The following is a 115,343-nucleotide window of genomic DNA, read 5'->3' on the forward strand; positions in this document are numbered from 1 at the left end:
GGACATCGGCGAGGTGCGTTTCGAGTTCGACGAGCGCGACCCCGAGGTGCTGCGCACCCTCATGCGCTGGAAGTCCGCGCAGTACCGCAGGACCGGCCGCATGGACCGGTTCGCCAGGCCCTGGATCGTCGCCCTGGTCGAGGAACTGTCCCGTCTGCGCGCACCGCACTGCACCGGAGTGCTGTCCGTGCTCTACGCCGGGGACCGCCCGGTCGCCGCCCACTTCGGGCCCCGGTCGAGCACGGTGCTCGCGGCCTGGTTCACCGCGTACGACCCCGAACTGCACCGCTACTCACCGGGGTTGATGATGCATCTGCGGACCGCCGAGGCCGCCGCCCGGCACGGGGTCGCCATGGTGGACCTCGGACGCGGCGACAAGGAGTACAAGGACTGGCTGAAGACCCGCGAACTACGGGTCGGGGAAGGCTTCTTGACCCGGCCGCACCCGGTGGCGCTCGCCCACCGCCTGTGGCGCGGGCCCGCGCGCGGCCTGCGCAACACCGTACTGGCCCACCCCCGGCTGCGGGAACCCGCCGACCGGCTGCTGCGGACGGCGGGCACCCTGCGCACCCGAGGACAGGGCCCCGCCGGCCCGTGAGGGAGCGAGGGCGCGCAACAGGCCGGGGCCCCCGCGGGCACGCCCGCGTCAGAAGGCCGTCGCGCGCTACGCGGAAGGCCCCACGACGCTCCGCAGCGACACCGCCGAGGACGGCGCCACCGGGAGACCGGCCCCCGTGGTCCGCGTCCACCAGTCGGCGCCGTCCTCGATGTAGCGCAGCAGGATGCCCTCACGGATCGCCCACGGGCAGACCACGGCCCGGCGCAGACCCATCAGCTTCAGCGCCGTGTGCCCGACGACGGCACCGGCCAGGCTCTGCGCGGCACGCGGCGCGGAGATGCCGGGTAACTGGGCGCGCTCGGCGGCGGGCAGGGTGGCCAGGGTGTGCGCCGCCGCACGCAGGTCACCGCGCCGCAGCGCGCGCGGCTCGAACGGCCCGAACCGGCCCGGCGCGGCCCCGCACAGCCGGGCCAGCTGCTGGAACGTACGGGAACTGACCGCGGCGGTGCGCGGCGACTCCCACCGTATCCGCGCCGCCACATCCCGCAGCTCGTGCCGGATCCGGCGGCGCAGCTCCTTCAACTCGCCCGCCCCGGGCGGGTCCTGGACGTCCAGGTACTCCCGGGTCAGCCGGTTCGCACCCAGCGGCAGCGAGGCCGCGAAGTCGGGCAGCCGGCCCCGCCCGAAGGCCACCTCCAGCGAGCCCCCGCCGATGTCGAGCAGCGCCAGCGGGCCCGCGTTCCAGCCGAGCCAGCGGCGGGCCGCGAGGAACGTCAGCTCGGCCTCGGTCTCACCCGGCAGGGTGCACATCCGGATCCCGGTCCCGGCCACCACCCGCTCCAGCACCTCCGCGCGGTTCGGCGCGCCCCGCACCACGGCGGTGGCGAACGCCAGCGGGCCCGCGGCCTTCCACCGCAGCGCCGTGTCGCCCGCCTCGGCCACCGCCGCCACCAGCCGCTCCACCGCCTCCTCGGCGATGGTGCCGTCCGGGCCGACCTGTTCGGACAGGCGGAGCTTCCATTTGACGGTGTGCACCGGCAGCGGAACACCCCCCTCCACATCCGCGATCACCAGTCGCACCGTGTTCGATCCCGCGTCCACCAGACTCACACGCATGGCCGGGTCCGTACCCACTCCGTCGGCCGAAACGCCTGCGTCCGAGGGGCGGTCGCGCGCACACCACGCCCCGGCGGGCGGCGCCCGGGGCACACCCGGCACCCACCGGCGCGCGACGGCCGAGGTGCCCGCCCCTGTCCGGATCCCGGCCCCACCCGGCGCCCCCGGTCCGCCGCTGTACTTGGATGGTCGTCACCACTGTCGGTATGGGGAGCGGCACATGACCGGTACGGCAGCGACCAGGGTCCTGGTGATCGGCGGCGGCATCGCGGGCAGCGCCGCCGCACTGGGCCTGCGCCGCGCGGGCTTCGACGTGCGCGTGTACGAGGCGCACTCCGGCGCGGACCAGGACGTCGGCGCCTTCCTCACCCTGGCGAGCACCGGCATGCGCGCCCTCGCCCAACTGGACGCCACCCGGGCCGTGAAAGCCATCGGTTTTCCGCTGACTTCGCTGCGCCTGCTGGACGCGGAGGGCGCCGAACTGGCCCATGTTCCGCTCGGCGAGGTCGCCGAACCCGATCTGCGCTACCGGTGCCTGCGCCGCGGCGAGCTGAACTCCGCGCTCCAGCAGGAGGTCTCGGCGTGCGGCATCCGCCTCACCCACGGCGCCCGGCTGACCTCGGTGACCGACGGGCCGTACGGCGTCACCGCGCGCTTCGCGGACGGCACCACCGCCACCGGCGACCTGCTCATCGGCGCCGACGGCCTGAGCTCCGCCGTCCGCCGCGCCCTCAGCCCCGGCATCCGGCCCCGCTACGCGGGACAACGCGTCTTCTACGGCCGTACCCCCGGCGCCCCGGGCACCGGTGGCAGCGGCGTCATCACCATGGTGCGCGGCAGCGAGAGCGCCTTCGGGTACGCCGAGGCGCCGACGGGGGAGACGTACTGGTTCGCCCGCGTCGGCGGCGACCCGCTGCCCGAACGGGGGCCGGGCGCGCGCAGCGCCGTACCGCGCGAGGAACTGCTGCCCCTGCTGCGCGCGGACGCCACACCCGCCGCCGCGCTCGTCGCGGGCTGTCCGGGCCCCGTCATGGTCACCAACGCCACCGAGATGCCGCTCGGCGCCCGCTGGCACACCGGCAGGGTGCTGCTCATCGGCGACGCGGCCCACGCGGCCTCCCCGGCGACCGGGCAGGGCGCCTCCACGGCGCTGGAGGACGCGGTCGTCCTCGCCAAGGCGCTGCGTGATCTGCCGGACGCCGCACGGGCGTTCGCGGCGTACGAGCGGCACCGGCGCCCGCGCGTGGAGCACAACATCACCGTCAGCGGCGGCATCTCCCGCGGCACCCACGCCCCCGCCCGCCCCGCCGACCCGAACCACCGCCCCGACCACCGGGACGACGAACTGATCCGCCAACTGGCCTGGGACACACCGCTGTCCGAGGAGGCCTGACCGGGCGGATCGCGCGCGAAAGTGCAAGAGGCGGCGCACGGGAGTCCATTGCCGGGGCAGCGCCGGGGGTTGATCGTTCCGTGGGACCGGACCTTGGCATCAACTCCGGCATCAGCTTTCGGCATCACCTCCGGCATCACCTCCGGCATCACCTTCGGCAACGAGGAGCATCCGTGCGACTGTTGAGCAGAGCGGGCGGCGCCATGGCCGCGGCCGCCGCCCTCGTCCTGGGCGCCGCCACCGCGTCCCCGGCGTCCGCCGCCCCCGCCTACACCGTCACCGTGGGCAGCCCGGTGCCCTTCCCGTACCCCACGGACACCCCCGCGAGCCCCTTCCTCGACCGGGACGGCACCTTCCACTACCAGCAGTCCGCCGCCCTGTACGGCACGAACGACCCCCGCAGCTGGGACTTCTACACCGGCACCGACTTCGACACCGCCGCCTTCGACAGCGCGCTGAGCACCGCGGTGAACCCGGCCGACCCCGCCGACCGCAACGACGACACCACCGCGCGGTGCGACAACAGCCCCACCGGCCGCGAGGCGAGCGACCCCCCGGCCGGATCGGGCTACTCCCAGAAGAACTACTGCGACCTGTCCGGCGTGTGGGTCGACCCCGACACCGGCGACTGGTACGGCCTCATCCACAACGAGTTCACGCCCCAACCCTTCGGCGACGGGCTGCACTTCGACGCCATCGACTACGCCGTCTCCACCGACCGGGGCCGCACCTGGACCATCGAGGACCATGTCATCACGTCCCCGTTCAGCACCGTGCGCGGGGACACGGCCGCCTTCCCGAACCAGACGTACGACTACGGCGACGGCGACCAGCGCCTGTTCGTGGACACCGCCTCCGGCTACTTCTACGTCTACTACGGCTCCCGGATCGTGGACAAGAAGGGCGGCTGGAAGGCCTTCTACGAACACGTCGCCCGCGCCCCGATCGCTGACAAGATGGCCCCCGGCTCCTGGCGCAAGTGGTACGACGGCGCCTGGTCCCAGCCCGGCACCGGCGGCAAGGAGAGCAACATCGTCCCCGTCGACGCCGACCACCCCACCGGGCACACCCCCGCCGCCGCCGAGTACGACCCGGCGAACACCGGCACCACGGCCGAGCAGATCGCGGCCGGCAAGACGCCCCCGACCTCCCCGCTGTTCGTGATGAACATCGCCTACGACGCCCACCTCGGGCTGTACATCGGCGAACCGCAGGCCGTCGACCAGAGCGGGAACGCGCCGCAGTACCTCTACGCCACCGACGACCTCGCCACCCAGAAATGGCGCCTGATCGGCGACACCGGCGGCTACACGAACGCCTCCTGGTACCGCTGGTTCCTCGACGGCGCCAACCGCACCAGCTCCTCGATCGTGGGCCGGACCTTCCGCTCGTACTGCTCCTTCGGCTGCGCGCACGGCGCCGACGGCGAGTACGTCGACGTCACCCTCGACTCCGCCACTCGCGCGGCCCCGCCCGTGGCCACCGGGCACCGCTACCGGATCGCCGCGGGCACCGGCCGCGTCCTCGCCCAGAACCCCGGCGCCGCCACCACCACCGCGGTCCGGCCCACCCCCGCGGCCCGCGCCACCTGGACCTTCCGGCCCACCGGCGACGGCGCCTACACCGTGACCAACTCCGCCACCGGCGCCCTGCTCGGCGTCGACTCCACCAGGACCCGGGACCGCGCCTGGGGCACCGTGCCGACCGCCACCCCGCGGCGCGGCAAGAGCCCGGCCGTCGGACAGCAGTGGTTCCTGATCCCGGACGCCTCCCCGGCCGGCACCTTCCACCTCGTCAACCGCTTCAGCGGCCTGGTCCTCGGACTGTCCGCCGACCCCGGCCGCGGCGCGGAGACCGTCCCGGTGCGCACCTGGACGGACACCACCCACAGCGCCGTCGGCCGCGGCCGCACCGCCGCCGAGCAGACCCTCACCCTCACCCCGGTACGGGACTGAACTCCTCTGTTCATGCGGCGAGTTGTGCGTAAGCTGCGCGGATGACGATCACCAACGGGGAATCCGACGCCCGCCTGGCCGTGTCCGCGGTCCGGGCGGGCGCCGCCGTCGTACGCGACCTGTACGGTGGCCGGCTCGCCCGCCACGAGAAAGGGGCCGGCGACTTCGCCACCGAGGCGGACCTCGCCGCCGAGCGGGCGATCCTGGACGTGCTGCGCACCGGCCGCCCGGACGACGCCGTCACCGGCGAGGAGAGCGGCCCCGGCGGCGCCGCCGGGGCCCGGCGCCACTGGCTGGTCGACCCCCTGTGCGGCACCCTCAACTACGCGGTGCGGACCAGGCTCGTCGGTGTCAACGTCGCCCTGCGGCTGGACGGCCGGACCACCGCGGCGGCCACCGCCGACCCGTTCACCGGAGAGGTCTTCTGGACCGACGGCACCCGGGCCCGGCTGAGCACCGGCGGCGGCGACAGTGACGGCGACAGTGACGGTGAGGAGAAGCTGATGCCCTGCGCCGCCTCCGCGCTGGTGGACGTCAATCTCGACCCGCCCTTCCCCAACGCCCCCGGATTCCGGGCCCCTTCGCTGCTCGCCGACCCCGGCTTCACCGAACGGTTCCGGCCCCGGGTGATCTCCAGCACCCTCGCCGTCGCCTGGGTCGCCGCCGGGCGCCGCGCCGCCTACGTCACCGACGGCCATCTCGCCGACAGTGTGCACTTCGCCGCCGGTATCGCCCTGTGCCAGGCCGCCGGGTGCACGGTCACCGGCCTGTACGGCGAGCCCGTGCACACCGGCCGGGGCGGCCTGATCGCCGCCGCCGACCCCGGCACCCACGCCGCACTCCTCGCGATGGTCCGGCGGCAGGCGCAAAAAGGGACTTGACGCGGCGCCCCTGGCCGAACGCACGGAAACGTTCGGCTTCCGAAGGCTTGTGCGGCATCCGTCCCGCCACTTAAATCAAAACGTGAACTAAGTAGTGAGCGATCGATGTTCACCCACCGGTCTTCAGGGAGCCGCATATGAGATTCCGATCCGCGGGTGTCGCGCTGGCCGCCATGGCCGCGCTGATCACCCTGCCCCTCGGCCACGGCCGGGCCGCCGCGGCCGAGGCGCCGCTGTCCCAGGGGAAGACGGCCACCGCGTCCTCCGAGGAGAACTACGGCACCACCGCGGCCGACGCCGTCGACGGCGACACGGGGACCCGCTGGTCCTCCGCCACCACCGACGACCAGTGGCTCCAGGTCGACCTGGGCGCCACCGCCTCCGTCACCCGCGTCGTCCTCGACTGGGAGGCCGCGTACGCGAAGGACTACAAGGTCCAGATATCGAAGGACGCCGTCAACTGGACCGACCTGAAGTCGGTCACCGGCTCGGACGGCGGCAATGACACCCTCGACGTCTCCGGCCAGGGCCGCTACGTCCGCATGCTCGGTGTGCACCGCGCCACCCAGTGGGGCTACTCCCTGTGGGAGTTCCAGGTGTACGGCAGCACCGACACCGCACAGCCCAGCTGCGGCACGGCGAACGCGGCCCAGGGCAAACCGGCCGCCGCCTCCTCCACCGAGAACGCCGGCACTCCCGCCTCCGCCGCCTTCGACGGCGACACCGGCACCCGCTGGTCCAGCCAGGCGTCCGACCCGCAGTGGGTCCAGGTCGACCTCGGCTCGGTGCAGGACCTGTGCAAGGTGGATCTGAACTGGGAGACCGCCTACGGCAAGAACTTCCAGATCCAGACCTCCACCGACGGCCAGAGCTGGAGCACCCTCAAGAGCGTCACCGGCGCCATCGGCGGCACCGCGTCGTACGACGTCAGCGGCTCCGGCCGGTACGTCCGCGTCTACGGCACCGCCCGCGGCACCGGCTACGGCTACTCCCTGTGGGAGGTCGCCGTGCACACCGGCACCACCGGTACCCCGCCCGTGCAGGGCGGCGGCGACCTCGGGCCGAACGTCATCGTCGTGGACCCCTCCACGCCGAACCTCCAGCAGAAGTTCGACGACGTCTTCGCCCAGCAGGAATCCGCCCAGTTCGGCAGCGGCCGCTACCAGTTCCTGCTCAAGCCCGGCACCTACAACAACATCAACGCCCAGATCGGCTTCTACACCTCGATCTCCGGGCTCGGCCTCAACCCCGACGACACCCAGATCAACGGTGATGTCACCGTGGACGCGGGCTGGTTCAACGGCAACGCCACCCAGAACTTCTGGCGTTCGGCCGAGAACCTCGCCATCAAGCCGTCCAACGGGGACGACCGCTGGGCCGTCGCCCAGGCCGCGCCCTTCCGCCGCATCCATGTCGAGGGCGGCCTCAACCTCGCCCCGAACGGCTATGGTTGGGCCTCCGGCGGCTATATCGCCGACTCGAAGATCGACGGCACGGTCGGCCCGTACTCCCAGCAGCAGTGGTACACCCGCGACAGCTCGGTCGGCGGCTGGACCAACGGCGTGTGGAACATGACCTTCTCCGGTGTCCAGGGCGCGCCCGCCACCAACTTCGACAGCGGCCCGTACACCACGCTGGACAACACGCCCGTCTCCCGGGAGAAGCCGTTCCTGTACCTGGACGGCTCCACGTACAAGGTGTTCGTCCCGTCCAAGCGCACCAACGCCCGCGGTGTCTCCTGGCCGAACACGCCGGGCACCTCCCTCCCGCTCGACCAGTTCTACGTGGTCAAGCCGGGCGCGACCGCGGCCACCATCAACGCGGCCCTCGCCCAGGGCCTCAACCTCCTGTTCACCCCCGGCGTCTACCACCTCGATCAGACGATCAACGTGACCCGCGCGAACACCGTGGTCCTCGGCCTCGGGCTCGCCACCCTGGTCCCGGACAACGGCGTCGACGCCATGCACGTCTCCGACGTCGACGGGGTCAAGCTGGCCGGGCTGCTGATCGACGCCGGGTCCGTCAACTCCGACACCCTGCTGCGCATCGGCGACCCCGGTTCGAGCGCCGACCACGCCGCGAACCCCACCACCGTGCAGGACGTGTTCTTCCGCATCGGCGGCGCGGGCCCCGGCCTCGCCACCAACTCGCTGGTGGTCAACAGCGACGACACGATCATCGACCACACCTGGATCTGGCGCGCCGACCACGGCAGCGGCGTCGGCTGGACCACCAACCGCGCCGACTACGGCCTGCGGGTCAACGGCGACGACGTCCTTGCCACCGGCCTGTTCGTCGAACACTTCAACAAGTACGACGTCTACTGGAGCGGAGAGCGCGGCCGCACCATCTTCTTCCAGAACGAGAAGGCGTACGACGCCCCGAACGCCGCCGCCGTCACCCATGACGGCATCACCGGCTACGCGGCCTACAAGGTCGACGACTCGGTCACCACGCACGAGGCCTGGGGCCTGGGCAGCTACTGCAACTACACCGCCGATCCCTCGATCGTGCAGGCCCACGGCTTCCAGGTGCCGACGGGATCCGGCATCAAACTGCACGACCTCCTGGTGATCTCCCTCGGCGGCAACGGCCAGTACGCCCACGTCGTCAACAACACCGGAGCCGCCACCTCGGGGACCAGCACGGTCCCCTCCAAGGTGACGTCCTTCCCGTAACCGCGCCACACCCCGGGACCGAACCCCACCGGCCCGGTCCCGGGGCCCGGAACCGGAACGGGCGATCAGCCCCTGCCCGCCCGGAGCACCGGTCGTGGCGCCCGGCGCGGCCAGCACCGGGGAGGCGCTGGACCACCCGCGCGGCAAAGTCGCGCCCGGCTTCCCGAGCGCGGAGGCGGCCGCGTCCCGAACTGCGCGGACCCCGGGCACCCCCTAGGGTGTCGTTTGAGGGCGGCCGGGTGCTGCCCTTTCCCGGGTCAAGAAGCCGGCCCCTGGCGAACACGCCCTCGACAAGGGGTACTTGACCCTGCCCGAGCGGTCTCCGGGTCCGGACCAGCGCGTCCGGCGGGCCAGCTGCCCCGGCAACTCGACGGGAGACGGCCCGACTTCACCCCGGCCGGAAATCCCCCGATTCCCGGTTCCGGACGCCCCGGCCCGGGGACCTCGGCACGAGGCCCGGCCGACCTCCCCACCTTCGAACTCGGCACATGCTGCGAACAGGCCGCCCCCGAGCCCACCGAGCCGCTCACGGACGCCGAGCCCAGCCCCGCGCTGTCCCAGGTCGGCCACCCCTGGCCCACCCCTGGCCCACCCACGGCCGGATCATCGGCATCATCACCGGCGAGGACGCCACCGCGGTGCTCCGGCAACTCTTCCAGCCGCTGGGCACGCACCGGGTCCGGGAGCGCATCCCGTCCGCCGCCGCAGCGCACTGGTCCGGCACGGGGTGGTTCCCTCCGAAGGGGGCCACCCCGTCGGCGTATCCGAAGAGGCGAACCCCCTGAGAGCCGGGTGTGATGGTGCTGTCCTACCTTTCGACCAGTAAGGCAGATTCATGCGCATCCGCAGCATCGCCACAACGGCCGTACTCGCAGGCGTCTTTGCGCTGGGCGGCACCGCCAGCGCCTTCGCGGCCGACCCCGACCCGACGACCGGTGTGGCCGTGGGCAGCCCGGGTGTCCTGTCCGGGAACGTCATCCAGGTCCCGATCCACATCCCCGTCAACGTCTGCGGTGACAGCATCGACATCATCGGGCTGCTCAACCCGGCCGCCGGGAACACCTGCGTCAACCAGTGACCCCACGCCCGTGCGCCGGTTCCCCGCCGCGGGGAACCGGCGCACGGGCGCGTCAGACGGCGGTGCGGCACAGCAACAGGCAGATGTCGTCGTCGTGTTCGGAGTCCCGCAGCATCGGCCTGAGCAGCGCGTCGGCCGCCGCGTCCAGCCGCTCCAGCTCCGCCGCGCCGAGCGTGCCCAGGGCGTTCGCCAGCCGCTCTATGCCCGCGTCGATCCCCGCGGACCGGCGCTCCACCAGACCGTCCGTGTAGAGCGCGAGCGTGGCACCGGCCGGCAACTCCTCGCGGTGCTCCGCGTACTCCCAGGGCACCGGAACCCCGAGCATGATCCCCGGCTTGGCGTCCAGCACCCGCACCTCGCCCCCGGGGCCGCGCACCAGCGCCGGCGGATGCCCGGCCGCCGCCCACACCACACCCGGCTCGCCCGGCGTGAACCGGGCGATGGCACAGGTCGCGTACAGCTCCGGCTGCTGATGGCGCAGCATCCGGTGCAGCAGGGTGAGGATGCGGGCGGGCCCGTTGCCCTCGACCGCGTAGGCGCGCAGCGCGGTCCGCAACTGGCCCATGATCACCGCGGCCCGCAGCCCGTGCCCGGTGACGTCCCCGATCACCGCCAGCACACTGCCGTCGGGCCCGGGGAAGGCGTCGTACCAGTCGCCGCCGATGTTCAGGCCGTGCGTGGCCGGCAGATAGCGCGCCGCCAGCGCGAGCCCCGGGGTGTCCGGCAACTCGGTGAGCTGGGCGCGCTGGAGGGCCTCGGCGACATCCCGGTGCTGCTCGTACTGGCGGGCGTTGTCCAGCGCGATACCCGCCCGCCGGGCCAGCTCCAGCAGCATCACGGCGGTGTCCGGCGCGAACCGCTCGCCGGGCGCCGACAGGGTCAGTACGCCCTGCACGGTGCGCGCGCCGAGCGGCAGGCACAAGAGCGGCCGGTCGGGGGAGAGCACGGAGGCCGGCAGATCGTCCACCCCGGGGAGCCCGCCGGGACACGGCGCCGCGTGCTGCGGGCGCCCGGTGCGGGCCGCCGTCACCGCGGCCGCGGCCCGTTCGGCGGGCGGGGTCCGCTCGTCGTCCACCAGCCATACGTCCACGTGCCGGGCGTACTCCGGCACCAGCAGCTTGGGCAGCCGGCGCAGGATGTCCTCGTGGTCGAGGGAGGCGTTCAGGGAGGCGCTGGCGTCGGCGAGGAAGGTCAGCAGCCGGCGGGCGTTCTCCGCCTCCGCGCGGGCCGCCCGCTCGGCGTCCAGCAGCTCCCGCTGCGCCAGCGCGGCCGCCTCCAGCTCGGCGTGCAGCGCGAGCACGCCCTGGTTGGTCTGGTGCAACTCCTCGCGGTGGAACCGGACCAGCTCCTCCGCCTCGTCCAGACCCGCCAGTACGACGGCGGTGTCCTCGCCCGCGCCGAGCAGCGCCTCGGCGAGATCCGCCTCGGCCAGGTCGCCGGGCCGGGGCAGCGGCCGGGGCAGGGGAGCGGGACAGGCCAGCGTGTGCCGCCAGGGCTCGGCGCCGTCTAGGGCGAGGTGCAGATCCTCGTCGGCGGTCACGGTCAGCCGTTGCCGCCGCCCCTCCCGGGCGGGGCGCAGCAGGGCGGTCAGCACGGCCAGGAAACGGGCGCGGTCCCGCGCCGGCACCCCCGCGTCCGCCGTGAGCCGGGCCAGCAGCGCACGGGCACGGGCCGCGTCGACGGGGCCGGTCAGGGTCCAGGTGTCGGAGGTCGTGGTCATGGGCGGGGGTCCTGGGCCAGTACGGCGACGCTGGTGTCGTCGCGCGGGGGGCGGGCGGGGCTGCCCGCGTCCCGCAGGACGGTCGCGGCCAGCACCGACGGGTCGTGGGCGAGCAGCCGGGGGTCCTCGGGCGGGGTCCAGCGGCTGGGCAGCCCGTCACTGTGCAGCACGAGCAGACTGTCGCGGTGCCACGGCGCCCGGCGCAAGGGGACATGCGCCGGGAAGTACGCCCCGACGATCCCCGGATGCGACACCAGCGACGTCCACCCGTCCGGGGTGCGCAGCCGGGCCCCTATGTTGCCGACCCCGGCGAAGCCGAGTTCCCCGGTCGCCGTGTCCACCTGGGCCACGGCGATCGCGGCCCCCCGGGTGGGGCGCAGGGCGGTGTGCAGCCGCCGCAGGATCTCCTGGGGCGGTGACTGCGCGGCCCGCCGCAGCTCCGTGACCGCCGCGCCGGACGCGTGCCCGGCCTTGGGCCCGTGTCCGAGCCCGTCCGCGAGCAGCAGGGTCACCAGCCCCTCGTGGCGCACACACTCCCAGGCGTCACCGGAGGTCTCGGCCCGGTCGAGGGACAGGACGACACCGCCGGCCGCGGGTCCTTCGGATGCCCGGCCTGCCCGCGCGCGTTCCGGATCGATCCGCGCCGTCGCCACCGTGCCCCGGCCCGGGGCGCCGTACAGCCGGAAGGCGTCGGCGTTGCGCAGACAGCTGCCGAGGCCCGCGCCGAGGGAGGACTCGGCGGTGGTGCAGCCGTCGCGCAGGGCCGCGGTGACATCGGCGATGCCCGGCCCGTGGTCCAGCGTGAACAGCCGTACCGAGGTCCCCGTGCCGGACGGCGGTGTCACCAGGTTGACCACCAGGGTGCCGCCGCCCGCGTGCCGGAGCAGATTGGTGGCCAGTTCGGTGGCCACCAGCTCCCCGGCCGCCGTACGCTCCGGCCCGAGGCCCGCCTGCCCGCACGCCTCGCGGACCGCCGTACGGGCGTCCCGGACGCGCGTGGAGTCGTGCACCGGGACCTCCCAGACGCGGCTCATCCCAGCCCCGATCGCGAGGCGGGCAGCTGGGTCACCCAGGCGACGGCCGTGACGGTGGTGCCCCGGCCCGGCTCGGTGTCCACGCTGAACTCCTGCACCAGCCGCCTGGCACCGCTGAGCCCGAGCCCCAGGCCGCCGCCCGAGGTGTAGCCGTCGGTCATGGCCAGCTCCAGATCGCGGATGCCGGGGCCGCTGTCGACGAAGCTCATCCGCAGGCCGCGGGCGCGGCCGTTGTCCAGCGGGGTGATCTCCGCGTGCCCGCCACCGCCGTGCACCAGGGTGTTGCGGGCCAGCTCGCTCGCCGCCGTGACCAGCTTCGTCTGCTGCACCAGACCGAATCCGAGGGCCGCCGCGCACTGCCGCACCTGCTGCCGCACCCAGGCCAGATCCGCGTCCGAACCGATGGGCACGGTGGTTGCGGACGCCTGGCCGGACGGCTGCATCATCTCCCCCTCTGGGACAGCACTTCCATGGCCCGGTCGACGTCCAGCGCGGTGGTCAGACCGGGCAGCGCCAGCCCCAGCTCGACCAGGGTGATCGCGACGGCGGGCCGCATTCCGGCGAGGACCGTACGGGCGGCGAGCAGCCGGGCGGTGGACGCGATCTCCGCGAGCACCCGGCCGAGGAAGGAGTCGACGATGTCCACTCCGGAGATGTCGATGACCACCCCGCTCACGCCGGTGGTGGCGATGCGGTGGCTGAGGTCCTGCTGCAACTGCTCGGCGAGTCCGTCGTGCAGTTCGCCCTGGAGCGAGACGAGCAGTATGTCGCCCAGGGCGAGTACCGGCACCGGGGCCGGATGGACGGGGACGGGTTCGTTCACCGGGCGTTCGGACCCGTCTGCGCACGGGAGACCTCGATGCCCTGCCGGCTGAGCGCATAGGCCAGCGCGTCGGCGAGCGAGGCCCGGGTGAGCACCGAACCCAGATCGATGCCGAGCTGCACGATGGTCTGGGCGATGGCCGGCCGGATACCGGAGACGATGCACTCGGCCCCCATCAGCCGCGCCGCGGCCACCGTCTTCATCAGGTGCTGCGCCACCAGCGAGTCCACGGTGGGCACACCGGTGATGTCCAGGATGGCGTACCGGGCGCGCTGCTCGACGATGGCCTCCAGCAGCGACTCCATCACGACCTGGCTGCGGGCGCTGTCCAGGGTCCCGATCAGCGGGACGGCGACGGTGTGCTCCCACAACTTGATGACGGGGGTGGCCACTTCGAGCAGCTGCTGGCGCTGCCGCTCGATCATCTCCGCGCCCGCGTCCAGGGCCGTCTCCAGCACGACCAGGCGCAGGGTGCCCAGCAGCAGGGTCAGCGTCAGCACGCATTCCTGGGCCTGCGGGGCGGTCGGGTCGGCGAACTCCTCGCGCAGCAGATCGACGGCGGGGGTGCGCAGCGCGGCCACCTCGTCGGCGATCCCGGCCGGGGTGGCACCGGCGCGGGCCCGGTTCTGGGTCATCCGGCCCAGCTGCTCGCGCACCGGCTCGTAGCCGGGTGCGGTGGTGTCCTCCAGGCGCCCGCTGACGGCCACGTCGGACAGGGCGTCCACGACCGCCTTGCTGGCCTCGACCGCCTCGTCCCGGGAGACCGTGAACACCGACCTGAACAGGGGTGCGTCCGCCCATCGCTGGGCGATCTGCTCCCGGCGTCGCTCCAGGAACGAACCCACCAATTGCGGCGCCGACGCTGCCGCGTCCTGGTCCTGTGGCACTGTCACGTTCTCCTCTCGCCCACCCGGGAGCCGCCGGTCGGCAGCTGATCTTCACCGTTGCGGCACCCTAGCCCCCGCCGCCCGGCCCGGCCAACCCGGGAAGCCCGCTGACGTGCCAACTCCCGGTGTCTCAGGGAGAGTTCACACCAACAGCCGACCCGGCGACGACCGTCCCGACGGCGGCCCCGCGCCGGTTTCGGCGCGGGTGCCGGGTGGCCGTCTACCCCGGATCGCGCGAAAGTCCCCCGACTGTTGCGAAGGTCACCCCCGCGGGTGCACGTCCCGGGCGCCGCCGACCGGCCGGCGCAACAGGGCCGTCCACAGGAACGGCTCCCAAAAGAGCGCGGAGCTTGGCGGCTGGGGCCGCATGGCGCGCGGTTCGGTCTCCTCCAGCCCGGCGAAGACATGGCGCAGCGCCTCGGGCGTGCGGGCGAGCCCACCGCCCAGGCTTCCCGCGCGGTGGAGGTCCGCGTCCGGGAGCTCCGACCCCATCCGCCCGGCGGCGAAACAGACGAGCGAGAAGTACCCGCCGGGCGCCAGAAGGCGTTCCAGCAGCGCGAGATGACTGATCCGGCGGTGCGGCGGCAGATGGTGCAAGCAGCCCGAGCCATGGATCAGCCGGTACGGGCCGCGCAGGGTGTCCGCCGCACCAGGTCACGCGGGACGGGTCGAGGCACGGAAGAGCGGGGCGAGGGCCGCCCCTCCTCAGTCCGATGGTCCCGCGGGGGCCTCGCGGCGGGCCGGAACGGGGTCGGGCTGCGGCTGCTGCTTCGCCGCGGACCGCCGACGGCGCAGCAGCAGTCGTCTGGCCGGGCACTCGACCGCCTCGTACAGCACCCAGGACAGCCCGAGCGAGACGGCGAACACGGTGGCGGTGACCCCGAGCCCCGCGACGACGCCGAAGTGGGGCTTGGTGCCCAGGAGATTGGTGGTGGCGCGCAGCACCAGCAGATGGATCATGTAGAAGGCGAACGACAGTTCCCCGAGCCGCACCAGGCGCCGGTGCCGCCACAGGGACGGCAGCCCGTTCAGATCGGCGACGGCCGCCGCCGGGATGAGCAGGGCGAACCCGGTCAGGGTGCAGACCGTGGCGGAGTAGCCGGGGGCGACCTGGGGTACCAGGAAGTAGCCGATGATCGCCAGCGCGAGGGCGGCCTCAAGGCCCGGCCCGCGCCACCGGCCGAGCAGCACCAGCCGGGCGGTCACCGCGCCGAGCACGAACTCGGGCAGCCGGGCGGCAGGGAACGAGTAGAGCGTGTACGTCCACCAGTGGTGCGCGTCCGACCAGGCCAGCACCAGCACCGAGGCCGCCGACAGGGCGCCCAGCGCGGCCGACGCGCGTGCGCCGAGGCGGCGCAGCAGCAGGATCAGCAGCGGGAAGGCGGCGTAGAAGAACGCCTCGCAGGCGAGCGACCAGCTGACCGGGTTGAGCGTCTGCCACCAGGGGTGCCACCAGGAGTGGAGCAGCAGGACGTTGGCGAGCGCCGGCTTCGGCGTGGGGTCGCCCTGGTGCGCCAGGGTGAGGGCCATCAGCAGGGCCACGGCGAGGGTGACGAGGTGTACCGGGTAGATCCGGGCGATGCGCCGCCGCCAGAAGGCGAGGGGTCTGTCACCGGGCCGGGCCGACCAGGTCAGGACGAATCCCGACAGCACGAAGAAGAACGACACCCCGGTGGAACCGGCACCGAACCCCCAGTTGACCAGGTGGCCGCCGGTGCCACCGAAGTAGCCGAAGTTGTTGACGTGCGTTCCGAACACCAGCAGCGCCGCCATCCATCGCAGCCCCGTCAGGGACGGCAGGGAGGGATTGGCGGCGGGCGGAACACGGGCGTTCGTCGTGCCGGTCGGGGCGATCGGCGTCGTCCGGAGCGTCCGGGTCGTCGCCGTGGTCATCGAATCACCTGCCGCAGAGGGTGGTTGGCGTGGGTAATGAAGGAGACTGCTGCCCGCTTCTCCCCGTTCCATCAGGTCACATGTCGAACATCACACAGATGCCGAACGAGGCAACTCCGCCCGCGCCACGGACATCACCCCCGGGTGCACCCGTACGAGCGACATGGTCTCCACCGCTTGGCGGTGCGCCGGTCACGGGCCATGCGAAGGGGGCGCGGTTCCCTGAACCGCGCCCCCTTCGGTCACCCGACGTCACCCGACGTCAGTCGGTCTCGTGATGCCCCACTTCGAGGTCCACCTCGCAGGAATTGCCCTCGCCCAGGGTCACGTCCGCGAGGACGGGGCCGTAGCCGGAGGTGACGACGGTGTAGGTGCCCGGGGCCAGGTTCTGGAGGGTGTAGGCGCCGTCGGGGTCCGTCGCGGCGGAGGCGACCACCTCGCCCGAGGAACTGAGCAGGGTGATCTGCGCGTCCGGGACCGGTTGGCCGGTGTGTTCGTGGCGCACCGTGCCATGGACGTTGCCCAGGCCCGCCAGGGTGACGTCCGGTACGACGGGACCGGCCTCGGCGTCGAGTTGCACGGCCCGCGGGTGGTGCCCGGTGGCCGAGACGACCAGGGTGTACGACGAGGGCTCCCGCATCGTCAGTTCGTACGTGCCGTCCGCACCGGTGCTGGCGAGCGCCCGCTGCCGTCCGGAACGGTCGACCAGGGTGAGGGCCGCCCGCGCGATGGGCCGGCCGGCGCTGTCGAAGACCCGTCCGCGCAGCACCCCGGGGGAGAGGGCGGCGGTGGTCGCCGTCGCCGTCCCGTCGGCCTCGGCGGATTGCTGGACGTCCTCGGTGGCCGGGTGTGAGTCCGGCGCCGTCGTCGCCGTCGCCGATGCCGAAGACGGCGAGCCCGCCGCCACCGTCTCCGTGCGGCGGCCGCGGATCAGCGACGCGCCCGCCGCGGCCAGCGACATCGCGATGGCCAGGGAGAAGACCACGACCAGGCCGTCGTGGAACGGCTGGGAGATGAGGTGGGGGAAGAACTCGCGGCCGGTGAGATGCGCCGCGGCGGACGGGGACAGATGGCTCAGGATGTCCGGGCCGAGCAGGTGCTGGATGGGGTTGTAGCCGAGGAACGCGGCGAACAGCACGCCGACCGGCGGGAGCTGGGACACCGTGTGCGCGGCGCCCGCGGGCACGCCCTGGGCGGTCAGGCCGGTGGTGAGGGTGTCGGGGAGGGTTCCGGCGAGACCCGCGACCATGAGCGAGAAGAACACGCCCATGGACAGCACCATGCCCGCGTTCTGGAAGGTGGCGCGCATACCGGAGGCCGCGCCGCGGGCGTCGGCCGGCACGCTGGACATGATGATCGCCGTGTTGGGGGCGGCGAACAGACCGCCGCCGAGCCCGTTGAGGAAGATCAGCGCGGCGAACACCCAGTACGAGAAGTCGCTCGGCAGGACCAGCAGCCCGGCGAAGGACACCGCCATCACCAGGAAGCCGCACGCCGCGAACAGCCGCGCCCCGAACTTGTCCGACAGCGCGCCCGACAGCGGCCCGGCGAGCAGGAAGCCGATGGTCAGCGGGAGCATGTAGATGCCCGCCCACAGGGGTGTGTCGGCGTAGTCGTACCCGTGCAGCGGCAGCCAGATGCCCTGGAGCCAGATGATCAGCATGAACTGGAGCCCGCCTCGGGCGATCGCGCCGAGCAGGGTCGCGGCGTTGCCGCCGGCGAAGGCCGCGTCGCGGAACAGCCGCAGCGGGAACATCGGTTCGGGGACCTTGGCCTCCACGAGGCAGAAGATCAGAAGCATCACGGCGCCGCCGATCAGGCCCGCGAGCACCCAGGGGTTGGTCCAGCCCATGGTGTGGCCGCCGTACGGCTGGATGCCGTAGGTGATCCCGGCGAGCAGCGCGGTCAGGCCGATGGCGAAGGTGATGTTGCCCCACCAGTCCATCCGCCCCGGCCGGCGGATGCCGGTCTCGTGCAGCGACTTGTACGCCCACACCGTGCCGATCAGGCCGATGGGCACGTTGACCCAGAAGATGGAGCGCCAGTTCCAGGTGACCAGCACACCGCCGAGCACCAGGCCGAGGAACGAACCGGCGATACCGGCCACCATGTTGACGCCGAGCGCCATGCCGCGCTGACGCGCCGGGAAGGCGTCGGTGAGGATCGCCGCCGAGTTGGCCATCAGCATCGAACCGCCGATGGCCTGCACGATGCGCCAGCCGATCAGCCACAGCGCGCCGCTGCCGCCGTGGAAGGGATCGAGCGAGAGGATCACCGAGGTGATGGTGAAGATCAGGAAGCCCGCGTTGTAGATGCGGACCCGGCCCATCATGTCGCCGAGCCTGCCGAGCGCCACCACCAGCACCGCGGTGACGAGCATGTAGCCCATCAGCATCCACAGCAGATAGCTGACGTTGGCGGGCTCCAGCGGGTCCAGGCGGATGCCGGTGAAGATGCCGGGCAGCGAGATCAGCACGATCGAGCTGTTGATCGTGGCGATCAGCATGCCCACCGTGGTGTTGGTCAGCGCCACCCACTTGTAGCGGGGATGGTCAGCGCCGATCCATCTGCGTCCGCGGTGCTGCCCGGTCTCGGAGGCGCCGGGTATGCGGTCGGTCTCCTTGGTCGTCATCGGTTGCTCCCGGTGTCAGGCCGTTCGGGCTGGAGGGCGGGCTGGGCAGGCTGGGCGGGCCGGGCGCTCTTGGCGGTGCCGGTGAGCATGCGCTGCACGAGCGGGGCGACGACGCGCATGGCCTCGGCGAGCGCCCGCCGATCGTCGTCCGGGAGGCCGGTCATCAGATCGGCCAGGCGTGCGTCGCGCGACCGCCTGCGGGCGGCGAGCACCTCCCGCCCGGCGTCCGTGACCGCGATCAGCGTCACCCGGCCGTCCACCGCGTCATCGACGCGCATGACCAGGTCCTGGCGTTCCAGCCGCTGCACCAACTGGGTCATGGACGGCTGGGCCACGCCCTCCGCCGCCGCGAGGAGCGTGAGCCGGACCGGGCCCTCGCGTTCCAGCCGCGCCAGGGTGGAGGCCGCGGTGAAACTGAGGTCCCGGTGATCCGTCACGACCCTGATCACGGCAGATGCCGTCTCCGCCAGTGACTGTGCGGTCTGCTGCACGTCCGCATCTCTGTGAGAGTGATCCACACTCTTTAAGTATCACCCGCCTATATAGGAACCCTATGAAAATCTTCGTAAGACTTTCGGGCCGGGCGGGAAATGGGGCCATATGAGGCCGCCGGCGGCCCGGACATGGCGGTGCCGGGACGGAGGGATCCGTCCCGGCACCGGTGTTCCGAGGGTGGAGCGTGGGTGAAAAAGCGGTCGCTCAGCTGACCGTGACGTCGAAGACCGGGGACGCCGTGCCGCCGCTGACCATGCGCAGCTCGTTCTTGCCCTTCAGGCCCAGCTCGACGCGCAGCGCGTAGGAGCCGCTGCTGTTGACGGGGGTGGACGCCGGCAGGGCGACCCACTTGCCGTGCTGCTTCTGCTGGAGGGTCACGTTGCTGCCCGCCTTGATGCCGGTGGTCTTGCCGGTGACCCGGAACTGCGTCCAGGCGCGCACCGAGGACACCGACGGCGTGGCCGTGATGGTGGGCTTCGCGGCCGCGGCCGTACGGGCACTGGCGACAGCCGCGGTGTGGACGGCCGGGGTGGCGGCCATCGCCGTGCCCGCGAGGGCGAGCGAGGTCGCGCCCAGGACGCCGACGACGGCAACGCGCAGGGAACGCCGCTTCATGACCATCATGACTCTGTCCTTTTCTGTGGTGAGTTCGACTGTTCACGCCAAAGGAGAGGAACATGCCGATTGGCGCGGTCACTTGGAACGACGTCACCACGAGCGCGGGCGTTCACTGACGGTTTGTCCCCGTCTTGTAACAGCCGGGCCGGCGTCAGGCGCGCGGCCCGATCTCCTTCCCCTCGGCGTCTTGGACGGTGATGGCCTGCATCGGGCAGATGTCGGCCGCGTCCAGGGCGCGTTCGTCGCCCTCCGGGATCTGCTCGCGCACCGGACGCGCGTGGTCGCCGTCCAGGGCGAACAGATCCGGTGCGGTCCCGGCGCACATGCCGGAGCCCATGCACTGGCCGGGGTCCACGCTCAGTCGCCAGCTCATCGCCGCCTCACCAGCTCACCGGCATCACACGGGGCCCGCGCACCAGCATCTCGGTCTTCCAGGTGATGTCACCCGCGAGGCGCAGCCCGGGGAAGCGGGCCACCAACGCCCCGATGGCCTCCTGGAGTTCGAGCCGGGCGAGGGGCGCGCCCAGGCAGTGGTGCACGCCGTGGCCGAAGCCGAGGTGCGCGTTGCCGCCGCGGGTGATGTCGAGCGCCCCGGCCTCGGTGAAGCGCAGCGCGTCCCGGTTCGCCGCCCCGATGGCGACCAGCACCGGCTCCCCGGCCCGTACCAGGGTGCCGCCGACCTCGACGTCCTCCTTGGCGTACCGGGCCTGGCCGGCTCCGCTGCCCAGCGGGACGAATCGCAGCAGCTCCTCGATCGCCTGGGTGATCAGTGCGGGGTCGGCATGCAGCCGGGCCAGCGCCTGCGGGTGATCGAGCAGGGTGAGCACGAAGTTGGGGATCTGGGTGGCGGTGGTCTCGTGACCGGCCACGAGGATGCCGACGCACAGGTCGACCAGCTCCAGCTCCGACAGCCGGTCGCCGTGGTCGCGCGCCTCGATCAGCGCCGTCATCAGGTCGTCCTGGGGGTCGGCGCGATGCGCGGCGATCAACTCGGCCATGTAGGCGCGCAGTTCCTCGCGGTTGCGGTCGAACTCCGCCGCGGTCAGCGAGCTGGTGGACAGCGCCGCGTCGCTCCACACCCGGAACTGGGGGCGGTCTTGCTCCGGGACCCCGAGCAGCCGGCAGATCACCGCCACCGGGATGGGCAGCGCGTAGCGGTCGACCAGGTCGACGGGCGGGCCCGCCGCCTCCATCGCGTCCAGCAGGGATGCCGTCAACTCGCGTACCTGCGGCCGGAGTTTCTCCACCTGACGCACGGTGAACGCCTTCGCCACCAGGGAGCGAAGCCGGGTGTGGTCGGGCGGGTCCATGCTGAGGATCCCGCTGTCCCGGCGCCCCTCGGAGGCCCGCGGCTCGTCGTGGTCGAGGCTCAGCGCGCGGCTGAAACGCTGGTCGCCGAGGACCAGCCGGGCGTCCGCGTACCGGGTGGCGAGCCAGGCCGGATCGCCGTACGGCATCCGCACGCGCAGCAGCCCGGGGGTGTCACGGGCGCGTTCGTACGCCTCGGACAGATCCAGGTCCTGGCCGGAGTTGAAGGGGTAGGCGAGGGGTGCGTGGTCGGTTGCCGTCACAGCTGTCTCCCTTGTGTAAGCACACGCTTACAACGCTAGGAGCTGCGCCCGGGGCGCGCAACGACGCGAATCGGCCGTTACTCTGCGGGTCCTTGCAGACGCGCGTCGGGCGCGGGGCGGCGAAGGAGCAGCGGGTGGACGGCGGCGAGTACACGCGGGACCAGCACCGGAGCGCCGGAGCCGCGCCGGGCGGGGAGCCGCCGGGGCGTCCGCGCGATGCCCGGGAGACCCGCGCGCGCATCCTGCGGGCGGCCGGTGGGGTCTTCGCGGAGCGGGGGTACGAGGCGGCCACCGTCCGGGACATCGCCGCCCGTGCCGGGGTGAACCAGGCGCTCATATTCCGCTACTTCGGCTCGAAGAAGGCCCTGCTCACCGAGGTGATGGCGCAGGACGGAAAGGAGCAGGTGAGCAGCACGCCCCCGGAGCTGCTGTTCGAGACCGCGCTGCGCGGTGTCCTCGCGGAGGGCGGCGGCGCCGACGCGGACCGGCTGGCCGTCTACCTTCGCTCCATCGGCAGCGCCGACGCCGCCCCGGAGACGGTCCGCGCCCTGGGCGAGGAGTACGCCGCCGCGCTCGCCGCCCTCTCCGAGGCCGAGGACGGCACCCTGCGCGCCCAGCTGGCCATGGCCTGGCTGCTCGGCATCGGCCTGATGCGGGTCGTCGTACGCCAGGAACCACTGGCGACCGCCGAACCGGACGCGATCTGCACACATGTCCTCACGGCACTGGACCGGCTCCTTCCGGTGCTGCCGGGCGGCGACGCGAGGGCGAGACCGGGGACAGGGGCGGGGCCGGACGCGGGATCGGGGGCGGACGCAGGGCCAGGGCCGGGGGCGGACGCAGGGCCGGGGGCAAGGTCGGACGCGGGTCGGGGGCCGAGGGTGCGGACCGGGTCGGGGAAGGAGCGGCCGGGCGTACGGCCGTAGGCGCCGGGTACGCCCTCGGTCACGGGCAGAGCCGAACGCACCGGCACCGGTCGCGGGCCGCGTGGAATTCACCCACCCCGCCTCTCTGCCTCGGTCGGGGTCGAACCTACTTGCGCCCGCCCCGGCATCGGTCAAGGTCGGGGGCAAACCTGTCGGCGCCTGCCCCCCCCGCGTCGGCCCGCGCGGAAGCCGAATCCGCCCGCGCCCGCCCCTGTGGTCGGTCGGGGCCGAGGTCGGATCTGTCCGCGCCCGCCCCCCCGCGTCGGTCCGGGGCGGAGTCAAAACCGTCCGGGCCCGCCCCTGTGAGGCGCCGTGCGGTGGCGGGGTGGCCGAGCCGACCAGGCTGGCGGCGCGCAGGTCGGTCCCCTCGGCCGGGGGGCGAAGCCGGATCAGCCCGCGCCCGCGCGTGTGCCGGACGGGGGTCGGAGCCGAGTCGGCCCGCGTCCGGTCTCGGCGTCGGTACGGGGTGAGGGCGAATCGGCCCGCGCCCGTCCTCCTCACATCAGTCCGGCTCGAAGCCGGAACCGCCGGGCCCCGCCTTCCTCGCGTCGGTCCGGCTCGAAGCCGGAACCGCTCCGCTCCGCCCCGCCCCCGCGTCAGTCGAGGGCCGAGCCGAATCCGTCCGCACCCCCCCGCGCTGGCCGAGACCGAAGGGAGGCCCGCGGTCCCGGCCTTTGCTCAGGTCGCCGCCGCCCCTACGTCGAGCCCCTTGAGATACGCGCTGAGCACCCGGTTCAGCCGCGGTTCCACCTCCACCACCGCGTGGCCGAGCCGGGGGTCGCTCGTGTACAGCTCGCGCAGGCGTGGGCCGGGTGTGGCCATCTGCCACAGGGCCCCGGCGAGGCTGGTCGCCGCGGCGATCATGTCGACGCCCTGCGACTCGTCGAGGCCGAGCAGCCGGTCCAGTTCGCCGCCGATCAGCTCGACCTCCTTCAGCGTGACGAGCTTGAAGGAGCGCACCGACTCGATCGACACGTTCCGTTCCAGGTTCAGCGGCGCCTGCGCGAGCAGGTCGCAGAACATGGGCCGCGCCGCCAGCGTGCCCGCGAAGACGGCCGCCACCTCGGCGGACGTCGCCTCGGACCGTCGTCCGAGATCGGCGCGGAGCTCGGCGGACCACTCCCGCCAGCCCTCGGCGGTCAGCGCGAGGAAGATCTGCTCGCGTGTCTCGAAATAGCGCAGCAGCGCGGACTTGTGCATGCCCACGGCCGCGGCGATGTCCGTGAGGGTGACGTCCCGCACCCCCCGCACCCGGCCGAGCGTCCGGGCGGCGTCCAGGATCGCCGCTTCCCGCGCCTGTTTGGCCTCGGTACTGCGCGCACGCTGAAAGGCAGGCTCACTCATGCAGGACATCATAGGAAGAGTTAAGGCAACGGTGTTGCGCTAATAAGAGAACGGTGTTTCACTAACGGTATGAGTACACAGGATCCCCAGGTCTGGTTCATCACCGGTTCGTCGCGCGGCTTCGGCCGCGCCCTGGTCGACGCCGTGCTGGCGGCCGGCGATCTGGTCGTCGCCACCGCCCGCCGCCCCGACGCCCTCGCGGCGGACCTCGCCGAGTACGGCGACCGCGTGCTGCCCCTCGCCCTGGACGTCACCAGCCCGGACGCGGCACGCGCGGCCGTCGAGGCGGCCGTGGCCCGTTTCGGGCGCCTCGACGTGCTCGTGAACAACGCGGGCTACGCGAACGTGTCGCCCATCGAGACGACCGAGGACGCCGACTTCCGGGCCCAGTTCGAGACCAACTTCTGGGGCGTCTACCACGTCACCAGGGCCGCGCTCCCCGTCCTGCGAAGGCAGCGCGCGGGCACCGTCGTGCAGTTCTCCTCGATCGGCGGCCGGGTCGGCGGCTCGCCGGGCATCGCGTCGTACCAGGCGGCCAAGTTCGCCGTGGACGGCTTCAGCCGGGTGCTGGCCACGGAGACCGCGCCGTTCGGGGTGCGGGTCATGGTCGTCGAGCCGAGCGGCTTCGCCACCGACTGGGCCGGCTCCTCGATGACCGTCCACGATGTGCCCGAGGCCTACGACGCGACCGTGGGCGCGATGAACCGGCTGATGCGGCAGAACACCGCCGGCGCGGCCGGGGACCCGCGCCGCGCCGCCGAGATCATCGTCCGCACGGTACGGCGCGGCGAGGTCCCGAGCCACCTCCTGCTCGGGGTGAACGCCGCGACCATGGCCCTGGACCACGATCGCCGGCGGCTCGCCGAGGCGAGTGCCTGGGAGAAGGTGAGCCGCTCGGCCGACTTCGGCGAGCCCTACCCCGTGCCGCTCCCCTCGGAAGAGGGCGCGTGATCCCGGGCGACTCCCGCCCGGGGCGGGTCACTTGCCCAGGAGCAGTCCCGCGCCGCTGACGTAGACATGGATCCCGTCCTTGTCCACCGCGACCCGCTGGAGCCGCAGATCGCCGGAGGGCGGGTTCGGGATCCGGAAGGCGAAGTCGAAGCGGTCGGCGATCTGCGGGCGGGTCAGCTTGGTCAGGGAGGTCAGCAGGGAGAGGTCGACGCCGAGCCGCTTGAGCACCTCGGGGTGGGCGAGCGCCACGTCCACGAGGTTCACCCGGGTCAGCTGGTGCAGGAAGCGCGGCGCGCCGGTGAGCCGGTGGAGCTTGTCCTCGTCGTGCAGGGCGGCGTGCACCGCACTGTCCGGCACACCCAAGCGGTGCACGATCTCCGGTACGCCCAGCAGCGCCTTGATCTTGTCCGCCTCCTGGGTGACCCGGCGCGCGGCGGCCCGGGTCAGGTGCAGCCCCTCGGCAGGGCCGGTGCCGGGCCGGTAGGTCGCGAGGTCGCCGATGTCCAGCCGCATCCCGTCCACCGAGGTGCTGATGCCGCGGTCCCCGTCGCGCTGGATGTGGGCATCGGCACGCACCCGCACATCGTGTCCGGCCAGCCGCAGCGAGCCGAGCGCCCTGATCCGGCCAGGGCCCTGGGCGCTGAACGCCACCTGGGAGGCGCCCAGTTCACGGTTCATGTCGGCGAAGGACAGCAGCACCTGGCCGTGCATCTGGCGAACGAGGGCTCCCCGTACGGCTGTTGGGCCGTCGCCGTCGATGCGTATGTCGCGTGCGGTGGCGGTGACCTGCGTCAGGGTGACCCGGTCGGCCGGTACGTCCGGGACGGTGACCTGCACCGAGTCCAGCCGCTGGTCCAGGAGTTGGGTCAGGAACGGGAAGCCGCCGATCCGCACCTCGGGCGCGGCGGTCAGATGCAGCCGGTCCTTGAGCCGGTCGGCGGCCTGCCGCTCGGCGTAGAGCAGCGCCCAGCGGTCGGCCAGGGCGACGAGGCAGGCGAAGGTCAGCGCCCAGACGGTCAGCCGGAGCATGGTGGGCAGCCCGGTGGCCCGGTTGCGGCGGCGGCCCCGGCGCCTGTGGTTGGGTGGGGCCCAGGCGTCGTCGGTGTCGTCGTCCCGCTGGTCAGGGGCGTCGTCCACGCGGAGGAAGTCGTCCAGCGGGCCGTCCGCCGGGCCGCCCGCGGGATCCTCCGCGAGCGCGCCCAGTTCGTCGTACGGACTTCGCCTGGACGGAACCCGGCCGGGGCCGGGTCCGTCGGAGTGAGCGAGGTGATGCGTCGGTGTGTGGGGGGTACGCATCGGCAGATTTGATCACATAACCCCACCGGGCTCGCAACTCTGACGGGGCCCCGGGCGGGGAATGGCCCGATTCGCACACGTTATCGAGCCATGCGTAACTCGCCTCTGCGTGAACGCCGTTGGACACTGACGGCGACGGCTCCGTGAAGGACGGAAAGGATGACCTCCATGACGGCAAGGGACACCTGGCGATTCGTGGGCAGGGCCGCGGTGGTGACGGGTGGCAGCAGAGGCATCGGGGCGGCGGTGGCCAGGCGCCTGGCGGCCGAGGGGGCGGCCGTCGTGATCGGCTACCGGAGCAACCGGGCGGCGGCCGACGCGCTGGTCTCCGCGATCGCGGCGGACGGCGGCAAGGCCCTGGCCCACGGCGCGGACGTGGCCGATCCCGGCCAGAGCGAGGCGCTGATCGAGCGCGCGGTCGCGGAGTTCGGCCGACTGGACGTGCTGGCCTCCTGCGCCGGCATCGAACACTTCGGGGCCCTGGCGGATCTCACCCCGGCCGACTTCGACCGCGTCTTCGCCGTGAACACCCGAGGCCAGCTGTTCGCGGCCCAGCACGCGGCCGCCCGGATGCGGGAGGGCGGCAGGATCGTGCTCACCTCCTCGGTCAGCGCGTCCCGCGCGGTCTTCGAGCACCCCCTGTACGCCGCCTCCAAGGCCGCCGTGGAGTCCATGGTCCTCAACCTCTCCGCCGAACTGGGACAGCGCGGCATCACCATCAACGCCATCGCGCCCGGCGGCACCGACACCGACATGGCCACCGAGAACTCGGCCGGATACCAGCACCCCCGGCTGCGCGGCGAGATGCCGCTCGGTCAGTGGCTGTCGGTGCACGGCGCGCTCGGCCGCCTGGCCACGCCCGAGGAGATCGCCGCGGGCTACGCCTACCTGGCCAGCGACGACGCCGCGTACATGACCGGCCGTACGCTCCCCGTCGACGGCGGCTTCTTCTGAGTCGTCGGCCGAGTCGTCGGCCGAGCCGTCAGGACTGCCCGGAGCGCACCGGATCGTCGGCCACCTCCTGCGGCCGCTTCCCGCCCCCGGAGCGTGACCGCCGGTCCCGCTGCCAGTCGAACGTGGCGAGCGCCAGGGACGCCACCATGCCGATGAGCGCGGCGCCCAGCGCGATGACGACGGCGGCGCGGTAGTCCTGGTGCCGGCCGAGCACCAGGTAGTAGAGGCCGGGCAGCGCGGCCGTGCCCACCGCCGCGCCGAGCCGCTGCCCGGTCTGCAGGGCGCCGCCCGCCGCGCCCGCCATGCGCACCGGCACGTCCCGCAGCGTCATCGTGAAGTTGGGCGAGACCACGAAGCCACCGCCGATCCCGCCGAGGAACAGCACCGGGGCGGCGAGCCAGGGTGCGCCGGCGAGATCCACGGTGTGCAGCAGCAGCGCGGTGCCGCCGAGGCCGAGGATCACGCCCACCAGACCGCACACGGTGAGCAGCCGGCCGAGCCGCTCGACCAGCCGCCCGGCCACCACCGCCGCGACCGCCGAGCCCACGGCGAAGGGGGTCACGGCGAGTCCGGAGCGCAGCGGGGAGAAGCCCAGACCGTGCTGGTAGAAGAGCGCGAAGACCAGCCACACCCCGCTGAAGCCGATGAAGTACAGCGTGCCGACGCCCGCGCCGACCGCGTAGCCGCGCACGGTGCTGAACAGCCGCGGATCCAGCAGCGGCTGATCGCCCTTGGCCACCAGGCGCCGCTGCCACTGGGCGAAGCCGAGGAGCACCACGGCACCGACCGGGAACAGCCACCACAGCCGCTCGATCCCGCCGGAGTCCGCCTGCACCAGCGGATACATCAGCGCGAGCACCCCGAGGCCGAGGAGCAGCACACCGGTGGCGTCCACATGGCCCCGCCCGGTCCCCTGGACACGGGGCAGCAGCCGGCGGCCGAGCAGCACGGCGAGGATGCCGATGGGCACATTGACGTAGAAGATCCACCGCCAGCCGTCGGCGCCGGAGGCCAGCGCCAGGATGGCACCGCCGGTGATGGGGCCGACGGCGGAGGAGATGCCGACGGTCGCGCCGAAGAAGCCGAAGGCCCGGCCGCGTTCGGCGCCCCGGAACAGCTGCTGGATGAGCGCGGAGTTCTGGGGCGCCATGAAGCCGGCCGCGAGGCCCTGCGCGAGGCGGGCCACCACCAGGAGCGTGATGTCCGGGGCCGCCCCGCAGGCCGCGCTGAACAGCACGAACGCGCTGAGCGCGAGCAGGAATATGCGGCGCCGGTCCAGGGCGTCGCCGAGCCGCCCGGCGGTGACGAGGGCGAGGGCGAAGGTGAGCGCGTATCCGGACACCACCCACTGCACCTGGGCGGGGGAGGCCCCCAGATCGCGCTGGATGGTGGGCAGGGCGACCGCCACGATCGTCACGTCCAGCAGGCTCATGAAACCGGCCACCAGCGTCACCCACAGGGCTCGCCACCGGCGCGGATCCGGCTGGTAGCCGGTGTCCTGAGCCCCCTGGCCGCGGCCGCCTGCCGCTGACGTCGACGTAGTCACCTGGGCTCCTCTCCGCTGGGGCCCCGCCTGAAGGATTCAGGTTCCCCGACCGGGGCATGCGCACACACCTCTCACTGCAACCGCAAAGGGCGGGAAGAAAGTCCGCCCGGGCCCACCCGCGCGACCCCGTCGCCAAGATCCCGTTGTCAGTGCCGGCTGGGAGGCTTGGACCATGAACGGCGACGACGAGCAGCTGCTGCGCGGCCGGGTCTACGGCCACGACCACGACGACCCCGGCCCACGCCCCGACCGCAGGTACGCCCAACTGGTCGGCGGCCCCCTGGACGGCCTGCTCCTGGACATCACCGACCGGGCCGAAGAGGCCCCCGCCGCGGGCGTCCCGCTGCGCACCGAGCTGGGCCGGTACGGCATCGGCGGCCGGGCGATATACACCCCGCGCCCCGGTGACCGCACCCGTCTCGACTGGAGCGGCGACATCCCCTGAGGACCACCGGGCCGGAGCGTCATCCACTCAGAGTAGCCGAGTGAGCGCCGTACGGAGCGGTTGGTTTGAGGGCGCGAGATCTGTGCAGGCGTTGGCGTGTGCAATGCGACCGGCGAAAGGAACACCGTGATGACGGCGACTGACCATGAGAACCCGGTGGATCCGGTGGATCCCGCCGCGGTCAGGCGCCACCGGATGCTCTTTCGTGCCATCGAGAAACGACGCCACCCGAAGCTGCGCCGCAGCGACATCACGGTGACCGACGAACCGGCCGTCAAACGCGCCACCAAGGCGGCCGCTCTCGGCAACGCGATGGAGTGGTACGACTTCGGTATCTACAGCTATCTGGCCGCGACCCTGGGCAAGGTCTTCTTTCCCTCGGACAATCACACCGCCCAGCTGCTCAGCACCTTCGCGACCTTCGCGGTCGCCTTCCTGGTGCGGCCCATCGGCGGCATGGTGCTCGGGCCGCTCGGCGACAAGATCGGCCGCAAGACGATCCTCGCCCTCACCATGATCATGATGGCGATCGGCACCTTCGCCATCGGCCTGATCCCCTCGCACGGCACGATCGGCATATGGGCTCCGGCCCTGCTGATCTTCTTCCGGCTGGTGCAGGGCTTCTCGACCGGCGGTGAGTACGGCGGCGCGTCCACCTTCATCGCCGAGTACGCGCCCGACAAACGGCGCGGTTACTTCGGCAGCTTCCTGGAGTTCGGCACGCTCGCCGGGTACGTCGGGGCGTCCGGCCTCGTCGTCGCCCTGACCAGCCTGCTCAGCGACGACCAGATGCTGCACTGGGGCTGGCGCATCCCCTTCCTGGTCGCGGCCCCGCTCGGCTTCATCGGCCTGTATCTGCGGCTCAAGCTGGACGAGACGCCCGCCTTCCAGAAGCTGGAGGGCGGCCAGGCCCGGGCGACCGAGGCCGCCGACGCGGTGGAGACCTCGGCCGCCGCCGACCTCGGCAAGATCTTCACCCGCTACTGGCGGCCGCTGCTGCTGTGCGTCGCCCTGGTGGCTGCGTACAACATCACCGACTACATGCTGCTGTCGTACATGCCGACCTATCTGTCCGACGAGCTCGGCTACGACACCAACCACGGGCTGCTGATCCTGCTGATCGTGATGGTCCTCCAGATGTGCGTCATCAACCAGGTCGGCCGCCTCTCCGACCGTTTCGGCCGTAAACCGCTGCTGATGACGGGCATGCTCGGCTTCCTGGTCCTGTCGGTGCCCTCGTTCCTGCTCATCCGGCAGGGCGACATCGTCCTGATCACCCTGGGCCTGCTGCTGATGGGCCTGTCTTTGGTGGCCATGCTCGGCACGATGTCGGCCGCCCTCCCGGCGATCTTCCCGACGCATGTCCGCTACGGCTCCCTCTCGGTCGCCTACAACTTCTCCGCCTCCCTCTTCGGCGGCACCACCCCGCTGGTGATCACGGCCCTGATCGGCGTCTTCCACACCAATCTGATGCCGGCGTTCTACGCCATGGGCGCGGCGGCCGTGGGCGTCATCGCGGTCCTGGCCATGAAGGAGACGGCGAACAAGCCGCTGGACGGCTCCCCGCCCTCGGTGGAGTCGGAGGCCGAGGCCGCCGAACTGGTCAGGGCCCAGTCGCCCGACCCCAAGTTCTGACGAGCCCACCGCTCCCGCAGGACCGGACCACCGGGCGCCTCACCGCGCCCGGTGGTCCGGCATGCGCAGGGCGAGCAGGGTGACATCGTCGTCGAACAGCTGGCCGCGCCCCGTGACCAGCTCGGCGCACAGCCGCTCCAGCGGGGCGTCGAGCAGGCCCATGGCCTGATCGGCCAGCGCGGCCATGCTCGCGTCGATGTCCTGGCCCCGGCGCTCCACCAGCCCGTCGGTGAACAGCAGCAGGGTGCTGCCCGCGGGAAGCCGCTGCGCATGGTCGTACCGGGGGACGGTGGGGTCGACGCCCACCGGGATCCCATGGCGGGCCGGTGAGAGAAAGCGGGCGCCGAGGCCGGGGTGGAGCAGCAGCGGCGGAGGATGCCCCGCGTTGCTCCAGCGCAGGACGTACTCGTCGGCGACGCGCTCCAGCAGGGTGAGCATCAGGGTGGCGGTGGGCGGCTCGGCGAACATCGTCAGGGCGCGGTCCAGCTTCGAGACGACCAGGCTGGGCGGCCCGCCGTGGTCGAAGACCAGCGCGCGCAGCATGTTGCGGATCTGCGCCATGATCGGGGCGGCCGCCACGGCATGGCCGGTGACATCGCCGATGACGAGGGAGACCGCGCCGTCCGGCAGGAGCACGGCATCGCACCAGTCCCCGCCGAGGCGGGGCAGCTCGGAGGCCGGCTCATAGCGCAGCTCGCACACGAGCGGGCTCAGGTCCGGCAGCGCGGGCAGCATGCGCAACTGGAAGTGCATCGCCACCCGCTTGAGGTCCTGGTAGAGGCGGGCGTTCTCGATGCTGACGCTCGCGGCACTGGCCAGCGCGGTCAGGATGGCCTCGTCGTCGTCCGTGAACGGCGTGCCGTCCTCCTTGTCCGCGAGGTAGAGATTGCCGTACACCGTGTCCCGCACGGTCAGCGGGACGCCCAGCAGCGTGGTCATCACCGGGTGGCAGGGCGGGAAGCCGACCGAGCGGGGGTCGGCCCGGATGTCGTCGACCCGCAGGGGCCTGCGGTCCGAGATCAGCCCGATCAGCAGCCCGTGCCCCTGGGGCAGCCCCTCGGCCGCCAGCATCCGCTCCTCGTCCACCCCCACGGTGACCAGATCGACGAAGTCCCCCTCCGGACCGAGGACGCCCAGCGCGCCGTACCGCGCGCCGACCAGGTCGGCGGCGGCGGTCACGATGTGCTCCAGTACGGCACGGGGCTCCATGTCCGCGCTGATCGCCACCACCGCGTCCAGCAGCCGCCGCAACCGGCGCTGCCCGAGGGCCAGCTGCCGCACCCGGGCACCCAGTTCCTCGGACGTCATCGCGTCCGGCAGCCGCTCGATCGCCTCCGGTCCGGCGATCCGGCTCCCGGCCGACGCGTCCGGCCGCCGCGGATCCTCCGGCATGAGCACCTCCCGGCACCTCGGGAGCCGACCTCCGCTGTCCGTCCTCCCTCCGATTGTGCCTCTGCGCGGAGGTTCGGTCCCGGGCCCCGCCCCGCAACGCGCCCGCGTCTCCTCCGGAACCCCGCGTTCACCCGCCGCACCGGGGGCTCCGGCTCGATGAAACCGGCTTTTATCTGGGAGCGCTCCCGTGGGAGCGCTCCCAGATTGGCATAATGAAGGTCCACCGTTCCCGCGGGTGTGTCAAGGGAACGAACACTTCGAGTCGGTGCGACTGACGGGTTGTCATCCATGGTGACGGGCAAGGGCGCGATGACTGCGGGCGAGGGGCGGGGCGGCCGGCCGACGCTGGAGATGGTCGCCGCGCGGGCCGGTGTCGGGCGGGGCACGGTCTCGCGGGTGGTCAACGGCTCCCCGCATGTGAGCGCCCAGGCGCGGGCGGCGGTGGAGGCGGCGATCGCCGAGCTGGGCTATGTGCCCAATCGTGCCGCCCGCGCGCTGGCCGCCGACCGCACGGACGCGGTCGCCCTGGTCATCCCCGAGTCGGAGACCAGGCTCGGCGCCGAGCCGTACTTCCTGGACATCGTGCGCGGTGTGAGCACCGAACTCGCCGACACGGACATGCAGTTGCTGCTCACCCTGATCCGCACCCCGCGCGAGCGCCAGCGCCTGGGCCAGCATCTGGCGGCCCGCCGCGTCGACGGCGTCCTGCTGGTGTCCGTGCACGAGAACGACCCGCTGCCCAGCCTGCTGGAGCGGCTGCGGGTGCCGACCGTGCTGAACGGGCGGCGCTCGGAGCGGGAGTGGATGTCGTACGTCGACGCCGACAACGTCGGGGGCGCGCGGTCGGCCGCCGAGCATCTGCTCGGACTGGGCCGGCGCACCGTCGCCACCATCACCGGCCCCCTGGACATGTACGTCGCCCGCTGCCGGCTCGACGGCTACACGCAGGCGATGAACTCCGCGTGCCTCGGCGGCGACACCTCGCTGGTGGCCCACGGCGACTTCACCGAGGAGGGCGGCCGCGCCGCGATGCGCGCCCTGCTGGAGCGGCACCCCGGCCTCGACGCCGTCTTCGCCGCCTCCGACGTCATGGCCAGCGGCGCCCTGCATGTCCTGCGCCAGTCGGGGCGGCGGGTGCCCGAGGACGTGGCGCTGATCGGCTTCGACGACTCCGCGGTGGCCCGGCACGCCGACCCCCCGCTCACCAGCGTGCGCCAGCCGACCGAGGAGATGGGCCGCACCATGGCCCGGGTGCTGCTGGAGGAGATCGAGTCCCGCAACGGCATCCGGCGCCATGTGGTGCTCTCCACCGACCTGGTGGTGCGCGAGTCCGCCTGAGCGCGGCGCCGGGCGACCGGCCACGGAAGCCCGGGACCCGCCCCGCCGCCCACGGGCCGCTTCGGGACCCGCCCCCGGTGTCCATGCGGGCCGCCCCCGGTATCCATGGATGGCTGAGGACGCGGACGTTCGGCACGCGGCGGCGGGTGCCGAACGGCCGGACGGGCCGCCGGGGAGAGCGGCGCGGGGCGATGTGGTCGTGCGCGGTGACCGTGCGGTGGGCGGGCGTGTCCGGGGCGGGCGGCAGTCGCGCCGCGGCCCCGGCCCCAGCGCCGGTCGCCACCACGACGGCGCGCCGGCAGTCCCGGTCCGTCCGCCATGAACACGCCCCGGTCGGCGATCCCTGACACGGGCGGGCCGAGTCGTACGGTGCCCTCGGGCAGGGCCGCGGTCGGCGCGCCGGGGGCGGACCGCACGCCGAACCCCGGCGATTTCGGGCCCACCCCGGCGGCGCGGCCCTGCGCCACGCCGGGGACGCCCGGCAGCCGTGTGTGCGCCGCGCCCGGGGGATCGCCGCCCTGGCATCCGCGCGTGCTCCACGCCGGGGGATCGACCCGGCATCCGTGCGTGCGGGGCGCCAGGAGATCGTCCCGGCGCCCGTCGTGCACGGTGCCGGGGCACGGTGACCGGACCGGCGTCCGCGTCCGACCCGGCACCCCTGTGTGCATGGCGCCGAGGGGCCGGTCCGGCACCCGTGTGCCGCGCCGGGGGAGTGCGCCGCGCGGCGCGGGGCCACCGCCGTCCGTGCACTTGCCGAATGGCTGTTTCTCCGCCTTGCTTCCGGACCCGCGCGCCGACCGGTCCCCGACGGCCCGTCGCCGCTACCCGACGGTAGCCGTCGGGCCCGTCACGCATCGCCGCCGGATGCGGCGAGTTCACCGTGGTCCCGGCCGGTGCCGCCCCGCCGGCACCGGGCGCGCCGGCCCCCGCGCCGAGGGGGCGCGTGAACGCGCCATTGCGCTCAGGTTTCGCCTGGCCCCTTCACAGCGCTGTTTCGAGTTGTTACTTTCCTCACTTGCTGGGAGCGCTCCCACGCTCAACGCCCTTGAATCAACCCGGAGTTGATCGCCACCGGCACCAAGTGGCGGAAGCCTCCGGTCCGTTCGTACCCGGGCGGCGCTCCCTGGCACGGCACCACCGCGTACGCACCGCATACGAACCGCATGTGAACCGCGTTCGAACCGCACCGCCGCCCGCCAGGGGCCACGGTGCGGCAGCGATGTCAGTCAGCACGGGGGCACGCCATACAAGAGGAGTTGGCTGCTATGAGACCTGCGGACTTGGGGCCGCCTCGGCGGTGGACGGCCATGGGCGCCGTGGCCGCGATCCTGCTCGCCCTGCTGGTCGCCGTGACCGGTACGGCGCCCGCGCGGGCGGCCGGTACGGCGGGAGCGGGCTACTGGCACACCAGCGGCCGGCAGATCCTGGACGCGAACGGCAACTCGGTGCGCATCGCCGGGATCAACTGGTTCGGGTTCGAGACCGACAACCACGTGGTCCACGGCCTGTGGTCCCGGGATTACAAGAACATGCTCGACCAGATCGCCGCGACCGGATACAACACGCTGCGCATTCCGTATTCCGACGACATCTTCAAGTCCGGCACGATGCCGTCCAGCATCGACTTCTCCAGCGGCAAGAACGCCGACCTCCAGGGGCTCAACTCCCTTCAGGTCCTGGACAAGATCGTGGACTACTCGGGGCAGATCGGCCTGAAGGTCATCCTCGACCGGCACCGGCCGGACTCCAGCGGGCAGAGCGCCCTGTGGTACACGAGCAGCGTCCCGGAGTCGACCTGGCTGGCCAACCTCAAGTCGGTGGCGAGCCGTTACGCGAACAATCCCACGGTCGTCGGTATCGACCTGCACAACGAGCCGCACGATCCGGCCTGTTGGGGCTGCGGTGACACGACCGTCGACTGGCGGCTCGCGGCCCAGCGCGGCGGCAACGCGGTGCTGTCGGTCAACCCCAACATGCTGATCTTCGTGGAGGGCGTCCAGACCTACAACGGCGACTCCACCTGGTGGGGCGGCAACCTGGAGGGCGCCGGCACCTACCCGGTCCAGCTCGATGTCGCGGACCGCGTGGTCTACTCGGCCCACGACTACGCCACCAGCGTCTCCAACCAGCCCTGGTTCAGCGACCCGTCCTTCCCGAGCAACATGCCCGGCATCTGGGACAAGTACTGGGGCTACCTCTTCAAGAACAACATCGCCCCCGTCTGGGTCGGCGAGTTCGGTACGACGCTCCAGTCGACCACCGACCAGACCTGGCTGAAGGCCCTGGTCGACTACCTCCGCCCGACCTCGCAGTACGGCGGCGACAGCTTCCAGTGGACCTTCTGGTGCTGGAACCCCGACTCCGGTGACACCGGCGGCATCCTCAAGGACGACTGGCAGACCGTCGACACCGCCAAGGACGGCTACCTGGCCTCCGTCAAGGCCCCCGGGTTCGGCTCCGGCGGTGGTGGCGGTGGCGGTACGACGGACACGACCGCGCCCACCGCGCCGACGGGTCTTGCGGTGTCGGCGACGACGGCTTCGAGTGTGTCGTTGAAGTGGTCGGCGTCGACGGACAATGTGGGGGTGACCGGGTACGACGTGTACCGGGGGTCCACGAAGGTCGGCAGCAGCACGTCGACGTCGTACACGGACAGCGGTCTGTCCGCGTCCACGGCGTACTCGTACACCGTGAAGGCGAAGGATGCCGCGGGTAACGTCTCGGCGGCTTCCGGCTCGGTGACGGCGACCACGGCCGCGAGTGGTGGTGGCGGGACTCCGGGTACGGGTGCGGTCAAGGTGCAGTACAAGAACAATGACAGCTCGCCGACGGACAACCAGATCAAGCCGGGTCTGCGGGTGGTGAACACCGGGAGTTCCGCGGTGGATCTGTCGAAGGTGACGATCCGTTACTACTTCACCGGTGACGGCGGAGCGTCCACCTTCACCACGTCGTGTGACTACGCGGCCGTCGGGTGTTCAAACCTCACGCAGAAGGTCGTGGCGCTGTCGTCGCCGAAGTCGGGTGCGGACCACTACGTGGAGATCGGGTTCACCTCCGGTGCGGGCTCGCTGGCCGCGGGTGCGAACACCGGTGACATCCAGAGCCGGATCAACAAGAGCGACTGGTCGAACTTCAGCGAGAGCGACGACTACAGCTACGCGACCAACACCGCCTATACGGATGCCTCGAAGGTGACCGTCTATGTCGACGGCACCCTCGCGAACGGCATCGAACCCTGAGTTCTCCCTCTCCCGAGCGGCGCGTGGTGTGCCGTACGGCCGCACCGCGCGCCACAACACCCCACGGAAGGAACCCTTGGTGAAGAAGTCTCTCCCTCCCCCGAGATCAAGGCTCACCCGCGGTTTCGCGGTGCTGTCGGCGCTCGCGCTCGGCTCCGCGCTGGCCATGACGCTCAACGCGCCGACCGCCTCGGCCGCCACCGCCCGGGTGGACAACCCCTATGTGGGCGCGACGGGTTATGTGAACCCGGAGTGGTCCGCGAACGCCGCCGCCGAGCCCGGTGGCAGCGCGGTCGCCAACACGCCGACCGCCGTATGGCTGGACAGCATCTCGACCATCCAGGGCGCCAGCGGCCGGATGGGCCTGCGCGCCCACCTCGACAAGGCCGTGTCCCAGGGCGCCAACCTGATCACGCTGGTCATCTACGACCTGCCGGGCCGGGACTGCGCCGCGCTCGCCTCCAACGGCGAGCTGGGCCCGACCGACATCGGCCGGTACGAGAGCGACTACATCGACCCGATCGCCAAGATCCTCGCCGACCCGGCCTACGCCAATCTGCGGATCGTCAACATCGTCGAGCCCGACTCGCTGCCGAACCTGGTGACCAACGCGGGCGGCACCGACGGCTCGACCTCGCAGTGCGAGACGATGAAGTCGAACGGCAACTACGAGACCGGCGTCGGCTACGCGCTGAACCACCTGGGCGCGATACCCAACGTCTACAACTACATCGACGCCGGCCACCACGGCTGGCTGGGCTGGGACAGCAACCTCGGCCCGTCCGCCGACGAGTTCCACAAGGCCGCCACCACCGCCGGTGCCACGGTCGACGACGTGCAGGGCTTCATCGTCAACACGGCCAACTACTCGGCGACCGTGGAGCCCAACTTCAAGGTGACCGACTCCGTCAACGGTACGACGGTGCGCCAGTCGAAGTGGGTGGACTGGAACCAGTACGTCGACGAGCAGTCCTACGCCCAGGCGCTGCGCACCACGCTGGTGTCGAAGGGCTTCAACTCCGGCATCGGCATGCTGATCGACACCTCCCGCAACGGCTGGGGCGGCTCCGCCCGGCCGACCGGCCCCGGCCCGACGACCTCCGTGGACGCCTACGTCGACGGCGCCCGGATCGACCGCCGGATCCACGCGGGCAACTGGTGCAACCAGAGCGGTGCCGGCCTCGGCGAGCGGCCGACCGCGGCTCCGGCCTCCGGGATCGACGCCTATGTGTGGGTCAAGCCCCCGGGCGAGTCGGACGGCGCGAGCCAGCCCATCGACAACAGCGAGGGCAAGGGCTTCGACCAGATGTGCGACCCGACCTACACGGGCAACGCACGCAACGGCAACAACCCGACCGGTGCCCTGCCGAACGCCCCGCTGGCCGGCCACTGGTTCTCCGCCCAGTTCCAGCAGCTGCTCCAGAACGCCTACCCGCCCATCTCCGGCGGTGGTGGCGGTGGCGGTACGACGGACACGACCGCGCCCACCGCGCCGACGGGTCTTGCGGTGTCGGCGACGACGGCTTCGAGCGTGTCGTTGAAGTGGTCGGCGTCGACGGACAATGTGGGGGTGACCGGGTACGACGTGTACCGGGGGTCCACGAAGGTCGGCAGCAGCACGTCGACGTCGTACACGGACAGCGGTCTGAGCGCGTCGACGGCGTACTCGTACACCGTGAAGGCGAAGGACGCGGCGGGCAATGTGTCGGCGGCTTCCGGCTCGGTGACGGCGACCACGGCCGCGAGTGGCGGTGGCGGCGGGACCCCGGGCACGGGTGCGGTCAAGGTGCAGTACAAGAACAATGACAGCTCGCCGACCGACAACCAGATCAAGCCGGGTCTGCGGGTGGTGAACACCGGTAGTTCCGCGGTGGATCTGTCGAAGGTGACGATCCGTTACTACTTCACCGGTGACAGTGGTTCCTCCACCTTCACCACGTCGTGCGACTACGCGGCCGTCGGCTGCTCGAACGTCACGCAGAAGGTCGTCGCGCTCTCCTCGCCGAAGTCCGGCGCGGACCACTACGTGGAGATCAGCTTCGCCTCCGGCGCGGGATCCCTCGCGGCGGGTGCGAACACCGGTGACATCCAGAGCCGGATCAACAAGAGCGACTGGTCCAACTTCAGTGAGAGCGACGACTACAGCTACGCGACCAACACCGCGTACGCCGACGTCTCCAAGGTGACCGTGTACGTGGGCGGCACCCTCGCGGGTGGCGTCGAGCCGTAAGCCGAGGCTCTTCCCGCAGCAACCCGGCCGCCCCGCCACGCCCGCCCCGCTCCGGGCCGCGGCCGGGTCTCCGGAGCATGGCGCCCATCAGGGGTGGCGCCATGCTCCGGCTCCCCTCTCCGATCCCCCCATCCCCCCAGGAGAAGCCATGTCCGCCCCCGGTTTTTCCCGCAGACGCTTCGCCGCCGCGGTCGGCGGAGCCCTGTTCGCGGCGGCCGTCACGCCCACCCTCGCCAGCGCGGCACCCACGGCCAAGAAGCCCGCGACGTCCCCCGCGGCGACCGCCGACGACCCGTACACCACGGCCTTCCTCACCCAGTACAACAAGATCAAGGACTCGGCGAACGGCTACTTCAGCGACGAGGGCATCCCCTACCACTGCGTGGAGACGCTGATCGTCGAGGCCCCCGACCACGGCCACCAGACCACCTCGGAGGCGTTCAGCTTCTGGTTCTGGCTGGAGGCCACCTACGGCCGGGTGACCGGCAACTGGACGCCGTTCAACAGCGCGTGGGCCACCGCCGAGAAGTACATCATCCCCAACCACACCGACCAGCCGAGCAACAGCTCCTACAACGCGAGCAGCCCGGCGACCTACATCCCCGAGTGGCCCGACGTCAACAAGTACCCTTCCGCGCTGGACAGTTCGGTCTCCTCCGGCCAGGACCCGATCGCGAGCGAGCTGAACTCGGCCTACGGCACCCCGGACATCTACGGGATGCACTGGCTGATGGACGTGGACAACATCTACGGGTACGGCAACACGCCGGGCACCGGCGCCGAGAACGGGCCCACCGCGTCCGGACCGTCGTACATCAACAGCTACCAGCGCGGCGCCCAGGAGTCGGTGTGGGAGACGATCCCGCAGCCGACCACCGATCTGTTCAAGCACGGCGGCACCAACGGCTACCTCGATCTGTTCGTCAAGGACAGCAGCTACTCCCAGCAGTGGAAGTACACCAACGCCCCCGACGCCGACGCCCGCGCGGTGCAGGCGGCGTACTGGGCGTACCGGTGGGCCACCGCCCAGGGCAACGCGTCCGCGATCTCCGCGTCCGTGGCGAAGGCCGCCAAGATGGGCGACTACCTGCGCTACTCCTTGTTCGACAAGTACTTCAAGAAGATCGGCAACTGCACCGACCCGAAGAGCTGCGCCGCCGGTTCCGGGCGGGACTCCGAGCACTACCTGCTGGCCTGGTACTACGCCTGGGGCGGCGCGGAGAACGGCGGCGGCTGGGCCTGGCGGATCGGGGACGGCACCGCCCACCAGGGCTACCAGAACCCGCTGGCCGCCTGGGCGCTGGCCAATGTGCCGAGCCTGACCCCGAAGTCGCCCACCGCGCAGAGCGACTGGACCACGAGCCTTCAGCGGCAGCTGGAGTTCTACCAGTGGCTCCAGTCCGCCGAGGGCGCCATCGCGGGCGGCGCCACCAACAGCTGGAACGGGCAGTACGGCGCGCCGCCGGCCGGCGATCCGACGTTCTACGGCATGGCCTACGACTGGCAGCCGGTCTACCACGATCCGCCGAGCAACAACTGGTTCGGCTTCCAGTGCTGGTCGCTGGAGCGGGTCGCGGAGTACTACTACGTGACCGGGAACGCCACCGCCAAGTCGATCCTCGCCAAGTGGATCGCCTGGGCCTCATCCGAGACCACCGTCTCGGCCACCGACTTCCGCATCCCGGGCAACCTGAGCTGGACCGGGCAGCCCGAGACCTGGAACCCGAGCAGTCCGGCCGCCAACACCGGGCTGCACGTGTCGGTCGTGGACCACGGCAACGACACCGGGGTGGCCGCCGCCTACATCAAGACGCTCACCTACTACGCCGCCAAGTCCGGCGACACCGCCGCCGCGACCCTCGCCAAGAACCTGCTGGACGCGATGGCGAACTTCGCCGACGCGAAGGGCATCACCACCCCCGAGACCCGCACCGACTACAGCCGGTTCGCCGACCCGGTGTACGTGCCGTCGGGCTGGACGGGCAAGATGCCCAACGGCGATGTGATCAACTCCAGTTCGACCTTCCTCTCCATCCGCTCCTGGTACCAGCAGGACCCGGACTGGCCCAAGGTCCAGGCGTACCTGAACGGCGGCTCCGCGCCCACCTTCAGCTACCACCGCTTCTGGGCGCAGGCCGACATCGCCATGGCCTACGCCGTCTACGCCGAGCTGATCGTCGGGGCCGGCTCCGGCGGCGGCAGCGGTGACACCACACCGCCGACCGTGCCGGCGAACCTCGCGGTGTCGGCGACCACGGACACCAGCGTCTCGCTGACCTGGACCGCGTCGACCGACGACGTGGGCGTGGCCGGGTACGACATCTACCGGGGCGGCACCCTGGCGGGCAGCGCGGCCACCACGTCCTTCACCGACTCGGGGCTCAAGGCGTCGACGCCGTACAGCTACACGGTCAAGGCGAAGGACGCGGCAGGCAACATCTCGGCGGCCTCCGGCGCGGTCACCGCCACCACCAAGGCCGGCTCCGGCGGCGGCACCACCGGCGCGGTGAAGGTGCAGTACAAGAACAACGACAGCGCGCCGACGGACAACGCGATCAAGCCCGGTCTGCGCGTGGTCAACACCGGCAGCGCCGCGCTGGCCCTGTCGAGCGTCACCCTGCGGTACTGGTTCACCGGCGACGGCGGTGCGAGCAGCTACGGCACCTGGTGCGACTACGCGGCGGTCGGCGCCTCGAACATCACGCAGAAGGTGGTCGCCGTGTCCTCGCCGAAGTCGGGTGCCGACCACTATCTGGAGGTCGGGTTCACCTCCGGCGCGGGCTCGCTCGCGGCGGGCGCGAACTCCGGTGACATCCAGGCCCGGCTGAGCAAGAGCGACTGGTCGAACTTCAGCGAGAGCGACGACTACAGCTACGGCACCAATACGGCCTACACCGATGCCACCAAGGTGACCGCGTACGTCAACGGCACTCTCGCCTGGGGAGTCGAGCCTTGATCCGCCAAGGAACGAAGGAGACCTCACACATGCTGTCATCGTGGAGACGACTGCGCATGGCCGCGTGGGCGGGCACCGTGGCCGCCCTGCTGCTCGGTGCGCTCATGGTCGTCACCCAGCCGGCGTCCGCCGGTACGGCGACGGACTGCACCCAGTACGGGACCACCTCCCTCCAAGGCGGGGAGTACACCTACCAGCAGAACGAATGGAACTCGTCGGACACGCAGTGCGTGAGCATCGACAACAGCTCGGGCGCGTGGTCCGTCACCCAGGCGAACTTCAACACGGCCACCAACGGCGCCCCGGCGACCTACCCCTCGGTCTACAAGGGCTGCCACTGGGGTGCCTGCACCACGGGCAGCGGACTGCCCGTCCAGGTCAGCCAGTTGGGCAGCGCGACCTCCTCCTGGTCGACCACACAGCCGGCGTCGGGCGCCTATGACGTCGCCTACGACCTCTGGTTCAACTCGACGCCGACCACGGACGGCCAGCCCGACGGAACGGAGGTGATGATCTGGCTCAACCACAAGGGCAGCGTCCAGCCGTTCGGCAGCCAGACCGCCACCGCGAACGTCGCCGGGCACGGCTGGGACGTGTGGACCGGGCAGCAGACCTCCTGGAAGATCATCTCCTATGTCCTCCAGGGCGGCGGTACCTCGTTCAGCAACCTCGACGTCAAGGCCCTGATCGACGACGCGGTCTCGCGCGGCTCCATCAACTCCGCGCACTACCTGATCGACGCCGAGGCCGGCTTCGAGATCTGGCAGGGCGGCCAGGGCCTGGCCAGCAACAGCTTCTCCTTCAACGCGACCAAGGGCTCCGGCGGTGGTGGCGGTGGCGGTACGACGGACACGACCGCGCCCACCGCGCCGACGGGTCTCGCGGTGTCGGCGACGACGGCTTCGAGTGTGTCGTTGAAGTGGTCGGCGTCGACGGACAATGTGGGGGTGACCGGGTACGACGTGTACCGGGGGTCCACGAAGGTCGGCAGCAGCACGTCGACGTCGTACACGGACAGCGGTCTGAGCGCGTCGACGGCGTACTCGTACACCGTGAAGGCGAAGGACGCGGCGGGCAATGTGTCGGCGGCGTCGGGTGCGGTGACGGCGACGACTTCGGCGTCCGGTGGCGGCGGTGGTGGTACGCCGGGCACGGGTGCGGTGAAGGTGCAGTACAAGAACAATGACAGCTCGCCGACCGACAGTCAGATCAAGCCGGGTCTGCGCGTCGTCAACACCGGGAGTTCCGCGGTGGATCTGTCGAAGGTGACGATCCGTTACTACTTCACCGGTGACGGGGGTTCCTCCACCTTCACCACGTCGTGCGACTACGCGGCCGTCGGGTGTTCGAACCTCACGCAGAAGGTCGTGGCCCTGTCGTCGCCGAAGTCGGGTGCGGACCACTACGTGGAGATCGGGTTCACCTCCGGTGCGAGCTCGCTGGCCGCGGGTGCGAACACCGGTGACATCCAGAGCCGGATCAACAAGAGCGACTGGTCGAACTTCAGCGAGAGCGACGACTACAGCTACGCGACCAACACCGCCTATACGGATGCCTCGAAGGTGACCGTCTACGTCGACGGCACCCTCGCGGGCGGCACCGAGCCCAACTGACAAGGAGACAGTGGTGAGATCCCTTCTGCACCCCTTGCGTGGCGGGGGGCTCGCGGTCGCGCTGGCCACGCTGGTGACCACCGGATGCGGTCTGCTCGCCGCGGGAACCGCCCCGGCCGTCGCCCAGGGCAGCACCCTGGGGCAGCTCGCGCAGGCGAGCGGCCGGTACTTCGGCTCCGCCACCGACAACGCGGAGCTCAACGACTCGGCCTACACCGCCGTCCTGGGCAGCGAGTTCGGCTCGATCACGCCCGGAAACTCGATGAAGTGGGACACCACGGAGCCCTCGCAGGGCCAGTTCAACTTCAGCGGCGGCGACGCGATCGTCCAGTTCGCGCAGGCCCACAACCAGCAGGTGCGCGGTCACAACCTGGTCTGGCACAGCCAGCTGCCCAGCTGGGTGAGCAACCTCCCCGCCGGTCAGGTCCAGGCCGCCATGGAGAACCACATCACCAAGGAGGCCACCCACTACAAGGGCGAGGTCTACTCCTGGGACGTGGTCAACGAGCCGTTCAACGACGACGGCACCTACCGGACCGACGCCTTCTACAACGCCATGGGGAAGGACTACATCGCGGACGCGCTGCGCACCGCGCACGCCGCCGACCCCGGCGCCAAGCTGTACATCAACGACTACAACATCGACGGCACCGGCGCCAAGGCCGACGCCATGTACCAGCTGGCCAGTGACCTGAAGAAGGCGGGTGTGCCGCTGGACGGCATCGGCTTCCAGGGCCACCTGGCGGTCCAGTACTCGTTCCCCTCGAACATGCAGCAGAACCTCCAGCGCTTCGCCGACCTCGGGCTCGACGTCGCGTTCACGGAGCTGGACGTGCGCATGGAAATGCCGTCGGACAGCACCAAACTGGCGACCCAGGCCGACTACTACCGCCAGGTCACCAGCTCCTGCCTCGCGGTCACCCGCTGCGTCGGCATCACGGTGTGGGACTTCGACGACAAGTACTCCTGGGTGCCGAGCACCTTCTCGGGGCAGGGCGCCGCCGACCTGTACGACGAGAACCTCCAGACCAAACCGGCGTACACGGCGGTTCAGACCGCCCTGGGCGGCGGGGGCGGTGGCGGCGGTACGGACACCACCGCGCCGTCCGCGCCGACGGGCCTCGCGGTGTCCGCCACGACCAGTTCGAGCGTGTCGCTGAAGTGGTCGGCGGCGACGGACAATGTCGGGGTGACCGGGTACGACGTGTACCGGGGGTCCACGAAGGTGGGCAGCAGTACCTCCACGTCGTACACGGACAGCGGTCTGTCCGCGTCCACGTCGTACTCGTACACCGTGAAGGCGAAGGACGCGGCGGGCAACGTCTCCGCGGCGTCGGGTGCGGTGACGGCGACGACCTCGGCGTCCGGTGGCGGCGGTGGCAACCCGGGCACGGGCGCGGTCAAGGTGCAGTACAAGAACAACGACAGCGCGCCGACGGACAACGCCATCAAGCCGGGACTGCGGGTGGTCAACACCGGGAGTTCCGCGGTGGATCTGTCGAAGGTGACGATCCGCTACTACTTCACCGGTGACGGCGGCGCTGCCACCTTCAGCGCGTGGTGCGACTACGCGGCCGTCGGCTGTGCGAACGTGACACAGAAGGTCGTCGCGCTGTCCTCGCCGAAGGCGGGCGCGGACCACTATCTGGAGATCGGGTTCACCTCCGGCGCGGGCTCGCTCGCGGCGGGCGCGAACACCGGCGACATCCAGAGCCGGGTCAGCAAGACGGACTGGTCGAACTTCAGTGAGAGCGACGACTACAGCTACGCGACCAACACCGCGTACGCCGATGCGACGAAGGTGACCGCGTACGTCAGCGGCACCCTCGCCGGCGGCGTCGAACCGTAAGCCGGGGAACACCCCGAAGGCTTCGCCCAGTACGCCGATGCCCGCACCGGGCGGCGGCGTACTGGGCGAACGTGCCGTACGAACCGTGTGGTCACAGGCCGCGCAGGCGCGCGAGCGTGGTGTCCAGGTCGGCCGTGGCGGGCCGGTTGTGGGGCAGCTTGGCGAGCAGGGCGGCCATGCCGCAGGTGTTGCTCACGGCGGAGAAGACCAGCCCGCCCGCCACACCTGCGGACAGCAGCCGGAAGGCCGGGTGGACGAACTCGCCCAGGGCCAGACCGAGCAGGACCAGGGAACCGGCGGTGAGCCGGACCTGGCGGTCCATGCTCCAGACCGCCCTGACGTCACAGGCCGCGGGGCGGTCCAGTTCCCCGCCCTGCGCGGCCCAGGCGCCGGTGCCGCCGACGAGGGTCGCCGTGTGGACGCCCTGCCCGGCGAGCTTGCGGCAGGCGTTCTCGGAACGGGCACCCGAGGCGCACACCACGAGGACCTCGCCGCGCTCGGCGGCGCCGCGGATCTCGGGCAGCGCGCGGTCGAGCTGGTCCAGCGGGATGTTCAGGGCGCCGGGTATGTGACCGCCGGCGTACTCGCCCGGGGTGCGGACATCGATCACGGTGAGCTGGTGCAGCCGCTCCTTGGCCTGCTGGGGAGCGAGGGTGGTGAGGGTCGTCATGGCAGTTGTCGTCCTTGCGTTGTCGAGGGCGTCCCGGAGCGGGGAGTGACCCGTGGGGTTGGGGAGGATGCGGGGACGCCCGGCGTTCTCCACTGTGCCAGGGCTCTGTGACGGCGATGTCACACGAGTACGTCGGCGAACATGAAGACCGCGACGGCGAGCAGCACCCAGGCGAAGACACGCTGCAGCGTCCCGCCCCGGACCTTCCTGGCCAGGCGCTTCCCGTCCCAGGCGCCGAGCATGGCGGCCGCGGTGAACGGCGCGACGACCGCCCAGTCCAGGTGCGTCCCGGTGCCGGCGCGGGCGCCGAGCGCGGCCAGCGAGTTGATCGTGATGACCAGCAGGCTGGTGCCGACCGCGCGGCGCATGGGCAGCCGCAGCACGCTCACCAGCGCCGGTACGGCGAGGAAGCCGCCGCCCACGCCCAGGAACCCGGTCACCGCGCCGAGACCGGCCCCCACCGCACCGGCCCTGCCCGGCTCGATCCGGGCGCCGGAGTCGGCGGCGGTGCGGGCGGGGCGCAGCATGCGCAGCGCGGCGAGTGCCGCGATGACCGAGAACGCGATGGTCAGCAGGGCCTGGGGCAGCTGCCCGGCGGCGGCCCCGGCGGCCATCGCGGGCACGATGCCCGCCGCGGCGAACAGCAGCCCGGTGCGCCAGGCGACATTGCCGTCCCGGGCGTGCCCGGTCAGCGCGGTGACCGAGGTGAGGGTGACGATGACCAGACTGGCCGTCGTCGCCTCGGCCGTGGTGAAACCGAGGAGGTAGATCAGGGCGGGTACGGCGAGGACGCTGCCGCCCCCGCCGAGACCGCCCAGGGCCAGGCCGACGACGGCGCCGGCGACGAGCGCGAGTATCAGGGCGGTCATGCTATGGAACCGCTGTTCCCGTGCTCGTCGACGACCGGGTGCCCGGCATCCCACTCGTGCCGCTCGCGCACATCCAGCGGCACCGCCGGGGCAGCGGTGCCCCGGGTGTGCCGTACGGCCTCGGCGACGCTGACGCGGTCCTCGGCACGGGGGAGGAGGGACATCACTCGACCTCTCGGAAAAACGGACGGAACGGACCGGATGAAACGGGCCGGATGGAACGGACGGATGGCACGGAACGGGTGGGGGAGTGGGTCACCCGGTGACCACGGTCAGACCGGCGGCCGCGGCGGCGTCGAAACCGTCGTCCACGGCCACCACCTCCCGGCCGGACGCGTGCAGCAGGGAGGCGGCGATGCCGGCCCGCATGCCACCGGCGCAGTGCACCCAGACGGTGCCCGCCGGTACCTCGCCGAGCCGCCTGTGCAGCTGGTGGATCGGGATGTGGACGGAGTCCTCGATGTGCCCCGCGGCGCGCTCGGAGTCGCGGCGCACGTCCAGGACGAGGACACCGTCCGTGCCGCGCTCGGCCAGTCCGGCGAAGGTGGAGCGCGGGAAGGAGACGAGGTCCGCGCCCTCGGGCACCCACTCCTGGGGGGAGCCGGTGGCCGCGGCGGCCGGCCGGTCGATGCCGACCCGGACCAACTCGCGCTGAGCGGCGGCCAGTTGCTCGGGGGACTCGGCGAGCAGGGTGACCGGCTTGCCCCACGGGATCAGCCACGCCAGATACGTGGCGAGCTTGCCCTCGGCCTCGAAGTTGAAGGTTCCGGCGACATGGCCCTCGGCGAACGCGACCCGGTTGCGCAGGTCCACGACCCACTCACCGGCGGCGAGCCGGGCCGCGATCTCCCGGGCGTCGGCGAGGGCCGGGGCGGTCAGGTCCACCGGCGCGGGGCCCGCCGCGTTGGCCGGTCCCATGTGGGTGTAGTAGGCCGGGATGTCGTCGAGATCGGCGAGCAGCCGGGCGACGAACGAGTCCACGTCCGTGGTGAGCGCGGCGTTGGCGGACTTCTCCTTGCCGATGGTGGTGGTGTCGCCCTCGGCCTGCGCGGAGGAGCAGAAGCTGCCGAAGCCGTGCGTGGGCAGCACGGACGTCTCGTCCGGCAGCTCGGCGGCCAGCCGGTGGGCGGAGGCGTGCTGGGCGCGGGCGAGGCGCTCGGTCAGCCGGGGCTCGACCAGATCGGGCCGGCCCACCGTGCCGATCAGCAGCGAACCACCGGTGAACGCGGCCACCGGGCGCCCCTGCTCCAGCAGGACGTAGGAGGTGTGGTGCGGGGTGTGCCCAGGGGTGGCGACCGCCCGCAGTTCGAGCGCGTCGTCCACGGTGACGGTGTCGCCGTCGGCCACCGGCACCCGCGCGAACGACACCCGCGCGCCGGCCGGAACCAGATAGGCGGCGCCCGTCACCCGGGCCAGCTCCAGGCCGCCGGTGACGTAGTCGTTGTGGATATGGGTCTCCACCACGTGGGTGATCCGTACGCCGCGCCGCACCGCCGCCGCCAGCACCTGATCGACGTCGCGCGGCGGGTCCACCGCCACGGCGGCCCCCCTGCCACCGGCCAGGTAGCTGCGGTTTCCGAGGCCCTCGAGCTCGATGGTGTCGATGAAGAACACGGGAACGTTCCCTTCGCTGATTACCCCCCGGGGTATATATGGACCATAGCATGAGTACCCCGGGGGGTATTCCATACGCGTGCGGGTACGACGCGGACCGGGCCGGTTCGCGCTGGTGGGGGCCCGGTCGGGGCCGTCAGAGGCGGCCGGTGAGCATGCCGCGCCAGTAGAGCTGCGGCAGCAGGTACCGCTTGAAGACCCACATGTCGCGCCGTTCCTTGAAGGTGTCGATCAGCGGGAAGCTGGGCCGGGGCGTCAGGTCGTAGTCGAACTCGGCGAGCAGCATCCGGTCGCGGGCGGTCACCAGCGGACAGGAGGTGTAGCCGTCGTACCGGTGCGCCGGTGTCCGGCCGTTCATCACGTCGAGCAGGTTGGCGGCCACCACCGGGGCCTGCTTGCGCACCGCCGCGCCGGTCTTCGAGGTCGGCAGACTGGCCACGTCGCCGAGCGCGAACACCTCCGGATACCGCGGGTGTTGCAGCGTGTGCCGGTCGGCGGCGACGAAGCCCAGCGGGGCGGCGGGATCGGCGAGCGGGCACCGCTTGACCCAGTCGGGCGCGCTCTGCGGGGGCACGGCGTGCAGGAGGTCGTATCCGATGGTCTCCGCGCGGCCGGTCGCATGGTCGGTGACGGTGATCTCGCGGCGGTCGCCGGCCACGGCGGTCATCTCCGAGCGCAGCCGCACCTCGATGCCGTACCGCTCGGCCACCTGATCCAGGACGCGGCCCCACTCGGGCACCTTGAACAGGGTGGCGTCCGGGATCACGAGGATGATCCGGATGCGGTCCAGGACCTTCCGCCTGCGCCAGTGGTCGGCGGCCAGGTAGGCGATCTTCTGCGGTGCCCCGCCGCACTTGAGCGGCGTGGCCGGGTGGGTGAAGACGGCCGTGCCGGAGCGCATGTTCCTGATCAGCTCCCAGGTGCGCGGCGCGTACTCGGGCGCGTAGTTGCTGGCCACCCGGTCATGTCCGACCGCCTCGGCGAGACCCGGCACGGCGTCCCAGTCCAGTTGCAGCCCGGGGGCCATCACCAGGTGCTCGTAGGCGAGTTCGGCACCGCCGGAGAGGGCGATCGTCCGCGCTTCGGGGTCGACGGCGAGGGCGTGCCGGCGTATCCAGCGCACCCCGTCCGGGACGACGGACGCCTCGGCGCGGCGGGTGCCGCGCAGGGTCGCCTGACCGCCGCCGACCAGGGTCCACAGGGGCTGGTACCAGTGGCTGTCGGACGGCTCGACGAGGGTGATGTCGGTGACGCCCGCGCGGCGCAGCCGGGCGGCGACGCTGATTCCCGCGCTGCCGCCGCCGACGATGGCGACACGGTGCCGGCCGGTGATCGTCTCGGTGCCGGGTATGGGGCTCGCGGCCATGGTGGGAGTCCTTCCTGTACCGGCCCTGAGGCCGTCGGGTCGGGGGCTGTGCCGGTGCGCGGGCCCTGCCGCACACCCCGTTTGGTTGTCTCCTCAAATACCCCGGGGGGTTTCCGTGACCGAAGCTATGACGGTCCCGCCGAGACGGTCAAATACCCCGCAGGGTATTTGCCTCAGGGGTAAATCCGGAGCGGTGGACGCCTGGCGCAGACCCGTGCGAGGGGACACGGCAGCGCGTCGCGCGGCGGGCGCGCCCGGTACCCGCAGGGGCGCCGTAGCGTCCGAGGCGTGCGTGCGCGGGACGAGGAAGCGAGGCCGCCTGCCTGGGTGGGCCTCCTCGTCGCCGCGCTCGTCTGCGCCGTCCTCACCGCCGCGCTCGGCGGCTGCCCGCGGATGCGGACCCTGGCCGGCTCCGCCGTCGACGCGCCGCACCGACCGTTCGCCACGGCCGCGCCCCGGGTGGCGGCCGGGTCCCGGGTGGTGGCCGGGCCTCGGATCGCGGACGAGTCCCGGATCGTGAACCCCTCCCGGATCGCGGACCTGCCCCGGATCGAGGGAGCGTCCGGGAGCGTGGACGCGCCCCGGATCGTGGACCTGCCCCGGATTGCGGGCGGGTCCGGGAGCGTGGACGCGCCCTGGATCGTGGACCTGCCCCGGATTGCGGGCGGGTCCGGGAGCGTGGACGCGCCCCGGATCGTGGACCCGTCCCGGATCGAGGGAGCGTCCGGGAGTGCGGGCGCGTCCCGGGCCGTGGTCGCGGGGACGTCGAAGGCGGCGGGCCCCCGGTGTCACGGCGGCAGCGCGGCCATCGCGGTGACCCCTGTGGCCGCCCCCGACCCGCGTGCCCATGCGTGCGTCTCGAACGGCACGCACCGAGGGCCGCGCGCGAGCGCCCCGCCGCCGGCCCCGGAGCCGCCGTCGTCCCGGCGGATGCCCGACGGCCGCCCGGAACCGCCGCTCAGGGTCTAGGGAGTTCCCGGCCGCGGGCGCCCGTGCGGGGCGCCCGCCCGGCCGCCGCGCGTCCCCAAAACCTCCTGCGGCACACCAAGGAACTCCCCATGCCCACTCGCTCTGCCCGCGGCGGCCGACTGTCCGGTTTGATCCACCGGCGTCTGGGCCCGGCCGTCCTCGTCTGCTACCTGCTCGCCCTGCTCGTCCCCGAGCCCGGAGCCCGGCTGCGCGCAGCCGCGCTCGGCCTCTTCGGGCTGCGCCTGGACGCCTCGGCCGTCGCGCTGTTCGTCATCCTCTTCGCCGCCGCCTTCCAGGTACCGCCGGGCCGCGCCGCGGCCGCCGTCCGGCAGCCGAAGACCGTGCTCGCGGGCCTCGCCGCGCATCTGCTCACCGCCTTCGTCCTGGCGCCGGTCACCGCCCTGGTCATGTACGGCGCCGGGCTGCGCGGGCCGGCCGGAGCTCTGGCCACCGCCGTGGCGTTGGTCGCGGCGGCGCCCGTGGCCGCCGCCGCGACGGTCTGGATCGGCCGGGACGGCGAGGTCACCGCCCTGCTGGCCGTCGTCCTGCTCTCCGCGCTGCTCAGCCCGCTGACCATGCCCACGACGCTGGCCCTGCTGGGCCATGTCCTGCCGTCGGCGGGTCACACCCGGGCGCTGGTCGACAGCGCGGCCGGGCAGGCGCGGGCGCTGCTCACCGGTGCCGTCGCCCTGCCCTGCGCGCTCGGCCTGCTCGCCCGCAGACTCGTCCCCGCCGCCGTCCGCGGTCGCCTGCTCGCCGGGGCGCCGCTGGTGGCGATCACGGCGATGCTCGCGCTGACGTACGTCAACGCCACCGCCGCGGCTCCCGTGCTGCGCCGGGAGCCCTGGACGGTCGTCGCGCTCTGCGCCGCCGTGGGGTGGGGTGTGTGCCGACTGGCCTTCCTCGCGGGTTCGCTCACCGCCCGCTCGCTGCGGCTGCCGCCCGGCGCCGGGGCCACGGTCACCCTGGCGTGCGGCATGAGCAATGTCAGCGTCAGCACGGTCGTCGTCGTACAGGCACTGCCGGGGCAGCCGCACGCGCTGCTCGTCGCCCTGGTGTACGGGCTGGCACAGAAGGTCTCGGCCCGGCGTGCCGTCGCGAAAGGAGCCGCAGGGCCCTCGTACCGGACGGTCGGCGAGCGGCGTGCGCTCCGGTGATCCGGCGGGCCGTGTGAGCGAGTTGTCCCATAGGCGGGGAGGGTGGTGCGGACGATGCCCGCGATCCCTGGCGGACGCGCGGGGGACTCTGGCATCATCCCCACGCACCACCTGCACCGTCGCCCCATAAGTTGCCCGGCATTTCGCAGGAGGCTCCCCCATGAAGGTCCGCTCGACCCTGACCGCCCTCGCGCTGGTCGTCGCTCCCGGTGTCGCCGTCCTCGGCACCGCGACGGACGCCTTCGCGGTCACCAAGATCAGCAATGCCACCGCGACCCAGATGTTCCGCGACGCGGGCATCACCTGGTCCTCGTCCGGTGGCTGCTCCGACCGCAACAACTCGACCTGTACGTCGTTCGACCAGCTCAACCTGACCACCGCCCAGGGCGCCGTGACCCTCAAGCACGCCAGCGGCTGCGCCCTGAACATCACCGGCGGCACCGAGACCGGGCACGCCTCCGGCACGTATTCGCACTGGAACGGCTACAAGCTCGACTACGGCAAGAACACCTGCATCACCAACTACATCAAGAACAACTTCACCTACTCCGGTCTGCGCGGCGACGGTTACCCGATGTGGACCGCGGCCTCCGGCAACGTCTACGCCGACGAGGGCACCCACTGGGACGCCCTGTACTACAGCTGCGGCGGCTGCTGACACCCTGCCGGCCGGCATCCGGGCGACCGCCGTCGTCCGGGTCCGCCCGCACTCCCGACCGACCGTCGGCTAGGGCCCGTTGGCTTCGTCGTCCGTCTCGGCCAAGAGGCCCAGGACCGTCTCGACGACGGCTCCGGGAGCCGGGCCCGCGTCCACGGCGCCGCCCCGTTCGTCGGCCTCCAGCGGTTCCAGCGTCGCCTCCTGCGACTCCAGCAGCGCCCGCGGCATGAAGTGGCCGGAACGCTCGCTCATCCGCCGCCCCACCTCCTCGTGCCGGGCCGTCAGATGCACGAAGAAGGCGTCCGGACAGGCCGCCCGCAGAACGTCCCGGTAGCGGCGGCGCAGCGCCGAGCAGGGCACCACACCGCCGGTCGCCGCGCGGTCCCGCTCGCGCAGCCAGCGGCCGATCGCCTCCAGCCAGGTCCCCCGGTCGGCGTCCGTGAGCGGCACGCCCGCCGCCATCTTGGCGACGCTCTCGGGCGAGTGGAAATCGTCCGCCTCCGCGAACGGCACGCCCAGCCGCCGCGCGAGCAGCCGGGCCACGGTGGTCTTGCCGACCCCGGACACCCCGATCACGACGACGCACGGCGGACGCCGGCCAAAGTCACGGCGCATCGGGCCGCCCATGCTCCTCACGACCGCCCGTCGTCGGCCGCCGTACCGAGGACCGTCTCCTCGTGCAACAGCGCCTCCCTGGTCACCGGTCCGGGCCCGTACGCGTGCCGGGGCGCCGGTCCGTCCGAGCCCGCCGGGTACTCCTCCAGCGGGACGAGGTCCCGCTCCCACGCCGTGAGCACCGGGGTGAGCACCCGCCAGGCCTCCTCCGCCTCGTCGCCGCGGATCGACAGCGCGGGATCACCCCGCAGCACATCCAGCAACAGCCGCCCGTAGGCGGGCAGTTCGGCGGGCTCCAGCTCGGCGGTCAGCTCCAGCTCGGTGAGATGTCCGGCCCGCGCGCCGGTGCCCATCAGATCCAGGGTCAGGCCCTCCGGTTCGAGACCGAAGCGCAGCACATTGGGCTCCACCTCCCCGGTGTGCCCGAACGGCAGATGCGGCACGGGCCTGAACCGCACCGCGACCTCCTTGCGGTCCGCCCGCAGCCCCTTGCCGCTGCGCAGCCGGAACGTCGTACCCGCCCAGCGCCAGTTGTCCAGCTCCAGCTCCACCTCGGCGAAGGTCTCGGTGCCGCGCCCGGGGTCCACGCCCTCCTCGGCGGTGTACGACGGCACGTCGCGGTCCTCGATCCGGCCCGCGGCGTAGCGGGCGCGCCGGGTGCGGTGCACCACGTCGTACTCGGTCAGCAGCCGCACGGAGCGCAGCACGTCCACCTTGCGGTCCCGCAGGTCCCGTTCGCCGAGGGTGACCGGCGGCTCCATGGCGACGAGGCAGAGCACCTGGAGCAGATGGTTCTGCACCATGTCCTTCAGGGCGCCGACCCGGTCGTAGTAACCGGCCCGGCCCTCCAGCGCGAGGCTCTCGTCCCAGACGATCTCCACCTCGGCGATATGGGTGCTGTTCCACAGGGGTTCCAGCACCCGGTTGGCGAGCCTGCTGCCCAGCACGTTCTGCACCGTGGTCATGGCCAGGAAGTGGTCCACCCGGAACACCGCCCGCTCCGGCACCAGTTCGGCCAGCCGCGCGTTCAACTCCCGTGCGCTGTCCAGGTCTTCGCCGAACGGCTTCTCCAGTACGATCCGGCTCCCGGCCGGCAGGCCCGCCGAGCGCAGCGCGGAGACCACCTGCGGGAAGAGCGAGGGCGGCAGCGCCAGATACAGCGCCACCGGCTCGTCACCGTCGATGAGCGCCCGGACGTCCTCCTGGTCGGTGACATCGGCCCGCCGGTAGTGCGCCGACTCCACGACCGCCCGCCGGGCCCCGGCCGGGAGGTCACCGCCCTGCCGGTCGAGCCAGCCGGTGATCCACTCCCGGAACCCCTCCGTGGTCAGTTCCTCGCGGCTCGCCCCGGTCAGCCGGAACCCCTCGCCGAGGTGCCCCGCGGCGTGCAGGGCGGCGAGGGCCGGCATCAGGAAGCGCCCGCTGAGATCCCCCGTCGCACCCAGGACGACCAGACGCCCGATCATCGCCCGCTCGCCGCCCTCGCCCGCTGGAGGTTCACACCGCTCGCGATGATGCCGATATGGCTGAACGCCTGGGGGAAGTTGCCCATGAACTCTCCTGTGGTGGGGTGGATCTGCTCCGACAGCAGCCCGACCGTGCTGGCCCGCGCGCACAGGGACGCGTACAGCTCCCCGGCCTCCTCCAGGCGGCCCTGCCCGACCAGATTGTCGACCAGCCAGAAGCTGCACAGCACGAACGCGCCCTCGTCACCGGCCAGTCCGTCCGGGGCCTCGTCGTGCAGATAGCGGTACAGCAGCCCGTCCCCGGCCGACAGCCGCTGTGCGACGGCCTCCGCCGTGGCCACCATCCGCGGATGGGCGGCCGGTACGACCTCGCGCAGCGGCAGCGCCAGCAGGCTCGCGTCGAGGACGCCGCCGCCGGACAGATGGGCGCTGAGGGTGCCCGACTTCTCGTCCCAGGACTCCTCCAGGATGATGCGGCGCACCTGCTCGGCCGCCGCCCGCCACTGGTCGATCCGGCCGGGCAGGCCGTGCCGCTCCCCGATGCGCACCGCCCGGTCCAGGGCCACCTGGCACATCCCGGCCGAGTAGGTGAACGCCCGTCCCTCGCTGCGCACTTCCCAGATCCCCTGGTCGGGATGGCGCCAGGCGCGCTCCGCCGCGTCGGCGAGTCCGGCAAGTCCCGCCCACAGCGCCGGCTGGATCTCCCCGCCCGACAGCAGCCACTGGTCGGCGCAGTCGAGGATCTCGCCGTAGACGTCGTGCTGGCGCTGGTCGGTCGCGCCGTTGCCCCAGCGCACCGGGGCGGAACCGCGATAGCCCGCCAGTTCGCCGTCCTCCACCTCGTCCGGCACCGTGGCGCCCTGGAGGGTGTACATGATGCGCGGCTGCCTGCTGTGCTCGAAGGCGTCGAGGACCCAGCCGAGGAAGGAGTCCGCCTCGCCGTCGAAGCCGATGCGGCGCAGCGCGAACACGGCGTACGCCGCGTCCCGGATCCAGGCGTAGCGGTAGTCCCAGTTGCGGATGCCGCCGATCGGCGCGGGCAGTGAGGAGGTGGGCGCGGCCACCAGGGAGCCGCTGGCCCAGTCGTCGCACATCTTCAGCGTGAGCGCGGCCCGTCTGACCAGGGCCGCCTGCGGGCCCGCGTAGTCGCAGTGCCGCATCCAGCGGTGCCAGGCGTCGGCGGTGCCCTTGAGCATGGCGTCGGTGTCGAAGCGGTGGTGCCGGTGGAAGCGCCCCCAGGACAGCACCAGGTCCAGGCGCTCGCCCTGCCGGAGTTCATGGGTGCTGCGCAGACCGGTCAGGGGGCGGTTGGCGCGCAGATGCAGGCGCAGCCCCGGCTGCCGGTGGGGCCGTACCTCGAGACCGCTGAACAGCGCCTGCGCCTGCCCGCCGCCGCGCGGCTCCAGTTCGGCCCGCAGCCGTACCCGCCCGTCCAGGACGACGGCCGAGCGTACGAGTTCCGCCCGCCCGGCCGGCATGTCGTCGGTGAGGTCGGCGCCGGATCTGAGGGCGAGCGCGTCGGTGAGCCGCACCAGGCCGGTGCGCGAGCGCAGCTCGGTGACCAGCACCCCGGTGTCGGGCTGATAGTGCTGCCGGGCCTCCACCAGATCCTCGGGCGCCACCGTGAAGTGGCCGCCGCGCGCGTGGTCGAGCAGTGCGCAGAAGACCGCGTCCGAGTCGAAGCGGGGCAGGCACATCCAGGGGATGGAACCGTCCAGGCCGACCAGCGCCGCCGTGGTGCCGTCGCCGATCAGGCCGAGGTCCTCCAGCGGGAGGCAGCCGTCCCGCCTGCGGACGGGCCGGAAGGGCGGATCGGGATCGTACATGCGGCCTCGCTTCTTTCACGCGCACCGTGCTGCCGGGCCGGTGGACCTCATTCGTCGAAGGAGACCAGCACCTTCACGGTGTCCTCCAGCTTCTTGTCGGACACCTCGAAGGCCCGCTCCATCTCGCTGAAGGGGAAGCGGTGGGTGGTCAGCCGGGTCGGGTCGACGCGCTTGTTCGCCAGCACCCGCAGCAGCCGCTCCATGCGGAGCCGCCCGCCGGGGCACAGGCCGGTCGCGATCGTCTTGTCGGCCATGCCGACGCCCCATTCGACGCGCGGGATGCGCACGAACTCGCCCTGCCCGAAATAGCCGATGACGGAGATCGTGCCGCCCGGCTTGGTCACCTTGACCGCGGTCTGGAAGGTGACGTCCGCGCCGAGCGCCTCGATGGCGGTGTCCACGCCCTGCCCGTCGGTCAGTTCGTGGATCCGCTCGACCACGTCCTCCTTGCCGAAGTCCACGATCACGTCCGCGCCGTAGAACCGGGCGAGTTCCTGCCGGTTGGGCACCGACTCCACGCCGATGACCAGGCCCGCGCCGCGCAGCCGCGCCCCGGCCGTGGCCATCAGTCCGACCGGGCCCTGCGCCAGTACCGCCACGGTGCCGCCGATCGGGATGGCACCGTGCTCGGCGCCCATGAAGCCGGTGGACAGCATGTCGGCGCAGTAGACGGCGACGTCGTCGGGGATGTCGCCGGGAATCCGCGCCAGGTTGGCGTCCGCGCCGCTGACATGGAAGTACTCGGCGAACACGCCGTCCTTGAGGTTGGCGAACTTGAAGCCGCCCAGCGCTCCGCCCGACTGCGAGGGGTAGCCGTTCTGCGCGGCGAGGTCGCCCCAGTCGGGGGTGATGGCCCCGACCAGCACCCGGTCACCGGGCCGGAAGTCCTCGACCTCGTCGCCGACCGCGTGCACGACGCCGACGCCCTCGTGGCCGAGGGTCAGGTCCGTCCGGGGGCCGATGCCGCCCTGCACGGTGTGCGAGTCGGAGGTGCAGATCAGGGCCTTGGTGGTGCGCACCACGGCGTCGGTGGGCCCCGGCTCGGGGACCGGCTTGTCCATGAAGCCGACGCTCCCGATCTCCTTCATCACGAATGCCTTCACCGGCTTGTGCCCTCCTGTCGGACGCCCGACCTCGCGTCACCGTGTGGATCTCGCACTGCTCCGGGCGGCGGCAGGCGGCGGGCCCCGCACACCGTGATCACCGTCTCACGGGGCCCTGGGGAGCGCGCGGCGACCAGCGGCGGCGTTGCTGCGTTCCGGTGAAAGCGGGGCCATGTCGGGCGCCGAATCCGCCGCGCTCCGGCGGGGCGCCCGCATCGTGGTGACTCCGTCGTGCTGTGCGCGGGGCGGAGGGCGGAGGGTTCATGTCCGGCAGTGCCGCAGGGCGCGCCTTCATCGGTTCGTTCACGTCGGCGGGTGGGCCGGGGATCGTCGTGGCCGACATCGATCCGCGCACCGGGGCGCTGACCTGGGCGGGCGCCGTGAAGTCCGTCGCCGACCCGTCGTATCTCGCCGTCGGGCACGGGGAGGCGGGCCCGGTCCTCTACGCGGTCTCCGAGACGGTCGCGGGCGCAGTGGCCGCCTACGACGCCACCGGTGCGGTGCCCCGTCCGCTCGGCGAACCCGTGCGGGTCGGCGGCGACGAACCGACCCATCTCGCCCTGGCCCAGGGATATCTGCTGACCGCCAACTACGGCTCGGGCAGCGTGAGCGTGCTGCCGCTCACGGCCGAGGGCATCCCGCTGCCGCCGAGCGCGGTGCTGCACCACGAGGGCTCGGGACCGGACCCGGAACGCCAGCGGTCCCCGCACGCCCATCAGATCGTCCCCGATCCGACCGGCCGCTGGGTGCTCGGTGTGGACCTCGGCACCGACTCCGTGCGGATCTGCGCACTGGACGAGCGCACGGGCGGACTGCGCCCGCACGGCGCGACCGCGCTGCCGCCGGGCACCGGGCCCCGGCATCTCGCCTTCCACCCCTCGGGAGACCACGCCTATGTCCTCGGGGAACTCCGGCCGACGGTAACCGTGTGCCGCTGGGACGCCGCCGCCGGAGTGCTGCGAGCGGTCAGCGAGACCTCGCTGTTCCCGGACGGCACGGAGGTCCCGGTGCAGCCCTCGGCCCCGGTGGTGGCACCGGACGGCCGGTATCTGTGGGCGGCGGTGCGCGGCACCGACACCGTGGCCGTTCTCGCCCTCGACGCCTCGGGCGAGCGGGTGGAACCGGTGACGGCGGTGCCGTGCGGCGGCCGCTGGCCGCGCGACCTGGTGCTCGATCCGGCGGGCCGGCATCTGTACGCGGCCAACGAGCGCTCGGGCGAGGTGACCTGGCTCGACCTCGACACCGCGACCGGCGTCCCGCGCCCCGCCGGATCGCTGCCCGTGCCCGCCGCCAGCAGCGTGGCCTTCGGATGAGGGCACTTCGCACCAGGACCAGGACCGGGACGACGACCGGGACGACGACGAGGACGAGGACGAGGGAAGAGGATGGCCGAGCGGCAGAGCGAGAGAGAACGCATCGTGGTCGGGGTGGACGGCTCGGAGGGCTCCAGGCAGGCCCTCAACTGGGCGGTGCGCCAGGCGGAACTCACCGGCGGCTGGGTGGAGGCGGTGATCGCCTGGGACGTCCCGCAGTTCCACGGCGCCCTCGGCTGGATGCCGCCCTCCAGCTCCGACGAGGCCGCCCTGGAGGGCCGGGCGCAGAGCGAGGTGACCTCCGCGGTGGAGGAGGCCGTCGCGGCACACCCCACGGTGCAGGTCAGCACGGTGGCGCGCTACGGCACCCCCGCCAGCGTCCTCCTCGAAGCCTCCCGCGACGCCGCGCTGCTGGTGGTCGGCAGCCGGGGCCTCGGCGGCTTCAAGGGACTGCTCCTCGGCTCGGTCGCCCAGCACTGCGTCCAGCACGCCCACTGCCCGGTTCTCGTCCTCAGGGGACAGGAGGAGTGAGGCACGGCCGGCCGGTGCGGTGTCCGGCCCGGCGGGCGCACGCGGTACAAGGGGGCAACCCGGGTCGGTGGGGTCGGTCGGCCGAGGCGTACGAGGGCTCGCGGACGGTTCGTGTCAGGGCCAGGCGGAGGGGGAGAGCTGGTCACGTACCCACGCCGGGTCGGGATTGACGTACGGGCGGCCCGACACGACCACGGTCGGCACGGTCTCGTCGCCGCCGTTGGCCGCCCGCACCACCACCGCGCCGTCGGGGTCGCGCCAGATGTCGACCCAGTGGAGTCGGCGGGCGCCGCGGCCCAGGCGCAGGCGCAGCCGGAGGCAGTAGGCGCAGCCGGGACGCCAGTAGACGATGGGCCGGCCGTCGGTCCCGCTGCGCTGTGCGGCTTCCGACGCGCTGATCGAACGCGGGTACAGCAAGGGGGAGTTCAGGGCGGCGAGTACGGCGAACGCCGCCACGACGGCGGCACCAGTGATGGGGGCGCCCGTCCGGAACGGCGCCGTCGCCGCGACAAGGCCACAGAGCACCAGCAGTATCGGCAGGGTCCAAGGGCGCTTCATCCGACGCAGGTTATCCGCAGCGGTGGAGAGACGGCACGAAATCCCTGCCCCGCCGCAGGACTCAGCGCACGTCGCCGAGGGACACCGGCAGTTCGCGCGACAACCGGTCGAACGCCTCCGCCGCGTCGTCCGCCAGGCCAAAGAGGCGACGTCCGCGGTCACCGCCCTCGCGCCCGCCGTGTGGGGCTCCACCTATCTGGTCACCACCGAGTTCCTGCCACCGGACCGGCCGCTGCCGGCGGCCACCGCGCGGGCGCTGCCCGCCGGGCTGATCCTCCTGCTGCGCACCCGGACGCCGCCCCAGGGCAGCTGGTGGTGGCGGGCCGTCGTCCTCGGCGTGCTGAACATCGGCGCGTTCTTCCATCTGCTCTTCCGCGCCGCCTACCATCTGCCCGGCGGCGTGGCCGCGCTGGTGCTGTCCGCGCAGCCGATGATCGTGCTCCTGCTGGGCTCGCTGCCGCTGAAGGACACCGTCCGGCCGCTGCACCTCGCCTCCCGCGCGCTCGGCGCCCTGTCCATGGCGTCCGGCAACCTGCTGACCAAGCGCCGGGGCCGGCCCGAGGGCGTCGGGCTGCCGGCCTTCACCGGCTGGCAACTCATCCTCGACGGGCTGGTGTTGCTGCCGGTGATGCTGGTCGGCGAGCCGCTGCCGGACCATCTCGGCGGGCGCAACATCGGCGGCTTCGCCTGTCCCGGCATCATCGGCGCGCTCCTCGCGTACGCGCTCTGGTTCCGCGGACTGGCCGGACTGCCCGCGCTCGCCGCCTCGTTCCTGTCCTTCGCCCCACCGCTGTGCGCGATGGCCCTCGGCTGTCCCTTCCTCGACCAGACGCGGCGCCCGCTCCAACTCCTCGGCGCCGCCGGGGTGGCGGGGGCCGTGATCCTCGGCCAGCCTCGCGGCCGTCAGTCCTCGTCCTCCTCCGGGTCGTCGCGATGAACGACGCCGTCCTCGTCGAGGCGGGGGTGGATGCGCTCGGGACCGTGGTCGCTGGTGTCGGACGGGCGCGGAGCCTCGGGGCCGTCGGGGCCCCAGCGCAGCATGCGGCGGGTGCGGATGATCCGGTACGTGATGTCGAGGACCTCCAACTGGTTGACCCGGCCGGAGCGCAGCCGCTCGGAGGCCTCGGCGTAGGCGAACAGCACCGGATCGGCCCCGGGGTCGGCGGCGGTCACGGTGCGGGCGTCGACGAGCCGGTCGGCCTCCACGGGGATCAGGCCGCGGGTGCGCGGTTCGAGCCAGGTCAGGAAGAAGTCCAGCGACTTGCGGGCGCCGAGCGCGGTGGTGTGCGGACGGCTCGCGGGTTCCCAGCCCTTGCCGTCGCGTTCGGCGACCGTGAACGTGGTCGGCAGCAGGACGACGTCCGGGTGGGTCTTGCGGGCCCGGCGGGACTCGCGGAGAACGAAGTCGGGAAAGCGGGAGCCGGTGTACACGAAGTCGCGCAGCGCCAGCCGCTCGGTGGCCTGCGCCGGGGTGAGGGGTGCGTCCGGGTCCAGGACCAGACCGGCGTCGACCTCGGGCTCCCGGCTGTTGAGGCTCCAGTCGGGGGAGAGGGGCTCCGGATCGGTCGGGCGCGGCAGTTCGATACCGCCCGCGCCGGAGCCGGCCCACTCCTCGGCGCGCACGATCCGGTAGCGCGTGCCCAGCACGGTGAGTTCGTCGACGGGCTCGGTCTCCAGCCGGGTGACCGCCGCGAGCAGGGCACGGCGCTCCGCCCTGTCCTTGGCCTCGTCCTTCGCGCGGAACCACAGCCGGGAGTACAGGGTGTCGCGCGAGATCTGCGGGAAGGGAGCCGTGATCGAGGTCACCGTCCGCCAGCACTGCCCGTCCTCGGCGGTCTGCGCGACCACCCCGAACAGGGGGCCGCGCACGGCCACTTCACCGGCGCTGCGCACGGCGTCGAGGGCGTCGGCCTCCATGGCGGCCTCGACCGGCTCCACCGGAACGCGCACGACCACCGGCCGAACCCCGTCCGGACTGACATTCCCAAGGTCCATGCCCCCATCCTGCCGAGCGGCAGGTGCGGTGAGCGCGGTTTTTGGTGAAATACCGCTTCCCGTGCGGAAAACCAGCCATCCGTGGGGGATCGTCGGCTGGGAAGTGACGCCCCCCCGGGCATCGCGTCGCGGCGTCGCGGCGTCGTGACCGAGGGGCCTGCCGGGAACTTCCCTCCCCGCAGGCCCCCTTCGACGCTCGTCCGTCAGAACGGTCAGAACTGCTCGACGAAGTACGGCTCGACGGTCATCCAGCCGTTGCCCCGGGCGCCGTGGTACGTGCCCTGGTTGCTCTGGGCCAGCGTGTACCAGGAGTCCACGTAGTCGGGGTCGTCGGTCCACCAGTCGTCCGGGATGGCGTCCAGGATCGCGTTCACCAGCGGGATGTAGGTGCCCTGGTCGGTGATGGTGAGCAGCGCCGTCGCGATCGCCTTGGCGAGGTCGCGGTAGTTGGTGCTGCCGTCCTCCTCCATCATCACGGCGTCGGCCAGGTTGTACTTGTAGTTCGACCAGTTGACCAGGATCTGGTTGGGCTTGTAGACGGTGCCGTCGTAGTCCAGGTACGGCATGTCCACGGGGTCGACGCGGACCTTGCCGTCCTGGCCGAAGCCGCTGACCAGGGTGTAGATCTCGGCGGCGCCCTTGATCCAGGGCTCCTCGTCGTCCGACAGCTCCACCGCCGTGATCTTCGTGGTCCAGTATCCGGCGGTGGCCGCGGCCTTCGGCGCGGCCGCGGTGTGCGCGGTGTTCACGGCGACGGGCGCCGCCGAGGGCACACCGTCCTTGACCAGTTCCTCGCGCAGGACGTCCATACCGGCCGCCAGCGCCTTGGAGCTGTCGACGTCCACGACGTACACCGGGTGCGCGGGGGTCGTACGGGCGTCCAGCCGGTGGGCGCGGCCCCGGCTGTCGTAGGCGGTCACGGTGGTGGCGTCGTCGTCCGAGACGGCCGCGGCCACCCAGGGGGCCGTGCCGGCCGTCAGCGCGGCGCGCATCGAGGGGTCGCCGAGGCGCAGCTGGAGCAGCGGGCCGGTCTTCGCGCCGAGGCCCTTGGCCTGGGCGATCTGCCGGTCGGCGGCGGCGAGTTGGGACTTCAGCGCACCGTCGGCGCGCTGGGTGACGGGGACCTCGTGCGCGTTCAGGGCGGCCGTGCGCAGCCGCGTGTTCCAGGAGGCGTCGCCGAGCGAACGCGCGATGGCCCGGGCCGCCCGGTCCTGGGCGGAGGTGACCGCGGACGCGGTGGCCGAGTGGGCGTGCGCGGCGCGGGCCGCCGCCGCATCGGGGGCCGGGGCGGCGAACGCGGCGGGTGCGGCGGCGAGGGTCTGGGCCGCGCAGAAGGTGACCAGGGTGGCCGCGGCGGCGGTGAGGGTGCCGCGTCTGCGGGTGTGGCGAGGTCTCACGAGGATCGATCCTCCGGGTGGGGAGTGGTCGGTGACACGTGCTCGGGGGTGGCGCCGGAACCGGGCCCGCGCAGGGTCTATGCGGGTAGATGATTCCCCCGTAATAATGACGGGGACATGTCACTCTGCACAAGGTTTTCACAGCGGGAACAGATGAACTTCTTTGCTCTACAAAGAAGTTGATGCAGCGTCAGGCAAGAGGGATGTCGTGTCCCTGGCCCCGCTCATCGGCCGGGCGGGGCCCGAAGTGGCGGCGCTCCGCCTCCTCGATGGGCACGTCGTCGATGGATGCCTCGCGGCGGCACATCAGGCCGTTGCCGGCGAACTCCCACAACTCGTTGCCGTACGAGCGGAACCAGCGGCCCTGGGCGTCGTGCCACTCGTACTGGAAGCGGACGGCGATGCGGTTGCCGCCGAAGCTCCACAGGCTCTTGCGCAGCGCGTAGTCCAGTTCGCGCTCCCATTTGGCGGTCAGGAAATCGATGATCTCCGCGCGGCCGGTGAGGAAGACGTCGCGATTGCGCCAGACGGAGTCCTCGGTGTAGGCGAGGGCGACCCGGTGCGGGTCGCGGGTGTTCCAGGCGTCCTCGGCGGCCTGGACCTTGGCCAGGGCGCCGTCGAGGTCGAAGGGCGGCAGGGGCGGGCGGGTGCCGGACATGGCGGGGCGGTCCTCCGGGTCGGTCAGCGGATCGGCCGCAGCATCTCGGAGCGCACCCGAAGGGTGTGCTCGGCGGCGTCCTTCAGGTCGACGTACGACGTGGTCATGTAGGCGACGCGGGCCAGTGTGTTGCCGTCGGCCCAGGCGCAGGCCGGGTAGGTGAGCGCCTGTCCGTCGGTCCAACTGCGGCTCAGGTACTCACAGCTGACCCTGACGGGAGAGGAGGCCGGGGTGAGGTCCCTGGGCGGGGTGACCACTTTCACGGGGCCGGCCGTGGAGCCGCGTTCGGCGAGCAGACGGGCGCGCAGCGAGGCGGTGTTCCTGAATCGGCCGTACATGCCGGTCACCACCACATCGTCGTAGTCGGCGCCCTTCAGCCGGTACGACGCGACGACGCCGTGGGCGGCTTCGGCGTCCAGGCTCAGCCGCCAGGTCCGCGCCATGGTCCGGCCGGTGGTCGCGGAGTCGTCCCGGCGCAGCTCGTACCGGCCGTCGAGCACCGTGTGCGGAACCGTCAGCGTGGACTCGGCCCGGGGGAAGCTCGTGCCGAAGACCTTCCCGGACAGCACGACCGCCGCCAGGATCGCCACGATCAGCAGCAGGGCCCCGCCGATGACCGCCGCCACGAGGGCGGCCGGTCTCTTCCGCGGCGGGGGCAGGGGCGGTGCGCCCCAGGGGTCGAGGTGCGCCGACTGCGGCGCCGAAGGCATGGACACGCCAGAAAGATACTCGATGTGATCATGGAATTACGCGTGCTGTCCCGCGGAGCCCCGCCAGTGCCGGATCTCCAGCGCCGCGGCGACGTCGAGCGGATGCTCGGCGAGCGGGCGGGGGAGCAGCCGGTCGGCGCGGCCGAGGCGGCGCAGCAGGGTGTTGCGGTGGGTGAACAGCCGGGTGGCGGCCCGCGAGGCGTTGCACTGTTCGGCCAGGAAGGCGCGGACCGCGTCGGTGAGGTCGGCCGGGGCGTGCTCCAGATCGCCGAGGGTGCGTGTGACGAAGCGGTCGGCGCGTTCGAGGTCCTGGGAGAGCAGGGCGACGAGTTCGACCTCGTCGTGCGAGGCGAGGCGCTGGGCGGAGGCCAGCCGGGCGAGCATCCGCTGGGTGGTGAGGGCGTCCAGATGGCTGCGGCGGAAACCGTTGACGCCCGGGGCCGGTGAACCGAGCGCGATCCGCACGGCGGGCAGCCGGCCGAGCCCGGCCCGTACCCGGTCGGTGTCCGGCCGCCCGGTGAGCCACACCCAGCGGGTGGCGTCGCTCGCCATCACGCTGAGCAGGTGCGCGGGACCCGCCGCGGCGGCCAGCAGGTCGGCGGCGCGGTCGAGTCGGCGCAGCTCCGCCTCCGGGGCGTCGGTCCAGACGACGGCCGCGGTATGGGTGGCGTCCAGCGGATAGCCGAGGCGGGCCTCGGCGCGCTGCCGGGTCATGGGCGCGCCGTCCAGGAGCAGTGCGACGGTCTCACGGCGCTCGGCGTGGGTGCCGCTGGTCAGCTCCGTCAGCTCGGCGTTCATCTGCGCGGACATGGCCGCGACGGTCCGGTCGACGAAGTCGGAGATGGAACGCAGGGACACATCGAGCAGCTCGGCGAGTTCCTCGTTGTCGCCGGTGAGCGAGCAGGCGATGCGCGTCCACACCCGCACGGCTACGCTTTCGCCCGCGCGATAGGAGTCCAGCGCGGGCTCGGCCAGCCCCCGGCGCACGATGTCCCGGGCGATGGCACGGGTCACCTCGCTCTCATGGGCGGGCACCGGCGCGCCCGGTGCGTTGATGTTGGCGGCGGCCCAGTGCAGCAGATTGGCCCGGTTGGCCCGCCGGATGCCGGCCGAGAGCACCGGATCGTCGGCGATCGGCCTGCGCGGCTCGCCGGCCAGGGTGGCCGCGTCGAGCTCGGCCAGCCACTCGGGCCGGGGGGTGAGGGCGATCTCGGCGCCCCGCCGGATCAGCTTCCGGATCCGGGGCGACGGCGGACTCCACGACATGGCAGGCAACGTAGCAGTGCAGAGTGCACAAGTGCAGGGTGAATTTTGGTGCGAACTGCCTCTAGGCGTGGGCGGTGTTCATTCCGACCATGGAGCGATCCACCGCCGCTGTGAGGGAGCCGCCCATGTCCTGCGAAGCCGACCCGCCCGCTGCCGAGCATCTGGACGTCCTGATCGTCGGCGCCGGGATATCCGGCATCGGCGCCGGCCACTATCTGACGACCGGACTGCCGGACAAGAGCTTCGCGATCCTGGAGGCGCGCGCCGACCTCGGCGGCACCTGGGACCTGTTCCGCTACCCCGGCATCCGGTCGGACTCCGATCTGCACACCTTCGGCTACGAGTTCAAGCCGTGGCGGGACCCGGAGTCGATAGCCGACGCGCCGCGGATCCTCGCCTATCTCCGGGAGACCGTGCGCGAGAACCGCCTGGAGTCCCGCATCCGCTACCACCACAAGGTGCTCGGCGCCTCCTGGTCGAGCGAACGGGCGCGCTGGACGGTCGAGATCGAGCGCACGGACACCGGCGAGCGGACGACGCTGACCTGCGGCTGGTTCTTCTGCGCGATGGGCTACTACCGTTACGACGCCGGGTTCACCCCGCACTTCGAGGGGCGGGAACGTTTCCGCGGGGCGATCGTGCACCCCCAGCAGTGGCCCGAGGACCTCGATCACACGGGCAAGCGCGTCGTGGTGATCGGCAGCGGCGCCACGGCGGTCACCCTCGTGCCGTCGATGGCCCGCACCGCCGCCCGGGTGACGATGGTCCAGCGCACCCCGTCGTACATCATGCCGGTGCCCCGCAAGGACCCGATCGCCAACGCGCTGCGGGGGCTCCTGGGCGACCGGCGGGGATACGCGCTCGCCCGGCGCAAGAACATCGCCCGGCAGCGCGCCGTCTGGTCTTTCTGCAAGCGGCACCCGAAGGCGGCGCGCCGGATCATCCGCTGGGTCAACACCCGGCAACTGCCCGCGGGCTACCCTGTCGACGAGCACTTCAGCCCGCCGTACGACCCCTGGGACCAGCGGCTGTGCGCGGTCCCGGACGGCGACCTCTTCCAGGCCATCAGGAACGGCAGCGCCTCGATCGTGACCGACCGGATCAGCACCTTCACCGAGAAAGGCGTCCTGCTGCGGTCGGGCCGGGAGATCGAGGCCGACATCATCGTCACCGCCACCGGACTGAACGTGCAGGCGCTGGGCGGCATCCCGGTGACCGTCGACGGAACCGCCGTACATCTGCCCGACACCATCGCCTACAAGGGCATGATGCTCTCCGGCGTCCCCAACCTCGCCTACGCCATCGGCTACACCAACTCCTCCTGGACCCTGAAGGTCGGCCTGCTCTGCGAGCACTTCTGCCGTCTGCTGGCCCATATGAGCACGCACGGCTACGACAGCTGCCGGCCCGAACCGGCCGACCCCGCCATGCCGACCCGGCCGTTCCTCGACTTCGGGGCCGGCTACATCCAGCGCGCCGTCGGCCAACTGCCCCGGCAGGGCGACCGCATGCCCTGGCTGACCTCCACCGGCTACACCGACGACGTACGACTGCTGCGCTCCGACAGCGTCACCGATCCCGAACTGCGCTTCGCCCGCATCGGCGCCACCGAGCGCCGGGCGGTGGCCCGATGAGCGACACCGGGGACCGCTTCCTCACCACCCCCGCGGGCCTGCGCCTCTGCTACCGCGTCGAGGGACCCGAGGACGGCGTGCCCCTGCTGCTGATCGCCGGGCTCGGCCTGGACCTCACCTCCTGGCCGCGGCCGATGGTGGACGCCTTCACCGGCAGCGGCTTTCGGGTCGTCCGCCCCGACAACCGCGACATCGGCCGCTCCGACCGGGTGCAGACCCCGCCGCCGGGGCTGCTGCGCCAGGCACTGGCCCGGCCGCGCCCGGACGCCTACGACCTCGCCGACATGGCCGAGGACACCCGCCACCTCCTCGACCACCTCGGCATCGAACGGACCCACCTGGTCGGCATGTCGATGGGCGGCATGATCGCCCAGACCCTCGCCGCCCGGCACCCGCACCGGGTCACCACCCTGACGTCCGTCTTCTCCACCACCGGCAGCAGGAAGGTCGGCCAGCCGGCGCTCTCCACCCTGGTGCGCATGGCCAAGCGGCCCGCCAGGACGCCCGAGGAATCGGTGACCCGGCACCTGGCCCTGCTCGCCCACATCGGCTCCCGCGTCTTCCCGCCCGACGAGGCGCGCGAGCGGGCCTGGGCCCGCGCGGTGTGGGAACGCGGCCGGGACGCCGAGGGCGTCGCCCGCCAGATCGGCGCCATCCAGGCATCCGGCGACCGCACCGCCGAACTGCGCCGGATCACCGCCCCCACCGTGGTCGTGCACGGCACCCGGGACCCCATGGTGCACCCGAGCGGCGGCCGCGCCACCGCCGCCGCCGTCCCCGGCGCCCGGCACGTGGAGATCACCGGCATGGGCCACCATCTCGCCCCCGGGGTCCTCGACCGCCTCGTCGGCCTGACCACCGACCTCGCCCGCGGCCACGGCGCCGCCGTCACCCGCACCCGGACAGGGGAAGCCGCATGAGCACCGTCACCGGCAAGGTCGCCGTCGTCACCGGCGCCGGCTCCGGCATCGGCCGCGGTCTCGCCGCCGAACTCGCCCGCCGCGGCGCCCGGCTCGCCCTCAGCGACATCGACGGGACCGGTCTGGCCGAGACCGTCGCCCAGGTCAGGTCCCTCGGCGCCGAGGTGCACACCGCGCGGCTCGACGTCAGCGACCGCGCGGCCGTCGAGAGCTACGCCACGACCGTCGCCGAGCACTTCGGGGTCGTCCATCAGGTGTACAACAACGCCGGTATCGGCGGAGGCGGCGGCAGCGTCCTGGAGACCGACTGGAGTGTCTACGACCGTACGATCGCGATCAATCTCTTCGGGGTCGTCCACGGCACCAAGGCGTTCCTGCCCCATCTGATCGCCTCCGGGGACGGACATGTCGTCAACATCTCCAGCCTCAACGGGATCATGGCGCAGCCCACGCTCAGCGCCTACTGCGCCGCCAAGTTCGGGGTGCGGGGATTCACCGAGACGCTGCGCACGGAGATGCTCGCGGGGCGCCATCCCGTACGGGTCAGCGTCGTCCACCCCGGCGGGGTGCGGACCAACATCGCCACCGCGGCCCTCGACGCGGCCCGCGGGCGGGGCATCGAGATCCCCGCCCGGCAGCTGGCCCGCGCCCGCGTCTACAACGACAAGCTGCTGAAGATGCCCGCCCGGCAGGCCGCCACGATCATCGTCGACGGGGTGGAGGCCGGCCGGCCGCGCATCCTGGTGGGCCGGGACGCCCAGGTCGCCGACCTCCTCGTCCGTCTCTTCCCGCGCCTGTCACCGAAGCTGACCGTGCTGTTCGAACGGAGGCTCTTCGGCAAGGCGTGAGGGGAGGGGGAAGAAGGACGGGGGACGGGAGCAGTCACTCCGCCGCCGCGCACGCCGACCTGCCCGCCGCCGCGGTGCTCGACGTCCTCGACGGGATGGTGGAGAAATCCGTCCTGACGCACCGGCAGCACGACGGCCGCTCCCGCTACCACACGCTGGAGACCGTACGGGAGTACGGGCAGGAGCGTCTCGCCGCGTCGGGGTGCGAGAGCGTACTGCGCCGCCGGCACCGCGATCACATGCTCGCCCTCACCGGGCGGGCCCAGCGGGAGTGGTTCGGGCCGCGGCAGGTGGAGTGGTTCACCCGGCCGCGGCTGGACCACGCCAATCTGGGCGCGGCGCTGGAGTACCGCCTGCGGACGCCCGGTGAGACGGCGGCGGGACCGGCCATGGCGGTCACGCCGCGGCACTAGTGGGTCCGGGCGCGCTCCCTCGCCGAGGGCCGGCGCCGGCTCGGTGACCTGCTGGCCGCGGGGGACGGCGAGGCGGGCCCGCCGCGCGCACGCCCTGGCCACCTACGTCTACCTCGGCATCCTCCAGGGCCGGCCGACCGGTGAGTCGCTCGACATCCTGGACAACTGCGCGGCGCTCGCCGAGCGGCACGGCGATGTCCACGCGGCGTCCTGGACCGCGCACCATCGCGCGATGCTCGCCACCTGGCGGGGCGAGTTCGCGGCCGCCGCCGAGCTGTTCGAAGGGGCGCGTAGGGCCTTCCGTGCGGCCGGGCTGCTCGACGCGGAGGCCGAGTGCGCGGTCAAGCCGGCCATCGTCCACGCCTACGGCGGTGACGCCGGTACGGCCGCGCGGCTGTGCCATGAGGTGCCGGGCGTCACCGAGACGCACGGCGAGACCTGGCTCAGGGGGCTCGCCCTGTTCGCCGAGAGCCAGCTCGCCCGGCGGTCCCGCGCGCCCCGGGAGGCCGCCGAGCCGGATCGCCCCGCCATCCGTCTGCTCCGCTCCTTCCACGACTGGTGGGACATCGCGATGTGCGTGGAGGTCATCGCCTGGAGCAGCGCGGGCGAACCACGGCGGGCGGCCCGGCTGCTGGGTGTGCTGCACCTGTTGTGGGGAGCGGTCGGGGTGAGCCTCAGCACGGCGCCGAGGCCACCCTGGACCGGGCACTGGAGTATGTCCTGGACGCGGCACCGGCCGCGCCCGGGGAACACCCCGCCTCGCCGCTCACCCGGCGGGGGTGGGAGGTGGCGGGCCTCGTCGCGGAGGGGCTCACCGACAAGCAGACAGCCGCACAGCTCGTGATCGCCTAGCGCACCGCCGAGAACCACGTCGAAGAGATCCGCACGAAACTCGGGTTCTCCTCCCGCTCCCGACTGGCCGTCCGGGCACATCAGAAGAGGCGGGAGGACGCGCCGTGAGGGTGGGCCGCGCTGCCGGAGGGCGCCGAGCGGTGGCCGAGGGCCGGCACCGAGTCGGTGGTCGAGGTCTGGTGGGCCGATGAGCGGCGCCGGCTCGGGCTGAAGCCTGTGGAACGGCGGTATCTGCGGGGGGACTTCGCGGAGTGGGCCGCTCGGTGGCGGTCCGGGTGGGCGCGGGAGTGCGGGCGAGGGGTCCTGGGGCGCCGACGCCGTGCCCGGGGCGCCCGAGGGGCCGGCGCGTCAGGACGGGTGACGCACCGCGAGGACTTCGAGGAGCCGGTCCACGGGCAGCGCGGGCAAGGTGTGGCCCGCGTGGCCCGTGGTGGTCGTCGCGGCGAGCAGGGAGTTGAGGACGGCCTCCTCGACGGCGTCCAGGACGGCCGCGAACAGCGGGCTCAGCTCGTCGTCCGGCACCGGGGCGCCGGAGTCCGGACGGGTGGAGAAGGCGAGGGCGTAGTCGCCGCTGCCATGGCTGTAGGCGGCGCCGACGCGGGCCAGCGCGAACACGGCGCGGCGCGCGACGCGGCTGAGGCGGCGGGCGTCCAGCGGGGCGTCGGTGGCGACCACGATCATGCAGGAACCGGTCTCCGCCGCCGGTCCCGGCGCGCCGCTCAGCCCGACGGCGCCCGGGGTGATCGTGCGGCCCAGCACCCGCAGCGTGCCACCGAAGTTCGCCTGCACCAGGGCCCCGACCGTGTACGGCCGCCCGCCCAGGTCCGTCGTACGCGAGGACGTGCCGATGCCCGCCTTGAAGCCCAGGGCGCCGGTGCCGGTGCCCGCGCCGACACAGCCCTCGGCCACCGGGCCGCCGCGCGCCGAGCCGAGCGCGGCCCGCACATGCTCCTCGCGCACCGGGCGGGCGCGGATGTCGGACAGATAGCCGTCGTTGCACTCGCCCACGACCGGGTTGAGGCTCTGCACGCCCGAGCAGCCGGGCCGCTCCAGCATCCAGCCGACGAGGGCGTCCGCGACCCGGAACGCCGACAGGGTCGAGGTCAGCAGGACCGGCGTCTCCAGCGCCCCGAGTTCGGTGAGCTGGGTGGTGCCGATGAGCTTGCCGTAGCCGTTGCCGGTGAACACCCCGGCGGGCAGCGGCGCGTGAGGACCGACGGCGTCCGGCACGACGGCGGTCACCCCGCTGTGCACATCGGGCGGCAGCCGGACCGTGGTGTGCCCGACCCGGACGCCCGGCACATCGGTGATCGCGTCGAGCGGCCCCGGGGCGAACTCGCCGACGACGATCCCGAGATCACGGGCCCGGGGCCGGGCCGAGCGCGGGTGAGCGGAGGATTCCATACCGCAGGACGCTACCCCCCCGCCGACCCGTCAGGCCGCCTGCTCCTCGATGCAGGACAGGCATGCCTGCCGGGAGTCCTCCGCACGGACGACCTCCCAGCCGTCGGGCACGGTGCTGCCCACGGGCCAAAGGGAGTACTCGGTGAGGGAGTTGCGCAGGACGACGTAGGAACGGCCCGTGTCGTCGAAGGGGTTGGTCATCGAGGGCTCCGGTCGAAGGGAGGGGCGGGTCTCAGTCGAACAGGCGGCGGCTCATGCCGCGCACGGCGAGGAACCAGGCGGCCGCGGTGCAGCAGCCGAGCACCGCCGGATGCAGCAGATCGACGGCGCCGAGCGTCCCGAAGGCCGGCTTCGTGGTCCTGGACGAGGACGACACGGACCTGTCACTGCTCGCGGTGAGCACACACCTCGCGGACCGCCTCCCCGCCCATATGGTGCCCGCCACCCTGATCCCCTGGACCACTTCCCACTCACCCCGAACGGCAAGCGTGGACCACGCCGTGCTCGCGGCCCATGCCGCGCAGCCCCTCCCGGCAACGACCGGCACCACCCCCGACCGGGACGCCGACGACCTCGTATCGGTGATCGCCGACATCTGGTCCGAGGTCCTCGGCGCCGGCCCCCTCGGCCCCATCGACGACTCCTTCGCACTCGGCGGCGACTCCTTCCACGCCATCCGCGCCGTCCGCGAACTGGAATCCCGCACCGGCCTCCAGGTCCCCATGCACCTGGACTTCGAAGCCTCCGAGGTCGCCGAGTTCGCCGCCGCCGTCACGGCAGACACCGAGACGGCGGGCGAATAGGGAAGACGCCTGGCCGACGTCGGGCGTGCACCGCCAAGGGCGGAGCGGCAGGGAGCGACGGCAGGGGCGACGGCACCCCCGTAGCCGCCGCCCCTGCCGCAAGATCGTGCTACGGACGGACACGCACTGTCAACGATCGTTTTCGGCTGGTCATCCGATCGTTGATTCCCCATGTCAGCGCGTGTTGCCCCCGGTGACCCCCGGCACCCCCGCCATCGCGATGCTGACCCTGCGGCTGTACCGCTGGAGTGCCAGCTGGCCGTCGTGCGGCTCGCCCGGATAGCTGTCCAGCATGGAGCCCAGTTCGGCGATCCGCAGGGCGCCGGCGCGGAAGAACTCGGTGGCGACGGGGACGGCGTGGTCGGGCGCGGTGTGCAGGCCCACGGTCTGGAGATAGCGGCGCATCGGGTGCAGGACGCGCACGATGTCCTCGCGCGGCAGGGGCTTGACCCAGACGGTACCGAACAGGGGGGAGGCGGTGAGGCCGGGGCGCTTGTCCGCGAGGACGTGCCAGCGGCCGTCGGGTCCGCTGAACGTCCGGGTGAGGCCCAGGTGTTCCTCAAGACGGGCGACCGTGACGACGTTGGTGACCTCCGCCTGCTCGGCCGTCTCCCTCGGGAGCTCGGGGAACGCGTCCGCCTCGGCGGCCAGCGCGTCCGCGAGGGCGCGGGCCTCGGTGAACAGCACCTCCGTGTCGTCCGTGTCGACGTAGACGACCTGGGGGCTCGTGCAGGTGCGCTGGCCGTTGCGCAGGATGTCCCGGGCCAGGGCCCGCAGCGCCCGGCCGTCCCGGCGCTCACCCGTACGGTCGAGATAGGCGAGGGATATCTTCGGCCCCCACTCGACCAGCCGGCACCCGGACGGCAGGAACCGCGCCACCCCCTCGACCGCCTCCTCGGTGCCCCAGACCGCCACCGCGTCGGCCGGGCGGCACAGGTGCCGCAGCCACTGCGTCTCGCGGGAGGAGAAGCGCAGCACCACGAGCCGGTCGCGCACCTGACCCGAAGGATCGGCGTCGGCGAGCATGGCCAGCGCGTGCTGGGTGAACAGGCTCTCCCCGCCACTGGTCTTGACAACGTTGACATTTCCCGCGAGCAGGCCCTCGACGACGCTGAGCACGCCCGCGACGGCCACATTGCGCGGGGCGATGTGCACCAAAGTGCCGATCGGCTGCCACAGCTCCGCCGCACCGCCCGCGAACGCCGCCGGAGCGGGCCGGTGCGGAGCGGCGCCGCCCAGCTCCGCCGTCAACTGGGCGGCCAGCAGCCCGCGGTCGAGGGCCGCGGCGAGCCCCGCGAGGGCGGCCGCCGCGTCGGCGGCGGGCAGCGCCGTCGTCGCCGGATCGGTCAGATCGGTGAACAGCCGCTCGTACTGCGCACCTTCGCGGTCGGTGAGCGTCTCGGCGAACTTCTCGCAGGCGCCCAGGACATGCTCGACGTCCAGCGGCCCGGACAGCGCGGGAAGGAGGGAGCCGAGCCGGCCGAGCCGACGCCCGGCCTCCTCCTCGTCGACCCATTCCCCCTGCCAGTAGTAGGGCGTGGTCATGGTCTGCGCGACGGTCGTCATCGAATCTCCAGAAGTTCCGCCGCGGCGACGGCACACGTACGGTTACGGCGCACACCCGCGCGCCCATGGACCTCGAACCACGGTGTGGCGATCCCGCAGTCACCCGGCGGATGCAAGGTGCCGAGATCGGCCATCAGGACACTGTGGGCGGGCAGCGCCGTGATGAACGGCGACACGAACTGGAGATAGCCCACCTCGCCGTGCCCCACCGGCTCCAGGGAGCGCACGTCCCGCACGACGCACCGCGCCCACACCGGCACATGGAAGTGGTGCGCCGCGCACTCGATGTACGGCAGACAGTGCTCGACCGAGCCGTAACAGTCCCGGATCCGCTCACCCGGGATGCCGAGCCGCCGCTCGATCCCCTCCCGGAACTCCCCGCGCCCGATGGCCCGGTCGGCGTGGCTCTTCCAGCCACCGCCGGTCAACACCAGGGAACCCTCGGGAAGCCGCAGCGGCGGCACCCCCATCGTCCCCATCCGCTCCAGCACGGAGTGCAGCAGCGCGGGGAACCCGACGATCCGTACCGGCTCCTCGCGCGCCGCGAACTCCAGCAGGGCGTCGACACAGCCCATGGGGTCGAACTCATGGCCGGCACCGGTGTTGCGCAGCGCGTGCCGGACCGAGGCGACGGGCGCGAAGTCGCACAGCTCGTTCAGGCCGTGCGCGGCGCCCATGGTGAGCCGCGGATCCGGCTCGTACCCGAGGACGAGGTAGTTGGCGGGACGCTCGACGTCGATCAGCCCCAGCGCCTTCATCGTCCAGGCGTCCATCCGCTGCGCGGCCCCGATGGACCAGGCGTCGAACCCGATCTCCGTCTTCTCACCACCCGTCCCGGACGACGTCAGCCGCAGCGCCACGGCGTCGTCCTCGATCGAGCTCAGAGCGTGTCTCTTGAACAAGTTCACATGTATGTAGGGCAGTTCGGCGACCTGCTCCACACTGTCCAGATCCGGTGCCCCCGCCTCCTTCCACAGCGCCCCGTACAACGGATTGCGCAGGGCGTGCCAGGCGCTGGTCTCCCGCATGGCCGCGACGAACAGCTCGTCGGCGGCCGCGTCGGCGCGAAAGGGGTCGGAGACGTCGCACAGCTCCTGCACCCGCGGCAGCTCTCCGGGTTCCGGGACCTGAAGGGGGTGGAAGTACTTGGCGAGGGAATCGAGTTGACGTACGAGCTCGGCGTCAGGGGTCGACGCGGTGGTCATAGGACTCCTTGGTGATCACTACGTGTGCAGACCAAGTTGAACCCGCCACGACTTGAATCCCCGACGGACCCGATGAGTTTGAGCCAGCCTCACAAGCTCTCCTCGGACGGCCCGGCGAGGTCCGGTCGGGGGCCGGTCGGGGGCCGGTCCACTAGGGTCGAGATCATGACGCCAACCCTTGCCGGCAGCGCATTCGACTCGCTCCGCCTCGACGCCGTGACCGACCAGGAGGCGCTGCGCCGGGTCTACGAGCTTCCCAGCGCCGCGGCCGTGCGCAAGCAGATGACCGAACTCACCGAGCAGACCCGGCGGCTGATCGGATGCTCGGCGCTGGTCCTGGTCGCCAGCGCGGACGCCGAGGGCAACTGCGACGTCTCCCCGCGCGGGGGCCCCGCCGGGTTCGTCTCCGTCCTGGACGACCGGACGGTGGCGATACCGGACGCGACCGGCAACAAGCGGCTGGACACCCTGCAGAATGTCATCGCCACCGGACGCGCCGGGCTGCTGTTCATCATCCCGGGGCGCACCACGACGCTCCGGGTGAACGGCCGGGCCTGCGTCTCCACCCGCCCGGACCTGCTGTCCCAGCTGACCGCCGTGGGCAAGCCGCCGGCCAGCGCGCTGGTGGTGGGCATCGAGGAGGTCTACCCGCACTGCCCCAAGTCGCTGCTGCGCAGCGGCGCCTGGAAGCCGGAGCAGTGGCCGGCGGCGGACGCCCAGCCGACCTCCGCCGAGGTCACCCTGGCTCAACTGCGGATGCCGGAGCTGACGATCGCCGACATCGAGCAGGCGGAGGCGGACTCGCTGAAGTACCGGTACGAGTAGGAGTCGTCCGCGCGAGGCGCGCACGCGAGAACGGGAAGAGGACCGGGCATGACCGACGATCGGACCGGCACACCGGACAGCACCGCGGTGCGTACCGCCCTGTGGCGGGCGATGCACCTCCAGGTCGACCCGCCGCCGCACGTACTGGAGGACGCGATCGGCCTGCGGCTCGCCGCCCCCGGCGACGGCTGGCGCGAGCGCCCGGACATGGACCCGGACGCCACCAGGGCGTTCCGCGCGGCCATGGTCTCCCGGGCCCGCTTCATCGAGGACCTGGTCACCGAGCAGGCCGGCCTGGGCGTCACCCAGTACGTCATCCTGGGCGCCGGCCTGGACACCTTCGCCCAGCGCCGACCGGAACTCGCCTCCCGGCTACGGATCTTCGAGGTCGACCGGCCCGGCCCGCAGGCATGGAAGCGCCGCCGCCTGGTCGAGCTCGGCTACGGCGTCCCCGACCGGCTGCACCTCGTACCGGTCGACTTCGAGTCCGGCGCGTCCTGGTGGGAGCGGCTGACCGAGGCCGGCTTCGACAGCGGCCGTCCGGCGGTCGTCGTCTCCACCGGCGTCAGCATGTACCTCACCAAGGACGCGACCGCGGCCACGCTGCGCCAGGCCGCCGCCCTCGCGCCCGGTTCCACGCTCGCCATGACCTTCCTGCTGCCGGTCGACCTCGTCGATGCCACGGACCGCCCCGGCCTTCGCGCGAGCGAGACCGGCGCACGGTCGTCCGGGACGCCGTTCATCAGCTTCTACACGCCCGAGGAGATGCTGGCCCTGGCCCGTGAAGCCGGGCTCGCGGACGCCCGGCACGTCTCGGGGACCTCGCTCGGCGACCGCTACTTCGCCGATCGCGCCGACGGGCTGCGCCCGTCGAGCGGCGAGGACCTGCTGCTGGCCACGGTCAGCGGGTCGAGATCTCGTTGACGGACAGATTGCCCCAGGTGTGGTTCGCGGCCTTCACCACGAGGCGGACGCCGGTGGTGGAGACCGCGGCCGGCAGGGGCAGCGCGGCGAGCTCGACGCTCCCGCTGTCGCTCGCCCAGTCGATCGTGGCATCGCTCGACCGGGTCGTCCACGCCGTGCCGTTCCAGGTCTGGACGTCGAGCCTGGTGATGCCCTGCCCCTGGCCGTAGTGCGTGGCCAGGACGACCTCCGACACCGCGCGCGGACTCGGGAAGCTCAAGGTGATGGTTCCCGGATAGCCGACGCCGGTGTCCGGGCTGGCCCAAGTGGCCTGGTCCGAACCGTCGGTGAGGGCGGCGGGGGACGTCGACTGCCCGTTGCCGAAGCTCGTGTCGGCCGTCGGGGCGGCCTCGTCGCGGCCGGTGCCCGCGCTGCGCTGGAGGCCGCCGAGGTCGGGCATGCCGGCCGGGAGCGCCGTACCGGTCGCGTCACGGCCGCCGTCGTGGGCGATGTCCAAACCCCGGGCGAGGACGGGGGAGCCGGCCGTCGGCAGGTAGCCGGAGAGATCGTCGAGCGAGGTGGCGGTGCCCGGCGCGGTCAGCCGCGCGTCTCCGGTGAGCGCCGCCTTGTCCGCCGGGGGGACCGGGCCGTCCTGGTAGAGATTGCGGTCGTAGGCGACGGCACCCGAGCCGTCGTACGGCAGCCGGGCTCCGTCGTAGATGACGTTGTTGCGGAACCTGACGCCCTGGACCGTACTGCTCCACACCTTGACCAGGCTGAACGACGCCCGGTCGGGGTTGTTCGCGATGAACGGGGTCAACGGCACCCAGACCGTGTTGTTGTAGACATCGATGTTCCTGGCATTGGTCGAGAGCGCGAACACCTGATTGGCGTCGCCCTGGCTGACGTTGTAGCGCACCGTCGCCTCGGCCGGGGCGCTCCCGGTCGACACCGCGATGAAGAAGCCGCCCTCGTTGTCGTGGCTGAAGTTGTACTGCACCAGGCTGCGATGCACGGACGCGTCGGCGTCGAAGGCGGTGCCGTCGCTCGACAGCCCCCAGTACTTCGTGCCCGACACCTCGTTGAACCGCACCACCGTGTCGTCCGCCCCGGCCCACCAGATGCCGACATTGCCGTGCTGCTGAGCGGCCCGCTGCACCCGGTTGTGCTCGATCAGCGCGCCGCTCGCCTGCATGACCGTGATGCCGCCCGCCGAGACGTCGTGCACGGAGTTGCCCCGCACGACCACCCCGGTGCTCGGCGTCCACGGCCGGAAGTCACCGGCCGGGATGCCCATGAGGTCGGGCCACAGGGAGTTCCAGCCCTCCCGCTGCATCCACTGCGACCAGGTGACGATGCCGTAGGACCGGGTGTCGTAGACCTCGTTGTCCTCGATGGCCAGGTTCTCGTAGTACGTGGGCGTCCGCTTGCCCCGGGCGCTGACGATGATCCCGCCGGCGGCGGGATCGGACGCCGTACTGCCCGACGACGCGCCCTGGATCGCGTGCACCCGGTTGTCGCGGAGGACGACGCCCGCGACGGCACCCAGGTCGGTGGCGTCGACCCCGATCCCGATCCGGGGGGTCGTACCGGAGCCGGAGTTGGTGACCTCGAAGCCGGCCACGACGATGTCGTGCTCGTCGCTGACCCTGATCGCGGCGTCCACCGCTCCGCCGCCCTCGATCAGCGGTCGCGCGCCGCTGCCGTAGGAGGTCAGCACGACGGGGTCGGCCGCGGTGCCCGAGCCCTTCGGACTGAGCTGCCCGGTCCAGCGGCCGCCCGCCCTGAACCGCACGGTGTCGCCGGGGAGCAGGGTCTGCGCGTCGACCTTGGCCAGGCTCCGCCACGCCGTCGCCGGGCTGCGGCCGTCCGCGGTGTCGCTGCCGTCCGGATCCACGTAGTACGACGTTCCCGCCGCGCGTACGGCCGGGTGGCCCGGGGCGGGTGCGGGGGAGGCCAGGGCCGGGGGAGCGGTGATTCCGGCACCCGCGCACAGCAGCATGGCCACGAGGGCCGCCCCGGGGAAGCGTCGACCAGGTGACATGGGGGCTCCTTGGAAGCGGAGGCGGCGGAGAGGGCAGGATTTGAACCTGCGTGGACCCCCTGGGGGGTCCGACCTTGAGACACGCTCAGTGGTCCCCGATAAGCCGCTCCGGGCACCTCTCCTCGTTCCCGGATCCGGGGCGGTGCCCCTCGCCGTTCACAGGGAAGAGACTGCCGGACGGCGCTGACGGAGCGCTGACGAGGGCCTGACGGTGTCTCTGTTCCGTCTCCGTTCCGGCCGGTTGATATGTGTATTGGCCACGAGTGTCACAGGAATGTCTCAGGGCCGGGTGCCGGGCAACCGGGGCGGCGGAGCCCCTGTCTCGATAGGCGCAAGGCCCGCTCACCGGGAGCGGGGCCCGTCCCCAGGGGGAACTGATGCGCGTCCAGAAGATCTCGATGCTCGCTGTCGCCGGTGTTGCTCTCGGCCTGTCGCTCACGGCCTGCGGCGGCAGTGGCTCCGACCGCGCCTCCGACAGCGCGTCGCCCTCCTCGGCCGCGTCGTCCACCGCCACGAGCACCACGCGGCCCGGCTCCTCCGTCTCCGCCTCCGGCCAGGGCACCACCCGCACCACGCCGGCGGGCGCCGCGAAGAAGTCCGGGGTCAGTTGCACGAACCAGATCGACTATGCCGGTGACCCGCGGTCGAATGCGGAGATCAACAGCATCGGTGAGCAGACGGGTCACTGCCCTGCCCCGGAGAAGGGCGGCAAGCCCTCCGGCCCCGCGAAGAAGTCCGGGGTCAGCTGCACGAACCAGATCGACTACGCCGGTGACCCGCGGTCGAACGCGGAGATCAACAGCATCGGTGAGCAGACGGGTCACTGCCCCGCCCCGGAGAAGGGCAGTAAGCCCTCCGGCACCCCGAAGAAGCCCGGGGTCAGCTGCACCAACCAGATCGACTACGCGGGCGACCCCCGCTCCAACGCCGAGATCAACTCCATCGGCGAGGACACCGGCTACTGCCCTCCGGTCCAGCACTGAATTCCCCGGTCCGATCAGAAGCGGAACCGCCGCGAACACGACCGCCGCCCGGCAGGGGCGGCGGTCGTCGTCGTTTCCGGGCGGCCGAAGGCTCGGTCGAACCAGGGGCGTTGGCGCACGCCAAGCGGTGTGTGGCCGGATCTCGCGTCAACTCCTCTTGACCGTATCGCCGGTTCAGGTGCTTGCGGCAGCTTCTGCGCTTATCCGGTGTTCCGGAAGAAAATAATCAACTCAACGACGCCATCGAACTGGAGCAATACATGCGCCGTACCCGTATCGCCCCGCTCGCCGCGGCCAGTGCACTGCCCGCGGCAAGCGCCTCCACCGGCACCGCCCACGCGGCGGACGAGGGCGACATCGCGGTGCTCAGGACGGAACCGAAGCGGCCCGGCAGCGGCGGCACCTTCACCTGAGTCACGGCCGTCCGCCTTCGCCACACCCGCTTCCACACCTTGGAGAACCTGCACAGATGGCCGCCGAACTCGTCGTCATGGGGCTGGGGCACGTCGGGCTGCCGCTCTCCCGAGCCGCGGTCTCGGCCGGCCTGGCGACCGCGGGCTACGACGTGTCCCGCCCGGTGGTGCACGGCCTCACCGACGGCCGCTCGCACGTCGGCGGGGTCGACGACGCCGACGTCGCGGCCATGCTCCGCGCGGGCTTCCACGCCACGGACGACCCCGCGGTCCTGGACGGCGCGCAGACCGTCGTGATCTGCGTACCCACCGGACTCACCGACAAGGGCCTGCCCGACCTCTCCGCGGTCGAGGACGCGGCCGCGGTCGTCGCCGCCCATCTGCACCCCGGCACACTGGTCGTCCTGGAGTCCACCAGCTACCCGGGCACCACCGAGGACGTCGTACGGCCCCTGCTGGAGCGCGGCAGCGGACTGCGGGCCGGCGAGGACTTCCACCTCGCGTACTCCCCGCAGCGCATCGACCCCGGCAACCCGACCTGGGACGTCCGCAACACCCCGAAGATCGTGAGCGGGCGCACCGCGCTGTGCGCGAAACACGCCGTGGCGTTCTACTCCCGGTTCGTGGACCAGCTCGTCGTCGCCCGCGGCACCCGCGAGGCGGAGATGGCCAAGCTCCTGGAGAACACCTACCGCTACGTCAACATCGCCCTGGTCGACGAGGTCGCCCTGTTCTGCCATGAGACGGGCATCGACATCTGGGACGTCCTACACTGCGCGGCGTCCAAACCGTTCGGTTTCGCGCCGTTCAGCCCCGGCCCCGGCGTCGGCGGCCACTGCATCCCCGTCGACCCCCGCTATCTCGCCGCCCGCGCGGAGTCCCAGGGCTTCGCCTTCCGTACCCTCGCCGCCGCCCAGGACGTACTGAGCCGCATGCCGGACCATGTCGTGGAGCGCGCGCTGACCATCCTCACCCAGACCGCGGGACGTCCCGAGGGGGCGAGAGCCCTGCTGCTCGGCGTCACCTACAAACCCGATGTGGCGGACATCCGCGAGACACCGGCACGCCAGGTGGCCGCGGGGCTGCTCGCCGCCGGCGTCGAGGTGTCGTACCACGACCCCTACGTACCCGAGTTCACCGTCGGCGGCACACCGCTGCCCCGCACCGAGAAGCTGCGGGACGCCCTGGACCGGACCGACGTGGCCATCCTGCTCCAGGACCACGCCTGTTACGCGAGGGAGACGCTGGGCCAGGCCCGCTGCGCCCTGCTGGACACCCGCGGCAAGGCCGTGGGCAGCAGAGTCACCCTTCTCTGACTTCCTCTCACCCCCCGCCGGCTCCGCCCGGCGCATCCCTCAGGCCGGTCCCGCACCGGCCCCCCAGAGCCCGCGCACCGGCACCGCCGTGCGTGGATGCGGCCCTGCCCAGGCGCCGCAGTTCAGCACCGCCGTAACACCATCAGAAATCAAGGAGAACCCATGAGCACCGCTGCCGCCAACGAGCGTCTGGTCAAGCGTTTCGAGAAGTGGGACACCGACGGCAACGGGGTCCTCGACGCCGCCGACTTCCAGAGCGAGGCCCGGCGCATCGCCCAGAACCTGGGCAAGGACGCCGACGCGCCGGAGGTACAGGAACTCCAGGCCGCCTTCACGGGTCTGTACGAGTACCTCGCCGACAAGGCCGGTGTCGAGGCGGGCGGCGCCATCAGCCGCCAGCAGTTCCTCGACGCCACCGGGGACATGCTGTTCAAGGAGGGCGAGGCCAGCTTCAACCGCGCCCTGTCGCCCATCGTGAAGGCGCTCATCCGCCTGTGCGACGAGGACCACGACGGCCAGATCGACGCCCGCGAGTTCCAGGGGTGGCTGTCCGGCGTCGGCGTGCCGCTGTCCGAGGCCGGTCTGGCGTTCCAGAAGGTCGACAAGAACGGCGACGGACGGCTGTCCGAGGACGAACTGCTGGAGGTCGTCCGCGACTTCCACTTCGGCCGCCTCGAGGTCGAACTGCTCGGCTGATCCACCGGACCGCCCCCAGTGACACGGGGTGGCGCCGCCGGGCTCAGCGGCCGGCGCCACCCCGTGCGCGACGACACCGATAAGGCGGCGGCCGGACCCGTACGGGTCCGGCCACACCCGGGCCCCTGCACCCGACTCCGGATGCAGGGGCCCACGCGCGCGGTCAGGAACCCTGAGAGCTGCCACCGCCCTGGGTGAAGGTGACGGCCTGCTCGGGCAGCAGCTCCAGGTCACGGCCGCTGACCGAACGCTCGGCATGGATCAGGATGTTGTAGTGGTTCGGCAGATGGCAGGCATCGAAACCGAGCACCGTGCCGACCACCCTGTCCCCGACACACACCAGGTCACCCCGGTCGATCACCCCGCCGCACCCCAGCTCCACGAAGCCGAGGAAACCCACCCGGTCGATCCGGGCACCGGAATGCGGCTCCCACTGGTCGGTGGTGACCAGTTCGTGCACCTCACCGCGTCGTACACAGCGCGCCGCGTGCTCCTCCACCCGCATGCCCCGGTCCGTGCGCCGGTGCACCAGCACCTTCACCAGGGTGCCGCGCACCACCCGCTTCGGGCCGTCCTCCGCGGTGTTCACCGGCCCACCCCGTGCGCGGCGGGCAGGGCGCAGCCGTAGGCCGCCTCGACCAACTCCAGTGCGCCCAGCCCGCCATGCGCCCCCGCACCGGCCGTACCGCGCCCGTCCACGAGTTGCGCGAACTCGCCGAGAATCGCCTCGTACTCGTGCCAGAGCGACCCCTTGAAGGCGGTGTGCCCGGCCAGCATGTCGGCGCCCAGCACCTCCCCGTCGGCCAACTCCACCTCGACGTCCTTGAGTTCACCGGGGTACGACCAGTCCAGCTCGACCGATGCCATCGCCCCGGTACGGCCGCGCAGCCGGATCACCGCCCGGCGGTCGACGCCATGGCCGTCGCGTTCGATCGCGCACCCGGTGACGGTGAGGTCGCCGAGCAGCAGCCGTACCACGTCGAAGGCGTTGGGGCCGTTGTCGGCCAGACAGCCCCCGCCGCAGCGATCGGGGTCCAAGTACCAGTCCTCGCCGCCCAGATGGTCCTCGATGCGCTCCAGATACCGCACCCGGGCCGACCGGACCTCCCGGCCCGCGATCCGGTCCGCCAGTTCACGGACGGCCGTGTTGTAGCGGCGGTGGAACGCCGTCATCAGCGGGACCTCACGGCCGCGCGCCAGCTCCACCAGCAGCCGTCCCTCGGCCGCGGTCAGGGCCAGCGGCTTCTCCACGCACACCGGCACACCGGCGCTCAACGCGTCCCGGCACACGGGCAGATGGACGTCATTGGGGACGGCCACCACCAGGGCGTCCGGGCGGGCCTCGGCCAGCAGCACCCGATGGTCGGCGAAACGCGCCGCAGGACCGGAGAAACCCTCCAGGGTCTGCGCGCGGGCGTCGCACACGGCGGTCAGCTCCCACTCGGGGAGCCGGTCGGCGGCGGCCAGATAATAGGGGGAGATGGCGCCGAGGCCGATGACCCCGAGGCGCAGCGGCCGGTTCACCGGCGGCCCCCGAGCAGACCGAGCTCCATCAGCTCCTCGTACAGATGCGGCGGCAGCGGGATGCCGTCGCGGCGGCGTTCGGCCGCGAGTTCCGCCTCCCACCAGCCCGGATAGCGCACCGGTTCGCCGTCGCGCACCGGCGGGCAGTCGGTGAGCGCGCCGAACAGGGACCGGGTCGTGTCCGCGATGTCCGCGCCGGGGCGCAGCACCTGCGGGGCGATGGCGAGCAGGAAGAAGCCGATGTCGTCGTCGCTGCCGTGCGGCCGGCCGTCCCCCTCCAGCGCCGCGGGCGCGGGCCCGACGGCCGCGCCGGAGACCACGGCGGCCAGCAGCTCCACGGCGATGCCGAGTCCAAAGCCCTTGTGGACGCCGGTCCGCGCGCTCCCGCCGAGCCAGCGCAGGAACGCCTCGCCGCGGTCGAAGGCGGCCGGGTCGGTCACCGGCGCGCCCGCCGCGTCCTCCAGCCAGCCCGCGGGTACCGGCTCGCCGCGCCGGGCGGCGACCCGCACCTTTCCGGTGGGCGCGACCGTGGTGCTCATGTCCAGCAGGAACGGATGCCCGTCCAGGGCGGGCGCGGCGACACTGAGCGGGTTGGTGCCGAGCATCGCGACCGCGCCGCCCGGGGGCCGGGCGATGCGCTGGCCACCGCAGTTGCTCGCGACCACGCCGATCATCCCGGCGTGCGCGGCGCGCGCCGCGTGGAAACCGGCGCACCCGAAATGGGTCGCGCCACGGACCGACACCAGGCCGATCCCGTGCCGGGAGGCCCGCGCCACGGCGTTGTCCATGGCCTCGGCCGCCGCCCACAGGCCGAGCGCCCGGCGGGCGTCCACGACCGCGCAGGCGCCCAGGTCCGTGACGGTCTCCGGTTCGGCGCGGGGATCGCAGCGGCCGGTGGCGAGCAGCGGCAGATAGCAGCGGCCGAGGTTGAACACACCGTGGGAGTCGAGCCCGGTCAGATCGCCGTGGCAGAGCGCGTCCGCGGCGAGCCGGGCCCGCGCGGCCGGGATGCCATGGCCGGTGAACAGGCCGGTGAGCGCGGTGTGCAGCTCGCCGTGGTCGACCAGGACGGGGGTGCGCTCGGCCGCCGCTCGGTGGGCGGGGGGTGCCGTCATCCGGATTCCTTAGGGGATGGGGTCGGTTCTTGTACGGGTCGGTTCGCCTGGAAGCGGCTCACCGTGGTCCGGTCGCCGGGCGTCCGGCTCGCGCCACCGCCGGACGCACTCCGTCCGCGAAGGACGTGACGAGCCGCCGGACCACCTTGGCGAAGTCCTCCAGATCGGCGAGGTCCACGAACTCGCCGGGCGCGTGCGCGCGGTTGGCAGCGAGGTCGCCGGGGCCCAGCACCACGGAGAACGCGTCCGCCAGGCCCGCCGCCCAGACGGCGTCGCAGGTGAAGCCGGGATCGTCGGCCGGGGGCCGGGCGCCCGCCCGGGTCAAAAGCGCCTCGGCCCATGGGTCGCGGTTGTCCAGCGCGGGCAGCCCGTGCTTGTCCCAGCCGAGCCGGGTGACGCGGGCCGCGTCCCGCGCGGTGCGGGCGAACTCCCGCCCCGCGCCGAACAGTTCGGCGAAGCGGTCCAGGCCCTCGGCGAGCTGCCGGGTGACCGCGGTCTTCAGCCGGTCGCCGTCGGCGGTGGTGCGGTACGACAGGTTCAGCAGCAGTGTGCCCGTGCCGTGGACGCGGTTGTGGGTGTGGCCGGTGTGCAGCCCGGCCACGCACACCCGGGCACCAGGCACGGCCCCGTCCAGGCGGGCGGCCAGACGCTGGGCGAGGAAGCCGAGCAGCACGGTGGCGTTGTGCCCGGCGTCCGGGTGGTCGTCCACCGCGTCCTCGCCCGCCACGGTGATCCGCGCGGTCATGGCGGCGGTCGCCCGGGGCAGCGCGCGCAGCCCGGTCGGCTCGCAGAACACATTGAGCCGCCCGTGGTACCCGGCCTCCATCAGCGGCCGGGTGCCATAGGTGCCCAGGGCGCCGCCCTCCTCCCCGGCGACGGCCTGGACCAGGACGGTGACGTCCCGCCCGACCGCGGGCTGTGCGGCGGCGGCCGCCAGCCCGGCGAGCAGGGCGACCGCGGGCCCCTTGGCGTCGACCGCGCCCCGCCCGGTGAACCGGGTGCCGTCGTGTTCCGGCGGGGTGTGACCGGCGACGGTGTCCAGGTGCACGTTGAACATCACCGTGTCCGCGCGGGCGCGTTCGGGCCCCAGACGCAGCAGCAGACTGGGCTGGGCGGCGAGGAAGCGCGGGTCCCGGGCGGCGGCGCGCACCGTGGCCGGTACGCCGGGCCGCTCCAGGCAGTCGGGGGGCGGCGCGGCGAGCCGTACCGTACGGAACCCGGCCTCGGCGGCGGCCGCCGCGTACCGCTCCAGGAGTTCCGGCAGCCGGGACGGCGGATCGGCCGGGCCGGTCTCCAGCGGGTTGACGCTCGGCAGGCGCAGCAGGTCGAGGAGCAGTTCGCGGTACCGGCCGGTGAACAGGGCGCTCACGCCGGGCCGTCCGGGAGGTCCTTCAGCAGCGCGGCGAGCGCCCGCCCGGCCCGTACGAAGAGCTCGGCGGCGTCCGCACCGGCCCGGGTCAGCCCCTCGTGGGGCCGTACGGCCAGGTGCGGTTCGAGGGAGAGCGCACCGCGATAGCCGTGGGCGGCCAGGATCCGCAGGCACTCGGCGACCCCGGCGGCGCCCGCACCGGGCAGTGTGTAGGCGGTGGAGCCGTCCGGCAGCCGCACGGCGTCCTTGATGTGTACATGTTCCACGTACGGTGCGAGGTCGCGCAGCATGGCCGGGGCGTCGTATCCGTGGGGGACGCCGTTGCCGGTGTCGAACAGCAGCCGCAGGGCAGGGCTGTCGACGGCGCGCAGCAGGCGCAGCGCCCGGTCGGCCCGGTCTCCGGCCCAGCCCGCGCAGTTCTCGTGCACCAGGACCAGGCCCGCGCGCGCGGCACGGTCCGCGAGGACGGCGGTGCGGGCCAGCGCGCGGTCGGCCCATTCCCCCTCCGGCAGGCCGTCGTTGGGGTACGACATGATCCGCACCAGTCGGCAGCCGAGGGCGGCGCAGCGCTCGGCCAGCACATCGAGTTCGGCGAGGTCCGGGCCGATGTCGCCGGTGACCGGACGCGACCAGTTCCCGATCCGGGACGCCACGGCGACCACGGTGACGCCCTCGTCCGCGAGGCGCCGGGCGAGTGCCTCGAACGCGGTGGGGGAGAGGTCGGCGAGCGCGGTGCCGTCGACATCGCGCAGCTCGACGGAGGTCCAGCCCAGCCGTCGTAGCGCGGCCAGTTGACCGTCCGTACCGGGCGCGGCCTCGTCCCCGATGCCGGTCAGCGGTCCAAAGCCGGGGGCGCCGATGTGTCGGGGACGCATGTCAGCGGCTCCCGGCGTGGGTCTGGGGAACTCCGGGCGCCGGTACCGAAGCCGCAGTTGACGGCACGGTGTCCGGCCGGGCCACGACGGCGCAGCGCTCGCGCGCCACGCACAGCAGCCGTGCCGTCGCGCACGCGAGCGCGAAGTTCATGGCACCGGCCGTCCCGGAGGCGAAGCCCCGGTAGGCGCCTGCCAGGAAGTCGGTCAGGGCGTCGTCGCGGAAGACCTGGTGTTCGGCCTCGGAATCCGGGCCGTGGACGAGGAGCTGGGCATGGTCGTCGTCCTCGCTCAGCGGGAAATGCGCCGTGGCGGTGCCGCCCTCGAACTCGCAGACCACACTGCGCTGTCGGACCGCCGCACCGAGATCGGAGCGCAGCAGGGTCGTCACCCCCGACCGGTGTGCCAGCTCGATGCGGGCGCCACCGAGGCCGGGCAGCACCCGGTCCTCGCAGCGCAGGTCCCAGCAGTGTGCCGCCCGGAGTTCGGCCGGACCGGCCAGGTCAAGGGCGAGCGCCAGGGAGTGCGGGATCTCCACGTCCAGCGCGGTCGGGTGCCCGTCGGTGGTCAGCGACCGCAGGAAGCGCGGCTTGTGCTGCTCCACGGTGATACGGCGGAGGGGGCCGAGCGCCTCGTCGCGGACCAGTCGGCGCAGTCGGCCGGTGAGCCGGGAGCCGGTCCAGTGCGAGACGACCACCACATCCAGGTCGGCCCGCTCGCGCAGCCGTACCAGCGCGTCGAGTTCGCCCGCGGACGCGGCGAGGGGTTTCTCCACGATCAGCCGGCGCACCCCGTGTCCGGCGAGCCGCGCGATCACGTCGTACCGCAGCCGGGGCGGGGTGCACACATGGGCCACCGCCATGGCGGGATCGATCCGGGCCAGGGCCTCGTCCAGTGTGCTGACGGCCGTGAGCTCACCGGGCGCGCCCGCGCTCCCCCGTGCCTCGGCGCGCGGGTCGCAGCCGACCACGGGCAGGGCGACGAGCGGATCGCCCATGGCCGCGGTGCGCCGGGCCAGCCGGGCGAGGGTCTTCAGATGCAGTCCGGATCCGGAGCGGCCGAGCCCGACCACGAGGGGCTGCAGCACAAGGCCTCCTGGGGGAGAGGGAACAAGAAGCGAACGCCATGCGCGGGACGCCGGGTTCGACGAGCGTCGCGCACCACTGCGGCCGCCGCGCACAACTGCGGCACGCCGCCCGACTATTGCCGTCCGGTGAGGAAAGGGTCAAGCGAACCGGAACGCCGTTACCCACAAAGTGTGAAGATGATCCTTTCCTTTCTCCGTCTGCGGGAAGATCCGACTAGCGTGGCCGTTCCGCAGAAACGACGGGACGGATGAGAGTTTGCCTTCCAGTGGACAGCTTCGGGCGCCGGCCGGGGGCGCGACGCCGACCCCTCCGGGGACGGCCGAATCGATTCCTTTCTTCTCCCAGGCCGCCACTTTCGAACAATTGTGGCCGTCCATCGAAAAGACGGTGGGCGATGTTTTCGACAGCGGCAAATTCAGCCATGGGAAACAGGTCGGGCAACTCGAAAAGGAACTCGGGCACTACACCGGCGCCCGCCATGTGATCGGCGTCAACAGCGGTACCGACGCGCTGGTGCTGCTGCTGCGCGCCTGCGGACTGCGGCCCGGGGACGGGGTCCTGGTGCCGGCGTACTCGTTCTTCGCCACCGCCTCGGCCGTCGTACTCGCGGGCGGGCGCCCGCAGTTCGTGGACATCGACCCGCGCACATACGCGATGGACCCCGAGGCGCTCGACGCCGCCGTCACCCCCCGCAGCCGGTTCGTGATGCCGGTGCATCTGTTCCACACCATGGCCGACATGGCGGCCGTCGACGCCGTCGCCCGGCGGCACGGCCTCACCGTCGTCGAGGACAGCGCCGAGGCGATCGGCATGCGGCGGCGAGGCGTCCACGCGGGCCTGCACGGCAGGGGCGGCGTCCTGTCGTTCTTCCCCTCGAAGACGCTCGGCGCGATCGGCGACGCCGGAGCCGTCCTCACCGACGACCCGGAGATCGCGGACACCGTCGCGGCCCTGCGCCACCACGGCAGGGGCGGCCGTACGCTCAACGACTTCCCGGCCATCTCCACCGAGAGCGCGCTGCCGGGCGCGAACAGCAAGATGGACGACATCCAGGCGGCCGTCCTGCTCGCCAAACTGCCCCTCCTGGAGGAGCACATCGCGCGCCGCGCCGAACTGGCCGCCGCCTACACCGCCCGGCTGCGGGAGGTGCCCGGCATCCTCCGCCTGCCGCGGGCCGTCGCGGAGACACCGCGGGACCGCGATGTGCACTACGTCTACCTGATCGAGACCGAGCACCGCGACGCCCTGGTCGACCACCTCGACGGACAGGGCATCGGCACCGAGGTCTACTACCCGCTGCCGCTGCCCCACCAGCCCGTCTTCGGCCACCTGGGCCACCGCCCCGGCGACTTCCCGCACGCGGAGGCCGCCGCCCGGCGCGCCGTGGCCCTGCCCTTCCACCCCGATCTGCCCCCCGGCGACCTGGACCGCGTCTGCGACACCATCGGCTCCTTCCTCGCCACGACGAGGACCACCGCATGACCACCACACCCGCCCCCGCCGTCCCCTTCTTCCCGCCCGCCCTCTTCGAGGCCGACCGCGCCGAACTGATCGGCCTGGTCCGCGAGGTGGGCCTCGATCCGGAGCAACGTTTCATCCTGGGCGCCCGCACCGCGGCCTTCGAGGAACTGCTGCGCGCCGACCTCGGCGCCGCCGACGTGGTCGCCTGCTCCAGCGGCACCTCAGCGCTCTCGCTGGTGCTGCGCGCCATGGACATCGGCCCCGGCGACGAGGTGATCGTCCCCGCCTTCGGCTGCGCGCCCCTGGCCTCCTCGGTCGTCGCCGTCGGCGCCGTCCCGGTCTTCGCCGACATCCGCCCGGACACCATGACCATGGACCCGGACGACGCCGAACGGCTCGTCACCGAGCGGACCAGGGCGGTGATGCCCGCCCATATGTTCTCCGTGATGGCCGACATGCCCCGCTTCACCGAACTGGCCCGGCGGCACGGACTGCGCCTGCTGGAGGACTCGGCGGTCGCCCAGGGCGGCGTGCTGCGCGGAGTGCCGGCCGGACTGTGGGGCGAGGCGGGCGTCTACTCCTTCGTGCAGGTCAAGACGTGCGGCATGCCGGGCGAGGGCGGAGTGGTGATCACCCGGGACCCGGCGCTCGGCGAGCGGGTGCGGATGCTGCGCAACCACGGCCAGCGGCCCGGGCAGCGCTTCGTCCACCACGCCGTCGGCGTCAACAGCCGCTTCGACGAGATCCAGGCGGCCTTCCAGACGCACCGGTACGCCGGTTTTCCCGCGCGCCTCGCCCGGCGGGCCGAGATCGCCGCGTACTACACCGAGCGGTTCACCCCGCTCGCCGATCGCGGGGTGACCCCGCCGCCGCCCGACCGCGACGGCCGCTGCTTCTACGTGTACACGGTCCTCGCCGACGCCCGGGACGCCCTCGCCGCCCGACTGGCCGAGCACGCAGTGGCCAGCCACGTCTACTACCCGAGCCCCCTGCCCGCGCACCCCGCCTTCGCCCCGTACGCCCCACCGGACGCCTGCTGGCCCGCCGCGGAGGAGGCCGCCCGCCGCCATCTGTCGCTGCCGGTGCACCACTTGCTGACCGACGCCCAGGTCCGGCAGGTGGCCGACCTCGTGTGCGCCTTCGCCACGGCACACGGCTGACGGACGGCGGCCACCGGCAGGGAGCGCGACGACCGCCCGCCATCACGTCTCGCCGACGGGCGGTCGGCAGCGAGCACCGGCGACGGGCATCCGGCAGTCGCTCGCCACCGAGACATCGAGTCACTGAGCCACCGAGTCACCGAGTTACTGAGTACTGAGTCATTGAGCCACTGAGTCACCGAGTACCGGTGACGTCGGAGAGTCGGCCGCCACCGAGCACCGAGTACCGAGCACCGCCGACCCGAGGCAACCGGCCGTCCGGAGCAGCGCGCCACCGGGCCGGTGCGGCCCGTCCAGCACACCCCCCGCGCCCCACACACAGATCACCCACCCGCGCGCCCCCACCCCCCTGGGGCGCCGACCACCCCTCCCACAGACCGACCTGAAAAGGCCCCATGACCGACAGCATCGTGGCCGGCCGTCCCACGGCCACCACCCACGCTCCCAGCAGGCTGCGCGCCTACGCGCGGCTCGGCAAGCTGGACGTGTACGACTACTACCTCGGCGTCTTCCTCGCCCTGGCCGCCGCCCTGTTCCCGCTCGACGCCTTCACCGCCCGCAAGGCGCTGGTGCTGGCGCTGTTCCTGGTCGGGGAGATCGCCGTCCTGATGGCGATGGTCGCCCTGGACGACGTCACCGGGTTCCGCGACGGCAGCGACCTCGCCAACTACGGCCCCGACAACCCCTTGCGCAGCAAGGCACGCAAGCCCTTGGTCGCCGGGGCGCTGACGGTGCCCCAGGCGCTGCGCTTCGCCTGGACCTGCGCGGTGGCGGGCGCCCTGCTGTGGACGGCCGCCTCCGCGCTCGCCCCGCACCGCCCGCTGTGGGCGCTCGTCGCCGCGGGCGCGCTGTTCGTGGTGTCACTCCAGTACTCGTACGGTCTGAAGATCAGCTACCACGGTTTCCAGGAGGCGTTCCTGGTCGCCCTCGGCGCCGTGCTGGTGATCGTCCCCTACGGGCTGCTGACGGGGGAGTTCGCCGGCTTCCTGATGGTGCAGGCGGTGCTGTTCGGGTTCGGTCCGCTGATGTTCGGGGTCTACTCCAACACCAACGACGTCGAGGGCGACCGGGCCGTGGGCCGTCCCACCGTGGCCGCGCTGGTCTCCGAGCGGGGCAACGCCGTCTTCATCGGGGTGCTGTCGGCCGCCGAGTTCCTCATCGCCGCGCTCGCCTCGGCCACCGGCACGGCCCCCTGGTGGTTCGTGCTGCTGATGCTCCCCGCGACCGCGCTGCGCACCCGCCAGTACCTGACCGGATTCGTCCGCGGCGACATCATGACCGCCCGCAGGACCGGCTTCACCGTGCACCGGCTCGGCGTGGTCCTGATGACCGCGGCCAACATCCTCGTCGGCTGGGGGGCCACCCGATGACACCCGAACTGGACGTCGCCGTCGTCGGCGCGGGCATCGCCGGACTGACCGCCGCCCATGAACTGCGCCGCGCCGGACTCTCCGTCCGCGTCTACGAGCAACTCCCCGACGTGGGCGGCCGGATGCGCAGCCTGCGCCACCAGGGCTGGACCGTGGACACCGGCGCCGAACAGGTCGCCTCCCGCGGCTACCGGGCCACCTGGGAACTGCTGCGCCGCCTCGGCGTCACCCCGGCCGATGTGCCCCGGGTCGGCGGCGGGGTGGCCGTCTGGCGCGGCGGCCGCGCCCGTCCGGGCGTGGGGGAGCCCACGGCCGTACTCACCGGCGCCGGACTCTCCGCCCGCGCCCGCCGCGACCTGGCCGCCTTCTCCGCCTGGTCCGGGCGCCGCGCCGCCCGCTTCGACGGCGACCGCCCCGAACGCACCCCGCTCGGCGCCACCACCGTTCGCGAGACGGCCGCGCGCTACCACCGCGACCTGCACGACTACCTCTTCCAGCCGGTCGCGGGCTGCTTCTTCGGCTGGGACACCGGCCGCTCGGCCGCCGCCCCGCTGGTCAGCCTGCTGCTGGAGACCGGTTCCCCGAGCGGCTGGCGCACCTACCGCGAGGGCATGGACTTCCTCGCCCGCCGGCTCGCCGCCGACACCGAGGTCGTCACCGGGCGCACCGTGCGCGAGGTGGTCGACGCGGGCGGGCACGCCGTCCTGCGCTGCGACGACGGCGAGGTCAGGGCGCGGGCCGCGGTGCTCGCCGTACCCGCACCCGCCGCGGTGGCCCTGCGCCCCGAAGTCCCCGCCGACGAACGGCCGTTCCTCACCGCCTGCACCTTCACCCCGATGCTGAAGGTCAGCTGTCTGCTGGACCGCCCGCTCGCCCCGGCCGCGCGGCGCCCGGTACACATCCTGCTCACCCCGGCCGCCGAGGAGCAGCTGCTCTCCGGCGTCGTCGTGGACCACGCCAAGGACCCCGGCCGCGCCCCCGAGGGCCGCGGCCTCATCACCCTCGTGGCCGCCCCCCGCCAGGTTCCCGAGCTCCTGGACGCCGACCCGGACGACGCCGCCGACCTGCTCGTCCACGCGGCCGAACGCTACGTCCCCGGCATCGGCGCCGCCCGCCGCCACCACTTCACGCACCCCTTCCGCCACGGCCTGCCCGAAGCCACCCCGGCGGCCCTCGCCGAACGCGCCGCCTTCCTGGACCGGCCGGTGCGCGCGGTGGAGTACGCCGGTGACTGGGTGATGCTCCGCCCCGCGTCCGAGGGCGCCGTCCGCGCGGGCGCGCTCGCCGCGTCCCGCGTCCTGAGCAGGCTCGGCCGACCCCGCCCGGCCGGCCCCGACCGACTGGAGAAGTCCGTTGCGACCGCATGACATGGGCACCCTGTTCGACGAGGCCGCGGCGGCCGGCGCCCGCACCGTGTTCCATCTCGACCGGCCCCTCGACATCGCCCCGGACGCCGGAACCCGCTGGAGCGTCCCGGAACTCGCCGACCTCGTCCGGGTGACCGCCGCCCGGCTGGCCGCCGCCGGGGTGCGGCCCGGGGACCGGGTGGCGATCGTCAAGGACAACCACTGGGACTACGACCTGCTCGCCTGCGCCGCCGTCCGCGCCGGTGCCGTCCCCGCGCTGCTGTCCGCCCGGCTGGAACCGGAGACGCTGCGCACCCTGCTGGAGCGGCTGCGCCCGGCCGCGCTCGTCACCACCTCCGCGCTGCTCGCCCGCTGCCGGGCCGCGGGCCCACCGGTCCGCGTCACCCTCGACGCCGAGGTGCCCGGCGCCGTCCACCTCGACGCGCTGGACGCCGGCCGGCCCCGCCCACCGGTACGGCGGTCCGACGACGATCCTCTGGTCATCCACCACACCTCCGGCACGACCGGGGTACCCAAGCTGGTCGTCCACTCCACCCGCACCCTCGTGCACAAACTCGCCCGCTTCGAGGCGGTGCGCTACCCGGGCATCGGCATCCGCCGGGACGACGTCCTGCTCAACGCCAGCGCCTACGCGCACGGCCGCACCTTCTGCTGGACGGCGGTGATCCTGTCCACCCCGCCCGCCGAGGTCGTCCTGCTCACCGGCGACGACCCGGACACCGCCGACCCGCTGCTGCGCGCCCACCCGCCCACCGTCGTCGAGGCGCTGCCCGCCACCTACGTACGGATGCGGCCGCTCACCACCCGCCTGGACAACCCCTTCCGGCGCGTCCGGCTCTACATCAGCACCTACGACGCCGTCCACCCGCCCGCCCTGCGCGCCTACCTGACCGCGACCCGCCACCGCCGCCCGCTGTGGATGCAGGGGTGGGGCCAGACCGAGACCGGACCGCTGACCTTCCGCTTCCACACCCGGCGCGCCGCGCTCGCACCGGACGCGGAGACCACGGCGCGCCGCCTCGGCCGCCCGGTGCCGGGCCGGACCCGGCTGCGCGCGGTCGACCCGGACACCCTGCGCCCGGTGCCGCGCGGCCGACCCGGACTGCTCCTGGTGCGCACCGCCGCCCTCGCCCTCGGCTACCCCGGCGAGGACGAACGCTGGGACGCCAAACGCGTCGGCGACTGGTGGTCCACGGGCGACATCGGCGTGCACCACCGCGACGGGAGCGTCAGCGTCCTGGACCGCGAGGTCGACAGCATGCCCGGCCTGAGCTGCCTGCGGACCGAGGACCTGCTGGAGGAACGGCTGCCCCAGGCCCTCGAATGCGTCATCCTCGGCGCAGGCGACGGCGATCCGCTGCCCGTCGTGATCACCGCCGACGGCCGACTCGACCCGGGCGCCTGGAAAGAGGCCACGAACGGCCTACCGGCACTGCGTGAACCGGCCGTCCTCACCTGGGACGATGTGCCCCGCACCGGCACCGGCAAGGTCCGCCGCGCCGCCCTGGCGCGCCGCCTCACCGGCACCGGGCTCGCGGGCACCGGCCGCTGGACCTGACGGACGGCGCCCTCGGCCTCATCCGCCACCCCCCTTTCCCCAACCCCCCTTTCCCCCGGCCGCGTTGCGACCGGCCGACTCCCTCGATGAAAGGAACCACCCTCATGGCACCGCCGGCCCCCGCCCGCGCGGTCTTCGGCAACGGCACCGCGCACAGCCGCGACCAGCACCGCTGCCTGGAGGCCGCCTACGACCCGGTGACCCTGCCCCGCCTGGCCGCCGCCGGTGTCGGCCCGGGCTGGCACTGCCTGGAGATCGGCGCGGGCGGCGGCAGCATCGCCCGCTGGCTGGCGGAGCGGGTCGCACCGGGCGGCTCGGTGCTCGCCACCGACCGCGACCCCCGCGACCTCGTCCCCGGCCCGCAACTGGCGGTCGCCGCCCTCGACGTGGCCCGCGACCCGCTGCCCGAGGCGGCCTACGACCTGATCGTGGCGCGCCTGGTGCTCCAGCACGTGCCCACCCGCGCCGCCGTCCTGCCCCGGCTCGTACGCGCCCTGCGCCCCGGCGGAGTGCTCCAGATCGACGAGATCGACGCCTCCTACGAGCCCCCGCTGCTGACCCCGGACCCGGCGGCCGAGGAACTGTACCTCCGCTTCCTGCGGGCCAAGTCGGCCGCGATGCGCGCCGCGGGCGGCGACCCGCACTGGGGACGCGCCGTGCCCGGGGCCCTGCGCGCGGCGGGACTGACCGGGATCGACGTCCATCTGCACATCGGCGTCCGGCACGCCCAGGACCCCGGCCTGGGACTCCAGTCCAACCACACCCGCAACCTCCGCGACCGGCTGGTGGAGCAGGGCATGACCGACGAAGAGCTGGACCGGGTACGGCAGTTGATGCGGGACCCCGCCTTCCGCGCCGCCTCCAGCGTCTTCTACTCGGTGCAGGGCCGCCGGCCCGGCGAGGAGGGCAGGTGAGTCCTCGTACCGACGTACGGCCGATGGTCGCCGCCGCCGTCGCCGACCGGCTGCTGCGGCACACCGCACCAGGTGTCCCGCAGGCGCGCGCCATCCTCGACTGGGCCGGTCCGGTCGGCAGGGAACTGCCGGACGAGCGTGCCGTACAGGCCGCCTGCGGGCTCATGCACATCCACGGCCGGGCCACCGGCGGCCCGGCCCCGCTCGCCGTCGACTACGCCTCGGTGGTGGCCGGGGTCCTCGCCGCCCAGGGCGTCACCGCCGCCGGGATCGGGCGGGCCCGCGGACTGGACCTGCGCGAGGTACGGACCTCGGTCGCGCAGGGGGCGCTGCTGGCGGTCGGCCAGTACCTCGCCGCCGCGACGGCCCGCGAAGCGGACGGCCCGCCCTCGACGGCGGGACCGGAGCCGTGCGCGGGCGGTCTCGCGACCCTGGAGACGTCCGACGGCGCCCATGTGGAGCTGGAGACCCTCGACCCGTCGGCCTGGCGGGAGTTCTGGACCCGGCTCGGCGTACCGCCCGCCCTCGCGGGCCGCGGCTGGCTGCCCTTCCAGCAGCGGTTCGCCACCGCCGTGTGCCCGTTGCCCGAGGAACTGCGCGCCGCCGCCCGCCGCCGTACCCTGCCCGACCTGGCGGCCGCCGCGTACGACACCGGCGTCAGCCTCCTCACCCTCGGCGCCGACCCCGACCCGGCCGTCCATCCCGAACCCTGGCGGCTCACGCCCGCACCGGCGGTCCGGCCTGAACACCGGCTGCCCGCACCGGCCGTCACCCCGGTTCCCGGGCGGCCGACGTCCCGACCCGCGCACCCGGCTCCCGATGTGCCCGCGCCGCGCTCCGGCGGCGCCCCGCCCCTGCCGCTCGCGGGCCTGCGGGTGGTGGAGTCCACGCGCCGGGTGCAGGGCCCCCTCGCAGGACATGTCCTCGGGATGCTGGGCGCCGAGGTGATCCGGATCGAGCCCCCGGGCGGCGACCCGATGCGCTGGCTGCCCCCGCTGGCCGGGGACACCTCGGCCCGGTTCACCGCCCTCAACGCGGGCAAGCGGGTCGTCGAGGCGGATCTGACGACCGGGCGGGGACGGGAGACGGTACGCGAGCTGGCCGCCGAGGCCGACGCCTTCGTGCACAACTGGGCCCCCGGCAAGGCCGGCCGGCTCGGTCTGGACGCCGCGGACCTGCTGGCCGACCGCCCCGCCCTGGTGTACGCCTGGGCCTCCGGCTTCGGCGACACCCTCGGCGACCGGCCGCCCCTCGGCACCGACTACCTCGCCCAGGTGCACAGCGGACTCGCCGCCGCCGTACGCCCGGCCGACGAACCCCCGGCCCCCTCCCTGATGACCCTCACCGACGTCCTCGGCGGGCTGGTGTGCGCCCAGGGCGTGCTGGCCGCGCTGGCGCACCGGACACGGACCGGGCGGGGCGGCCGCGTCGACTCCAGCCTGGTCTCCGCCGCCGCCCTGATCCCACGCCCCGCGCACCGGGTGCGCTGGACGGCACTGGACCGCCCCGTCCGCACCGCGGACGGTCATCTGTACCTCGGCCCCGAGGCCCGCGCGCGTCCCGAGGCGGTGCACCGGCTGCTGGACCGCGCCGAGGGGTCGGCCCTGACCACCGACGAGTGGACGCACCGCCTGGCCGAAGCGGGCCTGACCGCCACCCCCGTCCACACCGACCTGGCCGCCCTGGCCGACGACGCCGCCTTCAAGGCGGCCCTCGCCGCACCGGACCCGCTCATCGGCCACGCCCGGCCGCACGCGCCCTGGGAGTTCGCATGACCGTCGCCCCCGCCACCCTCCCCGCGGCCCGGGGCGGACACCTGGCGTGGACCTCACGCGCCGGTGTGTCCTTCCCCGACCTCGTGCCCCGATCCCGCCGCCTGGCCTGGGTGTCCGAGGGCCTGTGCCCGGACACCGACCTGTACACGCTGTTCACCGCCCGGGTCCGCGAACACCCCGACCGCGCCGCCCTGGTGGACGACGCCGGGACGCTGACCTACGCGGCCCTGGGCGCCGAAGTCCGCCGTGTCGCCGCCCTGTTCGCCGGAACTGGCCTCGCCGCCGGGGACGTGGTGGCGCTGCGGCTGCCCGACGGACGCGACGCCGTGGCCGCCGAACTCGCCGTGTACGCGCTCGGCGCGGTCGCCCTGCCGCTGCCCCCGAGCGGCGACGACCGCGACACCCGGGCCCTGCTCGCCCGCTCCCGGGCCCGCGCCGCCGTCCTCGCCTGCGCCCAGCAGCTCCGGGCCCTCGGGGACCTTCCCCACCTGGTCACCCGGTACGTCCCGGGCCCGGACCGCACCGGCGCGCTCGGCCTGCACCCGCCCAGGACCCGAGCCACCGAACCCTGGCGGCCGGGGCCCGTCGACCCCTACGGGCCCGCCCGCATCCTGGTGTCGTCCGGCTCCGAGTCCGAACCGAAGATGGTCGCCTACAGCCATCACGCCCTCGCCGGAGGCCGGGCCCGCTACGTCCGCGCCCTGCACCCGGACCCCGCGGTGCCGCCCCGCCATCTCGTCCTCGTCCCGCTGGCCTCCTCCTTCGGCTCCCTCGGCACCCCGGTCACCCTCGCCGTCCTCGGCGGCACCCTGATCGTGCCGGGGCGGTTCGACCCGGCCGGCGCGCTCCGCCTGATCGCCGAGCACCGCCCCACCCATCTGTTCGCGGTACCCACCATGCTGCGTCGCATCACCGACCTCCCGGCCCGACCGGGCGAGGACACCTCGTCGTTGCGCGCCGTCGTCTCCAGCGGCGCCGCTCTGCCACCGGCCGTCGCGCAGGCGTGCCGCCGCCGCTTCGGCCGCCCCGTGGTGACCGTCTACGGCTCCTCGGACGGCGTCAACTGCCATACGGCGGGGGAGAGCCGGCCCACCGGCGACAGCGTCGGCACCCCCGACCCCGAGGTGGCCCGCATCCGGATCACCGGCCCCGACGGGGGCACGCTGCCCACCGGACAGCGCGGCCAGATCGAGGCGTTGGGCCCGATGACACCCCTGTGCTACGTCAACTCGCCCGAGCTGAACGCCCGTTACCGCACCCCCGACGGCTGGGTGCGCACGGGCGACCTGGGCCGCCTGGACGAGCACGGCAGGCTGCACGTCCTGGGCCGGCTCAAACGCATCGTCGTACGCGGCGGCCTCAACATCAGCCTCGCCGAGGTGGAACACGAACTGGGCGGCCATCCGTCCGTCGCCGAGGCGGTCTGCGTCCCGGTGCCCGACCCCGACCTCGGGGAACGCCTGTGCGCCTGCGTCCGCCCGGCCCCCGGCACCCCCGCGCCCACGCCCGCCGACCTCACCGAACACCTGCTCTCCCGCGGCCTGGGCCGCCGGAAACACCCCGAACTCCTCCTGCTGCTGGATGAGATGCCCCTCGGCCCCACCGGCAAGATCTGCTACCAGACCCTGGCCGCGTGGGCGGCCCGGCGGGAGGGCGGCCGGGTTCTGGGGCTACGGTGATCGGGCTCCGGTGCTCGGCGGTACGACGCTGCCCGTGCGGGAACACGGAGTGCTCCGGCGAGCCGAACCGGGCCGGGCCGCCGGACTCCGGAAGGCGCGCATCGGCCCGCCCGGCACGCCGGCCGACGGGCGTGTCCCGGGGCCGGGAGATGGCTGGGCACCAGGCCATCACCGCCGATAACGGGATGCCGGTCTACCTATACAAGCCCGCGGAGCCCGTGGTGGCGCGGCACCACCGAGAACACCAACCGGCTGCTTCGGCAGTACCTCCCCAAGGGCGCAGACCTCCGCGCCTGCGACCAGGCCGCCCCGGACGCCATCGCCAACGAGCTCAATCACCGTCCGCGCACGCCCCACGGCTACCGGACTCCGGCAGAGGTCTACGCTGACCTCCTGAACAGCGGTGATGCGCTGTCCACTTGAGCTCGCCGTCGCTTGCCGACACTGAGACCGGTCTCGCATGTGACCGGATCAGCCTCCGGGTATGGACGACGGTCGTTCAACTGTTTGTGCGTCGAGCGGGTGCCGCCTGCGGTGTCGGTCCTTGCGCCGACCACGCGGAGGTCGTGTCGCGTCCTTCCCGGTGGGCCGGACGCCGGGGTAGCTGCGACGCGGGGAGCAGGCCGAGGGCGGCCAGTGCGGCCAGGACTGGCAGGGCATGACTCATCGTCGAGAAAGCGGATCCGGTTGCGCTGGCTGCGACGGCGATGCCGAGAGTCGGCCCGATGTTCATGGCGGTCTGCTTGAGCCCACCGACGACCCCGGCGTACCCGGGCGGCGCGTCGCCGACGACGGTCCCGGTGGCGGTAACCATTACTGTGGCGAACCCGGCTCCGATGACGGCAAAGGCTATGGTCATGGCCACCCATGGGCTGGTCGGACCGAGCCGGGACAGCCCCGCGATACCGACCGCAACGAGGGCCGTACCGGCGATCGCGGTGCGGCGCGCGCCGTACCGGCGCAGTGCGGCGACCGCGGCGGGTGCGCCGAAGACCATGAGCGCGGTCAGTGGAAGGACGCGCAGACCGCTGGCGAGCGGGTCGAGGCGGAGTGTGTCCTGGAGGTAGAACGTGGCCCTGAACAGTGCGCCGAACAGGCCGGCGGTGGTGACGAGCAGGATTGCCATCGACGCCGTCACGGGCGCGGACCGTGCTACGGCTTGCGGAACGATCGGGTTCGTGGTGCGGCGTTCGTGCCGGGCGAGGAGTGCTGCGATCCCGATGATGGCGAGGAGTTCGAGTAGCGTCGGCGGTGCCGTCCAGCCCCGCGCGGGCACGTTGGCCAGGGCGTGGACCAAGACGGCGAGTGCGATCGCGAGCAGGCCCACACCGGTGAGGTTGAGTCGCGAAGAGTCGGCTCGTTCCGGTGTCGGGGTCCGCAGGGCGAGGGCGAGAGCGGCGATGACGAGCGCGACAGGCGCGTTGACCCAGAACACGGCGCGCCAGCCCAGATGCGCCACGAGTACACCGCCGAGAATCGGACCGGACGCCGACGCCACCGCGATCGCGCTGGTGCGGATGGCGATGGGCGTGCCGAGCCGGTCTGCGGGATACGCCAGCCGCAGCAGCGCGAGTGTCGCAGGCTGCAGGAGCGCGCCGAACCCGCCCTGCACGGCGCGCAGGACGATCACCCAGCCGACGGTCGGCGCGAGCGCGATCCCGGCGGAGGCGGCCCCGAAGCCGAGGACGCCGACGAGCAGCAGGCGCGGGTGCCCGTACCGATCCCCGAGGCGTCCGGCGATGATGAGTAACGCGGCCACCGCGACCAGATAGCCGGTGCTCGTCCACTGGATCTGCGCCATGCTCGCGCCGAGATCGCGCTGCAGGCTGGGCTGTGCCACGAGCAGGATGGTGCCGTCCAGTGCGACGGTCATTGCGCCGGCCACGCTGACCAGAAGTGCGAGCTGCCGCTGTACGAACGCTGTCATGAGGTCACCCGGCCAAGATGGGCGTCCAGAACTGCCGTGATGAGCCGGTCGCGTTGGTCGTCGCCGGGGTCGCCGCCCAGCGGTGAGGCCCCGAGGGCGAGTTGCAGGCTGCCCCAGGCCCACAGCTGGGCCATGCCGTGCAGGTTCGACCACAGCGCGGCGGCGGTCACGGCAGGCGGCGGTGCGGCCTCGTCCGGTCCGTCGGTGAGTTGCGTGGCAGCCCGCTCCGATCGGCATCGGGCGACGAGTTCGGTGATGTGTCCGAACAGCGGGAGGGTCGACTCGCGCAGCCGCGGTTGGTCCGACGCCTGCGGCGTGCTGTCGAGCAGGTCGTGCCGCCACATGAGCTCGAACATGCCGCGGCGTTCCAACGCGTACCCGACGTACACGCGCGCGAGGGCCTCCAACTCGCCGCACGGTGTGGTCGTGCCGACGAGCGCGGCCTCGAACCGGGCTCCGAGGTCGTCGAAGCCACGACGGGCGATAGCCGACAACAGGGCGTGGTGCGTAGGGAAGTACCGACGCGGCGCCCCGTGCGACACCCCCGCTCGACGGGCTATTTCCCTCAGCCCCACGGACGCGGAGCCCTCGGTCAGCACGAGGTCCACCCCGACATCGATCAACCGCTCGCGAAGCGGGCTCTCATCAGTCATAGACAGTGTCTACCATCGGTCGTAGACGCTGTCTACTCGTCTCGTGCGTGATCGTGCTCCTCAGTGGGTGGCGGCATTCGACTCAGCTCGCTCGCTCACGACGACACGCCGGCCGGAGATGGTCACGCCCAAAAAGTCGAGCTGTTTGTCCCATGTCCAGGCGGAAGGTGCCGTACGGGTTGATGTTCGACCAGAACAGTGCGGTCAACCCGCGCCGTTCCTCGTCGGGCCGTGAGGGCGCCGTCCTTGCCGTAGTGGAGAACTGCCCAGGCGCAGGGCGGTGGCGTACTTGACCATCTGGTCGTACTGCTGGGCGATCAGCCCACTTGACGGCCCGGGTCGTCAGCGAGCCGCCGAGCGTCGGCCAGCCGGGCGGGGTGTCGTCCGGGCGCTACAGGCGGACGCTGCCGATGTTCTTCAGCCTCGGCAGCAGGCGGAAGTCGAACAGCTCGGTGAAGGCGAACCCGACCACGCACGCGCCGTGGGTGTCGACGTATTCGACTCGATCCCGGTGTCCCTGCAGTGCCTCAGCAAGCCCTCGATCATCGCCGCGACCTCGGACGACGAACAGCTCTTGAGCTGGGGGTAGATGCAGACGTTCTTCTGCTCCACATGCCAATAGATCATCACACCGTTGCCGCCGTAGCGGGCGTGGTACTCGGTCATGAAGTCACTCTCGCCGTGCTCGCCGGTCGCCACGATGGCCCGGATGCCCAGGTTCGTGCCAAGGGCGAACAGGGCCAAGGGGAGGCGCCGTTGCAGGACGCCGCGGTCGATGCGCTCGTAACGGCGGCCGAGGCGAACTCGTCCACGACGCTCCACAGCCCGGCCAGGGTGGCGCCGGGCGTGAGGACCCGGGCGATCTACGGGCCCGCCGGCCCGCCACCGCCAAGCCGGACCAGTGCATGGTGTTCCCGGCCACCACGGCGGCCACGGACCCGTCAGGAGAAGGCGGAATCTCCTTCGCGCCGCCCTCCAGCGCACGGCCCCCCGGCACGCCGCGGCCCGCGCGTGGTCGGGGCGACGCTCGGTGTGGGCGACCGCGGCGGGGCCGGGCCGCCCGGGACACCGAGCGGTGGTGGATCACAGTGCCGAGGTCGTGCCCTCACCGGAGGCGCTGCCCGCGAGCCACTGGGTCCAGTCCAGGTTGAAGTCCGCGTAGCCGTTGTCGGGATCCGCCTTGGCGCGGGACGAGCCGGTGATGGTGACCGGGTCGCCCTGCTTGACCTGGCCGTAGAACCACTTGGCGTCCGACAGGGACAGGTGCACGCAGCCGTGCGAGCCGCGCGCGCTGCCGCCACCCGGAGTGGGGTCGCCGGTCGAGTAGTGGACGTACGTACCGCTCTGGGTCAGGTGCACGTCCCAGGGCAGCGTCAGGTCGTAGTAGTTGGGGCTGCCCTTGTCGCAGCTGATACCGACGCTGCAGGAGGTCATGTGGACCTTCTCCTGCTTGTCGATGACGGCCATGATGCCGTTCCACGTCGGGTACTGGGGGCTGCCCGCGTTGATGGACAGGGTGCGCACCAGCTTGCCGTCGCGCGTCACCTTCATGGTGTGGCCGGTGACCGAGACGTCCGCGCGGACGTCGTCGCCGATCGTGAAGGTGTGCGTGTAGTCGTGCACGCCGTAGCGTCCGGCGCCGTTGCTGACGCCCTCCATGTCGGCGTCGATCTTCACCTTCGTGCCGGAGGGCCAGAAGGTCTTCGGCCGCCAGTCGGCGCGCTTGTCGCCGAACCAGTGCCAGGCGCCCGCCACCGGCGTGGAGGTGCTGACCTTCATGTGCTTCTCCACCGTGGCCCGCGCCTTGGCCGCCACGGGGTCGGTGAAGACCACCGAGATCGGCATGGCCACGCCCACCGTGGTGCCGCTCTGCGGGGTGATCGTATCCAGCAGCATCGGCGGGCCCGCGGGCTTCGTCGGCGAAGCGGAGGCGCTCGGGGCCGACTTGCCCGGCGCCTTCGCGTCACCGCCGACCGTGTTGGAGCCACTGCCGCCGCCGCAGGCGCTCGCACCCATCAGCACGGCACCCGTGACCAGTGCGATCCCTATGCTGCCCTTGCGCCGTCCCACTGCCTACCCCGCTCTCTCGTACCTTCGGCCCTGACGGGCCCGACTCCCTGCCAGACAAGGAGAAGGCGGACCTCAGTTGCGTGTCCCGCGCAAAGAGTGTCCCAAACTCCTGAGCGTCGCCGGACCGGGGAACGGTGCCCGGCGCCGTCCTCGCCGGTCCGCCGATCCCTGCCCCGGGCCGCGCCGCGCCAATCGCACCCGCGCACAGGGCCGTTGGGCCCTGTCGCCGGAGCCCTTCGGCCTCCGGCGCCGGGCGCTGCCCGCAGGGAAAGTGGAGCCGTCAACGAAAACAGGACCTGGGCATGCCAGAGGGGACCACCATCATGGCCGTGCACGAGCACTCCCGCCGCCACCCGGGCTCGCGTCTGTCGTTCCGCGACGACCGGACCGCGACCGCGCTCACCGTGTCGGCGGGTATCGACACGCACACCGGGCGGGCGCGCGCTCTCGCGTCCCTGCGCATCCTGACCGGGTTCGTCTTCCTGTGGGCGTTCCTCGACAAGACGTTCGGCCTCGGGTACGCCACGGCGTCCGGCAAGGCCTGGATCGACGGGGTGTCCCCGACGAAGGGCTTCCTCGGCTCCGTCGCCGTGGGCCCGCTGCGGTCGACGTTCCACGCGTGGGCCGGCGCCGGCTGGGCCGACTGGCTGTTCATGCTGGGCATGCTCGGCATCGGCGCGGCCGTGACGGCCGGCGTGGCACTACGGCCGGCGGCGGTCGCGGGCACCGCCATGATGGCCCTGATGTGGGCCGCCGAATGGCCGCCCGCCAGGCATCTGGCCGACGGCTCGCCGAGCATGTCGACGAATCCGTTCGCCGACTATCACCTGATCTATGCGGTGGCGCTGATCGCCGTGGCGGCCGTCGGCGCGGGCACCACATGGGGCCTGGGCCGCTGGTGGGCCGGACTGCCCGTCGTACGCGACCATGCGTGGCTGCGCTGACCTCGGCCGTGCGGCTGGGCCCCCGGTGAATGGCTTACCCGGCGAAGGGCGCACCAGGCGAGGGGGGTCGGCGGGCGAGGGGCTCACCGGGCGAGGGGCTCACCGGGCGAGGGGCTCGTCGGGGCTTCCGCACGGCGAGCCCGGCCGCCCGTCGGCCCGTGTCACTCAGCAGCCGTCCCGCTCCGGCTCGATCGTCACCTTGCTGCCGAACTTGCGCACCTGGGTGTCCGTATAGGTGTTCCTGCTGACCTGGTACCAGACACGGTCCCGGGAGCGCTTGCCGCCCACGTCGTCCAGCATGACGCACCAGCGCTCCTGGCGGATCACCCGGCGATAGGTCTCGGTGCCCCGCCGCACCTTGGTGCACACGGTCGTCGACCTGGTCGTGTACCAGGTGCGCTTCTTGCTGCCGTGCCCCGACGTGTGCCGCACCTGCTGGGAGCCGGAGTGGCATTGCCTGACCATGTGCGGCCGGGTCGCGAGCCTGCTCGTCGCCGGCACCCGCCGGGTGGTGTCCAGCAGTCCCGACACCTTCCGCGGCTGGCCGGAACAGCCCCCGAGCACGGCCGCGACGACCAGGACCACCGCGACGAGCGCCGCCCGGCGTATGTGGTGCTGCACGTTCCTCCTCCATTCGCCACCCCGGGAGAGAACGACCACCTCGCGCCCCCGGCCGGTGTGGGCCCCCGGGAGTATGACGGACCACCGCCAAGATTCCGAAACCCGCCGCGCACGGGCGGCGGCGTCGGCGCGGCGGCACGGGCCGTAGACCGCTTGAACGACTGCCGGGCGAACGGAGCGCGCCGCCGACTGGACCGCCTGATCCCCGGCACCGCAGGCAGAGGCCGACCGAGCGGCCCGAGTGCCGGAGAACCCCGCACACGGGCACGGCCGTTCAGGAGCCCTGTCCGACCATGACCGAAAATCTGAGCGAACCAACCCCGGGCAGTGACAACGGGTCTCTTCTCCGGGTCCTGGACGGCCGGCGGCGCCATGTCCTCGGCATCCTCGACGGGCTCGAACCGGAGGATCTACGACCGGTACCGGCGGGAGGCGCAGCGCGCCGACGCCGTCATCACCGCCACCCCCGCCGACGTCCCGCCGGTCTCGTGGCCCCGCGGCCTCTTCGGCGAACCGCATCTGCACGCATCTGCACACCCTGCGCGACGTCCCGCTGCACGTCATCACCGAGACCGCGTGCCACGCCGGCCACCTCGACGCGGCCCGCGAACTCCTCGACGGCCGCCGCCGGCTGGTCCTCACCTGAGGACCCCGGCCCGGCCCGGCCTCCGGCGCGAAATCGAACATGGGCGCCCCCGGTCCACGACGCGCCTTGGCTTGATCATGTACGGGTGCGACGCGGTGATCGTCTTGTGCGGCCCGCCGCGTCCCGCCCGGGCCCCCACGAAGGTGGCGCGATGCCATCCATCGGCCCGATAAACCGTGTTCAATTTTTTATCACCGCTTCGAAGTAAGCGCGGCGGCATTCCGGAGACACGGCCTGACCGGCCATTACGGTCCTCTGCGTGGGCGGGTCCCCGAGATCCTCCCCTTCACCATTCCTCCCTTTCGCGGTCGGCGCCCCCATGCGCGCCGACCGCCCTGTCACGCAAGGAGAGGCCCACCCGGATGACCGTCGACAGCAGCCCGGAGCCCCGGACCGTACCGGCCGCACCGCAGCAGTCCCTGAGCACCGCCGCCGCCCGCAACCTCGCCACCACCACCAAGTCCGCCCCGCAGATGCAGGAGATCACCTCCCGCTGGTTGCTGCGGATGCTCCCCTGGGTCGAGACCAAGGGCGGCGCCTACCGGGTCAACCGCCGGCTGCGCCACACCCTGGGCGACGGGCGCATCGAGTTCGTCCAAGAGGGGGCCACGGTCCGGGTGATCCCCCGCGAACTCGGTGAACTGGCCCTGCTGCGGGGCTTCGAGGACCTCGACGCCCTCACCGCCCTCGCCGACCGCTGCACCCAGCGCGACTTCGCCGCCGGCGAGGTCCTCGTCGAACGCGGTACGCCCGCCGACCGCATCCACATGATCGCCCACGGCCGCGTCAGCCAGACCGGCCACGGCCAGTACGGCGCGGAAGTCGCCCTCGCGGTCCTCGCGGACGGCGAGCACTTCGGCGAGGAAGCGCTCCTGGACGGCGACTCCCGCCACGTCTACACGGCCACCGCCCAGACCGCCGGCACCCTCCTCACCCTCTCCCGGGCCGACTTCGCCGCCGTACACGACTCCGCGCCGAGCCTGCGGACCCACATCGAGCGGTTCAGCTCCGCCACCCGCAAACGGCAGAACAAGTACGGCGAGGCCGAGATCGCCATGTCGGCCGGTCACGTCGGCGAGGCCGAACTGCCGCACACCTTCGTCGACTACGAGCTGAACCCGCGCGAGTACGAGCTCTCCGTCGCGCAGACCATCCTGCGCGTCCACACCCGGGTCGCCGACCTCTACAACGGGCCGATGAACCAGACCGAGGAGCAACTGCGGCTCACGGTCGAGGCCTTGCGGGAGCGCCAGGAGCACGAGCTCATCAACAACCCCGAGTTCGGGCTGCTGCACAACGCCGACTTCAAGCAGCGCCTCCAGCCCCACTCCGGGCCGCCGACCCCGGACGACATGGACGAGCTGCTCACCCGCCGCCGCGGCACCAAGTTCTTCCTCGCCCACCCGAGGACGATCGCCGCGATCGGCCGCGGGTTCACCGCCTGCGGCCTCTATCCGGACCACGTCGACGTCGGCGGACAGACCGTCCCGGCCTGGCGCGGGGTGCCGATCCTGCCCTGCAACAAGATCCCGATCAGCGAGGAGCAGACCAGCTCCATCATCGCGATGCGCACGGGCGAGGAGAACCAGGGCGTCATCGGCCTGTGGCAGACGGGCCTGATGGAGGAGCACGAGCCGGGCCTGTCGGTGCGCTTCATGGGCATCAACGAGCAGGCGGTCACCTCCTACCTCGTCAGCATGTACTACTCCGCCGCGGTCCTCGTCCCCGACGCGCTCGGCGTACTGGAGAACGTGCACATCGCCCGCAGGCGGGACTGAACGCGTACATCGCCCGCAGGCGGAACCGGGCGGGACCAGAGGAACCGTTTCGCGGAGCAGAGCGCCGATCCCGTTCCACACAGCCTGAGTTCGCCCTCCTCCGCCGCAGCAAGGAGTCGCAGATGCCCGCACCCGGGCCCCTCGGACCAACCGCCCCCGCGCAGCAACCGCCCACGCCCTCGATCCCGTCGGCCGTCTCCGCTGCCACGGAACCGGTCACACCGTCCGCCCTCGCCGCCGACCCCGGCATCCGGCGGATCCTCGGCGGACCGACCGGCCTGGGCACGTCCTCGCTCTCCCTGGCCCGCGCCCTCCGACCGCCGCTCCCGGACCCACACCTGGCAGCGGCACCGACCCCGGCCCTGGATCCGGCCCCGGCCCCGGAAGCGGACCAGGTACGCCCTGCCTCCTCCTCCGAAGGCCCGGTCGTCCCCGGCCTCTACCACCACCCCGTCCCGGAGCCCGACCCCGGCCGTGTCGAGGAGGTGAGCCGCCGGATCAAGCGCTGGGCCGAGGACGAGGTCCAGCTGTATCCCGAGGAGTGGGAGGGCCAGTTCGACGGCTTCTCCGTCGGGCGCTACATGGTCGCCTGCCACCCCGACGCGCCCGGCGTCGACCATCTGATGCTCGCCACCCGGCTGATGGTCGCGGAGAACGCCGTCGACGACTGCTACTGCGAGGACCACGGCGGCTCGCCCATCGGCCTCGGCGGCCGCATCCTCCTCGCGCACACCACGCTCGACCACCTCCACACCACACCGGAGTACGCCCCGGCGTGGGAGGAGTCGCTCGGCTCCGACGCGCCGCGGCGGGCGTACCGCAGCGCGATGGACTACTTCGTCCGCGCCGCCACGCCCTCCCAGGCCGACCGCTACCGGCACGACATGGCCCGGCTGCACATGGGCTACCTGGCCGAGGCCGCGTGGGCGCAGACCGAGTACGTGCCCGAGGTGTGGGAGTACCTGGCGATGCGCCAGTTCAACAACTTCCGCCCCTGCCCGACCATCACCGACACCGTCGGCGGCTACGAACTGCCGGCCGATCTGCACGCCCTGCCGAAGATGCAGCGGGCCATCGCCCTCGCCGGCAACGCGGCCACCATCGTCAACGACCTCTACTCCTACACCAAGGAACTCGACAGCCCCGGCCTGCACCTGAACCTGCCGGTGGTCATCGCACAGCGCGAGCAACTCTCCGAACGCGACGCGTATGTGAAGGCCGTCGAGGTCCACAACCAGCTCATGCACGCCTTCGAGGCAGCCGCGGCCGAGGTCGCGGCGGAGTGCCCCCTGCCCAATGTGCTGCGCTTCCTCAAGGGCGTGGCCACCTGGGTCGACGGCAACCACGACTGGCACCGCACCAACACCTATCGCTACAGCCTGCCCGACTTCTGGTAAAGAACGGATATTCCTGTGACCACGGAAACCACCCCCGCCCTCTCCGCGACGATCCCGGCCCCGGCGACCCCCTACCAGGAGGACATCGCCCGGTACTGGAACAACGAGGCGAGGCCGGTGAACCTGCGCCTCGGTGACGTGGACGGCCTCTACCACCACCACTACGGCATCGGCGCCGTCGACCACGCCGCGCTCGGCGACCCGGAGCACCGCGAGTACGAGAAGAAGCTCGTCGCCGAACTGCACCGGCTGGAGTCCGCCCAGGCGGAGCTGCTCCTGGACCACCTCGGCGCCATCACGAGCGACGACACCCTGGTGGACGCCGGCTGCGGGCGCGGCGGCTCCATGGTGATGGCCCACCGCCGCTTCGGCTGCCGGGTCCAGGGCGTCACCCTGTCCGAGACGCAGGCCGAGTTCGGCAACGGGCGGGCGCGGGACCTCCGTATCCAGGACCATGTCCGCTCCCACGTCTGCAACATGCTCGACACCCCCTTCGAGAAGGGCAGCGTCGCCGCCTCGTGGAACAACGAGTCCACGATGTACGTCGACCTGCACGACCTGTTCGCCGAGCACTCCCGCTTCCTGAAGGTGGGCGGCCGCTATGTGACGATCACCGGCTGCTGGAACCCGCGTTACGGCCAGCCGTCCAAGTGGGTCTCCCAGATCAACGCCCACTTCGAGTGCAACATCCACTCCCGCCGCGAGTATCTGCGCGCCATGGCCGACCACCGGCTCGTGCCCCAGACGATCATCGACCTGACCCCCGACACCCTGCCCTACTGGGAGCTGCGGGCCACCTCCTCACTGGTCACCGGCATCGAAGAGGCCTTCATCGAGTCCTACCGCGACGGCTCCTTCCAGTACGTCCTGATCGCCGCCGACCGCGTCTGACACCCGGTCGATCCCGCAGCCGACGAAGCGGTCAGGGACCTGCCCTGACCGCACCGCTCAGGACGTCGCGCCCCGCCACGGAGACTCGGGTTCTCATGAACGTCGCAACACCCGACGTCCGGGTGGGCGATGAAGGGCGACAGAAGCACTGTCGGAGGGCGCCCGAACGGCAGGAGGGTGCCTCGGACACGACATCGAGCAAGAGATCGTCGCCCTCCTCCGACACCCGTACGACGGCCCCGGCCACCCCGGCCGACGACTCCGCCCCCGCGAGCGCGACGGAACCGCCACCGGCCGTGGAGAAGGTCCGCGACGCGTTCGCCGTACTGCAAGCCACGTACAACGACGGCTGTACGACCCCACCTCCTTCGAGAACCTGAAGAAGCACCAGGACCGGCTCACCGGAACCCGGGACTAGATCAACGCCTGGATGCAGGGCCACCCCGAGGACTACCGCTGAGCACCCACGCGGGCCACGCACGTGCTGCCCGTCTGTCCCGGCATCACGGCACCGCTCGTGCAGTGCTACGAGACGGAACCCCTGGCAGCCCGTCGGCTGGGGCAGCGGCCCCCCGGCGCCGCCTCGCGCGCCGCCTTTCGGGTCGTGTTTGGCAAGCTGGCCGTATGAACAGTGCTGGTGAGCGGGCGTGCGCGGCAAGGATCCTGGTCGTCGACGACGAGCCCGAGGTGCGGTACGCCGTCGAGGACGGCCTCGCGGTGGAGGGCTACGACGTACGCGGCGCGGAGGACGGACCCGGCGCGCTGTCCGCCGTGGCCGAATGGGAACCCGACGCCATGGTCCTCGACGTGATGCTCCCCGGCCTCGACGGACTCGCGGTCTGCCGACGGCTGCGGAACCTGGGCGACCGCACCCCCGTCCTGGTCCTCACCGCCCTCGGCTCGGTACGCGAACGGGTCGACGGCCTCGACGCGGGCGCCGACGACTACCTGGTCAAACCCTTCGCCCTGGACGAGCTGGTGGCCCGCGTACGGGCGCTGCTGCGCCGCTCCGCACCCACCGGACCCGCGGCCGGGACGGAGCTGGCGTTCGCCGACCTCGTCGTCGACCCGGTCACCCGCACCGGACGGCGCGGCGCCCGCGCCGTCGAGTTCAGCCGCACCGAGTTCTCCCTGCTGGAACTGCTGCTCCGGCATCCCGGACAGGTGCTGCCGAGGAGCGTGATCCTGGACCGCGTGTGGGGCCACGACTTCGGACCGGAGTCCAACTCGCTCGCCGTGTACGTCGGTTACCTGCGGCGCAAACTGGAGGCCGGGGGCGAACCCCGGCTGGTGCACACCGTGCACGGCGTCGGCTACCGGCTGGACCTGCCATGAGGGGCCTGCCATGGCGCCGGGCCGGACGGACGGGCGGCGGATGGCCGCGCCACCGGCTGCGCACCCGGCTGACGCTGGCGGCCTCGGCCGCCGTCGCCGTCGTCGTGCTGGGGGTCTGCGCCGCCGCGTTCCTCGTGATCCGCCAGCAACTGCTGCACCAGCTGGACCTGCATCTGACCCAGTCCGCGCGGCTGGCCGCCCGGCAGTACCGGCAGGAGCAGCCGGGCGTCGTCCAGGGGGAATGCCGGTACCTCGCCGCCCCGGCCTGCACCCAGCTGGTGCCCGCCCGCGCCGCGGACGATCCGGCGGGCCCCTATCTGCTGCCCGTCACCGGCGCCACCCGCCAGGTGGCGGCCGGCACCCGCGGCCCCTACTACAGCGAACTCCGCCTCGCCGGGCACCGCGCCCGGATGCTGACCACGCCACTGGGCGCGCACCGCGCCCTCCAGGTCGCGGTGCGCGCCGACACCGTCGACCAAGGAGTGCGGCGGGCCGCCGGACTGCTCGGTGCCGTCGGCGCGGCCGGTGTGGTCCTGGCCGGAGTGCTCGGCTCCTGGGTCTCCCGGACCGGTCTCGCCCCCGTCGCCCGGCTGACCGCGACCGCGGAACGCATCGCCGCCACCCGCGACGCCCGCCACCGCATCGAGCTGCCCCCGAAGCGGGCGTCGGGCGACGACGAGATCACCCGGCTCGCCGCCGCCTTCAACACCATGCTCGGGGAACTGGAGAAGTCCGTGACCGCTCAGCGCCGACTGGTCGCCGACGCCTCCCACGAACTGCGCACCCCCCTCACCGCGCTGCGCGCCAACGCCGATCTGCTCGCGCGCTCCGACCGGCTGACCGGGGCACAGCGCGAACGGGCGGCCGGCGCGCTCGGCCGCCAGCTGCGCGAGGTCACCGTCCTCGTCAACGACCTGATCGAACTGGCCCGCGAGGAGGAGCCGGACCCGCTGGTGGAGGACGTCCACCTGGTATCGGTCGTCACCCACGCGGTCGACGCGGCCCGCGACCACTGGCCGGACGTCCCCTTCCTGCTGCGGATCGCCCCCGACACACAGACCCTGACGGTGACGGGCGTACCGGCGCGGCTGTCCCGGCTGCTGTCGAGCCTGCTCGACAACGCGGCCAAGTTCAGTCCGCCCGGCCGCCCCGTCGAAGTCACCCTGGCCCGTAGGACGCACGCCGCGGTCCTGGACATCCGCGACCACGGGCCCGGCATCGCCGCCGAGGACCTGCCCTACGTCTTCGACCGCTTCTACCGGGCCCGCACGGCCCGCGCCCTGCCCGGCTCCGGGCTGGGCCTCGCCATGGCCCGCCAGATCGCCCGCGCCCACCACGCCGACCTCACCGCCGGTCAGGCGCCCGGCGGCGGCGCGCTCTTCCGGCTGCGGATACCGGACCCCGCCGCGTCCGAGGGCCTCTCACAAGTCTCTTATTCCTGAGCACCACAGTGACGGACCATGAAGGCGAGGAAGATCAGGAAGACCAGGAAGAAGGTCGTCGCGCTGAGCGGCGCCCTCGCGGTGCTCGGCGTGGTCGGCACGGCCACCGCGTTCGGTGACGGCACCGGGGACCGGCAGCGCGTCGAGGTGCACGGGGGCCGGGTGACCGTGCCCGTCACCGGCGGACGGACGACGGTGGACATCGCGTCCCTGGCCGTGCGCGCACAGGCCGACGACGGCCGCGGCTGGCAGCTCTCGGCGCCCGCGGCCGACGGCCTGGGCCCCGCAGGGAAGGTGTCGGTGCGCGGGAGCGAGGCCACCTGGCGCTATCCGTCGACCGGCTTCACCGTGACCGCGGCCGCCCGCGACGGACGCCTCGCGGTGTCGGTGCGCTCCGACCGCGATGCCACGCTGAACTGGCCGGTGACCGGCGTCGACCCGGCCACCCGGGAGCTGCAGATCCCGCGCGGCGAGGGCCTGTCGGTGCCGGTGGCCGACCGGTGGTGGAACTCGCCGAAGGCCGGGCTCGCCGGCAGTGAGGCGGGCCTCTCCGACGGCCTGACCATGCCGTTCTGGGGCACCAGCCTCGCCGGACGGCACGGGTCCAGCTACATCGCCGAGTCCGACATCGGCAGCACGCTGACGTTCGCCTCCACCGGCGGCCGGCTGCGCACCGAGGCACGGCACGCGTTCTCGGCGCGGGAGGATACCGGGGACTACAAGATCACCTTCGCGCTCACCGACGGCTCCCCGGTGGCCGCCGCCCGCGACTACCGCGCCTGGCTGCTCGGCCACGGCGGCATCACCACCCTGCGCGCGAAGATCGCCGCGAACCCCGCGGTGGGCAGGCTGGTGGGCGCCTTCCACGCCTACACCTGGGGACAGGCACGCACCGCCGAGGGCGTGCGCCGGCTGCGGGACCTCGGCATCGACCGGATGTGGCTCGGCTACGACGCCGACGGCTCGCCCATGGACGAACAGGCCGTCGCCCTCGCCGAACGCTCCGGCTACCTCGTGGGACCGTACGACTCCTGGGCCAACGCCCAGGACCCGGACTCGGCCGACACCCCGGTCTCGAAGTGGCCGTCCCCGGTGTGGCCGGACGCCTGTGTACGGGACGCCGACGGCAAGCCGGTCACCGGCTTCGGCGGGCGCGGCTGCTACGTCAGCTCCGAGGCGCTCCGGCGCGCCGAGCCGTCGAAGCACTATCTCGCCGACCGGACCCGGGAGATGACCGCCAACGGCGCCGACAGCTACTTCCTCGACGTCGACGCGGCAGGCGAGCTGTTCACCGACCGGTCCCCGGCACACCCGATGTCCCAGGCGCAAGACCGCCGCAACCGGCTGGAGCGCATGGCAGGGCTGTCCGGCGACCGGAAGCTGGTCCTCGGTTCGGAGAGCGCCGGTTCCTGGGCGAACGGGGTGGTGTCCTTCAGCCATGGCTCCGGCACACCCGTCACCGACGGACTGTGGGCGCTGGAGCGGGACCGGGCCACCTGGGGCGGCTACGCTCCCGCGGGCGCGCCCGGGGTCTACTTCAAGCCCGTCCACCTGCCGGACGACATCGCCAAGGCGATGTACGACCCGAGGTACCGGGTGCCGCTGTACCAGACGGTGCTGCACGACTCGGTGATCAGCACCGAGCGCTGGGAGCTGTCCTGGTCGAAGCTGCCGGACCAGAGCCGTACCCGCGCGCTGCTGGCGACGCTGTACAACGTGCCGCTGAACCTGGTGCTCGACCAGTCCGAACTGGACCGGCACGGCAAGCAGA

General features: G+C 72.6%; 96 protein-coding genes and 7 pseudogenes (2 of these 103 running past the window's edge). 52 read left to right on the forward strand and 51 right to left on the reverse strand.

What is annotated here, in order from left to right; genetic code table 11:
* Positions 1-598 carry the 3' portion of a GNAT family N-acetyltransferase gene (locus AB0N90_RS18065; protein ID WP_365197585.1) on the forward strand. It extends 500 nt beyond the left edge of the window, so the window shows 598 of its 1,098 coding nt (coding positions 501-1,098); the start codon falls outside the window, past its left edge; its stop codon occupies positions 596-598.
* A 66-nt stretch (positions 599-664) separates the two neighbouring features.
* Here the strand turns inward: AB0N90_RS18065 and AB0N90_RS18070 are convergent, their stop codons facing one another.
* Positions 665-1,675: a Ppx/GppA family phosphatase gene (locus tag AB0N90_RS18070; RefSeq protein WP_365197588.1), complete on the reverse strand. Its 1,011-nt coding sequence runs from the start codon at positions 1,673-1,675 to the stop codon at positions 665-667.
* 220 nt (positions 1,676-1,895) lie between these two features.
* On the opposite strand from AB0N90_RS18070, the gene AB0N90_RS18075 reads away from it, so the two are divergent.
* The 5 genes from AB0N90_RS18075 (at position 1,896) to AB0N90_RS18095 (ending at position 9,660) form a co-directional block, all read left to right on the forward strand.
* A complete protein-coding gene (locus AB0N90_RS18075) occupies positions 1,896-3,068 on the forward strand; it encodes an FAD-dependent monooxygenase (protein ID WP_365197591.1) in 1,173 nt (390 codons plus the stop codon).
* A gap of 173 nt (positions 3,069-3,241) precedes the next feature.
* Positions 3,242-5,023: an RICIN domain-containing protein gene (locus tag AB0N90_RS18080; protein ID WP_365197594.1), complete on the forward strand. Its 1,782-nt coding sequence runs from the start codon at positions 3,242-3,244 to the stop codon at positions 5,021-5,023.
* Between the two features lie 41 nt (positions 5,024-5,064).
* Positions 5,065-5,904: an inositol monophosphatase family protein gene (locus AB0N90_RS18085; protein ID WP_365197596.1), complete on the forward strand. Its 840-nt coding sequence runs from the start codon at positions 5,065-5,067 to the stop codon at positions 5,902-5,904.
* A gap of 137 nt (positions 5,905-6,041) precedes the next feature.
* On the forward strand, positions 6,042-8,582 hold the full coding sequence (locus AB0N90_RS18090) for a discoidin domain-containing protein (protein WP_365197599.1): 2,541 nt from the start codon (positions 6,042-6,044) through the stop codon (positions 8,580-8,582).
* An 835-nt stretch (positions 8,583-9,417) separates the two neighbouring features.
* Positions 9,418-9,660 (forward strand): chaplin, encoded by a 243-nt coding sequence (locus tag AB0N90_RS18095; protein WP_361681779.1) that lies wholly within the window; start codon positions 9,418-9,420, stop codon positions 9,658-9,660.
* A gap of 52 nt (positions 9,661-9,712) precedes the next feature.
* Here AB0N90_RS18095 and AB0N90_RS18100 read toward each other — a convergent pair whose 3' ends face one another.
* From AB0N90_RS18100 to AB0N90_RS18160, 13 genes and pseudogenes are all read right to left on the reverse strand, one after another.
* Complete coding sequence (locus AB0N90_RS18100; protein ID WP_365197602.1) at positions 9,713-11,380, reverse strand: PP2C family protein-serine/threonine phosphatase; 1,668 nt, start codon at positions 11,378-11,380, stop codon at positions 9,713-9,715.
* Entirely contained in the window at positions 11,377-12,414 is a 1,038-nt protein-coding gene (locus tag AB0N90_RS18105) for an ATP-binding SpoIIE family protein phosphatase (protein ID WP_365197604.1), read from the reverse strand. The genes AB0N90_RS18100 and AB0N90_RS18105 overlap by 4 nt, the downstream gene beginning before the upstream one ends.
* Complete coding sequence (locus AB0N90_RS18110; RefSeq protein WP_361681849.1) at positions 12,411-12,857, reverse strand: anti-sigma regulatory factor; 447 nt, start codon at positions 12,855-12,857, stop codon at positions 12,411-12,413. The genes AB0N90_RS18105 and AB0N90_RS18110 overlap by 4 nt, the downstream gene beginning before the upstream one ends.
* Positions 12,857-13,237 carry an STAS domain-containing protein gene (locus AB0N90_RS18115; RefSeq protein ID WP_086807463.1) on the reverse strand — a complete coding sequence of 127 codons (381 nt, stop codon included), beginning with the start codon at positions 13,235-13,237 and terminating at the stop codon, positions 12,857-12,859. Before AB0N90_RS18115 ends, AB0N90_RS18110 begins: the two co-directional genes overlap by 1 nt.
* The gene (locus AB0N90_RS18120; RefSeq protein WP_365198056.1) at positions 13,234-14,124 is read right to left on the reverse strand and encodes an STAS domain-containing protein; all 891 of its coding nucleotides are present in this window, start codon (positions 14,122-14,124) and stop codon (positions 13,234-13,236) included. The genes AB0N90_RS18115 and AB0N90_RS18120 overlap by 4 nt, the downstream gene beginning before the upstream one ends.
* A 261-nt stretch (positions 14,125-14,385) precedes the next feature.
* A pseudogene (locus tag AB0N90_RS18125) lies at positions 14,386-14,760 on the reverse strand (SAM-dependent methyltransferase); the annotation flags it as partial.
* Between the two features lie 69 nt (positions 14,761-14,829).
* A complete protein-coding gene (locus tag AB0N90_RS18130) occupies positions 14,830-16,017 on the reverse strand; it encodes an acyltransferase (RefSeq protein ID WP_365197607.1) in 1,188 nt (395 codons plus the stop codon).
* Between the two features lie 262 nt (positions 16,018-16,279).
* Positions 16,280-16,924 (reverse strand): carboxypeptidase-like regulatory domain-containing protein, encoded by a 645-nt coding sequence (locus AB0N90_RS18135; protein WP_365198059.1) that lies wholly within the window; start codon positions 16,922-16,924, stop codon positions 16,280-16,282.
* Between the two features lie 12 nt (positions 16,925-16,936).
* Positions 16,937-18,649 (reverse strand): annotated as a pseudogene (locus AB0N90_RS18140) (MFS transporter); the annotation flags it as partial.
* Entirely contained in the window at positions 18,646-19,140 is a 495-nt protein-coding gene (locus AB0N90_RS18145; protein ID WP_365197610.1) for a MarR family winged helix-turn-helix transcriptional regulator, read from the reverse strand. The pseudogene AB0N90_RS18140 and the gene AB0N90_RS18145, both read right to left, overlap by 4 nt.
* 208 nt (positions 19,141-19,348) lie before the next feature.
* A complete protein-coding gene (locus AB0N90_RS18150) occupies positions 19,349-19,768 on the reverse strand; it encodes a hypothetical protein (protein WP_365197613.1) in 420 nt (139 codons plus the stop codon).
* A gap of 145 nt (positions 19,769-19,913) precedes the next feature.
* On the reverse strand, positions 19,914-20,135 hold the full coding sequence (locus AB0N90_RS18155; protein WP_365197615.1) for a ferredoxin: 222 nt from the start codon (positions 20,133-20,135) through the stop codon (positions 19,914-19,916).
* A 7-nt stretch (positions 20,136-20,142) separates the two neighbouring features.
* A complete protein-coding gene (locus AB0N90_RS18160; protein WP_365197618.1) occupies positions 20,143-21,333 on the reverse strand; it encodes a cytochrome P450 in 1,191 nt (396 codons plus the stop codon).
* A gap of 92 nt (positions 21,334-21,425) precedes the next feature.
* On the opposite strand from AB0N90_RS18160, the gene AB0N90_RS18165 reads away from it, so the two are divergent.
* On the forward strand, positions 21,426-22,259 hold the full coding sequence (locus AB0N90_RS18165) for a TetR family transcriptional regulator (protein WP_365197621.1): 834 nt from the start codon (positions 21,426-21,428) through the stop codon (positions 22,257-22,259).
* 678 nt (positions 22,260-22,937) lie between these two features.
* Here AB0N90_RS18165 and AB0N90_RS18170 read toward each other — a convergent pair.
* Positions 22,938-23,603 (reverse strand): TetR family transcriptional regulator, encoded by a 666-nt coding sequence (locus AB0N90_RS18170; protein WP_365197623.1) that lies wholly within the window; start codon positions 23,601-23,603, stop codon positions 22,938-22,940.
* Positions 23,604-23,672: 69 nt separating this feature from the next.
* Here AB0N90_RS18170 and AB0N90_RS18175 point away from each other — a divergent pair, with 69 nt between their 5' ends.
* Positions 23,673-24,554 carry an SDR family NAD(P)-dependent oxidoreductase gene (locus AB0N90_RS18175; RefSeq protein ID WP_365197625.1) on the forward strand — a complete coding sequence of 294 codons (882 nt, stop codon included), beginning with the start codon at positions 23,673-23,675 and terminating at the stop codon, positions 24,552-24,554.
* Positions 24,555-24,581: 27 nt separating this feature from the next.
* On the opposite strand, the gene AB0N90_RS18180 is transcribed toward AB0N90_RS18175, so the two are convergent.
* Positions 24,582-25,850 (reverse strand): DUF2993 domain-containing protein, encoded by a 1,269-nt coding sequence (locus AB0N90_RS18180; protein WP_365197628.1) that lies wholly within the window; start codon positions 25,848-25,850, stop codon positions 24,582-24,584.
* Positions 25,851-26,018: 168 nt separating this feature from the next.
* On the opposite strand from AB0N90_RS18180, the gene AB0N90_RS18185 reads away from it, so the two are divergent.
* Entirely contained in the window at positions 26,019-26,804 is a 786-nt protein-coding gene (locus AB0N90_RS18185; RefSeq protein ID WP_365197631.1) for an SDR family oxidoreductase, read from the forward strand.
* Between the two features lie 28 nt (positions 26,805-26,832).
* Here AB0N90_RS18185 and AB0N90_RS18190 read toward each other — a convergent pair whose 3' ends face one another.
* Positions 26,833-28,350 (reverse strand): MFS transporter, encoded by a 1,518-nt coding sequence (locus AB0N90_RS18190; RefSeq protein WP_365197633.1) that lies wholly within the window; start codon positions 28,348-28,350, stop codon positions 26,833-26,835.
* A gap of 172 nt (positions 28,351-28,522) precedes the next feature.
* Here AB0N90_RS18190 and AB0N90_RS18195 point away from each other — a divergent pair, with 172 nt between their 5' ends.
* Both AB0N90_RS18195 and proP read left to right on the forward strand, forming a co-directional pair.
* Entirely contained in the window at positions 28,523-28,795 is a 273-nt protein-coding gene (locus tag AB0N90_RS18195; protein ID WP_361681821.1) for a hypothetical protein, read from the forward strand.
* 129 nt (positions 28,796-28,924) lie between these two features.
* Positions 28,925-30,430 (forward strand): glycine betaine/L-proline transporter ProP, encoded by a 1,506-nt coding sequence (gene proP / locus AB0N90_RS18200; protein WP_361681824.1) that lies wholly within the window; start codon positions 28,925-28,927, stop codon positions 30,428-30,430.
* Between the two features lie 39 nt (positions 30,431-30,469).
* On the opposite strand, the gene AB0N90_RS18205 is transcribed toward proP, so the two are convergent.
* Positions 30,470-31,822, reverse strand: a complete 1,353-nt coding sequence (locus AB0N90_RS18205) for a GAF domain-containing SpoIIE family protein phosphatase (protein WP_365197637.1) — start codon at positions 31,820-31,822, stop codon at positions 30,470-30,472.
* Positions 31,823-32,110: 288 nt separating this feature from the next.
* Between AB0N90_RS18205 and AB0N90_RS18210 the strand changes: the two genes are divergently transcribed.
* The 7 genes and pseudogenes from AB0N90_RS18210 to AB0N90_RS18240 all read left to right on the forward strand — a co-directional run bounded on the left by AB0N90_RS18210 (position 32,111) and on the right by AB0N90_RS18240 (position 45,050).
* On the forward strand, positions 32,111-33,160 hold the full coding sequence (locus AB0N90_RS18210) for a LacI family DNA-binding transcriptional regulator (RefSeq protein WP_365197639.1): 1,050 nt from the start codon (positions 32,111-32,113) through the stop codon (positions 33,158-33,160).
* A 1,265-nt stretch (positions 33,161-34,425) separates the two neighbouring features.
* Positions 34,426-36,402, forward strand: a complete 1,977-nt coding sequence (locus tag AB0N90_RS18215) for a cellulase family glycosylhydrolase (protein WP_365197642.1) — start codon at positions 34,426-34,428, stop codon at positions 36,400-36,402.
* 166 nt (positions 36,403-36,568) lie between these two features.
* Positions 36,569-38,632, forward strand: a complete 2,064-nt coding sequence (locus tag AB0N90_RS18220) for a glycoside hydrolase family 6 protein (RefSeq protein WP_365198061.1) — start codon at positions 36,569-36,571, stop codon at positions 38,630-38,632.
* A 148-nt stretch (positions 38,633-38,780) separates the two neighbouring features.
* Positions 38,781-41,588, forward strand: a complete 2,808-nt coding sequence (locus tag AB0N90_RS18225) for a glycoside hydrolase family 48 protein (RefSeq protein WP_365197645.1) — start codon at positions 38,781-38,783, stop codon at positions 41,586-41,588.
* Between the two features lie 104 nt (positions 41,589-41,692).
* A pseudogene (locus AB0N90_RS18230) lies at positions 41,693-42,379 on the forward strand (hypothetical protein); the annotation flags it as partial.
* A 30-nt stretch (positions 42,380-42,409) separates the two neighbouring features.
* A pseudogene (locus AB0N90_RS18235) lies at positions 42,410-43,201 on the forward strand (cellulose binding domain-containing protein); the annotation flags it as partial.
* A 13-nt stretch (positions 43,202-43,214) separates the two neighbouring features.
* Positions 43,215-45,050 (forward strand): endo-1,4-beta-xylanase, encoded by a 1,836-nt coding sequence (locus tag AB0N90_RS18240; RefSeq protein WP_365197648.1) that lies wholly within the window; start codon positions 43,215-43,217, stop codon positions 45,048-45,050.
* A gap of 91 nt (positions 45,051-45,141) precedes the next feature.
* On the opposite strand, the gene AB0N90_RS18245 is transcribed toward AB0N90_RS18240, so the two are convergent.
* The 5 genes from AB0N90_RS18245 to AB0N90_RS18265 form a co-directional block, all read right to left on the reverse strand.
* A complete protein-coding gene (locus tag AB0N90_RS18245) occupies positions 45,142-45,720 on the reverse strand; it encodes a rhodanese-like domain-containing protein (protein WP_365197650.1) in 579 nt (192 codons plus the stop codon).
* A gap of 119 nt (positions 45,721-45,839) precedes the next feature.
* On the reverse strand, positions 45,840-46,589 hold the full coding sequence (locus AB0N90_RS18250) for a sulfite exporter TauE/SafE family protein (protein WP_365197651.1): 750 nt from the start codon (positions 46,587-46,589) through the stop codon (positions 45,840-45,842).
* Entirely contained in the window at positions 46,586-46,753 is a 168-nt protein-coding gene (locus AB0N90_RS18255; RefSeq protein ID WP_365197653.1) for a hypothetical protein, read from the reverse strand. The genes AB0N90_RS18250 and AB0N90_RS18255 overlap by 4 nt, the downstream gene beginning before the upstream one ends.
* A 91-nt stretch (positions 46,754-46,844) precedes the next feature.
* A complete protein-coding gene (locus tag AB0N90_RS18260) occupies positions 46,845-48,203 on the reverse strand; it encodes an MBL fold metallo-hydrolase (protein WP_365197656.1) in 1,359 nt (452 codons plus the stop codon).
* Between the two features lie 136 nt (positions 48,204-48,339).
* The gene (locus tag AB0N90_RS18265; protein WP_365197659.1) at positions 48,340-49,569 is read right to left on the reverse strand and encodes an FAD/NAD(P)-binding oxidoreductase; all 1,230 of its coding nucleotides are present in this window, start codon (positions 49,567-49,569) and stop codon (positions 48,340-48,342) included.
* Positions 49,570-49,857: 288 nt separating this feature from the next.
* Between AB0N90_RS18265 and AB0N90_RS18270 the strand changes: the two genes are divergently transcribed.
* From AB0N90_RS18270 to AB0N90_RS18280, 3 genes are all read left to right on the forward strand, one after another.
* Complete coding sequence (locus tag AB0N90_RS18270; RefSeq protein WP_365197662.1) at positions 49,858-50,538, forward strand: hypothetical protein; 681 nt, start codon at positions 49,858-49,860, stop codon at positions 50,536-50,538.
* An 89-nt stretch (positions 50,539-50,627) separates the two neighbouring features.
* Positions 50,628-51,695, forward strand: coding sequence for a sodium-dependent transporter (locus AB0N90_RS18275; RefSeq protein WP_365197664.1), 1,068 nt, complete (start codon positions 50,628-50,630; stop codon positions 51,693-51,695).
* 160 nt (positions 51,696-51,855) lie between these two features.
* Positions 51,856-52,353, forward strand: coding sequence for a hypothetical protein (locus tag AB0N90_RS18280; RefSeq protein ID WP_128793277.1), 498 nt, complete (start codon positions 51,856-51,858; stop codon positions 52,351-52,353).
* 69 nt (positions 52,354-52,422) lie between these two features.
* Here AB0N90_RS18280 and AB0N90_RS18285 read toward each other — a convergent pair whose 3' ends face one another.
* Genes AB0N90_RS18285 through AB0N90_RS18300 form a run of 4 tightly spaced genes read right to left on the reverse strand, consistent with a single transcriptional unit; the run spans position 52,423 to position 57,363 of the window.
* Positions 52,423-52,968, reverse strand: a complete 546-nt coding sequence (locus AB0N90_RS18285; protein WP_365197667.1) for a gluconokinase — start codon at positions 52,966-52,968, stop codon at positions 52,423-52,425.
* A gap of 17 nt (positions 52,969-52,985) precedes the next feature.
* Positions 52,986-54,434: a glucose-6-phosphate dehydrogenase gene (locus AB0N90_RS18290; protein ID WP_365197670.1), complete on the reverse strand. Its 1,449-nt coding sequence runs from the start codon at positions 54,432-54,434 to the stop codon at positions 52,986-52,988.
* Positions 54,431-56,260, reverse strand: a complete 1,830-nt coding sequence (locus tag AB0N90_RS18295) for a glycoside hydrolase family 15 protein (protein ID WP_365197672.1) — start codon at positions 56,258-56,260, stop codon at positions 54,431-54,433. Before AB0N90_RS18295 ends, AB0N90_RS18290 begins: the two co-directional genes overlap by 4 nt.
* 47 nt (positions 56,261-56,307) lie before the next feature.
* On the reverse strand, positions 56,308-57,363 hold the full coding sequence (locus AB0N90_RS18300) for an NAD(P)-dependent alcohol dehydrogenase (RefSeq protein WP_365197675.1): 1,056 nt from the start codon (positions 57,361-57,363) through the stop codon (positions 56,308-56,310).
* Between the two features lie 263 nt (positions 57,364-57,626).
* Between AB0N90_RS18300 and AB0N90_RS18305 the strand changes: the two genes are divergently transcribed.
* Positions 57,627-58,676, forward strand: coding sequence for a lactonase family protein (locus AB0N90_RS18305; RefSeq protein WP_365197678.1), 1,050 nt, complete (start codon positions 57,627-57,629; stop codon positions 58,674-58,676).
* A gap of 72 nt (positions 58,677-58,748) precedes the next feature.
* Positions 58,749-59,207: a universal stress protein gene (locus AB0N90_RS18310; RefSeq protein WP_365197680.1), complete on the forward strand. Its 459-nt coding sequence runs from the start codon at positions 58,749-58,751 to the stop codon at positions 59,205-59,207.
* A gap of 114 nt (positions 59,208-59,321) precedes the next feature.
* Here AB0N90_RS18310 and AB0N90_RS18315 read toward each other — a convergent pair whose 3' ends face one another.
* Positions 59,322-59,765, reverse strand: coding sequence for a hypothetical protein (locus tag AB0N90_RS18315; RefSeq protein WP_365197683.1), 444 nt, complete (start codon positions 59,763-59,765; stop codon positions 59,322-59,324).
* 22 nt (positions 59,766-59,787) lie between these two features.
* Here AB0N90_RS18315 and AB0N90_RS18320 point away from each other — a divergent pair, with 22 nt between their 5' ends.
* Positions 59,788-60,702 (forward strand): EamA family transporter, encoded by a 915-nt coding sequence (locus AB0N90_RS18320; RefSeq protein ID WP_365197685.1) that lies wholly within the window; start codon positions 59,788-59,790, stop codon positions 60,700-60,702.
* Here the strand turns inward: AB0N90_RS18320 and AB0N90_RS18325 are convergent.
* From AB0N90_RS18325 to AB0N90_RS18345, 5 genes are all read right to left on the reverse strand, one after another.
* A complete protein-coding gene (locus AB0N90_RS18325; protein ID WP_365197687.1) occupies positions 60,669-61,760 on the reverse strand; it encodes a DUF5954 family protein in 1,092 nt (363 codons plus the stop codon). The two genes, AB0N90_RS18320 and AB0N90_RS18325, sit on opposite strands and share 34 nt — an antisense overlap.
* Before the next feature lie 212 nt (positions 61,761-61,972).
* On the reverse strand, positions 61,973-63,157 hold the full coding sequence (locus AB0N90_RS18330; RefSeq protein ID WP_365197690.1) for a DUF3103 family protein: 1,185 nt from the start codon (positions 63,155-63,157) through the stop codon (positions 61,973-61,975).
* Positions 63,158-63,347: 190 nt separating this feature from the next.
* Positions 63,348-63,815, reverse strand: a complete 468-nt coding sequence (locus AB0N90_RS18335; RefSeq protein ID WP_365197691.1) for a nuclear transport factor 2 family protein — start codon at positions 63,813-63,815, stop codon at positions 63,348-63,350.
* 23 nt (positions 63,816-63,838) lie between these two features.
* Entirely contained in the window at positions 63,839-64,531 is a 693-nt protein-coding gene (locus AB0N90_RS18340) for a hypothetical protein (protein ID WP_365197694.1), read from the reverse strand.
* A gap of 30 nt (positions 64,532-64,561) precedes the next feature.
* Positions 64,562-65,791 carry a PucR family transcriptional regulator gene (locus AB0N90_RS18345; protein ID WP_365197697.1) on the reverse strand — a complete coding sequence of 410 codons (1,230 nt, stop codon included), beginning with the start codon at positions 65,789-65,791 and terminating at the stop codon, positions 64,562-64,564.
* 125 nt (positions 65,792-65,916) lie between these two features.
* Between AB0N90_RS18345 and AB0N90_RS18350 the strand changes: the two genes are divergently transcribed.
* The 5 genes from AB0N90_RS18350 to AB0N90_RS18370 are packed head-to-tail and all read left to right on the forward strand — an operon-like array spanning position 65,917 to position 70,450.
* Positions 65,917-67,425, forward strand: a complete 1,509-nt coding sequence (locus tag AB0N90_RS18350) for an NAD(P)/FAD-dependent oxidoreductase (protein WP_365197700.1) — start codon at positions 65,917-65,919, stop codon at positions 67,423-67,425.
* Positions 67,422-68,345: an alpha/beta fold hydrolase gene (locus tag AB0N90_RS18355; RefSeq protein ID WP_365197703.1), complete on the forward strand. Its 924-nt coding sequence runs from the start codon at positions 67,422-67,424 to the stop codon at positions 68,343-68,345. The genes AB0N90_RS18350 and AB0N90_RS18355 overlap by 4 nt, the downstream gene beginning before the upstream one ends.
* The gene (locus AB0N90_RS18360; RefSeq protein WP_365197705.1) at positions 68,342-69,193 is read left to right on the forward strand and encodes an SDR family oxidoreductase; all 852 of its coding nucleotides are present in this window, start codon (positions 68,342-68,344) and stop codon (positions 69,191-69,193) included. The genes AB0N90_RS18355 and AB0N90_RS18360 overlap by 4 nt, the downstream gene beginning before the upstream one ends.
* Positions 69,190-69,606, forward strand: a complete 417-nt coding sequence (locus AB0N90_RS18365; protein ID WP_365197708.1) for a hypothetical protein — start codon at positions 69,190-69,192, stop codon at positions 69,604-69,606. Before AB0N90_RS18360 ends, AB0N90_RS18365 begins: the two co-directional genes overlap by 4 nt.
* Before the next feature lie 43 nt (positions 69,607-69,649).
* Positions 69,650-70,450, forward strand: a complete 801-nt coding sequence (locus AB0N90_RS18370; RefSeq protein WP_365197711.1) for a hypothetical protein — start codon at positions 69,650-69,652, stop codon at positions 70,448-70,450.
* 356 nt (positions 70,451-70,806) lie between these two features.
* Here AB0N90_RS18370 and AB0N90_RS18375 read toward each other — a convergent pair whose 3' ends face one another.
* From AB0N90_RS18375 to AB0N90_RS18385, 3 genes are read right to left on the reverse strand one after another with little or no spacing between them, the layout of a single operon-like run.
* Positions 70,807-71,862, reverse strand: a complete 1,056-nt coding sequence (locus AB0N90_RS18375; protein WP_365197713.1) for a P1 family peptidase — start codon at positions 71,860-71,862, stop codon at positions 70,807-70,809.
* 30 nt (positions 71,863-71,892) lie between these two features.
* The gene (locus AB0N90_RS18380; protein WP_365197715.1) at positions 71,893-72,063 is read right to left on the reverse strand and encodes an MbtH family protein; all 171 of its coding nucleotides are present in this window, start codon (positions 72,061-72,063) and stop codon (positions 71,893-71,895) included.
* Positions 72,064-72,094: 31 nt separating this feature from the next.
* Positions 72,095-72,238, reverse strand: a complete 144-nt coding sequence (locus tag AB0N90_RS18385; RefSeq protein WP_365197718.1) for a hypothetical protein — start codon at positions 72,236-72,238, stop codon at positions 72,095-72,097.
* Positions 72,239-72,257: 19 nt separating this feature from the next.
* On the opposite strand from AB0N90_RS18385, the gene AB0N90_RS18390 reads away from it, so the two are divergent.
* On the forward strand, positions 72,258-72,665 hold the full coding sequence (locus AB0N90_RS18390) for a phosphopantetheine-binding protein (protein ID WP_365197721.1): 408 nt from the start codon (positions 72,258-72,260) through the stop codon (positions 72,663-72,665).
* Between the two features lie 174 nt (positions 72,666-72,839).
* On the opposite strand, the gene AB0N90_RS18395 is transcribed toward AB0N90_RS18390, so the two are convergent.
* A complete protein-coding gene (locus AB0N90_RS18395) occupies positions 72,840-74,231 on the reverse strand; it encodes an acyl-CoA reductase (RefSeq protein ID WP_365197724.1) in 1,392 nt (463 codons plus the stop codon).
* Positions 74,228-75,436, reverse strand: coding sequence for an acyl-protein synthase (locus AB0N90_RS18400; RefSeq protein ID WP_365197727.1), 1,209 nt, complete (start codon positions 75,434-75,436; stop codon positions 74,228-74,230). Before AB0N90_RS18400 ends, AB0N90_RS18395 begins: the two co-directional genes overlap by 4 nt.
* A 165-nt stretch (positions 75,437-75,601) precedes the next feature.
* Here AB0N90_RS18400 and AB0N90_RS18405 point away from each other — a divergent pair, with 165 nt between their 5' ends.
* Positions 75,602-76,261 carry an MSMEG_1061 family FMN-dependent PPOX-type flavoprotein gene (locus tag AB0N90_RS18405; RefSeq protein WP_365197730.1) on the forward strand — a complete coding sequence of 220 codons (660 nt, stop codon included), beginning with the start codon at positions 75,602-75,604 and terminating at the stop codon, positions 76,259-76,261.
* A 48-nt stretch (positions 76,262-76,309) separates the two neighbouring features.
* Positions 76,310-77,185 (forward strand): class I SAM-dependent methyltransferase, encoded by an 876-nt coding sequence (locus AB0N90_RS18410; RefSeq protein ID WP_365197732.1) that lies wholly within the window; start codon positions 76,310-76,312, stop codon positions 77,183-77,185.
* Here AB0N90_RS18410 and AB0N90_RS18415 read toward each other — a convergent pair.
* Both AB0N90_RS18415 and AB0N90_RS18420 read right to left on the reverse strand, forming a co-directional pair.
* Positions 77,163-79,208 carry a right-handed parallel beta-helix repeat-containing protein gene (locus tag AB0N90_RS18415; protein ID WP_365197735.1) on the reverse strand — a complete coding sequence of 682 codons (2,046 nt, stop codon included), beginning with the start codon at positions 79,206-79,208 and terminating at the stop codon, positions 77,163-77,165. The two genes, AB0N90_RS18410 and AB0N90_RS18415, sit on opposite strands and share 23 nt — an antisense overlap.
* 25 nt (positions 79,209-79,233) lie before the next feature.
* Positions 79,234-79,330: pseudogene (locus AB0N90_RS18420) on the reverse strand.
* A gap of 255 nt (positions 79,331-79,585) precedes the next feature.
* On the opposite strand from AB0N90_RS18420, the gene AB0N90_RS18425 reads away from it, so the two are divergent.
* From AB0N90_RS18425 to AB0N90_RS18440, 4 genes are all read left to right on the forward strand, one after another.
* Positions 79,586-80,191 carry a hypothetical protein gene (locus tag AB0N90_RS18425; RefSeq protein WP_365197738.1) on the forward strand — a complete coding sequence of 202 codons (606 nt, stop codon included), beginning with the start codon at positions 79,586-79,588 and terminating at the stop codon, positions 80,189-80,191.
* 182 nt (positions 80,192-80,373) lie between these two features.
* Complete coding sequence (locus AB0N90_RS18430; protein ID WP_136103773.1) at positions 80,374-80,604, forward strand: hypothetical protein; 231 nt, start codon at positions 80,374-80,376, stop codon at positions 80,602-80,604.
* A gap of 56 nt (positions 80,605-80,660) precedes the next feature.
* On the forward strand, positions 80,661-81,920 hold the full coding sequence (locus AB0N90_RS18435) for a nucleotide sugar dehydrogenase (RefSeq protein WP_365197741.1): 1,260 nt from the start codon (positions 80,661-80,663) through the stop codon (positions 81,918-81,920).
* 162 nt (positions 81,921-82,082) lie between these two features.
* Positions 82,083-82,616, forward strand: a complete 534-nt coding sequence (locus AB0N90_RS18440) for an EF-hand domain-containing protein (RefSeq protein ID WP_361681978.1) — start codon at positions 82,083-82,085, stop codon at positions 82,614-82,616.
* Between the two features lie 163 nt (positions 82,617-82,779).
* On the opposite strand, the gene AB0N90_RS18445 is transcribed toward AB0N90_RS18440, so the two are convergent.
* From AB0N90_RS18445 to AB0N90_RS18470, 6 genes are read right to left on the reverse strand one after another with little or no spacing between them, the layout of a single operon-like run.
* On the reverse strand, positions 82,780-83,205 hold the full coding sequence (locus tag AB0N90_RS18445) for a hypothetical protein (protein WP_365197744.1): 426 nt from the start codon (positions 83,203-83,205) through the stop codon (positions 82,780-82,782).
* Positions 83,202-84,140, reverse strand: coding sequence for a Gfo/Idh/MocA family oxidoreductase (locus AB0N90_RS18450; RefSeq protein WP_365197748.1), 939 nt, complete (start codon positions 84,138-84,140; stop codon positions 83,202-83,204). The genes AB0N90_RS18445 and AB0N90_RS18450 overlap by 4 nt, the downstream gene beginning before the upstream one ends.
* Positions 84,137-85,255, reverse strand: a complete 1,119-nt coding sequence (locus AB0N90_RS18455) for an Ldh family oxidoreductase (RefSeq protein WP_365197750.1) — start codon at positions 85,253-85,255, stop codon at positions 84,137-84,139. Before AB0N90_RS18455 ends, AB0N90_RS18450 begins: the two co-directional genes overlap by 4 nt.
* A 58-nt stretch (positions 85,256-85,313) precedes the next feature.
* A complete protein-coding gene (locus tag AB0N90_RS18460; protein WP_361681990.1) occupies positions 85,314-86,624 on the reverse strand; it encodes a M20/M25/M40 family metallo-hydrolase in 1,311 nt (436 codons plus the stop codon).
* The gene (locus AB0N90_RS18465) at positions 86,621-87,499 is read right to left on the reverse strand and encodes a sugar phosphate isomerase/epimerase family protein (RefSeq protein ID WP_365197753.1); all 879 of its coding nucleotides are present in this window, start codon (positions 87,497-87,499) and stop codon (positions 86,621-86,623) included. The genes AB0N90_RS18460 and AB0N90_RS18465 overlap by 4 nt, the downstream gene beginning before the upstream one ends.
* A 1-nt stretch (position 87,500) precedes the next feature.
* The gene (locus AB0N90_RS18470) at positions 87,501-88,583 is read right to left on the reverse strand and encodes a Gfo/Idh/MocA family oxidoreductase (RefSeq protein WP_365197756.1); all 1,083 of its coding nucleotides are present in this window, start codon (positions 88,581-88,583) and stop codon (positions 87,501-87,503) included.
* Positions 88,584-88,971: 388 nt separating this feature from the next.
* On the opposite strand from AB0N90_RS18470, the gene AB0N90_RS18475 reads away from it, so the two are divergent.
* From AB0N90_RS18475 to AB0N90_RS18510, 8 genes are all read left to right on the forward strand, one after another.
* On the forward strand, positions 88,972-90,066 hold the full coding sequence (locus AB0N90_RS18475; protein ID WP_361681999.1) for a DegT/DnrJ/EryC1/StrS family aminotransferase: 1,095 nt from the start codon (positions 88,972-88,974) through the stop codon (positions 90,064-90,066).
* Positions 90,063-91,205, forward strand: a complete 1,143-nt coding sequence (locus AB0N90_RS18480) for a DegT/DnrJ/EryC1/StrS family aminotransferase (RefSeq protein WP_365197759.1) — start codon at positions 90,063-90,065, stop codon at positions 91,203-91,205. Before AB0N90_RS18475 ends, AB0N90_RS18480 begins: the two co-directional genes overlap by 4 nt.
* A gap of 395 nt (positions 91,206-91,600) precedes the next feature.
* Positions 91,601-92,575 carry a UbiA family prenyltransferase gene (locus AB0N90_RS18485; RefSeq protein ID WP_365197762.1) on the forward strand — a complete coding sequence of 325 codons (975 nt, stop codon included), beginning with the start codon at positions 91,601-91,603 and terminating at the stop codon, positions 92,573-92,575.
* Positions 92,572-93,942, forward strand: a complete 1,371-nt coding sequence (locus tag AB0N90_RS18490) for an FAD-dependent oxidoreductase (protein WP_365197764.1) — start codon at positions 92,572-92,574, stop codon at positions 93,940-93,942. Before AB0N90_RS18485 ends, AB0N90_RS18490 begins: the two co-directional genes overlap by 4 nt.
* Positions 93,929-95,500, forward strand: coding sequence for an AMP-binding protein (locus AB0N90_RS18495; RefSeq protein WP_365197767.1), 1,572 nt, complete (start codon positions 93,929-93,931; stop codon positions 95,498-95,500). Before AB0N90_RS18490 ends, AB0N90_RS18495 begins: the two co-directional genes overlap by 14 nt.
* A gap of 104 nt (positions 95,501-95,604) precedes the next feature.
* Positions 95,605-96,414, forward strand: a complete 810-nt coding sequence (locus tag AB0N90_RS18500) for a methyltransferase (protein WP_365197769.1) — start codon at positions 95,605-95,607, stop codon at positions 96,412-96,414.
* Positions 96,411-98,189, forward strand: a complete 1,779-nt coding sequence (locus AB0N90_RS18505) for a CoA transferase (RefSeq protein WP_365197772.1) — start codon at positions 96,411-96,413, stop codon at positions 98,187-98,189. Before AB0N90_RS18500 ends, AB0N90_RS18505 begins: the two co-directional genes overlap by 4 nt.
* On the forward strand, positions 98,186-99,868 hold the full coding sequence (locus AB0N90_RS18510; protein ID WP_365197775.1) for a class I adenylate-forming enzyme family protein: 1,683 nt from the start codon (positions 98,186-98,188) through the stop codon (positions 99,866-99,868). Before AB0N90_RS18505 ends, AB0N90_RS18510 begins: the two co-directional genes overlap by 4 nt.
* A gap of 499 nt (positions 99,869-100,367) precedes the next feature.
* On the opposite strand, the gene AB0N90_RS18515 is transcribed toward AB0N90_RS18510, so the two are convergent.
* From AB0N90_RS18515 to AB0N90_RS18530, 4 genes and pseudogenes are all read right to left on the reverse strand, one after another.
* A complete protein-coding gene (locus AB0N90_RS18515; protein ID WP_365197777.1) occupies positions 100,368-101,795 on the reverse strand; it encodes an MFS transporter in 1,428 nt (475 codons plus the stop codon).
* Positions 101,792-102,448: a TetR/AcrR family transcriptional regulator gene (locus AB0N90_RS18520; protein ID WP_365197780.1), complete on the reverse strand. Its 657-nt coding sequence runs from the start codon at positions 102,446-102,448 to the stop codon at positions 101,792-101,794. Before AB0N90_RS18520 ends, AB0N90_RS18515 begins: the two co-directional genes overlap by 4 nt.
* A gap of 391 nt (positions 102,449-102,839) precedes the next feature.
* A pseudogene (locus AB0N90_RS18525) lies at positions 102,840-103,114 on the reverse strand (Tn3 family transposase).
* Between the two features lie 417 nt (positions 103,115-103,531).
* Positions 103,532-104,518 (reverse strand): L,D-transpeptidase, encoded by a 987-nt coding sequence (locus AB0N90_RS18530; protein WP_361682023.1) that lies wholly within the window; start codon positions 104,516-104,518, stop codon positions 103,532-103,534.
* A gap of 323 nt (positions 104,519-104,841) precedes the next feature.
* Here AB0N90_RS18530 and AB0N90_RS18535 point away from each other — a divergent pair, with 323 nt between their 5' ends.
* Complete coding sequence (locus AB0N90_RS18535) at positions 104,842-105,462, forward strand: hypothetical protein (RefSeq protein WP_365198062.1); 621 nt, start codon at positions 104,842-104,844, stop codon at positions 105,460-105,462.
* Between the two features lie 165 nt (positions 105,463-105,627).
* Here AB0N90_RS18535 and AB0N90_RS18540 read toward each other — a convergent pair whose 3' ends face one another.
* Positions 105,628-106,083: a hypothetical protein gene (locus tag AB0N90_RS18540; RefSeq protein WP_365197782.1), complete on the reverse strand. Its 456-nt coding sequence runs from the start codon at positions 106,081-106,083 to the stop codon at positions 105,628-105,630.
* A 538-nt stretch (positions 106,084-106,621) separates the two neighbouring features.
* On the opposite strand from AB0N90_RS18540, the pseudogene AB0N90_RS18545 reads away from it, so the two are divergent.
* The 7 genes and pseudogenes from AB0N90_RS18545 to AB0N90_RS18575 form a co-directional block, all read left to right on the forward strand.
* A pseudogene (locus AB0N90_RS18545) lies at positions 106,622-106,729 on the forward strand (DUF664 domain-containing protein); the annotation flags it as partial.
* Between the two features lie 362 nt (positions 106,730-107,091).
* Positions 107,092-108,507 carry a family 2B encapsulin nanocompartment shell protein gene (locus AB0N90_RS18550; RefSeq protein ID WP_365197783.1) on the forward strand — a complete coding sequence of 472 codons (1,416 nt, stop codon included), beginning with the start codon at positions 107,092-107,094 and terminating at the stop codon, positions 108,505-108,507.
* A gap of 122 nt (positions 108,508-108,629) precedes the next feature.
* Positions 108,630-109,904, forward strand: a complete 1,275-nt coding sequence (locus AB0N90_RS18555; protein ID WP_365197785.1) for a family 2 encapsulin nanocompartment cargo protein terpene cyclase — start codon at positions 108,630-108,632, stop codon at positions 109,902-109,904.
* 15 nt (positions 109,905-109,919) lie between these two features.
* Positions 109,920-110,795, forward strand: a complete 876-nt coding sequence (locus AB0N90_RS18560; RefSeq protein WP_365197788.1) for a geranyl diphosphate 2-C-methyltransferase — start codon at positions 109,920-109,922, stop codon at positions 110,793-110,795.
* Between the two features lie 624 nt (positions 110,796-111,419).
* Positions 111,420-112,130, forward strand: coding sequence for a response regulator transcription factor (locus tag AB0N90_RS18565; RefSeq protein ID WP_361682041.1), 711 nt, complete (start codon positions 111,420-111,422; stop codon positions 112,128-112,130).
* Positions 112,127-113,572, forward strand: coding sequence for a HAMP domain-containing sensor histidine kinase (locus AB0N90_RS18570; RefSeq protein WP_365197791.1), 1,446 nt, complete (start codon positions 112,127-112,129; stop codon positions 113,570-113,572). The genes AB0N90_RS18565 and AB0N90_RS18570 overlap by 4 nt, the downstream gene beginning before the upstream one ends.
* 18 nt (positions 113,573-113,590) lie before the next feature.
* A protein-coding gene (locus AB0N90_RS18575) for a glycoside hydrolase (protein WP_365197793.1) crosses the window boundary here: on the forward strand, positions 113,591-115,343 show its 5' portion. The gene runs 236 nt beyond the window's last position; the window shows 1,753 of its 1,989 coding nt (coding positions 1-1,753); it begins with the start codon at positions 113,591-113,593; its stop codon lies beyond the right edge, outside the window.

The organism is Streptomyces sp. NPDC093018 (assembly GCF_040684035.1).
Classification (GTDB): Bacteria; Actinomycetota; Actinomycetes; order Streptomycetales; family Streptomycetaceae; genus Streptomyces; species Streptomyces murinus.

Excerpts from the sequence above, each read along its gene's own strand:
- AB0N90_RS18070 (WP_365197588.1), bottom strand. The coding sequence starts at position 1,675 with ATGCGTGTGAGTCTGGTGGACGCGGGATCGAACACGGTGCGACTGGTG.
- AB0N90_RS18075 (WP_365197591.1), top strand. The coding sequence starts at position 1,896 with ATGACCGGTACGGCAGCGACCAGGGTCCTGGTGATCGGCGGCGGCATC.
- AB0N90_RS18085 (WP_365197596.1), top strand. The coding sequence starts at position 5,065 with ATGACGATCACCAACGGGGAATCCGACGCCCGCCTGGCCGTGTCCGCG.
- AB0N90_RS18090 (WP_365197599.1), top strand. The coding sequence starts at position 6,042 with ATGAGATTCCGATCCGCGGGTGTCGCGCTGGCCGCCATGGCCGCGCTG.
- AB0N90_RS18095 (WP_361681779.1), top strand. The coding sequence starts at position 9,418 with ATGCGCATCCGCAGCATCGCCACAACGGCCGTACTCGCAGGCGTCTTT.
- AB0N90_RS18100 (WP_365197602.1), bottom strand. The coding sequence starts at position 11,380 with ATGACCACGACCTCCGACACCTGGACCCTGACCGGCCCCGTCGACGCG.
- AB0N90_RS18105 (WP_365197604.1), bottom strand. The coding sequence starts at position 12,414 with ATGAGCCGCGTCTGGGAGGTCCCGGTGCACGACTCCACGCGCGTCCGG.
- AB0N90_RS18110 (WP_361681849.1), bottom strand. The coding sequence starts at position 12,857 with ATGCAGCCGTCCGGCCAGGCGTCCGCAACCACCGTGCCCATCGGTTCG.
- AB0N90_RS18130 (WP_365197607.1), bottom strand. The coding sequence starts at position 16,017 with ATGACCACGGCGACGACCCGGACGCTCCGGACGACGCCGATCGCCCCG.
- AB0N90_RS18150 (WP_365197613.1), bottom strand. The coding sequence starts at position 19,768 with ATGATGGTCATGAAGCGGCGTTCCCTGCGCGTTGCCGTCGTCGGCGTC.
- AB0N90_RS18155 (WP_365197615.1), bottom strand. The coding sequence starts at position 20,135 with ATGAGCTGGCGACTGAGCGTGGACCCCGGCCAGTGCATGGGCTCCGGC.
- AB0N90_RS18170 (WP_365197623.1), bottom strand. The coding sequence starts at position 23,603 with ATGAGTGAGCCTGCCTTTCAGCGTGCGCGCAGTACCGAGGCCAAACAG.
- AB0N90_RS18175 (WP_365197625.1), top strand. The coding sequence starts at position 23,673 with ATGAGTACACAGGATCCCCAGGTCTGGTTCATCACCGGTTCGTCGCGC.
- AB0N90_RS18180 (WP_365197628.1), bottom strand. The coding sequence starts at position 25,850 with ATGCGTACCCCCCACACACCGACGCATCACCTCGCTCACTCCGACGGA.
- AB0N90_RS18185 (WP_365197631.1), top strand. The coding sequence starts at position 26,019 with ATGACGGCAAGGGACACCTGGCGATTCGTGGGCAGGGCCGCGGTGGTG.
- AB0N90_RS18195 (WP_361681821.1), top strand. The coding sequence starts at position 28,523 with ATGAACGGCGACGACGAGCAGCTGCTGCGCGGCCGGGTCTACGGCCAC.
- proP (WP_361681824.1), top strand. The coding sequence starts at position 28,925 with ATGACGGCGACTGACCATGAGAACCCGGTGGATCCGGTGGATCCCGCC.
- AB0N90_RS18205 (WP_365197637.1), bottom strand. The coding sequence starts at position 31,822 with ATGCCGGAGGATCCGCGGCGGCCGGACGCGTCGGCCGGGAGCCGGATC.
- AB0N90_RS18210 (WP_365197639.1), top strand. The coding sequence starts at position 32,111 with ATGGTGACGGGCAAGGGCGCGATGACTGCGGGCGAGGGGCGGGGCGGC.
- AB0N90_RS18215 (WP_365197642.1), top strand. The coding sequence starts at position 34,426 with ATGAGACCTGCGGACTTGGGGCCGCCTCGGCGGTGGACGGCCATGGGC.
- AB0N90_RS18220 (WP_365198061.1), top strand. The coding sequence starts at position 36,569 with ATGACGCTCAACGCGCCGACCGCCTCGGCCGCCACCGCCCGGGTGGAC.
- AB0N90_RS18225 (WP_365197645.1), top strand. The coding sequence starts at position 38,781 with ATGTCCGCCCCCGGTTTTTCCCGCAGACGCTTCGCCGCCGCGGTCGGC.
- AB0N90_RS18245 (WP_365197650.1), bottom strand. The coding sequence starts at position 45,720 with ATGACGACCCTCACCACCCTCGCTCCCCAGCAGGCCAAGGAGCGGCTG.
- AB0N90_RS18250 (WP_365197651.1), bottom strand. The coding sequence starts at position 46,589 with ATGACCGCCCTGATACTCGCGCTCGTCGCCGGCGCCGTCGTCGGCCTG.
- AB0N90_RS18255 (WP_365197653.1), bottom strand. The coding sequence starts at position 46,753 with ATGTCCCTCCTCCCCCGTGCCGAGGACCGCGTCAGCGTCGCCGAGGCC.
- AB0N90_RS18265 (WP_365197659.1), bottom strand. The coding sequence starts at position 49,569 with ATGGCCGCGAGCCCCATACCCGGCACCGAGACGATCACCGGCCGGCAC.
- AB0N90_RS18275 (WP_365197664.1), top strand. The coding sequence starts at position 50,628 with ATGCCCACTCGCTCTGCCCGCGGCGGCCGACTGTCCGGTTTGATCCAC.
- AB0N90_RS18280 (WP_128793277.1), top strand. The coding sequence starts at position 51,856 with ATGAAGGTCCGCTCGACCCTGACCGCCCTCGCGCTGGTCGTCGCTCCC.
- AB0N90_RS18285 (WP_365197667.1), bottom strand. The coding sequence starts at position 52,968 with ATGCGCCGTGACTTTGGCCGGCGTCCGCCGTGCGTCGTCGTGATCGGG.
- AB0N90_RS18290 (WP_365197670.1), bottom strand. The coding sequence starts at position 54,434 with ATGATCGGGCGTCTGGTCGTCCTGGGTGCGACGGGGGATCTCAGCGGG.
- AB0N90_RS18295 (WP_365197672.1), bottom strand. The coding sequence starts at position 56,260 with ATGTACGATCCCGATCCGCCCTTCCGGCCCGTCCGCAGGCGGGACGGC.
- AB0N90_RS18305 (WP_365197678.1), top strand. The coding sequence starts at position 57,627 with ATGTCCGGCAGTGCCGCAGGGCGCGCCTTCATCGGTTCGTTCACGTCG.
- AB0N90_RS18310 (WP_365197680.1), top strand. The coding sequence starts at position 58,749 with ATGGCCGAGCGGCAGAGCGAGAGAGAACGCATCGTGGTCGGGGTGGAC.
- AB0N90_RS18315 (WP_365197683.1), bottom strand. The coding sequence starts at position 59,765 with ATGAAGCGCCCTTGGACCCTGCCGATACTGCTGGTGCTCTGTGGCCTT.
- AB0N90_RS18325 (WP_365197687.1), bottom strand. The coding sequence starts at position 61,760 with ATGGACCTTGGGAATGTCAGTCCGGACGGGGTTCGGCCGGTGGTCGTG.
- AB0N90_RS18335 (WP_365197691.1), bottom strand. The coding sequence starts at position 63,815 with ATGTCCGGCACCCGCCCGCCCCTGCCGCCCTTCGACCTCGACGGCGCC.
- AB0N90_RS18345 (WP_365197697.1), bottom strand. The coding sequence starts at position 65,791 with ATGTCGTGGAGTCCGCCGTCGCCCCGGATCCGGAAGCTGATCCGGCGG.
- AB0N90_RS18350 (WP_365197700.1), top strand. The coding sequence starts at position 65,917 with ATGTCCTGCGAAGCCGACCCGCCCGCTGCCGAGCATCTGGACGTCCTG.
- AB0N90_RS18355 (WP_365197703.1), top strand. The coding sequence starts at position 67,422 with ATGAGCGACACCGGGGACCGCTTCCTCACCACCCCCGCGGGCCTGCGC.
- AB0N90_RS18360 (WP_365197705.1), top strand. The coding sequence starts at position 68,342 with ATGAGCACCGTCACCGGCAAGGTCGCCGTCGTCACCGGCGCCGGCTCC.
- AB0N90_RS18375 (WP_365197713.1), bottom strand. The coding sequence starts at position 71,862 with ATGGAATCCTCCGCTCACCCGCGCTCGGCCCGGCCCCGGGCCCGTGAT.
- AB0N90_RS18380 (WP_365197715.1), bottom strand. The coding sequence starts at position 72,063 with ATGACCAACCCCTTCGACGACACGGGCCGTTCCTACGTCGTCCTGCGC.
- AB0N90_RS18395 (WP_365197724.1), bottom strand. The coding sequence starts at position 74,231 with ATGACGACCGTCGCGCAGACCATGACCACGCCCTACTACTGGCAGGGG.
- AB0N90_RS18400 (WP_365197727.1), bottom strand. The coding sequence starts at position 75,436 with ATGACCACCGCGTCGACCCCTGACGCCGAGCTCGTACGTCAACTCGAT.
- AB0N90_RS18405 (WP_365197730.1), top strand. The coding sequence starts at position 75,602 with ATGACGCCAACCCTTGCCGGCAGCGCATTCGACTCGCTCCGCCTCGAC.
- AB0N90_RS18410 (WP_365197732.1), top strand. The coding sequence starts at position 76,310 with ATGACCGACGATCGGACCGGCACACCGGACAGCACCGCGGTGCGTACC.
- AB0N90_RS18415 (WP_365197735.1), bottom strand. The coding sequence starts at position 79,208 with ATGTCACCTGGTCGACGCTTCCCCGGGGCGGCCCTCGTGGCCATGCTG.
- AB0N90_RS18425 (WP_365197738.1), top strand. The coding sequence starts at position 79,586 with ATGCGCGTCCAGAAGATCTCGATGCTCGCTGTCGCCGGTGTTGCTCTC.
- AB0N90_RS18435 (WP_365197741.1), top strand. The coding sequence starts at position 80,661 with ATGGCCGCCGAACTCGTCGTCATGGGGCTGGGGCACGTCGGGCTGCCG.
- AB0N90_RS18440 (WP_361681978.1), top strand. The coding sequence starts at position 82,083 with ATGAGCACCGCTGCCGCCAACGAGCGTCTGGTCAAGCGTTTCGAGAAG.
- AB0N90_RS18455 (WP_365197750.1), bottom strand. The coding sequence starts at position 85,255 with ATGACGGCACCCCCCGCCCACCGAGCGGCGGCCGAGCGCACCCCCGTC.
- AB0N90_RS18465 (WP_365197753.1), bottom strand. The coding sequence starts at position 87,499 with ATGCGTCCCCGACACATCGGCGCCCCCGGCTTTGGACCGCTGACCGGC.
- AB0N90_RS18480 (WP_365197759.1), top strand. The coding sequence starts at position 90,063 with ATGACCACCACACCCGCCCCCGCCGTCCCCTTCTTCCCGCCCGCCCTC.
- AB0N90_RS18485 (WP_365197762.1), top strand. The coding sequence starts at position 91,601 with ATGACCGACAGCATCGTGGCCGGCCGTCCCACGGCCACCACCCACGCT.
- AB0N90_RS18490 (WP_365197764.1), top strand. The coding sequence starts at position 92,572 with ATGACACCCGAACTGGACGTCGCCGTCGTCGGCGCGGGCATCGCCGGA.
- AB0N90_RS18500 (WP_365197769.1), top strand. The coding sequence starts at position 95,605 with ATGGCACCGCCGGCCCCCGCCCGCGCGGTCTTCGGCAACGGCACCGCG.
- AB0N90_RS18510 (WP_365197775.1), top strand. The coding sequence starts at position 98,186 with ATGACCGTCGCCCCCGCCACCCTCCCCGCGGCCCGGGGCGGACACCTG.
- AB0N90_RS18515 (WP_365197777.1), bottom strand. The coding sequence starts at position 101,795 with ATGACAGCGTTCGTACAGCGGCAGCTCGCACTTCTGGTCAGCGTGGCC.
- AB0N90_RS18520 (WP_365197780.1), bottom strand. The coding sequence starts at position 102,448 with ATGACTGATGAGAGCCCGCTTCGCGAGCGGTTGATCGATGTCGGGGTG.
- AB0N90_RS18535 (WP_365198062.1), top strand. The coding sequence starts at position 104,842 with ATGGCCGTGCACGAGCACTCCCGCCGCCACCCGGGCTCGCGTCTGTCG.
- AB0N90_RS18550 (WP_365197783.1), top strand. The coding sequence starts at position 107,092 with ATGACCGTCGACAGCAGCCCGGAGCCCCGGACCGTACCGGCCGCACCG.
- AB0N90_RS18555 (WP_365197785.1), top strand. The coding sequence starts at position 108,630 with ATGCCCGCACCCGGGCCCCTCGGACCAACCGCCCCCGCGCAGCAACCG.
- AB0N90_RS18565 (WP_361682041.1), top strand. The coding sequence starts at position 111,420 with ATGAACAGTGCTGGTGAGCGGGCGTGCGCGGCAAGGATCCTGGTCGTC.
- AB0N90_RS18570 (WP_365197791.1), top strand. The coding sequence starts at position 112,127 with ATGAGGGGCCTGCCATGGCGCCGGGCCGGACGGACGGGCGGCGGATGG.